This is a genomic window from Agathobaculum sp. (genome assembly GCF_034098985.1).
Lineage (GTDB): Bacteria > Bacillota > Clostridia > Oscillospirales > Butyricicoccaceae > Agathobaculum.
This window is the reverse complement of sequence record NZ_JAXEOA010000003.1, coordinates 1-111,155: the sequence shown is the minus strand read 5'-3', so window position 1 is coordinate 111,155 and position 111,155 is coordinate 1. Positions and strand designations below refer to the sequence as shown.

Genomic DNA, 111,155 nt, shown 5'->3' with positions numbered 1-111,155 from the left:
TCTGGTAGAGCGCCACCTTGCCAAGGTGGAGGTAGCGAGTTCGAGCCTCGTCAGCCGCTCCATTAAAAAGAACCTGTCCATTGGACAGGTTCTTTTTATTTATTTCCAGCCAGCCGCCACAGCAGTTTCTCAAACTGTACGCCGTGCATCGGGTCGGTTCCCTGCGCTGCGGTATAGGCGATGCAGTCCCGCACAAACTCACCCGCCCGCGCGGCGGCGCATTCGAGCGTCTGCCCGTTCAGCAGCGCGCCCAGCATGACCGAAGCAAACAAATCGCCTGTGCCGGGATAATAGCAGCCCACGCGGCTGTGCAGCTGCACCGCGCCGCCCGTCTCTCCCAAACAGCCAGTTCCCACGCGGCCGGGTTCAAAATCAAGCCCGGTCAGCACGGCTTGTGCCCCATAGCGTCCGCGCAGCGCGCGGAGCCACGCCCATGCCTCGTCCTCGTCTGCCGGTTTGTCTCTCGGGTCGCGATCAAGCAGGATCGCGGCCTCAGTCGTGTTAGGCGTAATGATATCCGCAATCGCGCACAGCTCGCGCATGCGGGTGCACATTTCAGGCGTATAGGTGCCGTATACCACGCCGTTATCCCCCATGACCGGATCGACCAACGTCAGCCCACCCTGCGCGCGCAGGCGCTTTGCGGCCTCCTGCACACATCCAATCTGGTCGGCTGAGCCGAGGAATCCCGCATAAACGGCTTCAAAACGCAGGCCAAGTGCGTCATACTGGTCGATCGTGCCCTGCATGGCGGGCGTCAGGTCGGTCGTTACCCAGCCCGAGATCGCGGTATGGGTGGAAAACACAGCCGTTGGGAGCGGCACGCACTGGTGTCCCGCAGCCGACAGCACCGCAATGATCGGCACGAGCGATGACCGTCCAAATCCGGACAGGTCGTGCAGCGCAAGAACTTTTTTTTGCATAGGGTCTCATTCACATCCTTTTCCTTTGTTCATGATACGATAGACCCGTGGGAAAGTCAATCGTCCTTGCTTTCTCCGCAGCGCAATGGTAAAATAATTAAGATATGACCGCCATTGACAAAGGAGTATTTTCATGCTGAAAAAACGCATTTTATCCATGCTAGTTGCGCTGTCTCTGCTGCTTCCCGCCTCCGCCGCCGCGATCGACCTGCCGGCGGACGGTCTGCGCGGTGTGTGGGTCGCAAGCGTCTATAATATCGACTATCCCAGCAAAACCGGTATGACTGCGGACGAACTGAAAAGTCAGGCCGACGCAATGCTCGATAATATTGCTTCCATGGGCCTCAATGCAGTGTTTCTTCAGGTACGCCCATCGGCCGACGCGCTGTACCAGTCCGCGCTGTTTCCGTGGAGCCGCTATGTAAGCGGCACGGTGGGACAGGCCCCGGACGGCGGCTTTGATCCCCTTCAGTACTGGGTCGAGGGCGCGCACGCGCGCGGCTTGCAGCTCCACGCGTGGCTCAACCCCTACCGGATTACCAAGGAGGGCGAGACCGAATGGAACGCCCTGCCGGAAAACAGCCCGGCCAAGCAGCATCCGGAATGGATTGTCGAATACGACGGCAACTACTATTTTAACCCCGGCCTGCCCGCTGTGCAGCAGCTCGTTGTCGACGGTGCGCTTGAGATCATTCAGAACTACGAGGTGGACGGCATCCATCTGGATGATTACTTCTATCCCGGCGTCGATTTCAACGATGCGGCGACTTATGCCCGCTATGGTGCGGATTTCGACGACATCGGCGATTGGCGGCGTGATAATGTAAATCAATTGGTCGCCTCGCTGGACAGGGAACTGCACAAGCTGGACAAGGAGCTGATGTTCGGCGTCAGCCCAGCCGGCATTTGGGACAACAAGGACAGCAACCCGCGCGGCAGCGATACCCGTGGCCGTTCGTCCTATTCCGAGATCTATTGTGATTCGCTTGAATGGATCAACGAGGGTACGGTCGATTATATCTGCCCGCAGCTTTATTGGTCGATCGGTTTTGAGGCCGCGGACTTTAAAAAGCTGATCGATTGGTGGACCGACGCGGTCAAGACGAGTGACGTCGCGCTCTTCATCGGCCTGGGCGCCTACCGCATGGAAGAAGCCGAACCCGGCGATGTCTGGTATGGAACCGACGAGCTTACGCGCCAGCTTGACCTGATCCATTCAGGCAAGGATATTCAGGGAGAGGTCTATTTCAGCTATTCCTCGCTCATCAATGTCGCCGGCGCCTCCACGCTGCTGATGGAGGAATATGAGCCCGCGGAAAACCAGCCCGCGCCCACACCGACCGAATCGAACAGCCTGCTCGACATTTTTTCCCGGTTTATCGTCGCGCTGTTCCAGTAACCGCTAAGGAGGCGTTTTGCTTGTCCAGTCTGCTCTCGCGTGAATACGAGGTCAATTACAGCCATATTGACAACCGCGGCATCGCCCGGCCGTCTTTTTTGTTCAACGTCATGCAGGATGCGGCCACGGTGCACGCGGACGAGCTTCATTTGAGTCGCGACGAGCTTCGTGTGCTCTGGGTGCTCAGCCGTATGCGCGTATCGCTCTCCCGCCCGCTGCTGCCCTATGAGCGCGTGCGTTGCGAAACCTGGTGCCCGGGCATCCGCGGCGCAAGCTGGTACCGCTCGTTTGCCTTTTACGCGGACGAACAGCCTGTCGGCGAAGCGCAGTCGATGTGGGTTACGCTCGACCCGGATACCCACCGCATTCTGCGCCCCACCGCCTTTCCCGCCGCTGAAAATTATTTGCACACGGCGCGCGGCGAGCTGTTTGCGCCGCTCGGCAAGCTGTCCTGCGACAGCGTGCGGCTGCATCATGTGCACCCGGTCTGCTACTCCGACCTCGACGTTAATAACCATGTCAACAACGTCAAGGTGGTTGACCTGATCTCGGACGCGCTCGATCTGCAAAAGCAGCCCGGCTATGTGTCCTCGCTGCAAGTAAACTATACCGCGGAAACCCAATTCGGCGAGCAGCTCGCGCTTTCCTGCGGCACGGTGGACAATGCGCGCTTTGTGCGCGGCGAAGCCGGCGGGCAGACGCATTTTGAAGCAATTGCCACGCTCTCTCCCCTGTCTGCAAAGGAGGCGTAACGCGCATGGAAACCATACGGCAGATTTTGAATGATATCCTCAGCGTATGCACACCCGACCGCGTCATCCTGTTTGGGGAAAAGCGTACTATGTCGACGCAAAAGCTCAAATCTCTCAGCCTATGCGTCGTCGTGCCCGATGGCGATACGCGCGCGCTGCGCTGTAAACTGCATCTGGCGATCTCGGCGGAGGTTCCGCTGTCCCTAAGTGTTTACACCGCAGATGAATGGGAGGAACTGACCGCCGAGGAGTCCAGCTACGCCGCGTGGATCGCGCGGAAAGGGCAGGTGCTGTATGAGCAGAAAGCGTAAAGGCCAGAGCGACAGCCATTTCTATTATAAATGGCTAGACAAGGCGCTCTGCGACCTGCAATGCACCCGCCTGCTGCTAACTTTTGGCGGCGATCATTACAATATTGCATTCCACTGCCAGCAGGCGATTGAAAAGGCGCTCAAGGGATATCTGCTGTACCGCACCGGCCGCCATTTCGATGGCCACAATCTGACCTACCTGTGTCGACAGGCCATCCGGCTCGACCCTGATGCGTTCGGTGAATATCTCGATGAAAGCGCGGCGCTTAACGACCTATATATCGAAACCCGTTACCCGACCGACCTGCCGTTCGAGATCGGGGAACGCGAGGTCAGACGCTACCTCGATATGGCGGAAACCATGTTTTCTGCCATCCGCAAGGAGCTGTATGCCGGCGGGCGACCGCATCCCGTACACGAATAAAAAAACTGCTGCCCGAAAGGCAGCAGCTTTTTTGTCTTATACGCGTTCGCGCTCTTTCTTCTTCACGCTCATTCCTGTATGCCGGATGGGTTTCCACTCGACCTTCTGCATCAGCGCAGCAAGCGAGATCGGCACATAAGTCAGCATGAAAAGCGGAAAAGTAAAGGTGTACAACACTTTTTTTGCAGCAGATCCATCGATCTTCCGCCACTCGGCCAGCATGGTGCAGGCGCCATAAAGGAACAGCATAAGCGAAACGCCTTTAACCGTCGCCCACAGCATCCGCAGCAGCATACGCACCACACGGTACAGCACAAAGCCCGGCATGGAAAAACTGGCAAAACAGATACACAGGCCGACAAAAAGCGCCAGAATCGTAATCAGGTTACTGGGCGCAATCGTCATCAGCATATCGTAACACGAGAAGCCCTTTCGGCCGCCGCACAGTGTGCCGCGTAACAGCGGGCCGGTGTATTTGGCGTCCACCTGATAAAAGCCCTTGCTCCAGCGCATGCGCTGATCCCAAGACTGGCTGAACTCGGTCGGCTGTTCATCATAGATGTAAGCTGTGCCGCAGTAACCAATTTTACGGCCCTGTGAAGTGCAGGAAATGGAAAATTCGATATCCTCGGTCAGCAAATGGTAAGGCCAGCCGCCGTCCTCACGTACTGCGTCGGCCGCGACCAAAAAACCGGTGCCCGACACCGCGCAGTTGACACCAAGCTGAGCGCGCGGCCGGTTGAGAAAACGCGCTTCCCGCAAAAACCACAGCGCGTACCCCGCGCTGATCCAATTCGCGCAGAAATTGCGGGAGTTCCGATAGCTCGTGATAGCGGAATAGCCGCTGCCGTCAAACATTTTATTCATTTCCGAAACAAAGTTCGGATCGGCTATATTGTCTGCATCAAACACAAAATACCCATCGTATACGTCGCCATGCTCGTCCCAGATAGCTTTCAGCAGATAGTCCATTGCATAGCCTTTGCCCTTTTGCACCTGATTGAAGCGCTCATACACGATCGCTCCAGCTCCCCGGGCGCAGGAAGCTGTGCCGTCGGTGCAGTTATCGGCAACAACATAAATATCCAACAGTTCGGACGGGTAGTTTTGGTTTTTCAGGCTGCCGATCAGCTCACCGATGACAGCTTCTTCATTGCGCGCGGCAATGATCGCGGCATAGCGGTGCTGTGCTGGTTCCTGCTTACCCTGCCGTCCCCGGCCAAGAAAGCCGACGGCCAGATATACCAATTGGTAGGCGTATGCCGCCGTGAAGAACACGAACAGCACAAACTGCAAAGTCTCTAAAAAATGCATCATGATGGACGTTCCCCTTGTTTCCAATGTTCTTCCATATACCCGTTACTATCATAAGCACTTCGACCAAAATAAGCAACGGCGTTTTATACAAATTTAACATCCAATTCACAATTTTCTCCGGCATCTCTTCAGTGCACTGTTCATATGGACGTTTTATCTTTCCGGTTGTTCCCAGTATCGCACATTCTTTTTAAAAAGTCTTTAGGATTTTATGAAGATTTTTTCGTTGTCACAAAACTGTCCGCTCGATTGTGTTGTAGGTGAAAGGAGGAACGAACACATGCCTGATTTTTTAAGTCCGGACGACGCGGAACGCTTTGTCCAGAATTATGCCGATCTGATCCTGCGGCTATGCCGCACACACGGGCTGTCCAAGCCGGACGCGCAGGATATCTGCCAAACGCTGTTTCTGCGCATGCTGGAACGCCGCACCCAATTTACCGACTATGAGCACGAAAAGGCGTTTCTCATCCGCGCAACAGTCAACGAGTGCCGAAACCTTTTGCGCAGAGGCAAACGCACCGTCTCGCTGGAGGCAGCGGTGACGCAGGCCGCGCCCGAGTCCCAAGTGGACAGCGAGGTGCTCGCTGCAGTACAAGCCCTGCCCCGCAAATACCGCGACGCCGTTTTCCTGCACTACTTCGAGGGGTATGACACCACCGAGCTGGCCGCGCTCACCGGCTGTTCGCCCGCTGCGGCGCGCAAGCGCCTGAGCCGCGCGCGCGCCCTGCTCAAAACCGACCTGGAGGGATTTTATGAACCGATATACTGATATGATGGGACGCACCTCGTTTACGGATGAAGAAAAAAACGCGCTGTCCGTCCGCCTGCGCCATGCGGCGCAGCGCCAAGGCACACGCCGTCCCATCCGTGTCACACGGCGCGCCGTATGTGTGGCCGCAGTCGCCACCGCCGTGTGCATCGCCGGAGCTGCCGCCGCCCCCACCATCGTCAGGATGGCGCAGGGTTCGATCGGCTTTTTCAACGGCACGCAGGACAGCCTGCGCTACGGCTCACAGGCTGTATTTGAGCAGTTCAGCAGCGCGGTCGGCTCGTCGCTCACGCATGGCGGCGTGACGCTGACCATCGACAATATCGCGCTGGACGATAGCTACCTAGGCGTATTTTTTACCGCCAGCAGCGACCAAGATATCCGCAGCACCGATATAGAAGCTCCGGAACACTGGCTCGCCTCATGGGCCGCGCCATCGTTCACCGTCAAGGCGGACGGCGAAGAGCTGCGCACGCCGGGCAATCTGGAGATCGACGCGCGGTATGTGGACGAGCATACGCTGACAGGCATGCAGCGCCTCGCCCTGCCCAAGCTGATCGGCGATACAGTCGACCTTGTCCTGACCGCCCCCTCGGTTTTGGGCGAAGAAGCCGATTGGCGCTTCGCGCTGACCGTGGACAAATCGGCCGCAGGCGTGCAGTCGCTGTCCGCCGAGCCCATGCAGGAGGTCGATTTCGGCGGCCGCAGGATCCGGATCGACAAGGTCTCGATCTCACCGCTCGGCAATACCATCACCATCTCCGAACAGCCCGGAAAGGACGAATACCCGTCCTCTGCTTTCGCGCTACGCGACGATAAGGGCAACTACCTGCCCGTGATCGACAACGGCCTTGACGGCACGGCACCCGGCCAGCGGGCGGTCAATACTTTCTCATTTGCCGGTGCATCCACCGATATTAAATCGCTGACGCTGGTGCCGATTGAAGAAACCGGCGGCATCAAGACCGCAAGCTCTATCGACCAGTATCCGATTGCCAAGCCTGCACAGCCGGGCGCCGGGTATTATCAGATCGACAAGCTGGAAATTGGCGGCAAGCGCGCCGTCGCCACTATTTCGACGCACGGTTTCGCCGGGTCGGTCAATCCGGAGCTTACGCTGCTTGATGAAAGCGGCGAAGACATTGCGTTCTCCGGCGACGTGTATATGGACCAGTCCTGCGACCCGAAAACCGGTATCTGGACGGTCACGCTCTATTATCCTGACGCCACCGCCGCAGAGGTCGCCAAGATCAAACAGGCCGGCCTCTGGCAGATGAACGCCGTTTTGGATGAAAGCGGCGCCGCCACCGTTTCTCTGCAGTAAGAAAAAAAAGCACAGGGGCTAAGCGGTCTCTTTGATAAGGATGTTTACGAGAAACAAGTAAGTTAAGGCAAACAGCCGAAACGAAACTGGTAAATTGTAAATCATTTTATCAAGGAGGCCGCTTATGGCTATCATGGATTTGGAGTATATCGAAATTGACGGATTACTTTACCCGAACATTGAGTTTGAGGGCAGCGAGCTGCTAAAAAATCTTGGAAAGTACGGACACTTGCGCTTGGAGTATCTTCACGGATTCAAGCAGGAAATGTACCGGGAATTGCTTTTCACAGGAAAGCTGGCAGAGCATTGTGCTGCGGTGGATATGCGCGCATTTGAACTTTCGGAACGCATTCGCGTCGATTATCTAAAACAGCACCCCATGCCGGAGGAGGATGCGCTGGAGCGTATTCGTATCTCGGAGCAGGCACAGGCCGTTGCCGATGAAATTGTAAAAACAGAACTGATTTATGTGTAAAAAGAAGCTGTGTCGCTCGAAACAAGAATCGAGCGGCACAGCTTCTTAATTTAGATCGTGAATGCGATATCCAGTTCCATATACGCTTTCAATCCAATCGACATTTATCTTCTTTCTAAGGTTTCCGACATGGTAGAAAATAGTCGAGTTATCCTTTAGATATTCCTCATGCCATACCGCGTTATATATCTGCTCAAATGTTAATACACGGTTACTGTTCTTTATAAAATACAGCAGGAGATCATATTCTTTCTTTTCAGGATAACTTTTTCATTTCCTACGGTAACTTGCTGCCGTGCTGTATCTAACATCAAATTCCCATGGCTGACAAGGGCATAATTGCGGCCGGTTATATGGTTAAGCTGGGTGTATCGCCGCATAAGCGCCTGCGCTCTGGCAAGACATTCCTCCAAATCATAGGGCTTGTTCAGAAAATCGTCTGCTCCGCCTTTGAGCGCCGCCACTTTATCCGCTGTACTGGCGGTTTCAGATAGGGCAAGGATAGGGAGAGGGTTCATTTGCCGAATTTGCTGAATGAGCGCAGTCCCACCATATTGAGAAAGGCAGGCGTCCATAATGACAAGTGAATAGGATTCTTTTTGCAGCATATGTATAGCTTCTTCGACAGATTGCGTATAATACACGTCCGTTATATCATCCTGCAAACTGTATTTTATTTCTTTGCAAGTTAATAAATCATTATCAATTATCAATACATGGTTCATATGAACCCCCCTCTCCTAAAATAAATGCTTTTACAAATTTATTACATTTATCTTCGTATTCTTGCTTTCCTCACTCAAAGAAAAATTATTTTTTATACCTTCGGTAAGATGAATTTCCCCATTCTCCATTATTAAAATCATATCGAAGTCCTGATGTTTTTTCCAATAATCGCTTGCATTTTCAAGTCCCATAACAAATAATGCCGTAGATAATCCATCACAGAGTTTTGCGTCTTTTGCAATAACAGTCACCGAAGCAAGTTCATTTTCCGTTGGATGGCCGGTAGCAGGATCTATAATATGCCCGTATCGCTTTCCGTCCTCACCTATGAAATATCGCTCATAATTACCAGATGTCACAACCGCACAGTCAGAAATACTTAAAACTCCCAAATTGCCGTCTGAAAGCGGGTTTTTCAAACCAATTTTCCAGTCGCTGCCGTCTGGCTTTTTACCTATCATTTGAACACTGCCCCCAACATCAAGGAGTGCAGAGTTAATTTCATTCTCTCTTAAAATTTCTGCGACCTCGTCACTTGCATATCCTTTGCCGACTGCGCCTAAATCAACTTGCATCCCTATCGGCAGGGTTGCCGTATTCCCAATCAGTTCCACGTTCTTGTACCCAACCAGTTTCATGCTCTGCGCTATCTCTTGTTCTGATGGGATGTTTCGTTCTTCAGTTGTAAATCCCCATGCGGCCAGTACCGGGTAAACGGTCGGTTCTAATGCACCGTTTGTCTTTTGGGCAACCTCCAAAGCGAAAGAAAGCAGAGCGGCGGTATCATCGCTTAACAATAAAGACTGTCCCTTGCTATGATTAAGCGCATAGATTTCGCTTTTTTTATCTGTTACCGACCACAAATGCTCCAATTCCTCAATTCGTTTTTGTGCCGTTGCAAGAGAAGCGTCGGCATTTTCGCCGGATGCGGTCAGTTCAATATAAGTGTCCATAGCAAAGAAGGAAATCGTTTTCTCGGTATCTGTCTCATTTTGCTGCGAAGAACATCCCAATAGAGATAATAAAAGAATAACGGTTGCAATTACTTTTTTTCTTTTTTTCATCGCTCCCTGCTCATTCCTTTATTCAGCCATTTTAACGCTGATGTAACATAGTATCCAAGAAATACAAACAATCCCATAATTGCTATGTAGTCGATAAAGAAAAAAAATAAGGGTTCGCCAAAATCAAAATAGACAAATGTATTTTGTAATGTCATATAAGTGCCTATTTCACGTTTTATAAAGGCTATGATACCATATCCGGCGAAAGCAACGGCCAAAACTCGTAATATAACGGGGCGTTTCGCTGAACGCTGCACCCTGTTTAGAATCATGCTCCAGTGCTGTCCTAAGTGAAAGGACATCAACACGAACCCCCAGTACGAGGTTAATAAATGGAGCGTCCTGCCCCAACTCCCGCCGCCCTCTATTGGCAGGAACGAAAAAACAGTGCGTGAAAGCGCAATGCCGCTGATGATTAAGCCGAGCGTACATAGCAAAAGGAGAATATTGACGATAGTCTGGTAAATTCGTAATGCCGTCCATCTGCCTTTTACCAGTCCCTTGAACCAGTAAAAATTTAGCAGACAATGTCCAACAAAAAGCAGGGACATCATCACGCCTAACCACTCGTGTGCTGTTTCTCCAATTAAGGAATATGCCATTAACAGCGGTATAAGTACCACCATCAAGCTATCAACCAACATTCTCCATTTTGCTTTTACGCTCATTTCAGGACTCCATTCAAATTGAAATTTATCAGACTTCGGTCAAGGTTATTGGCGCTGTTGCAGATTACCATGAAAGGGAAACGGTGTTTACTTTGCTGATTCATTCGCCATGAGATTGAGATCAGCAACCCATTCTTGGACTTCAGATGCCGATGCTCCGCTGGAGAACCTATGGCCTTCCATCCAATCGCCAGCTTCTGCCGCCTCCGCCAAAAGCTGACCGCTCTGTCCCAAGCCGGAAGAAACCGATGTACAGAACGGTATCACTGTTTTTCCGCTAAAGTCATTCGCTGCGATGAAACTGTCCACCGGCCAAGCGGCAATGCCCCACCAGATAGGGTAGCCAATAAATACTGTATCATAGGAATCCCAGTCGTTCACTGTGGCTTTGGTCAGTTCAACTGCCCGCTGGGATGGATTTTCATGCTCCATATTAACCCGGCTGCCGTCAATCGTCCAATCCAGATCGGCGGAAGTATAGGGAACTGCCGGAACCAGCTCAAAGAGGTCGGCATTCAGTGTTTCCGAGATGGTTTTCGCTACCGCTTCGGTACTGCCGGTGGCGGAGTAATAAACAACCAGTGTATTGCCACCCTTGCCGGTAGTCGGATGATTGTTCTTTTCCATTGTCATGTAGTTGCGCAGAATGGCAGCCGTTTGTGCGCGAGTGGTATTTCCATCAGGATCAAAGAGGTTTCCGGTACTGCCATTCATGATACCGCCCACTCTGGCCCAATCCACTGCGGTGGCCGCATAAGCAGCAATCGTACCCTCATCTGTAAAATCCTGACCAGCATCAGCGGAAGGGCTGCCCGCATAGCGCCAAAGAATGGCGGCAATCTGCTGACGGCTCACCGGATCGTTTGTTCCAAACAGTCCGTTGCCATAACCGGAAACAATCCCATTCGCATTGGCCCAGACCACGGCGTCAGTGTAATAGGCATCCGTGGCAGTATCAGAAAAAGTATCTGTTCCGGTCACAGCGGGACTGCCCGCAATTCGATAGAGAATTGTAGCAAGCATAGCGCGAGTCACAATCTCATCAGGTGAAAAAGTCGTGGCTGACGTACCGTTCATCACACCATGCTCCACAACATATTGCACAGCGTCCGCATACCATGCATCAGCACTGACATCCGAAAAGCCAGTGCCATTTTCCGCTGCGAATGCAACGGGGGCTGCCGTCATAAGCATAACAACTGCCAATAGCGAAGATAAAAGCTGTTTCAATTTTTTCATTGGTATTCATCTTCCTTTCGTTTCTACACGTTCATCATTTTTCTTTCTGGATAATCCAATCCAGAATAGTTTTATCGTCAAACATGATGTTCCCGCCATCATGATAGTTGTAGATGCCAAGGCGGTTGAAGTGTTCATTATCTGGAATTTCCAGTTGCAGCAGCAAATCAAGCTGCTCATCTGTTACCCCAGCTTGTTGATAGGCATTTCGCAGATTGTTGTAGGCGTTTCTCGCTTTCTCGGAGCCATAATACTCATCATTCTCTGCCATATAAATATAAACCGCTACTCGATTATCAGCAATCGGAGCATATGTACCATCCCATTGAGATGCCCCATGAAGATAGGCGGCATATAAGTCGGGGCGCATAGATACCGCACGGGACATGGTTTCTCCACCGGCTGAATATCCTGCGGCATATACTCTATTTCGATTGATTGCAAAATTGTCCAGAAAATACTCGGTCAATTCTATGGCTTGACGGGCGGATGTTTCTCCCCAGTCAGTAAGCTGGGCGGAGACTACAACTATTTCTTCATCCATCTCTGTCCATGCCTGAACACCAGTCCACTCTACATTACTGCCAGAAGATTCTTCACCAAACCACATCATATAGTATCCAGGCATAGCCACCACCGTAGGATAAGTCCGGATTCCGTCATAGCTTTCCGGCAAATAATAGCTGTAATGAATTGCGCCATCTGTACTTTCCAAAATCTGATCTATCATAAATCCGGTGTCCAGTGAGGTATCATCTTCCTGTTCCACCAGTCCTTGTTCTGTTGGGATCTCTTTCGATGGGTTCTCTGCCGGATGAGTTGCGGAATCATCCGAATGAAAAGACCCGCAGCCTGAGCAAAGGATACTGAAGGTCAATAGCATTGAAATAAAATTCATGATTCGCCTGCTTTCCATCAAAGTCCCAAACCATTCACCCAGTCAGTCACATTTTTCTCGCTGGCATTGCTAGGAAATCTTTGACCGTCCGACCACACCCCGGTTCCCGACATATCGGCCAGCAGTTGGCCGCTTTCTCCAAATTCGGAGGATGTTGAAGTGCAGAATGGGATGACAGTTTTGTCGGTAAAGTCGTTGGCTGTTACAAAACTATCTATCGGCCAAGCGGCAATGCCCCACCAGATGGGATAACCAATGAATACCGTATCGTAGGAATCCCAGTTGTCCACTGTGTTGGAAACCAACTCCACGGTTCGCAGAGAGGGATCGTCATGCTCCTGATTGACGCGGCTGGTATCATCTGTCCAGTCTAAATCGCCAGAAATATAGGGTTCCACCGGAGCAATTTCAAAGATGTCACCGCCCACGGTATTCGCAATGTATCCGGCGACCTCTTTCGTGCTTCCGGTAGCGGAGTAATAGACCACCAGCGTTTTGCCTTTTATAGCATCTGCCGCTGTTTCAGGATTGGAATCTTCTGACGGACTGATTTCAGCGCTGTTTTCAGCCGAGATTGACTCCTGATTTTGAGCTGGCGCTTGTGACTGCGGAGACGCCGATTGACCACAGGCGGACAAAGTGAACAGCAGTTCGCCTGACAACAAAATCCCTAAAAAGTGCTTGAATTTTTTCATTCCTGCACTACCTCCATTCTTCTTAATCAGAAGGGCAAAGTGCTTACCCATTCGCTGATAATGCTGTCAGCCTTATCTATTTCGTTCCATGAAACAGTGGCAGGGGTATCAAAGACTGTTGCATCGGGTTCCAGTTCAGCAATCGTCTGAACGGTATCGGATGCCCGACTGCCGCCATGGGCAACAAAAGGAATGATTGTCTTGCCGCTAAAGTCATATTCTTCAAAAAAGGTGTACATTGGCATCGGCAAATCCGCATTCCAGTTAGGATAACCGATAAAAATAATATCGTAATCATCTAAATTTTCGATGTGAGTCGATAACTCCGGTCGGTCATTGTCAGCCTTCTCTTTATAGGCGAAATCCAGCATCTCATCCATATCGTCCATTGGATATTTTTGAGCGGTATCAATGGAGAATAACTCTCCGCCAACATAGCCTTGAATGAGATTTGCCAGATACCGAACATTTCCATATGTGCCGTCATCTGATTTTGTGCGGCTTGCCCTCGCCACCGTATCCACGCCGTCATTGAGAGGAACGGTAAAATAGGCAATTAAGATTTTCCCTTCACCGTTTTTGGCTTCCTCTTTTGCTCCAACCGTTTCCGTATTGCTTTCTGCCGGTACATTATTGGTTTCCGGAGCAGTAGTCGGAGCGGTTTGCGTCTCTCCGCTTATATCTGACCTGCCGGAACAGGCAGTCATAATCAGCAGCATTGTCAACACAGATAATAGGAGCAGCAGCTTATTTTGTTTTGCTTTCTGTATTTTTCTCATGTAACCTCCTTAATTTACTCATGCGTGTTTTCCCATTTCGTAGGCTTCGTTCATCACAGGCGTGGCTTTGATCGTGCCGGGTTCATAAACACCCTTTCCATAAATCACGCCCATTTCCTTAGAGCCCTTCAAACAGGCGGCAAATCCACGGAAACACTCCAGTGTGCAATCCATCACGGTTTCGCCATCCTCGGCGGCAGTCATAATGTAATAAAATTCCTTGTCTAATATATTCGTCCACCTTGCCACGGAGCGGTCGATAACTGCTTTCATCTGTGCGTCAATGGAATAGAAGTAAACAGGACTTGCCAGCACAATCACATCGGCTGCCTGCATCTTGTCCAGAATCTCGCTCATATCATCCTGAATGGCGCATTTGCCGCCGCTCTTTTTACAGTAGTAGCAGGCGTTGCAATAGCCAATTTTTTTGTTGCGCAGAAAAATCTTTTCCACCTTGTTTCCGCTTTCCTGCGCGCCGCGCAAAAATTCGTCGCACAGAAGATCAGAGTTTCCGCCCTTACGGGGGCTGCCGGATAAAATTAAAATATTCTTCATTCTAAACTCGTCTCCTTACTTTTAGAATCCAAGTCCGTCAAGCCAACTAATAATGTCAGCTTCCGCATCTTGAATGTTATTTCGGCTGATAGATAATCCATCCTCATCAACATTTGCACCTGACTCCAAGTCCTTAATCGTGCTGATTGTATTTGAAAATCCACTGCCGCCATGGGTATTAAAAGGAATGATGTTTTTCCCGGAAAAATCGTACTCGTCAAAAAAAGTGTACAGGATCATTGGCATATCTCCCCACCAGTTGGGATAGCCCACGAATATCGTGTCATATTGATCCAGATTTTCGATTTGAGCCGCAATCGCAGGACGAGCTTCATCGGTCTGCTCTTTCTTTGCCTGATCCACAAGCGCCGAATGGTCAGTTGTATATGGTGCTTCAGGTTCAATACGGAACAAATCCGCCCCAGTGTTCTCTGCAATCACCATTGCCATGTACTGCGTGTTACCCAGTACCTCACCGTTGATAACCACTGTACTGTTCTCTTGTTCCTCGGTCATATTGTCAGGATCGGTGGTTTCCGGCACAGAGAAATAGACGACCAGTGTTTTCGCATCAGCTTGACTGTCAGATCCGGCAGACTCCGATGCCGAGGGCTGCTGCTCATTTGGCGCGGTGCTTTCCTTGGGAGTGCTGGAGGATTCCACTTCACTTTTTGAAGTCTGCCCCGATCCTTTGTCCGCGTCAATGGCAGCGTTATCTCCGCAGGCAGCCAACGTAAATATCATCATAACCGATAGTGCCATGCTAATTACTTTCTTCATCGTTCACCAACTTTCACAAATTCGTTTGATCATTTGCCGCAATAATTTCAGAGAGGGCAATCTGTTCATTTCGGTATCGGGCATTCGGATTCTTTTCCGTCATATTCAGCGCAATCGCTTTCTGTGGGCAATGGTGGATGCAGGCCATGCAAGCCTGACATCCATCTTCCTTTCGTATCGCCTTACCGTTTTTTATCTGAAAGCAATTTGCCGGACAAACCTTTTCGCAGATTCCACATCCGATACAGGCTTCCGTAATACGGTAAAGATTCTTCCATCTTTCTGCGGGCGGCTGACTGCTTCGTGACAAAAACTCCTGATGCGCCGCACGGTCTGCATCGGTGGCGGGCTGAATCCCATATTTACGGTTTTGGATATCCAGTCTGATGGCCGCTATCTGCTCATCCACTTTTTTGTCCAGCCTGCGTTCTTCTTCCATATCGAAAGCAGGCAAAAAGTTGTCTGCCATTAAAACAGTATTGATATAAGCAGCCGCAATTCCTAAACTCCCCGTTAGTTCATCAGCAAGTTCCGCAGCGCCGCCGTGACGTTTCCCGTAAGTAAGCACCATATAGAAATATGCCGTCTTAAAAGATGCTTTTTGCAAAAACTCCCGCACCATTGGCGGTACTTCATGCCCGAAAATAGGGCAGACAATTCCTATGGTTTCATCCTCAAATGACAAATCCTTTTGATGGATGATCTGTGGGATGCTGATCGGGCTTTTATCCAGTTGCTTCGCCACATACAGGCTATTGCCCGTGGCGGTAAAATAAAATATCATTGCAGCCTCCTTCCTCTCTGGTCTGAAAACAATCAGCAGTCTTTTCCGTAATGATAGGCTTCCTCCAGCGCAGGATTGCCCTGAATATCGCCAACATGGAATGCCGAACCATAGACTTTTCCCTTAACAACAGAGCCGGGAACACAGGCGACAAATCCCTCCATATCGTTCATGGTACACTCCATCGCGTGTTTGCCGTCAGCAGCCGTAGCGATCAGGTAAAATTCCTTATTCTTCATTTTCCCGCCACCGGCCAGCGTGCGGTCGATCATCACCTTCAGTTGCGCTGAAATGGAATAGTAGTACACCGGCGTGGACAGCACAATGACATCAACAGCGATAATCTTATTCAGGATTTCAGCCATATCATCTTTTTGGACGCAAGTGCCGCCGTTCTTCAGGCAGGCTTCACAGGCGATGCAGGGTGCAATTTTTTTGTCCCGCAGGAAAACTGTTTCCACAGAATGCCCTGCTTCTTTTGCTCCCTTTACAAACTGTTCTACCAGCGTTTCGGAATTTCCACCCTTACGAGGGCTTGATATGATTGCTAAAATCGTTTTACTCATAATTGCTTCCTCCTATTATTTGTAAGATTCCTGATAGATGGCAACGCAGTCCGCATTGCTCAACATATAGGGATCATTCTCAAAGTTTACGCCCAACGTATCCTTGGCGTTCTGAGCCATTTTTTCAAATTCATCAGGCGTAATGCCGTAGTCGGACATCTTTAAGTCGGCCACGCCGCAGTCTGTCTGAAGCTGTTCCAGCGCCGTAATGAAATCCTCCGGCTGATTGGCCGAACTCATCCCCATCAGCTTTGCCATCTCGATAAAACGGTCATCGCAGATATGTTTGTTGACAAAGAAACGATAGAAAGCCTTGGAAATCATAATCAGACCAGCACCATGGGGAAGATTCTCATGGTAGGCGCTTAATGCGTGTTCCAGTGGGTGGGCGCTTGTGCAAGAGCCGACACACATCTGAATGCCGGAGAGGTAGCTCCCGAATGCAACCTTACCCATAGCCTCTACATTTTCCGGCTCGCGGATTGCCGCTGCCAAATTGCCGCTGACGTATCTGATTGCTTCGCTGGCAACCATTTTGCTCATTTCATTGCGTTTATTGGAGATAAACCCCTCTGTGCTGTGGAACAGCGCGTCAAAGCCCTGATAAGCCTTAAACTTGGCGGGAACACTGAGCATCAGTTCCGGATCAATGATTGCGAGAACAGGCATCGTGCCGGTGCCAAACACTCCCGTCTTTTCCTCTGTTGCCGGATTGGTAATAACAGCGCCCGCATCGGTTTCGGAGCCGGTTCCGGCAGTCGTTGTAATCGCCACGATGGGAAGGGACGGAACCGGCGGCCACTGCCCTTTGCCTGTTCCAAACATCACATAATCCCACAAATCATTGCTGGGATTCGTTGCCATGATGCCAATGGCCTTAGAAGCATCTATTACAGAACCGCCGCCGAGCGCAACGATGAAGTCGCAGCCGTTCTCTTTTGCAAATCTGCCGCCTTCCTCCACAACCGGCTTGGTGGGATTGGCAGAAATCTTATCAAAAATCACATATTCCACACCGGCCTGCGCCAGCTCATTTTCCAGACGTTCCAGATACCCATTGCTGCGGGTGGACTTTCCGTTGGAGATGACCACCAGCGCCTTTTTCCCCTGCACAGCACCCATGGGGGCGTTAAGCTGCGTATGAAGATTGAGAAGCTGTCCTGCTCCAAACATTGCATTTGTAGAAATTCCAAAATTAAAACTCATTGTTTTTTCCTCCTGATTTAGATTATTTTAAGACAACGTATTCGTCCGTTACAGGCTCCAGCCATTCACAGCCTACATTTTCTGCTGGAACGGATATTGCGATATGAGAAAACCAACTGTCGGGGGCTGCCCCATGCCAATGCTTTTCCTCCGGCGGAATATTGACGACATCTCCGGGGTGAAGTTCTCTTGCTTCCTGTCCCCATGCCTGATAATAGCCCCGTCCCGCAGTACACAGCAGGATCTGTCCGCCGCCATGATGGATATGCCAATGATTCCGGCATCCCGGCTCAAAGGTGACATTGGCAATCTCGATCTGCTGCTCTGACAAATAACTTAGGTAGCTTTTCCCGATAAAATACTTTGCGAACGCCGTGTTTTCTTCTCCTACCGGAAACGGGCTTTCGCTTTTTATATCTTCCAGACGATTCATTTTGCACCTCCTGCGTTTTCTTCGTTTTCCTTTACAACCTCATTGATGCAGCGCAAAGTATTGAGTGTCCTCGGATAACCGATATAGGGCATACACTGTGACGCTACGGCAATCAAAAACGCCTTGTCGTTTCCGACTGAAAAATTTCCGTTGATATGCCCCTTTAGCTGTGGCTCCGTACCCTGTGCGGACAAAAAACAAAAGGTAATCATTTCCCGCAGCTTTTTGTCCAAACCGTTCCTCGTATAATAATCGCCAAAGCAATTCGCAGCCAGCCAGCGGTTCATATGACGGGTTTCCACCGGGCCGGATTTATAGAAATCTTTCCAATCCGATCCGAAAATATCAGCCTGTGCCTGACTCCCTTGCTCAAACCTTGTTTCAGGTGTGGTAGTGGCCTGCCCTGCGGTCGGGAGGGCAATTCCCATATCTGTAAGAACATCATTTGTCGCTTTCAGGAAAGGGTATACTCGGCCAATTCCCAAGTAGGCAACCGCTTGGTATACGGTTTCTTTCACTTCAACCGGCGAAACATCCTGCTTTAAGGCTTCACGCAGTACATCTTTGTATAGGTCAATTCCCTGACAACCAAGAAGGGTAGCTAAAATTGCCAAACAGCGTTTTTTTTCGTCAAGTATAACCTCCGGTTCCTTTACGGCCTCATGTTCGGCAAAGGCTTCAAACAACTGATAAAATTCAGGATCAGTTGTTTGAAATCTTGAAAGATAGTTGTTTCTCATTTGATAAACCTCCTTATCATTCGTGGATTTTTAATCCGTTGAGCTGCTTGGCCGTACACCAGCAGTGGTGGTCAATGATTTCGCTGTGGCCAATATCCATTGTGGCAATCGACTGCATTTCCGGCTCGGTCAGTTCAAAATCCCAAATATTCATGTTTTCCACCATGCGTTCTTTGTGAACCGTTTTGGGGATAATAATCACGCCCTCTGAATGTGCCAGCGCAGGATTACTTGCGCCACTGTCCTTTCATGTTTTGCGGCAATGGATTTCAGCAGCTTGTTATTAAAAATATTCTTTTGCCCTTCCGAAAGTGGCCCCCACGCCTGCGGTTTGACTCCAAACTCATCCATAATCTGCAAGGCATCGTTCTGCTGATAGAAAGGATGAATTTCGATTTGATTGACGGCGGGTGTGGTTTCGCTGTTCATGCACAGGTCAATCAGACGATCCGGCGAAAAATTGCAGACGCCAATGGTGCGAATTAAACCGTCTTTCTGCAATTTTTCCATTGCCCGCCATGCGCCGTAGTAATCGCCAAAGGGTTGGTGGATGAGGTATAAATCCAAATAATCCAGCCCCAGCTTCTTCAAAGAAGCATCGAAGGCTTTCAACGTACTTTCATACCCGGCATCCTGAATCCAGAGCTTTGTTGTGATAAACAAATCCTCTCTCGAAATGCCGGAGGAATAAATTGCCGCCCCCACCGCTTCTTCGTTGTGGTACGCCGCCGCTGTATCAATCAGACGGTATCCCACCTCAAGCGCGTCCTTAACGCACTGTTCACACTGCAAAGCATCTGTAATTTGAAAAACACCATAGCCCATGAGCGGCATTTGAATACCGTCATTTAATGTTACATACTGCACGTTATTCCCTCCTATTTCTCTGTGTTCTTACATTTATTATAAAAGCGGCATCGTAAAAAGTACAATGCCGATTCTTTTATCTGCTATGCTCTAAACGCATAGTGGATATTGAAAAGTCAAATGAAATAAAGTATAATAAATAAAATACCTGTTTCGTAAGCAAGGAGGGACGATATGATTGACACGCAGCAATTAGAACAGTTAATTTCCATAGCAGAACAAGGCACGTTGTCGAAAGCTGCCGAAAGACTGCACTTATCGCAACCGGCCATCAGCCGTTCCATGCAAAGGCTGGAGAATGATCTTGGGGTAACACTATTTGATCGGCAAAAGAATAAGATTGCATTAAACTCCAATGGAGAGTTGGCTGTACAGTACGCGCGAAAAATAACAACTCAAATTCAGGATATGGTCAACGGTGTTCGTGCGCTTGATCGCAACCAGCGCACCATAGCGGTCGGTTCCTGCGCTCCTGCTCCCTTGTGGAACATCGTCCCGATGCTGAACACCATTTATCCAGAAATGACGATTTCCTCCGAGATAAAGGAGCCGGATAAATTGATGCAGGGGCTGCTGGATGGAACCTTTCACATAATCGTAACACCCACTCTGATCAATGAGCCGAATGTCTATTGCACAAAATATGGAGAAGAACAACTCTTTTTTTCTCTGCCACCGGGCCATGCGCTATCTGGAAAGAAGGGGCTTCATCTAAAAGATTTAGACGGAGAAACCATGCTACTGCATTCCAAAATTGGTTTTTGGCATCATATGCACATGGAAAAAATGAAAGCAACCCATTTTCTCCTGCAAGATGATTACTCGGTATTCCGAGAAGTGGTGCAGGCTTCCGCACTGCCATCCTTTACCTCTGATGTTGTTATGGAAAGAGAGGGGAAACCGTCAAACCGGGTCATCATTCCTATTCTTGATGAAGAAGCCCATGCCACCTATTACTGTATCTGTTTGACAGCGAACCAGAAAAAACTATCTTCGTTCTTTCATCGGATTGAAAATGATAACTCTTAGCTTTAGCTGATTGTCTATTACACCAAGTACACGAAATCCTATACTTACTTTTACGCTCTTATAAACCGTTAGATTGAGTAGCAAGGGGGAAAAAACACTCACAAATTACGTCTCCTGACATTCGCCGTCATAGCTTGACAAAACTTCACTGGCCTGTTATTCTTAACCCACGGCAGAAAAGGCCCCACCACAAGAAGTTTAACGAATAGAAGCAAAGCCTGACACACCCGGCGCATTAAGCGTCTGGTCTGTCAGGCTTTTTATTTTGTCCGGAAAGGAGGAACGACAGGGATGCTTTATGACGAGAGCGAAGTGACCGTCTGCCGCTTGCGGCAGGGAAAACTTAACAACAAACCGCAAGGTTTGAAGTTAAGGCAGGAATAGGGGAATGTCATTCCCCACCAAAACGACTTGCAGGCAAAGCCTGCAACGGAAATCAGAGGAGTTTCACGGAACCTTTTTAGAACCCTTTTGAATAACCCGAAAAGAGGTGAAAAATGAAACCATTTCAGACGATCCAATTAAACGTAAAGGTGCCGGAACAGACCGCCGATGAGATTAAAAGGCTGGCCATCTCCCGGCATCAGACCGTGGCAGAGCTGCTGCGCCACTTTATTGAAGAAGGGCTGAAAATCCACAGCTACGAGCAGAACATCGACTTTATCGCCGGTATGATCCAGCAGGAGTTTACGTCGGTCTATCACATCGAGGACATTCGCGCGGCAGTCAATCAGACATTCGAGGAGCATATTCCGAAAATCAACAGAAATTTGCTGAAAAGTGGAAAGGTGTCCGCCGCCGGATACTTCCTACTGATCAAGGTGCTGATGGAAATGGGCGGCCTTGACAGCCTTGCGGATTTTGTCCGCATGGCGGAGCAGGCGGGAACACTGGGAGCCGAATACATGAAGCAGAGCAACAGCACGCTGAACGAGTTTCTCGCGGACGGCGAAACCGTCTGCCGTCTGGCGCATCTGCAAGCGGACAACTAAACAGAGAGGAGGAATTGCATGGACAAATTCGGCCAATCTGAAAGGGTGTTACAAAAGAAGATTGCCGAAGGAAACGAAAAGAAGCGTAAATTTGAAATCGGCGGGGCGACATATTTTGTAACTGCCCATTATAAGGAGCAAGGCGGTATGACCGCCACGGACAAGGTCGCTCGTTTAATCGATAGAGACACAGAGACGGCGTAGAGAGTCAAAAATGTCTGGACGCGCAAAGCGATTCCGGGTAAAATAAGGACATACAATTTACCCGAATCGTTTTGGCTGTACAGAGGAAAGGAGTTTTAGCATGGTACAGCAAAACGGAAAAATTACGGCTCTCTACTGCCGTTTAAGTCAAGAGGACGAATATGCCGGAGAGTCCGGCAGCATCCAGCACCAAAAGCAAATTTTAATGGAATATGCCAATGCCAACGGCTTTCCCAACCCACAGTTTTTTGTGGACGACGGCTATTCCGGAGTCACGTTCGACCGCCCCGGCTACAAAGCTATGATGGAACAGGTGGAAGCGGGGAATGTCTCTACCATCCTTGTGAAAGACCATTCCCGGCTGGGCAGAAACCGCCTTGTGGTGGGTATCCTGTTGGAAGAAACCTTTGCAAGCTACAATGTCCGTTACATTGCCATTAACGACAACGTGGACACGCTGAACGGCATGGATGACAGTGTGGCCGTCCGCGATCTTTTTAACGAGTGGCATGCCAGAGACACCAGCAAGAAAGTCAAGGCGGTCATCATGGCGGCGGCGCGGCGTGGGGAACGCATCGGCACAAAGGCGCCTTACGGCTATCGAAAAAAACCGGAAAGCCGTAAGCAGATTATTCCCAATGAGGACACCGCGCCTGTGGTGCGGCGGATTTTTGCCCTGTGCGCCAGCGGACTTGGCCCTGACAAAATTGCACGGATACTGAGGGCTGACCAAATCCTGACGCCCACTGTTTATGAGTTTCGCACCAACGGCGTCCGCCATACCAATCTGAATGAGAATAAGCCTTATGATTGGTGCGGCTCTACCGTGGCGGATATTTTGGAACGGGAGGAGTACATCGGCAATACCATCAACTGCCGCAGTTAAAACGCGCTGATACAAGGAACGGACAACCAAAGGAGGCAGGTTACTGACGGCAGCCGCGCCGCCGCGCCCGGACTACCGACCGGACTGTGTTTTTATCCTTGCGCTATCATTCTACCAGCCGTAATCCCAATTGTCAAAAAGGAAACGCCGCAAAAGCGGCGTTTTCATTAATACAGATTCTTTTTTTTGAGCAGATACCATGCGCCGACACAGGCGACCATTGATATAATCAGCGGAATCCACCAAAATACATCGCCTGGGATGGCAGCGCCCTCAATATTCATTCCATAGAAACCGAACACGATGTTGGGGATGGTCATGATGATTGTGAGCACGGTGAGCACTTTCATAATGATGTTCAGGTTGTTGGAAACGACCGAAGCGTAAGCGTCCATCGTGCCGGACAGGATGCTCGAATAGATCCCGGCCATCTCGATGGCCTGCCGGATCTCGATCAGCGCGTCCTCCAGGATATCGCGGTCGTCCTCATAGAGCTTGAGCACGCGGCCGCGAAGCACCTTTTCCATGGTCACCTCATTGCCCTTGAGCGAGGCCGAAAAGTAGACCAGCGATTTGGAAAGCCCCAAAAGCTGGATGAGCTCTTCGTTTTTCAGCGAATCATAGAGGCGCTTTTCGATTTTAGTAAAATCGCGTTCGATCATGCGCAGATTTTTCAGAAAGCGTCCGGCAACGCGGAGCAAAATCTGGAACACGAACCGCGTGCGCATCGCCGTATGTACGCCCTTGACGGCGCCCTCAGCGATCGAACGCAAAATGACCGTGTCCTCCAGACAGACGGTGATGACCGCATTTTCCGCGACCACGATGCCCATTGGCAGGGTCGAAAACATCTGCTGTCCGTCCTCAACCGAGTTTTTTTCGACCATCGGCACGTCGACGATCATCAAAATCTGATCCTCTTCGATATCGACGCGCGAGCTCTCCTCCGGGTCGAGCGCGGCGCGCACAAACTCTTCCTCAACATGCGCGGCGCGGGCAATCTCGTCGATCTCATCTGAGCTCGGGCGCACCATGTTGACCCAGCAGCCCTCGGTGAACGACGCCACCTCGGCGATGCTGCCATCGATCGTTTTGTAGAATTCTACCATAGCTTACCACCTTTCCGCGGCAGGCTATGCGTCAGCCCCACCGCGTTTCTTCAATTGTTCGGAAATACTTCGAGGTTCGGGACTCACGGTGAGCTCACTTCCTTTTTACATGGATTTAATCCGGTCTTTTCAGACCAAAACAGCCCCTTTCAGGGCTGTTTTCAGCATGTTTAAAATTTCCGCGCTCAGCGATCCTTATCGAAGATGCGCATGAGCACATCGAATGCGGCGTCGTCCGATCCAAGATCGCTGGACTGTTGGGCAGCCGGCGAGGGCTTGTCCTCATTCACCGAAGCGGTCGCCTCAGTATATAGGCCGGCGGCAGCCGCAGCGGGTTCTTCCTTTTTGCCGTCCATGCTGATCTGCGCGGAATTTGGCGCACGGTCAAAGCCTGTTGCGATAACCACGACGCGGATCTCATCGTCCATCGTATCGTCGATAAATGCGCCGAAGATAATATGTGCGTCCGGATGAGCAGCCTGCTGGACCATGGTCGCTGCGGTCTCCACTTCATCCAGGCCGATATCGTCCGAGCCGATTACAGACACAATTACGCCGCGCGCCATATCGATCGAGGTTTCGAGCAGCGGGCTGGAAATCGCCATGCGGGCAGCCTCAGCTGCCTTATCTTTCCCAGCAGCGCGCCCAGTGCCGATATGCGCGTAGCCCGCGTCTTTCATGACCGAGGTCACGTCGGCGAAGTCCAGGTTGATGAAGCCCGGCACGGTAATGAGTTCGGAGATATTGGCAACCGCCTGACGCAACACACCGTCGGCGATCTCAAAGGCATTTTTGAAAGTGATCTTCTGCTCGGAAACGAACTTCAAGCGTTCGTTCGGAATAATTACAAGCGAATCGACATTCTTATTCAGTTCGTCGATCCCGCCGAGCGCCTGTTCGAGGCGCTTCTTGCCCTCAAATGCAAACGGACGGGTGACCACGCCGACGGTCAGGATACCTAACTCGCGGGCGATCTGCGCCACAACAGGCGCCGCGCCCGTGCCCGTGCCGCCGCCCATGCCGGCGGTGATGAACACCATATGGGTATTGGCCAGCGCAGCCGCGATCTGCTCCTTGCTCTCCTCAGCAGCCTTACGGCCGATCTCAGGATTTGCCCCCGCGCCCTGGCCCTTGGTCAGCTTCTCGCCGATCTGGATTTTTGTGCCGGCCTGCGAGAAATTCAGCGCCTGCATATCGGTGTTGATCGAAACAAACTCCACGCCCTGCACGCCGCTCTCGACCATGCGGTTGACCGCGTTTCCGCCGCCGCCGCCCACGCCGATGACTTTGATATTTACGACATTATCCAAGCCCTGTTCAAACTCAAAACCCATTGTTGCCATCCTCCGTTATGATAAAGAATCGTTATGATTATCGTCGTTTCTATTTCGGTTGCGCGTCAAGCCGCGGCTTTCGCGCGGGCAGGATGCCCCTATTGTTTTAATTTTAACCCCTTTCGCCCTGTTTTGCAACAGATATTAGTGAATTCCTCAAAAAAAACTTGAAATTTTCTGTATCTTTCCACCAAAGGCCAATCACCCTTTTTCGCCGGCCTTTGCCACATATTTTGTAATCCTGTGGGGATTGTACCGTTTTCGTCTCGTTTCCTCTTATTTCGCGGGGGATCACTCTCCGGTTTCATCCCCAGGTTCTCCGGAAAGTCCGTCTTCACCGCTGTCCGGCTCACTTTCGTCCGGCAGGTCTGCATCGCCCGCTTCCCCGCTGCTGTCGCCGTATTCGCCGGCGTTGTCCCCGCCCTCTCCAGCCGTATCCGGATCATCCGTCTGCGGCTTGGTATTCTTCGGCGGATCCGGCGGCGCGGCCTCCAGCGTGGTCGCCGACCGGGCGACGTTTTCCGCCGTATCCGGCACAAAATGTAGCCGCTCCTTGCCGTCCCAGTATAGCCGCCCGATATCAGAGGGGGACAGCCGCTCGGCGATTACCGTCTGTGCAAAGCGTAGGCGGTATTCGAGCTGATCAATCGTTCCTGCCCGGATATCAAACCGCTTCATGCAGCCGATGCGGACGTCGGTCAGCGATTGGAGGTTGATGAAATCCACCTCATTTAGCATCCCGCTTGCGCGTCCCGCATCCAACACGGCAAGAAGTGCGTCGGTATAGGCATCCGCCGTTCGGTCCACCATCTGGCCGGGCTTCATGCCCATCAGCGTCACGCCTGTTGCAACCGGCAGACCGCCGTCCGAAGAACTGAGTTCCAGCACCTTGCCCTGCTCACTGAGCAGATAGAAGCCGGCGTCCGCCGGCACCGCGAGCACAGCCTGGCTTTCGCTCACAGTGACGACCAGCTTGTCCGGCAAGTGGCGGCGGATCTGCACCGTCTCCAGATAAGGGAATTTTTCAAGCAAATGGTCGGCCACCTTGACCTTGTTCCACAAATATAGGTTGTCCCCTGTTTTGATGTCCATGCCGTTTTCGATCTCAAGCGCGGTATAGCGTGACATGCCCTCCACCTCGATGGCGTCGACCTTAAAAAACACGGTCAATGCCAGCAGCGCCGCCGATACCAAAACCAGCAGAAACAGCGCGCGTCCTGCGGTTTGCAGGATGCGCTGCCTACGGTTTGCCTGTTTCCGGCGCTGCTCGGGCGTTTTCTGTTTTCGTTTCCGTCTTGCCATTGGCCTCTACGCCCTTCTATTTTTTCGCGGCCGCCCGCATGATCTGTTCATAGATCTTATCGCTTGCATCTGTCGCGGCAAGCTTGGTCGCGGCGCGCCCCATTTCCCGGAGACGTTCTCCGTCCGCCAGCAGGCCGGCGATCAGCTGATACATCCGCTCCGCCGTCGCCTCCTTTTCCAGAAGCACGGTGCAGCCGCCCGCCTGTTCGAGCGCCCGGGCGTTTTTCTCCTGATGGTTCTCCGCCACGAACGGCGACGGCACGACGATCGAGGGCCGCCCCAACATACACAGCTCGCCCAGCGTGGCGGCGCCCGCGCGGCACAGCACCAAATCGGCCGCAGCCAGACGGTCGGCCATGTCGTAAATATATTCGATCAGCTCAATATTGGGATGGGCTTTAAAATCCGCACCCTGTTCAGCCGCCATCAGCGGCAGCCAGTCGCGTGCGGCCGCGCCCGAAGCGTGCACATGATGATAGGCTACACCGTTTTTACATTCCAGCGCAAGCAGGCCCGCCATGTGCTCGTTCATATACTTGGCGCCCATCGAGCCCCAGAACGAAACGACCAGCTTATCGTTCTCTGTCAGACCGTATTTCCGGCGCGCTTTTTCCCGGTCGGCGGTCAATATCTCGCCGCGCACAGGCGCGCCGGTCACGATCACCTTGTCTCCTCCGCCGAGGATGTCCCGCGCCTGCTCAAAGCAGACGAGCACCCGGTCGGCCTTTTTCGCCAGCATCTTGGTCGTTTTGCCCGGCAGGGCGTTGACCTCGAGCAGCACGGTCGGAATACCGAGCTGCTGCGCCGCCTTGACGACCGCGAACGACGCGTATCCGCCGCAGCCGACCACACAGTCCGGCCGCGCCTTTTGCAGCAGCTTTTTGGCCTTTGCCACTGCGCTGACCGACAGATAAGCCGCCTTGACATTATGTGCAATGCCTTTCGGACTCATCGAGCGGGACAGGCCGACAATGTCAATCGTGTCGAGCGGATAGCCCTCGCGCGGGACCAGCTTATTTTCAATGCCGCGCGAAGAACCTGCAAACCGGACGACCGTGTCCGGATGCCGCCGTTCAAAATCGCGCGCGATCGCGAGTCCGGGCGTTACATGGCCGCCCGTGCCGCCGCCCGTGATATAAAGCTTCAATCGTGTTTCCCCCAGTTCATTCCGCCTGCCGCGAGTCCACGCGCATATAGCGGGATATATTGAGCAGTATCCCCATTTCTCCAAGCTGCATCATCAGCGCGGTACCTCCGTAACTGAAAAAAGGAAGCGAAGCGCCTGTGACCGGGATGATGCCCGATACAACAAACAGGTTCATCAGTGTCTGGATGGCGAGTTTTGCCGTGATGCCGGTCGCCAGCAGGCAGGAAAAACGGTCGGGCGCGGCGCGCGCCACGGTAAAGCCGCGGTAGATCAAATAAGCAAACAGCAAAATGACGATCAGCGCGCCAATGAAACCCATTTCCTCGCACCAGGAGGAGAAAATAAAATCGTTCTGCGGTTCGGGCAGATACAAGTGCTTTTGCCGTCCCTGCCCCAGCCCCAGACCGAACAGACCGCCCGACCCGATCGCGATCTGGCTCATCGAGCCTTGGTAGCCTGCGTCTTTCATATCGATAAACGGGTTAAGCCAGACTGAGATACGCTCCCGCACGTGTTCCAGCTTGGTATAGAACAGCACGCCGCCAGCAGCACCCACGATGCCGACCGGGATGAAATACCACAGCCGCATGCCCGCGGTAAACAGCATGATAACGCCGATGCCCAGAATGATGATTGTCGCCGAGGTGTGCGGCTCTAAAAACAGCAATCCGGAGATCGCGACCAGCATCAGGCCGTAAGGCCGGACCATACCTTTCAGCGAACGCACGCTCTGCGGATTTTTGGCGATCCAGTATGCAAAACAGACGATGACCGCGAGCTTGGCGAGCTCGGACGGCTGAAAGCCGAACAGCCAGCGGCGCGCGCCGTTTTCGACCGTGCCGAGCGGTGTCGCAACCAGAATGAGCAGCACGATTGTGCCCGCGAGCAGCGGCTTGTAAAACCGGGCATAGATCTGATAGCTGATCTTGGAGATAATGACCATGGCCGCAATGCCGAGGACCGCGAAGATCCCCTGCCGGACGATAAAGTACGTCGCGCTGTCAAAACGGAAATACCCTGTGGAATAGCTGGCTGAGAACAGTGCGATCAGGCCGATGGCCATGAGCACCAAGATGGACAGCAGCAGCCCGGAATCCCATGTTTTGGGACGAACGCGCGTCCGGGCCGCACTCTCCGCGCTCCGCGCACGCGGCTCTAGGCGCGTATCGCGCGTCCTGCCTGCGGTTGAAGTCATGGGACACCTCCGAATCAGTTGAATAAACGGTTAGCAAATAGGCGCAAGCGCGCCAAAGTATGCGAGTAGGCACAAAAGGATCGTCACTCCCGAAAAAATTAGCACGATCTTCTTTTCTCCCCAGCCGCACATTTCAAAATGGTGGTGGATCGGCGCCATCTTAAACAGGCGCTTGCCGCCCGAAAGCTTAAAATACGTCACCTGCAAAATGACTGACAGCGTTTCCACGATATACACCAGGCCGACCAGCAGAAGGATCAGCGGCATGTCGCACGCGAACGCAAGACCCGCGACCGCGCCGCCCAAAAACAGCGAGCCGGTATCGCCCATAAAGACCTTAGCCGGGTTGAAGTTGTAAATCAGAAATCCGGCGAGGCCGCCCGCGAGCGCGGCGGCAAAAATCGTCACGCCCAGATCGCCGCGCAGGATGCCGACCGCTGTGAAAAACACCGCGACCGGAAGCGTCACGCCCGCGGCAAGGCCGTCGATCCCATCCGTCAGGTTGACCGCGTTATCCGCGCCCACGATGACGAACGCCGCGAAAATAATGTACACCGGCCACGGCAGGCCGATTGCGATTTCGGTGAACGGTACCCATATTTTGGGCAGTCCATCCGATTCCAGAAACAATATCACGATAAATGCCGCCGCGACCAGGATTTGCAGCACCAGCTTTTGGCGCGCGGTAAGGCCGGCGTTTTCCCGCTTTTTAATTTTGGCATAATCATCAACCAGACCGACCGCCCCATACGCAGCAGCAAGCCCCAAAATGGCGAGCGAGGACACCTGCGCGCCGCCCGTCAGGAGATTGCCTGCGGCGACCGCGACCGCTATGCCGATGATGAACATAAATCCGCCCATCGTCGGGATGTTCTGCTTATTCATATGCCATTTGGGGCCGATCTCTAAAATTTTCTGCCCAAATTTCATCTTGCGCAGATAATGGATGACCGCCGGGCCGATTGCCGCGGTCACCAGAAATGCGATAGCGCAAACCAGCACCGGCCAGTTAAACTCGTTCATTCTTCCACATCCTCCCCCAGGAATAAAGCGAGCGCCCGCTCCATTTGCATGCCGCGGCTGCCCTTAAAAAGCAGCGCGTCGCCCGGCTGCGCATCCCTGCGCAGCGCGTCGGCTAGCGCGCGCTGGTCGGAAAACGCGAACGCGTTTTCCATGCCGCGCTCTTTGGCACCCGCCACCATTTCGTCCGCGTCCGGGCCGTAAGCATACAGCGCGTCGGCAAATTGAGCGGCGGCACGCCCCGCGCGTTGGTGTCCCTCTTTGGCGTAAGCTCCCAGCTCAAGCATCGAGCCGAGCACCGCGAAGCGGCGGCCCCCCGCGCTCATTGTGCCGAGCACCTTGATGGTGGCCTCCATTGCGTCCGGGCTTGCATTGTAGCAGTCCGCGAAAATGGTAAAGCCGTCTCTCTCATAAATGTTCTGCCGCATACCACTCGCCTCATAGGAGGCAAGACCGCGCGCGATCTCCTCCGGCGTTTCGCCCATTAGCAGGCCGACGGCCGCGGCCGCCAGCGCGTTCAACACATTGTGCGCACCCGGCAACGAGAGCGAGGCCGTAAATTTCCTACCAACCGGAAGCGTATCGCACGGCAGACTGTTATTTACTATATCAAATGTGCCGTCCTCATGCAAGTGTGCGATCAGGCTGCACGCGTGATTTTCAATGCCATAGGTGACAACGCTGCACGGCAGCGCCGCCCTCTTTTCCCACAAAAGCGGCTCGTCGCCGCACAAAACAGCGCAGCCGCCCGGTTTCAGGCCTTCCAAAATCTCTAGCTTGGCTTTGCAAATGCCTTCGCGCGAGCCGAGAAATTCAATATGCGAGGTGCCGATATTGGTGATGACAGCGAGGTCGGGCTTTGCCGCCGCCGTCATGCGGCTGATCTCTCCAAAATGGTTCATACCCATTTCGGCCACAAGCACCTCGGTCTTTCTCGTCATGGTAAACAGCGTAAGCGGCAGACCGATCTCGTTATTCAGATTGCCCTCGGTCTTCTGCGCATGGAAGTGCTCGCGCAGCACGGCATAAAGCAGTTCTTTGGTCGTGGTCTTGCCGACCGAGCCGGTCACACCGACCACCTTGCCGCCGCACTTATCGCGGTAGCCGCCCGCGAGATCCAAAAGCGCCTGCGCGGTGTTTTTCACATGCAGCGCGGGCACGCGGTAGGTCTCGTTTTCCCGGTGGGACACGACGGCCGCCGCGCCGTTATCGATCGCTTTCCTGATAAAGTCGTGCGCGTCGAAACGCTCGCCGCATATCGGCACGAACAGCGTGTTTTCACCGATCTGCCGGGAGTCGGTCGAAATGCCGGTCAGTTCAGCGTCCCCCGTCGCCTCGCCCTGCGTCCAGGCGGCGGCCTCCCTCAGCGTAAAGCGTTCCATCCGTTGTTTCCTTTCTTACTTCCCGAAATACCCGGCCACGATCTCGCGTTCGTCCATATGGTGCTTGACGTGGTTCACTTCCTGATAGGTCTCATGCCCCTTGCCCATCAGCACGATCACGTCGTCCTTTTTCGCATGCGCGAGCGCCCAGCGGATCGCCTCGGGGCGGTCGACGATGACCTGCATCGGCGTCTTGCTGTCCTGCATGCCCGCGAGGATATCGTCAATGATGGCCTGCGGATCTTCGGTGCGTGGGTTATCCGATGTCACGATGCAGAAATCAGCCAGCCGCGCCGCGATCGCGCCCATTTGGGGGCGTTTGGTGCGGTCGCGGTCGCCGCCGCAGCCAAACAGCGCGATCACGCGCCCCTTGGCAAAACCGCGCACGGCCTCCAACACATTCTCCACGCCGTCCGGCGAGTGCGCGTAGTCGATCAGCACGGTATAGTCCGTGCCGGTCGGCATGACCTCAACACGCCCCTTGACGCCGGCCGCTGTGGCAAGCGAAGCCGCCGCCTGATCGAGCGGCAGGCCGAGCGCGATCATCACGCCGAGTGCCGCCAGTGCGTTCTCCACTGAAAAATGTCCCGGAATCGGCAGATGCACACGCGCAAGCTCGGTCATCGCGCTTGCGAGAAAATCGACGCCATCCGCATGGAGCACAATATTTTTTGCGGTCAAATCGGCTTTGTCCTTGTCACAGGAAAACGTCAGGCACGGACACTTCGCATCGTCCAGCATGGCCTGCGCCGCTGGATCGTCAAGGTTTATCACGCCCTTGCCGCTGGCCCCAAACAGCATGGCCTTGGCCTTGCGGTATTCCTCCATCGTTTTATGGAAATCCAGATGGTCCTGCGTCAGGTTGGTAAATGCGCCGACCGCGAATCGAATGCCGTACACGCGGTCAAGCACCAGCGAATGGGACGACACCTCCATAACGACATGCGTACAGCCCGCGTCGCGCATGCGCGCGAAAAGCGCGTGCAGCTCATAGGATTCCGGAGTCGTGCGTTCGGTCGGGGTGACCTCGCCGCCGATCAGGTTCTGGTTGGTGCCGATCAGGCCGACCTTATGCCCCGCCGCTTCCAGCATGTGCTTGATAAGGTAGGTCGTCGTCGTTTTGCCGTTAGTGCCGGTCACGCCGATCATGGTCATTGCATCCGCCGGATGCCCAAAGCGGTTTGCCGCAATCTGCGCGAGCGCGCGGCGCGCGTTTTCCACCACGACAGCAGGCGTGCCCGCCGGAGCCTCTTCGCACACGACCGCCGCCGCGCCCTGTTCGAGCGCTTTTCCAATATACTGATGGCCGTCTGTCGCATAGCCGCGAATGGCCACGAACAGGTCGCCCTTTTCCACGGCGCGCGAATCATAGCACACCTCGCGGATCTCCAGATCGCCCGGGACAGACTGACTCACTACGCCGATTCCCGAAAGCAGTTCCTTCAGTTTCATAGTTTCTCTCCCTTTAATCGCCGATATCGGTGGAGTTGGCGAAATCAATCGTGATGACCGAACCGATGCTCACCTTGGTGTCCGCGACCGGGTTCTGCTTACTTGCGACGGTCTCGCCCGTCGTCTGCGCGGTCGCAATGCCCTTGCGCTTCATATAGAGGCCGAGCTCGGCCAGCCGATCGCGGCACTCGGTCGGATCGAGGCCGGTCAGGTCGGGCACGGTGATCTGTTCGGTCGGCTTTGATCCTCCCATATACAAGATGACCGATCCGCTTGCCGGGATGCGCACGCCGCCCGCCGGTACCTGGTCGGTGACCTTGTCGCCGTCGCCGACGACGCGGTACGACAGTCCGCTCTGCGAAAGCGTCGCGGAAGCCTGCTCCTCGGTCGAGCCGATCACATTGGGCACCGAAGCCTCGCGGCGGTCGTTTTCTTCCTCGGAATACACCGGTGTTACGCCAATATAAGGCAGCACGTCTTCCATGATGCGGCCAACCACGGGCGCGGCCACCAGACCGCCGCCGTGCGGCACGGATTCGGGCAGGTTCTGCACCGCGACCAGCACCGCAATCTGCGGATCGTCCATCGGCGCGACGCCGATAAAGGAGGCGGTATAGCGGTCCTCCGTCTCGCCGGGACGGATGAGCTCGGAAGTAGCCGTCTTGCCGCCGACGCGGTAGCCCGCGACATAAGCGTTTTTGCCCGTGCCATTCTGGACGACCTGCTGCATGGCCTGCCGCATAAACGCCGAGGTCTCGGCCGAGATCACCTGGCGGATAACGGTTGTCTCGGTCGTCGATTTAACCGAGCCGTCGGAATTCAAAACTTCCTTGACCACATAGGGCTTTTTGAGCCTGCCGTTATCCACAATGGCCGAAACCATATTGATCATTTGGATCGGTGTGACGTTAAAGCGCTGGCCGAACGCTGCGACCGCAAGCGAGACCTCGTTCCACGCGGTGGAATCATTCACATTGTGGAACAGGCTGTTTGATTCGCTCGGCAGGTCGATGCCGGTCTTATCATTTAGGCCGAACGCTTTGTAGAAATCATAAAAACGGTCGAGGCCGGTCTTAAACGCGATTTGCATCATGGCGACGTTGCACGAGTTCATCAGCGCCTCGGTCAGGTTCTGCGCGCCATGCGGATTGTACCAGCGCCAGCACTTAATGGGGTCTTTCCAGTCGCCTACTTTCATCGAGCCGGTGCACACGAACGTGTCGTTATCATGCACGAGGCCGAGCTCGTAAGCGGTGGCAACGTTCATCAGCTTGAAGGTAGAGCCAGGCTCGTATGTGTCCATGATCACCGGATTGCGCCACATCTGGTTGAGTACGTCTAGGCGCGCGTCTCCGATCTCCTCGACCAGCTTATCGTTTGCTTTGACGCTGTCCGGCAGGTTTTCCATGCCGCCCTTTTCGTAGTATGCGTCCGGAATCTCGGCAGATACGCCGTTTTCCTCCAAAATAGCCGCAACGTTGGCGCGCAGCTTGTTAAGGTATAGCTCGCCCGTGATGACGCGGGGCTGATTTGGATCGAAGTCCGGCAGCGAGGCCATTGCTAGTACCGCGCCGGTTTTGACGTCGACCACAATGCCGGAAACGCCCTCCTTGGCGTCCGGGTTGTCGGCCAGCGCTGTCTCCAAATGCTTTTCCAGATAGCTTTGGATGTCGCTGTCGATCGAAAGAACGATCGAGTTGCCGTCGGTCGCCGGGATATATTGCTCGTAATCATACGGCATATCCTGGTTTTTAGCGTTTTGAGCGCGCACGATGCGCCCTGCCGTACCGGCAAGCTCGCTTTCATATTCAGATTCGAGGCCGATTACGCCCTTGTTGTCGCCGTCCACATAGCCCAGCACGGCCGACAGGTAAGAGCCGTATTTGTAGTACCGCTTGGTGTCCGGCTCCGGGTATACGCCGGTGCACTCTTTATCCTCCAGCGCGGCGTACAGTTCCTTCATCGTATCCTTGTCGATTTTCTCCGCGATCACCTGATACGCGGTATCTGTACGCTTGATCTTTCCCAGCACAGTATCGTAATTCAACTCGAGCACTTCGGACAAAATCGTTGCTAACGTCTGCTGTTGGGTCTCTTCCGAAATGCCGTTCTTGACTTTGCTTTCACTGATGACGCCTTTGGGGTTGACCGTCACTTTCTCAGTCGAAGCCGATTTGGCAAGTTCCTGCATATTGGCGTCGTAAATCGTGCCGCGGTTAGGCGTCACGATTGCGTCGCGGGTCTGCAGCGACTTGGCCTGCTGCTCATAAAACCCATAATGAAACACCTGCATATACAGCAGGCGCGCCGCGACCAGGCCGAAGCCGACGATCACAAACGCCAGCGTCAGGAATACCACACGCGAGCGCATTTGGTTGTTGGGACCTTTCATCGTCATATGCTTGCTGTTCCCTCCGCTGAAAAAGCGTAAGGAGTCAGAAGTGTCTGCCACCTCTCACTCCCTCGTACGCTATCTTATTCGCCTGTTTACCGGATATATTCCACGACCGCCGAAAAGCTGCGCGCCAGACCGGCGAACAGCGCGTCCAGTGAAACGCCGGACTGCGCGACCGTGATGGTGTCTGGGTTAGTCAGTTCGACATATTCAATCTGCGACGTTTCCATCTTGACCATGCCCAAATTCTTAACCGCATAATCCTCGATCTCGTCCATATTCAGGCTGTAAGCCTGCTTGCTGGAAAGCGATACGCTCTCTGCGGTCAGCTCGTCGAGCTTGTTGGTCTGCGCGCTGACCTGAGCGGTCAGCTGCGTGAGCTGCATCTGGCAATACAAGATATACACTGCGACGATGCCGACTACACCCAGGCAGGCCAGCGCGGCGCCGCGCACCTTGGCCTTTTTGCGGCGGCGGGGCGCGGGCACCTCGTGCAGCTCGCGCTTCACTTCGCGGCGGGCAGGCATAAAGCGCTCCTCATATTGCTGGTAAGCTACGCTTTCCCTGCTGGCAGTCATCATGGTTCAGGATCCTTTCTCCGTTTATATCTTTTCGCAAACCCGGAGTTTGGCGCTGCGCGCCCTGGGGTTTTCTTTAATCTCTTCTTCTGTGGGCAGCACCGGTTTCTTTGGCGTCAGCCGGATCTGCGGAGTCTTACCGCACACGCAGACCGGGAATTCCTTCGGGCAAGTACAGCCCTGCGCAGCGGTTTGAAAAGCGGTTTTTACAATGCGGTCTTCCAAGCTGTGAAACGTGATGACCGCGAGACGGCCGCCCGGGTTGAGGCATGTAATGGCTTTCTCCATCGCCTCGCGCACGGCGCAAAGCTCGTCGTTTACCGCGATGCGGATAGCCTGAAAGCTGCGTTTGGCCGGATGCTGCTTTTCCCGCAGCGCTTTCGCCGGCATTGCGCCGCGAATGACGCCGACCAACTCAAGCGTGGTTTCTATCGGCTTCTTTTCCCGCTCGCGCTCGATCGCGGCTGCGATCAGCGGCGCATAGCGTTCTTCGCCGTATTCAAACAGAATCTTCCGGATATCCTCGCGGCTCCAGCCATTGACGACCTCGTAGGCGTTTAGGTTCTGGCTGCGATCCATGCGCATATCGAGCGGCGCGTCCTGCATATAGGAAAAGCCGCGTTCCGCGTGGTCGAGCTGTGGCGAAGATACACCAAGATCAAACAGGATGCCGTCCGCGCCTGAAAGCCCAAGGCTTTGCAGCACCCGGTCGATCTCCCGGAAGTCGCTTTTTACCGGTGTAACCCGCTGCCAGACTTCGGCAAGCCGGGTTTTGGCGTTTTGGAGCGCTTCGTCGTCGCGGTCGATACAGATCAGACGGCCGCTGTCCGAAAGCCGCTTCGCGATTTCGAGCGAATGGCCCGCGCCGCCGGTCGTCGCGTCCACGTAAACGCCGTCCTGCTTGATCTGCAATGCGTCAAGGCAAGCGTCAAGCAAAATGGATACGTGATGAAATTCCATAAGCCCTCCCCCGCCCTTGCGCGATGTGTTTTAAAATCCGAGGTCTTCCATGGCCTCCATGATACGGTCGTCCGTAATGCCAGAATTGTAGGAATCCCACTTGGCAGCATCCCAGATCTCCGCGTGGTTGGATGCACCGATGACGACGGTTTCCTTGGAAAGCCCCGCGAACTCGCGGAGGTTCATAGGCAGCAGGATGCGGCCCTGCGCGTCCATCTCGGCATCGAACGCGGCCGAGAAGAAGAACCGCTGCAAATCGCGGGATTTGCTCATCGGCAGAGCGCGAATGCGCTCCTCAAGCCCTTCCCACTCGCGTTCGGGGTAAACGGCCAAGCATCCATCCAGCCCTTTGGTCACGGTGAAACGTTCGCCCAGCTCATCGCGGAGCTTCGCAGGCATAGCCAGACGACCCTTGGCGTCTATCGAATGCCTATACTCGCCTTTCACCGTTTCTCACCACGCTTTCCGTCCGGTGGAACTCAAGACACTTTGCCCCACTTTTCACCACCGTTGTTCTTATTATAGCGAGAGCCGTAATATATTGCAAGAATTTTTTCAAGATTTCTTGCAGAAAATTCGGCTTAAATCCGGCTTTTTTCGGCTTTTTTGACATCTTACAAACACTTGTTCGATATTTTGCAAAAAACGCATGCACACTCTGCCAATAAAATACGGTGGGGAAAAATCCCTGCATATCAATCCGTCCCACTGCGTGAGGGACGCAAAAAGGCCGGTCCCTGACGGGAACGGCCTTTCGGTTTTTTTACTTGGCAATGCTTTTAAAACGCTGGCGGGCTTTCCGCACCTCTTCAAGCGAAAGCGCGACGGCTTCCTCCGTGCGTTTCAGCGTATCCTCGCAATACTCGTTAGCAACCCGGCGCAACTCACGCGCCTGGATCTCGGCATTGCCGGCGACTTCCTTGGCTTTACGGCGCGCCGCAACAACGATCTCGGTCTCCGAAACCATTTGTCGGGCGTCTTCCTCTGCCTGACGGCGGATAGCTTCGGCCTCGCGCTTGGCGGACGCCATCATGTCATTGCGCTTTTCCACGATATCCTGCGCCATCTTCAGGTCGTTCGGCAGGGTCACGCGCAGCTCATCAAGCAGGTCGAGCAAACGGTCGCGCTCCAGAATGCACTTCTCGCCCGCGAGCGGGATTCCCTTGGCATCTTGTACCATGTCATACATGCTGCCAATCAGTTCATCTAAAGTAGCCATCGTTCAGTCTCCCTTTCTTGTTCGAAGCATGATATCTTCCACGAGCTCTTCCGGGACGAACCCGGCGACACTGCCGCCGTGCACCGCAATATCTTTTACCACCGAGCTGGACAGATACATGTATTCCGCGCTGGTCATCAGGAACACGGTATCAAGCTCGGGATTGAGCTTCCGGTTGGCCAGCGCCATTTGAAACTCATATTCAAAATCAGACACCGCACGCAGACCCTTAATGATTGCGCAGGCGCCCTGCCGCCGCGCATAGTCAGCGAGCAGTCCGTCAAAGGAAGCAATCTCAACATTGTCAAGCCCGCCCGTTGTGCGCCGGAGGAACTCCATGCGTTCCTCGACCGAAAACATCGGCGTTTTGTTCTGGTTATGCATCACCGCGACGATCAGGCGATCAAACACCGCCGCCGCGCGGCGGATGATATCCTGATGGCCAAGGGTGACCGGGTCAAAGCTGCCCGGATAGATCGCTGTTCTCATCTGCTTCATCCGTTCGACCGCCCCGGCGAAGGACGGTAATCAAAATCGCGCCGTACCGGTAGGTCCTGACGGTATCAAAACCGTGGCGGAACCTATCCCCCTCGGCACTTTCGCATATTATTATACCATTTGTAGACAGAATGTCAAACGTTTCTATCTGCTGCAGTGCATTTTCCAAAATTTCCCCTCCATAAGGCGGGTCGAGAAATATCAGATCATAGCACTGTTTGTCCGCCCGCGCGAGAAAAGTGCGGGCGTCCGTCTGATGTAGCGCGGCGCGCGCTTCCACGCGCGCGGCCTGCACATTTTTCCGCACCGTTTCAAAGGCTTTCCGTTCACGCTCGACAAAATCGCAGCGCTTAGCCCCGCGCGACAGCGCTTCGATCCCAAGCTGCCCCGTCCCCGCGAACAGGTCGAGTGTGCGAGCGTCCCGCACCCTCGTCTGGATGATGTTAAACACCGATTCCTTGACGCGGTCGGTCGTCGGCCGGGTGTTCATACCGGGCACGGGAGACAGCCTGCACCCCCGCGCCGAACCGGAAACCACTCTCATTGCTTGTCCTCCGTATGGAAATATTCATAGACCGCGTGCGCCGTGTTGCGCGGCACAACGCGCGTCAAATCGCTTTCCGAGGCTTTCTTGATCGCGTCAATGCTGCCAAAATGGCGTAAAAGCTCGCTCCGCCGCTTATCGCCCACGCTAGGAATCTTGTCGAGCGTCGAACCGCGCACCTTTTTGCCGCCAAGCTGGCGGTTGTAGGTGATCGCGAAGCGGTGCACCTCTTCTTGTATCCGCCCGATTAGCGCAAACAGCGCGGGTGTGGCCGAAATACCGAACTCCCTCCCATCCGGCGCGATGAGCGCGCGCGTGCGGTGCTTATCGTCCTTGACCATGCCGAAGCACGGCGTATCCAGCCGGAACGAATCCAGTACCTCTTTGCAAATACGCACATGCCCTAGCCCGCCGTCAATCAGAAAAGCATTCGGCAGCGGAGAAAACTTTTCGTCCCCATCCACGTAGCGCTGAACGCGGCGGGTGAGCATTTCCCGCATCGAGGCATAGTCGTCCTGCCCGTTTGCGGCGCACTCGATCTTAAACTTCCGGTAATCGCTTTTCTTGGGCTGACCCTCGATAAAAACCACCATCGAGCCGACCGTATCCTGTCCGGCGAAATTGGAAATATCGTAAGCCTCCAAGCGGAGCGGCAGCGCGATCATGCCGGTCACGTTCTGTAAAAGCTCGAGCGACTTGTGCCGCCGCTCAGACTGCTGCTCCCGCCGTTCGATCTCCTCACGTGCGTTTTTCTCCGCGAGGCGGGTAAGCGTGCGCCGCTCGCCGCGCTGCGGCACGGCAAGCTCGACCCGGCGCTCGGCGATCGAGGACAGGTATTCCGCGATCGCCTCCTGCTCCTCCAGTTCGTGCGACAGCAGCACGGTTTTGGGCGCCGCACCGCGCTGCGCGTAATACTGCTTGATGAACGCCGCCAGCACCTCGGGTGGATCGCTTTCCGTCACATGGAACAGCGTATACTCCTTGTCCTGCAGAGCACCGCCGCCATAGTGCAGCACGCAGACACACGCGCGCGTTTCCCCCTGCACGAACGCGATCACATCCAGCTCGGCGAACGCGCCCGCAACGACGTGCTGCCGCGAGCCCAGCTTCTGCACCGCGCGCAGGCGGTCTCGCAGCACGGCGGCGCGTTCAAACTGCAGCTGCTCGGACGCTTCGGCCATTTTTTCATTCAGCTCTCTTTCGAGCGCTTTGGCGTTGCCCTCAAACAGGGCGATGGCCTGCGCGATCAGCGCCTTGTATTCCTCCGGCGGCACCCTGCCCGTGCAGGGCGCGCAGCAGCGCCCCAAATGCTGGTTGAGACAGGGACGATCTTTGCCAATGTCGCGCGGGAAGACACGCGAGCAGGTTTTCAGCTGCAGCGCCTCACTGATCGTATCGATGGCGCGGCGCGCGGCGACGCGGCCCGGATAAGGGCCAAAATAGCGCGCCCCGTCCTGCGCGGGCTTGGAGACGACCGAAAACGACGGGTAATCTGCCTGCACGGTCAGCCGGATATAGGGATACCCCTTATCGTCTTTGAGCAGGATGTTGTATTTGGGCTTGTACTTTTTAATCATCGAGTTTTCCAGCACGAGCGCTTCAAACTCGGTCTCGGTCACGATGATGTCAAAATCGTCGATATGGCTAACAAGCTGCCTTGTTTTGGCGTTCAGGCGCTCAGGCGTCTGAAAATAATTGCTCACGCGGTTGCGAAGCGCTTTGGCCTTGCCCACATAGATGACCTTGCCGGTCCGGTCTTTGTGCAGATACACGCCCGGCGAAAGCGGCAGCTTGCGCACGCGTTCCCGCAGCTGTTCTCTTGTCATGGCGCGTTTCTCCTTTCCAGTATAAAAAAAGCGCCGAATGATTTCGGCGCTTTACGTAGGGCGGTGCGGTAAACTTAGTCCGTGAAATTGGAGGTGATGAGCTCGACCAGCGCAGCCACAGCTTCCTCCTCGTCCGGACCATCGGCGATGAGGTTGATGGTCGTCCCCTTGGTGATGCCAAGGGAAAGGATACCGAGCAGGCTCTTGGCATTAACGCGGCGCTCTTCCTTCTCTACCAGAATGGTCGACTTGAACTCGTTGGCTTTCTGAATGAAAAAAGTGGCGGGACGGGCATATAAACCTACCTGATTGGTCACCTGTACCTCTTTAGAAAACATAATCTGCATCGCTCCTATTTCTTCAAATCCAATATAGTTATAGTCTAGCGCGTTTTCGCGGTTTCGTCAAGTGTCATTTAGCGGGCGCGCGGCAGCGTTTTCGCTGAATTTCCTGAAGAAAACCGCATCCTCCTCGGGCATTTTGCCCTGATGCAAACTTTTTCTTCCGCAAAACCTGCCGCGATTTAACCAAGTTCGACGATCGTTACGCCCTGTTCACCCTCGCCGTACACGCCTGAACGCACGCTCTTGACGCGTTTATTGCGGCGCAGGTGCTGCTGCACAGCCGTGCGCAGCGCGCCAGTGCCCTTGCCGTGGATGATCGTGGCGGTAGGCAGGCCGGCCATGAGCGCGCGGGACAGGAAGTTGTCGACCTCCAAAAGCGCCTCCTCCACCATCATGCCGCGCACGTCGACCTCACGGTCGGCGGCGGCAAGGTTCAGTTTGGGGGCAGGCCCGGTACGGCGCGGCTGCACCTGCTTTTTCTTTTCCTCCCGCACAAGGCGCATCTCGTCCTGCCGGACGGTCATCTTCATTGCGCCCGCCTGCACCTGCACGTTGCCGTCCTTATCCGCGGGCGACAGCACGCTTGCCGTCACGCCCGCGACATTCAAAAGCTTAACGCGGTCTCCCGGCTTGACCGGACGCTGCTCCTCGGGCTCGACCGTCCGCTTTTCCGCGCCGCGGCGCTGCTCGTTTTCCGTCTGCGTGATGACGCCGCGCAGCGCGGCTTTTGCGGCGGCCAGGTTCTGTCCGGCCAGACTCTGTTTGGACTGCTTTTTGAGCGTTTCCAGCTCGTCAAACACGGTCTCCGCCGTCATACGCGCGTCCTTCAGCATGCGGTCGGCGCGCGACTGCGCGCTTTCGAGCATTTTGTCGATTTTGGACTCCGCTGCGTCGCGTTCCGCGCGCATTTTATCGCGCTCGGACTGCGCCTGTGCCCGCATACGCGCGACCTCGTCGCGCATCTGCTCGACCCGGCGGCGTTCGCGGTCGAGCTCAGCCAAAACGTCCTCAAAGCGGGCGTCCTCGGTGGACACCTGCTCGCGGGCGCGCTCGATAATCGTCGGCGACAGCCCCAAACGCCCCGCGATCGCAAACGCGTTCGACTTGCCGGGAATGCCGGTCAATAAACGGTAGGTCGGCTGGAGCGACTGGACGTTAAATTCGCACGAGGCATTTTCCACGCCGTCCGTCGTCAGCGCAAAGGTCTTGAGCTCGGCATAGTGCGTGGTCGCCGCGACACACGCGCCCATCTGCCGCGCATAGCCAATCACCGCGACCGCCAGCGCCGCGCCCTCGACCGGGTCGGTGCCCGCTCCCAACTCGTCGAACAGTACCAGATCGCCCTGTCCGCACACATCCATGATGGACACAATGGTCTTCATATGCGCGGAAAAGGTGGAGAGCGACTGCTCGATCGACTGTTCGTCGCCGATATCCGCATAGATATGCTCAAACAAGCCAATTTCCGACTGCTCGCCCGCCGGAATATGCAGGCCGCTCGCCGCCATCAGACTGAGCAGGCCGAGCGTTTTGAGCGACACCGTCTTGCCGCCCGTGTTCGGCCCGGTGATGACGAGCGTGTCGTACTCCCCGCCGATGGCGATGTCGATCGGCACGGCCTTGTCCTTATCGAGCAGCGGATGACGCGCGCGCAGCAAGCGGCACGCCCCGCCCTCGGGTTTGAGAACAGGCGGCTGCGCGTTCAGCTCAAACGACAGCTTTGCGCGTGCGAAAATAAAATCGAGCGTGGTCAGCGCGTCGTAATCCTGCGCGAGCGCGTCCTTATAGGCCGCGACCTCCGCCGACAATTCCGCCAGAATACGCTCGATCTCAGCTTCTTCCCTGCCCTCGAGCACCTTGATCTGGTTGTTGATCTCTACCACCGCGGCGGGCTCGATGAACACGGTCGCGCCGGTGGACGAGGTGTCGTGCACCATGCCGGGCACATCGCCCCTATGCTCTGCTTTGACAGGCACGACGTAACGCCCGTTTCGCTGGGTGACGATGGCCTCCTGCAAATACTTCGAGCGTTCGCCCGAGATCATTCGCCCCAGCGTTTCGCGCACCTTGCCCGAAATGCGCCGCATTTCACGGCGGATAGAAAGCAGCTCGGCAGACGCGCCGTCCGCGATCTCCTCCTCGGATACGACCGCCGTTGTGATGGACTCCTCCAGCGCGCGGTTGCCGGACAGCAGGCCGAATACCGGCGTAAGCGTCGTCTTTTCCTCGTGCTCGGCGTCATAGGCGGCCGCACGGCGCGCGGCTGTCAGCACGCCCGCAACTGTCAGCAGCTCGCGCGGATTCAGCACGCCGCCACGGTCGGCGCGCGCCAAAATCGCGCCCACCTCCCGCACGCCGCCAAAGGCCGGGCTGCCCTGCCGCACCATCAGATCTTTCGCATCCGTGGTTTGGCGCAGCCAGAGCGCCGCCTGCTCATGGTCGTCCAGCGGGCGCAGGGCGAGGCATTTGCGCTTGCCCTCCTCGCTCGCCGCATGCGCGCCGAGCCGCTCCAATATGGTGAAATATTCTAAGGTTTTGAGTGATTTCTCCCCTAATTTATTCATTTCTTTGCTCCGATTGGTTTGATGATAGATTGATAGAATTGCAGGCTGTCAAAACCGCGCCCCAGATGATACAGCACGTATTGCTCGGCAAGCGCGCAGAACTGCGCGCGCGCAGGCCCGGTCAGCGCAAACGCGTAAACCTTGCCGGGCTCGCAGGTGAGCACGTGCATAAGCGCGCGCAGCGCAGAGTCGGCGAGACGCGTATAATCGCCCCCGATCCGCCGCGCACAGGCCTCGTCCGCCGCAGTGCCCGCGCGCACCGAAAAGCAAACGGGCGGCTGGCCGACGGCTCGCCCGCAAACGCCGCAGACAGCCAGATCGGGCGCGTAGCCGCTTTCAGCCATCAGCCGCCACTCGAACGAGGCCTTGACAAGCGCCCCCTCCCGCTTTTTCCCCGAAAGCGCGCGAAACGCCAGCAGCAGCAGCCGGCAGACTGCCGGGCTGTCCTCGTCCTCGGCCGTCAGCGCTGCGGCCAGTTCAGCCAGATAGCATGCGAGCGCATACGCCTCGATATCCTGCGTCAAATCCCAGAAGCTGTGCACAAAATCGGCTTCGCGCAGCGTATACCGCCCCCCGCGCTCGAACAGGACAAATTCGGAAAAACAAAACTGGCGCGCCGCCGGAATCTGCTGTTTTGCGCCGCGGCGCACGCCTTTGCAGAGAATTTCGATCTTCCGTCCGCCCTCAGAAAGCGCTGTCAGGTACCGGTCATAGTCGCCAAAATCGACCTCACGCAGCACAAGCGCGCGCAGCTTGACCTCAGCCATTTATTGATCCTCATACCCAAAGTTGCGCATCTGATACTGGTTGTTGCGCCAATTCTCCTTGACCTTGACCCACAACTCCAGAAAGACGCGCGTATCAAGCATTTTCTCCAGATCCGCGCGCGCCTGCACGCCGATCTCCTTGAGCATCGCGCCCTGCTTGCCGATGATGATGCCCTTGTGGCTCGATTTCTCACAATAGATGTTAGCGCCGATCTCAATCAGGCCGTCCTCCCGCTCGTTCCATCGCTCAATGCCGACGGCCACGCCGTGCGGCACCTCCCGGTCGAGCAGGCGGAGCATCTTTTCGCGGACGATCTCGGCCGCGAGCTGACGCTCGGGCTGGTCGGACACCATATCGTCCGGGAAAAGCTGCGGACCCTCGAGCGCATATTTATGGAACTCTGAGAGCAGATCGGAAAGCCCCTCGCCCGTGCGCGCAGAAACCGGGATGATGGCCTCGAAATCGTGCGCCGCCGCATAGGCCGCGATGACCGCGAGCAGTTCCTCCTTTCGGAGCGTATCGATCTTGTTGATGACGAGCACAGCGGGCATATGGTGCTGCTTGATCTGCGCGATGAGCGTTTCCTCCGCCGGACCGACGTTTGCGATCGGCTCGACGACGAGCGCCGCAAGATCGACTTCGGAGACCGTATCGGTCACGACCTTGCACATATAATCCCCCAGACGGGAACGCGGCTTGTGCAGACCGGGCGTGTCCAGAAAGACATACTGCGTGTCGCCCTCGTTTAAAACGCCCGTGATGCGCGTGCGCGTCGTCTGCGGCTTGGAGGACACGATGGCGACCTTTTGGCCAACCAGCTTGTTCGTCAGCGTCGATTTACCGACGTTCGGACGGCCGACTACCGATACGACCGCGGTCTTTAAAATATGATTCATTGAATTCTCCCATATCGAAAAATAAAAAGCAGTGCGAGCGGTGCGGATATCAAAATCAGCGCCGCCGCCCACAAATGTCCGGTTAAGTACGAAAGCGCGGCAAACAGCAGGCCGCGTCCCAAAAACAGGCATAGGCCGACCGCGACGCACGCCAGCGCGCAAACGAACACCCCGGCCGCCGCGATATCCTTGGCGTTGCGCACCATGCCGTCGTACCCGCTCGCCTGCTTGTCGCACAGGCGTTCGATCGCGGTGTTCATCAGCTCAGCGCCCATCGTCAGTCCAAAGCACACGCATAAAATCGCGCCCTCAACTGCTGAAGCGCGTCCCATGAGCGCGAAAATCGTCACATAGAACGCGGCCACCATATGCACGCGGAAATTTCGTTCCCCATGGATGCACAGACCCAGTCCGCGAAACGCGTGCTGGAAGCTCTCATGCAGTTTTCTGATCTCTTTTTTCATCTTATTCCCTTTTGAGCCCCAGAAAAGAGAGGTTGTCCTCTTCCTTTTTGCGCATCAGCGCCGTGTCTGCGTCGCCCCGCTCGTGGTCGTATCCCAACAGGTGCAGCACTGAGTGGGTGGTCAGATAACCGCATTCCCGCGCGGGGCTGTGCCCAAATTCCTCCGCCTGCTCCACTGCGCGGGTGTAGCACAGCAGCATATCGCCCAGCATGACGCGGCCCGTATCCGGCTCGGGCTCGAGTTCCTCCTGCGGGATACCGTTTACAAATTCGTACATTGGGAACGACAGCACATCGGTCACCGCGTCCTTTTCGCGAAAATCGCGGTTGGCTTCGCGGATGGCTTCGGCGTCCACCACGGTCACGTCTACCGCCGCGTCAAAACTGGTGCTCTCGCTTTCGAGCACGCGCTTGGCGCACGCTTCGATCAGCGCGCGAACTTCAGCTTCCCCGGGCACCGCGGTTTCAAACGCGATGTTGATTTGATGGTTCATCGCTTGTCCTCCCTGCGGCGGGGCGGCAGCTTTTTGGCCGGCCCCTTGGCCTTCCCTTTTTTGCTTTCATATTCAGCATACGCCTTGACGATGCGCTGTACCAGCTCGTGACGCACCACGTCCTTGTCCGTGAGGAAGCACTGGGCAATGCCCTCGACCCCGTCCAGCACGCGGATCGCTTCCTTGAGCCCCGAAGTCTTGCCGTCCGGCAGGTCGATCTGCGTCACGTCGCCCGTGATGACCGCCTGCGAGCCGAAGCCCAGACGGGTCAGGAACATTTTCATCTGCTCGGGGCTCGTGTTCTGCGCCTCGTCCAGAATGATGAAGCTGTCGTCCAGCGTGCGGCCGCGCATATAGGCGAGCGGCGCGACCTCGATCGCCCCGCGCTCCTGGTATTTCGCAAAATTCTCCGCGCCCAGCATGTCGAACAGGCCGTCGTACAGCGGACGCAGATAGGGGTCGACCTTGCTTTGCAGGTCGCCGGGCAGAAAGCCCAGCTTTTCCCCCGCCTCGACCGCCGGCCGCGTCAGGATGATGCGGGACACGCGCTTATCCCGGAATGAGGCGACTGCTGCGGCCACCGCGAGATAGGTCTTGCCCGTGCCCGCGGGGCCGACGCCGATGGTGACCGTGTTTTTGCGGATGGCTTCCATATATTTCTTCTGCCCCAGTGTCTTGGCCTTGACCGGCTTGCCTTTTGCCGTGATGCAAAGCACGTCGCGCCCCATGGTCTGCACCTCGGCTTCACGGCCCTCGCGCGCAAGGCCGATGACGTACTGCACCGTCTGCGTGCCGATGGCCTCGCCGCGCGCGGCCATTCCCATGAGCGCGCGGACCGTGTGCTCAGCCGCCGCAACATCCCCGTCTTCGCCCGTGATCTTGATTTCCGAGCCGCGGCTGACGACCGACACGTTGAATTCCCGCTCGATCAGCTTAATATTTTCATCGAACGCACCGAACACGGTGATGACCAGTTCGAGCTGTTCTACTTCCATGATCTTTTCGATAGTAGTCGCACCTTGCTTTCTGTTTATTGCTCTTCCTGCGGAGGCGGCGGCGTTTCGGGGATCTCGCTGTCGTCGAGCGCCTCCACGCCAATCTGCTCAAGCCCCTGCGCGGAAAGCTTCAGCACGGCCGCGCCATCCTGCTCCGTAACGGTGTAATCGTGCCCGGTTACCGTGCCGTCCATACCTGCGGCAATGGCGGAGAGCGCGCGGGACAGCATATCGGCTCCGACATCTTCCGCCGCGCGCGCGGCTGGCTTCCGTTCATAATACGTGTAGGTCTGCACCACGAGCGAAACCGGGAACACCACGCTGTCCGACAGCCATGCCGTCTTAGTTTCTACTATTTTATCACAAGTGCCCCCTGAAATTCCACTCCCAAAATACAAATTTAACCGTCTTTTCCCAAAAACCAGCGCATATTGCTTTTTTACCTTGCCGGTATAGACCTTTTTCTCTACGGCCAGCGCGCGCTTCGCCTCCACCTGATAGCTGGTATGCGCCTGCACTTCGGCGCGTGCGTGGGTCAGATGGTAGCGCCCGGTCTCATTGGTCGGCGGTACAAGGCCGCTCACGAGCGTGTCGCCCGCCTGTACCGCGTCGCCCGGTTTGACGAGCGGCGCACCCTCCTGCACGTTCATGTTCCCCACCACGCCGTCGCGCGCGGCGACCACCTTGACGACAGCGTCCTCATCAAGCATTTCGGGCTGGTCGACCACGCTGCGCGCCTCGACGACCAAGCGATTCCCCTGCACGTTGAGCGCGAAAAACGTAATATCCGGCTGCAATTGCAGCATACGCCAGCGCACCTGCTTGGCGTTGATCGACCGGCGCGGCACGCCGATCTGCACGCCCAGCGTCTCGAGCTGAGACAGAATTTCAGCGCGCGGCAGGTTGGACGACAGCCGTGTTTCGATCGACCAGACCCGGCTTGTCATGATCCAGCACAGCGCGCAGAGCAGCAGCACCCCGCCCCAAAGCGCATACCGCGGACGGAACCGCTCTACCTGGAACGGCGCGCCGCGGCGATCCACGATGTGCACGCGGCACCCTGTCCGTCCCATATAACGCCGCAGCTTTTTAAAGTCCTCGACCGACAGCACGCAGTACATCTCGTTCCAATCGGTGCGCTTCATGCGGCGCAGGATCAGGTTGTTCAGCGCGCACACATTGAGAAAGCGTGGCAGGCTTGCACCTGTCACCCGGACGCGCACCTGCCCCCGCGCCAGTCTCAGCCACCGACCTATCATCGTTTCATCCTCCTGTCCGATATTCGACCGACACGATCGTACCGGTCACCGCGAGCTCGTCGAGCGTGAGCGCGGCGAGCGCCAGTTCATCCCCTGTGATGCGTACCTCGCAGCCGCTGCATTTGACACGCAGCAGCGTGTCGTCGTATTCCAAAATGCCCTTGTGGTTCTCGACCACCACCCGGCTGTTGCCGATGATCTCCACGCGCGGCCGGTCGCTGCGCAGGTCGTCCAGCAGCTGCCGGTCGGCAAACACGTCATGTGCCATGCGTTCTCCTCCGTTCGGGCAATTGTATGCGGCGACAGCATCAAACTTGACGGCGGCGCGTAGGATAAAAGCAAAAACGAGGTGACAGCCATGAAAAATCCGGGCGCGCTGCTGCTCGCCGCCGCAATGACCGCGGCATTCCTCCTGTGCCCCGCAGAAAGCGCGCAGGGCGTGCGCGACGGGCTCGCCCTTGCTGCGGGACAGGCGCTGCCTGCGCTTTTCCCGTTTTTCGTCGCAAGCGGGCTGCTCACACGCACCGGGGCGGCGGACATGATCGCCCGTCTGCTCGCCCGCCCGCTCGCCCTGCTGTACGGCCTGCCGCCTGCCGCCGCACCCGCGGTCGCGCTGGGGCTGGTCGGCGGCTATCCGGTCGGCGCGGCAACCGTGGCCGACCTGCTCAAGACCGGCGCGATCAGCCGGGATGATGCCGCGCGCACGGTATCTTTCTGCAACTGCGCAAGCCCTGCGTTCTGCGTCGGCCTTTGCGGGCTTGCGCTGTTTGGCAGCGCGCGCGCCGGGTGGATGCTCTATTTCTTTCATGCGCTCGCGGCGCTGCTTGCCGGATTGTTCGTAGCCCGTGGTCGTACAGACCGATCCGGCGCCCTGCGGCCGGCGGCAAAGCCGTCCGAGGGCTTTGCAGCCGCGCTCTGCGGCGCAACGCAGAGCGCGGCGCAGACCGCGCTGACCGTCACCGCGTTTATCGTGCTGTTCTCCATCCTGCTGCGGCTGCTTCACCCAATATTGGAGACCGTGCCCGGCGGCGCCGCGTTTTCCGGGCTGCTCGAACTGACTTGCGGGCTCGACCATCTGCGCGGCAGCGCACTGCCCTCCGCGGTGCTGCTCCCCATCGTCTCGCTGCTGCTCGGGTTCGGCGGCCTGAGCGTACACTGTCAGGCGCGCGCACTGCTCGCACCTTATTCGCTCGATATGCGCCGCTTTACCCTCGGCAAGGCCCTGCACGGGCTGTTTGCCGCAGGAATGACGCTCGCCTGGTGCCTGCTGTCTCCCAGCTCGGTCCCGGCAATGGTCTCGCTGGTCCCGAGCGATCCGCCCGCGCCCATCCCCGCGCTGATTGCGGCCTGGGCACTGCTTTTCATCGGTTTATTTCCGAATTGGGGTGGAAAAAAGTCGGATGATGCGCTATAATACGGTTATCTGTAACCGTAAGGAGTGAACCGCATGAAGCTTGATAAGCTGCTGCGTAAAGATATTGAACCCCGCTGTACCTACTGTGTAAACGGCACCCCCTTGGCAAACGGTGAAAAACTGACCTGCCGGAAACACGGCGTGGTCGAAGCCGGCTACCACTGCCGCGCATTCCGCTACGATCCGCTGCGCCGCACGCCGCCCAAGCCCGCCGCGATCCGCGGACGCTTCACCGACGCTGACTTTTCGCTGGGTGGCAATGATGAAAAATAAGGTTTTGACCCATCGGCTCACCGCGCTGTTGCTGCTGCTTACTCTGTTTTGCCCTGCGTTCACGCCGCGTGCAGCCGCGCTTGACGACCCTAAGATCGACGCGACCGCGGCGATCCTTGTCAACCCGGACACCGGCATGGTGCTCTATGAAAAAAGTGCGGACGAGAAGCGGTATCCCGCTTCGACCACCAAGATCATGACCGCGCTGATCGTGCTGGAAAACGCCAATATGGACGATGTGGTCACCGCGGAAGAAGCCGATTTCCACGATGTGACGTGGGATGCCTCCAATGCGGATATCAAGGTTGGCGAGCAGGTTAAGGTGCTCGATCTGCTGTATGCGCTCATGCTGCCCTCGGCCAATGAGGCCGCCAACATGCTCGCACGCCACGTCGGCGGCACGATCGAAAATTTTGTCGATATGATGAATGCCAGGGCGTCCGAACTGGGCTGCACCGGCACGCATTTCGTCAACCCCAATGGCCTGCACAGCGATGACCACTATACCACTGCGCGCGACCTATACACCATTGCGCAGGAAGCCATGAAAGACGAAACGTTTGCGACCGTGGTCAACACCGCGCAGCACCGCATGGCTAAAACGAATATGCATGACGAACGCATTATTTTTACGACCAACCAGCTCATCTTCAGTTCATACCAGCCGTGGTTCTATGCCTATGCCAAAGGCATCAAGACCGGGCATACCTCCGAGGCCGGCAACTGCCTGGTTTCTTACTCCAACCGGCGCGACGCCAAGCTCTTTTCGGTCGTGCTGGGCTGCGCCGACGCACCCGACTCCTCGACCGTTGCCAAGAGCTTTACCGAAACCAAACGGCTGTTTGAATGGGGTTATGAGAATTTTGTCTCCAAGACGCTTGCCAAGCAGGGCGACGCCATCCAGCAGATCGACGTCCGCCTGTCGGCGGACACGACCAAACTTGTCCTGACCGCCGGACGCGACTTAAATGCCTCCATTCCCAAGGATCTTGACCCGGAAGATATGGAAAAACAGATTACAGTCCCCGAAAGCCAGAACGCGCCGATCAAGGCGGGCGATGTCATCGGCAGCATGACGTTCTCCTATGGCGGCGTGGAATACGGCACGGTGGAGCTGGTCGCGCTCAACGATGTTGAGCTTTCCAAGGTGCTCTACTATGCGGACAAGCTCGAAAACTTTTTCAAGGGCACGGTTTTCAAGGTCATACTCGTTGTGCTGCTGATTTTCATTGTGCTTTATGTGATCTTTAACCTGACTTTCGGCCGCATGCGCCGCCGCAAGCAGCGCAAGATGATGCGCTCACGATATAACCGTTACAATCGCAGAAGATAATTGCAGAAAACCACCCGCCACACTGAGCGGGTGTTTTTTTGCGCATTGCGCTTCGGCTCAATTCTTTTTCCTAAATATGAGAAACGAGGGGCGTTTTGTGTGATTTATTCGGTTTGTCCTGTCATTTCCTTTGATTTTTTGTAATTTTTTATTATACTGGAATATAAGAAAGTTTTTCATGCGGGGGGTACCGCAGGAATTTTAGGAGGTTCAGCACATGCGCGTTGCCATTTGTGACAACACTCCCGACGACGCAGCGGACATAGCTGCCATGGTCAAGGAGTATGCGTCTGTCCATCCGGACATTGCGCTGGCGGTTTCCGTCTTTTCCGAAAGCGCGGCGCTGCTCGAAGAGATCGAGCAGGCGGGAAGCGGATATGATCTATATTTGCTCGACATCCTGCTCAGCGGCCAAGGGGGCATCGAACTGGCGCGTACGCTGCGCCGCCGAAACGATAAGGGCAGAATCGTTTTTGCCACAAAAAGCCCGGATTGCGCGCTGCCAGCGTTTTCGGTAAAAGCATCCGATTATCTGCTCAAGCCAGTTACCCGGCAGGCGTTGTTTTCTGTGCTGGAGGATACATCCGAATCGCTTGCACACCGTCCCCTAGTGCGGCGGCAGATCTCTTTCCGCACGCCCGGCGGCCTGCAGACCGTGCTGCTCGAGGATGTGGTCTATGTGGAAGTGAGGGGCCATATGCCGGCAGCGAACTGCGCATCCATTCTCCGGCACGCTGCGGCTCGCCCCCAAGACCTGCCTCCTTTTGGCCGATCAGAACGGGCACGGCTACGGTATGCAGTCCATTGCTAATTTCGCCCGCAAATACAATTGTTCACTGGATTGCGGCGCGCGGGACGGTATCTTTTACCTGCGGCTTCTGATTTAATAAAACAGGCTGTTGCATAATATGCAACAGCCTGTTTTTTATTTATTGCAGCCAGCTTGGTTTTTCGCGCATTCGTACACCCGCCGCGATTCCGAGCGCGGCGTACATCGTGACGACTGATGTGCCGCCATAGGAGAAAAACGGCAGCGTTAAGCCCATGACGGGCAGCAGCCCGATGACCATAAAGATATTCATAAACGTCTGAAATAAAAACATGCTGCAAATGCCGACCGCCAGCAGCGACGAAAAACCAGTGCTGCCGCGGAACGCCACATACATCAGGCGCAGGATGAGCAGCAGCAGCAGCCCGATAATCGCCATACAGCCGACAAAGCCGAGCTCCTCGCCCGCAACTGAAAAAATCAGGTCAGTGCGGCGCTCGGGCACAATGCCCATTTGCGTCATCGCGCCGTTGCCAAGGCCCTGTCCCCAAAACTGCCCTGAGCCAATCGCAATTTTTCCCTGTGTTGTCTGATACGCCGTATTCGGGTCGATAGACGGATCAAACAGCACCAATATTCGGTTTTTCTGATAATCCTTGAACACAAAGTTCCACAATACCGGCACACTGAGCAGGCCCAGCACCGCGCCCAGCCCGATCCATTTGTAGGACAGCCCGGCCGCGAACATCATGACCAGTGCGATCATAAAATATTGGATCGCCATGCCCGTATCCTTTGATGAAAGCACGATTGCCCCCATCATCAGCAGCGTGTGCAGGCCGAGCACCAAAATGCCGCGCCACTCGCTCACATGTTCGCGGATCTCGGACAAATGCGCGGCAAAAGTGAACACAAACAGCAGTTTGCCAAGCTCGGCGGGCTGCAGGCTGAACGCGCCGTTTGCAATTTCGATCCAGCTTCGCTGCCCGTTCGCCCACTTTCCAAAGGGGATGAGCGTCAATTGCAGCAGGATATTGAGCACGACAAATATCTTCCACCAATTGCTCATCGCTTCCAGATCGATCAGCGACATAATGACGAACGCCGCCACGCCCACCACTGTCGCCAAGCTCTGTATCATGATATAGCGCGACGACCCGCTCGCCCGCGTTGCGCTGTAAACCAACACGACGCCGTACGCCGAACACAGCAGCGCAAGAAACAGCAAATACAGGTCGGTATTTTTCAGGTAGTGCTTGGCCGCCTTGAACGCTCCCACACGGCTCGCCTCCTTTTCCGGAAATAACGGTTTTCATTATACCACAATCAAGCGCCGGATGCGAGGACTAATTTCGGCAAAATTTTCGTCTTTCCTGCTGGAAAGCTGTGTAATATATGCTATAATAGTGTCATTGTTTATTCTGAAACGGGAGGAAACACGCATGTTATCCGATATTGAAATCGCGCAGAGCTGCAAACTGCGCCCGATCACTGAGGTCGCCGAGACTGCCGGGCTTTCGGCCGACGATCTGGAGCTTTACGGCAAATACAAAGCAAAGCTCTCCGCCGACGTGATGAAAAAAGCGGAAAGCCAACCAGACGGCAAACTCGTGCTGGTCACTGCAATCAATCCAACCCCCGCGGGAGAGGGCAAAACGACGACGACCGTCGGCCTTGGGCAGGCGCTTGCGGCGCTTGGCAAAAAAGCGATGATCGCGCTGCGGGAACCCTCGCTCGGGCCGGTGTTCGGCGTTAAGGGCGGCGCGGCCGGCGGCGGCTATGCGCAGGTCGTGCCGATGGAGGATATCAACCTGCATTTCACCGGCGATATGCACGCCATCACCGCTGCGAACAACCTGCTCTGCGCCATGCTGGACAATCACATGCAGCAGGGCAATCTTTTAAATATCGATCCGCGCCGCATCATTTTCACACGCGTCATGGACATGAACGACCGTGCGCTCCGCAATATCACCATCGGCCTGGGCGGCAAATTAAACGGCGTGCCGCGCGAGGACCACTTCATGATCACGGTCGCAAGCGAAATTATGGCGATCCTCTGCCTCGCGAGCGATCTGGACGATCTGAAAAAGCGCTTCGGAAATATCCTGGTCGCCTATTCCTATGCCGGAAAGCCGATCTACGCAAAAGATTTGCGTGCCGAGGGCGCCATGGCCGCCCTGATGCGCGACGCGATCAAACCGAACTTGGTGCAGACACTCGAGGGCACCCCCTGCCTGATGCATGGCGGCCCGTTCGCCAACATCGCCCACGGCTGCAACAGCGTGCAGGCGACCCGCCTCGCCCTCAAGCTTTCCGATATCGCGGTCACCGAGGCAGGCTTCGGCGCCGACCTTGGCGCGGAAAAATTCATGGACATCAAGTGCCGCAAGGCCGGCCTCTCGCCCGACTGCGTCGTGCTGGTCGCGACCGTACGCGCACTTAAATACAACGGCGGCGTGCCCAAGGCGGAACTGAACGCGCCCGATCTCAAAGCGCTCGAGCGGGGCATCTGCAATCTGGATGCACACCTGGACAATATCAAGAAGTTCGGCGTGCCGGTCGTCGTAGCGGTCAATGCGTTCCCATCCGACACGGCGGAGGAGATGGAGTTTATCCGCGCACACTGCGCGGGACGCGGCGTGCGCGTTGCGCTCAGTGAGGTGTTCGCCAAGGGCGGCGAGGGCGGCAAGGCGCTGGCAAACGAGGTGCTCGCCGTTTTGGAGAAAAACGAGGCCGATTTCCATATGCTCTATGAGGACGATCTGCCGCTTGAAGACAAGATTCGTAAGATCGCCAAGGAGATCTACGGCGCGCTCGGCGTGTCCATCGCGCCTGCGGCGCACAAGGAACTGCAAAACATTATAGATCTGGGCTTCGGTCACTTGCCCGTCTGCATTGCCAAAACGCAGTATTCGCTGTCGGACGATCCGGCGCTGCTCGGACGGCCGACCGAATTCGTTGTGAACGTCCGCTCGGTGCGGCTCGCCGCGGGCGCGGGCTTCGTCGTCGTCGAAACCGGCGCGATCATGACTATGCCCGGCCTGCCCAAATGCCCGGCTGCTGAAAAGATCGACGTGGACGCAGACGGCAAGATCACCGGATTATTTTAAAAACATGGCATCAAAAGCCGCCTAAAGAGGCGGCTTTTTTCAATTTACCCGATTTTTATATCCCTGCGCTTGACAACCGCACGGGACTGCGCTATACTTTGGGCAAAGAACAGATTTGAGGTGGAAAGATGAAATAAGCTCTCTTGTATGGATGTCAGGCACGCACGGGCGGCACAAGCCGTTTTGTGTTTTTATGCCTACCTGCAAGAAAGCGTTTCATCGGACAGCCCTATCGCGCCTTTGCGCGTCCAAACAGGCATCCTTTGCTTTCTTGCGCCTGTTTTGATGCGAGGAGGTGCATTTTTATGTCTATGATCGAGGTGCAAGACCTTACTTTTGCCTACGAGGGCAGCTTTGATAATATTTTTGAAAACGTCACCCTGCGGCTGGACACCGATTGGCGGTTGGGACTAGTCGGGCGGAACGGACGCGGCAAAACGACGTTTTTGAACCTGCTGCGTGGCCTATATCCCTACAAGGGGCGTATCACGGCCAGCGTGCCGTTTGATTATTTTCCGTTTGCTATCGCGGACGCGGATGCAAGCGCCGGAGACGCCGTGCAGAAGGCCTGTCCGAATCTGGAAGGCTGGCGGCTTTTGCGTGAAATGAACCGGCTGCGGCTGGACGAAAGCCTGCTGGAGCGGCCGTTTCAAACGCTCTCGGGTGGCGAGCAGGTGAAGCTGCTGCTTGCCGCGCTGTTCAGCCGAGACGGTCATTTCCTGCTGATCGACGAGCCGACCAGCCATCTGGATATGGAGGGGCGCGCGTTGGTCGCGGAATATCTGCGCAGCAAGCAAGGGTTTCTGCTCGTTTCGCACGACCGCGCGTTTCTGGACGGCTGTGTCGACCACATCCTGTCGCTGAACAAAACCAATATAGAATTGCAGCAAGGCAACTTTTCCAGCTGGTTTGCAAACAAGCAGCGGCAGGATGCGTTCGAGCGCGCCGAAAACGAACGGCTGAGAAAGGATATCCGCCGGCTGGACGAGGCCGCGAAGCGCGCGTCCGCTTGGTCGGACAGGACGGAAAAGGAAAAACATGTGCGCAATTCCGGCCTGCGGCCCGACCGTGGCTATATCGGCCACAAAGCGGCTAAAATGATGCAGCGCGCCAAGTCGATCGAGGATCGGCGTGAAAATGCGGCCGCGGAAAAGCAGGGGCTTCTGCACAACATCGAAATCGCGGACGATCTCAAGCTCTCCCCCCTCGTTTACCGCACCGAACGGCTCGTCGAGCTGGGCGGCGTCACCGTGCAGTATGGCGACGCGCCCGTATGCGAAAACATCCGGCTTTCCGTCCGACGCGGCGCCCGCATCGCGCTCACCGGGCCAAACGGCTGCGGCAAGTCGAGCCTTTTAAAGCTGATTGGCGGCCAGGATATCCCACATACCGGCGAGGTCACGCGCGGAAGCGGACTTCAAATCTCCTATGTGCCGCAGGACGCGTCGTTCCTGCGCGGCAGTCTGAAAGACTATGCCCGCGCGTGCGGCATTGAGGAAAGCCTATTCAAAGCCATTTTGCGAAAGCTGGACTTTTCGCGCATTCAGTTTGAAAAGGACATGGCCGACTTCAGCGCCGGGCAGAAAAAGAAAGTGCTGATCGCGCGCAGCCTGTGCGAGCGCGCCCACCTTTACCTTTGGGACGAGCCGCTCAATTTTATCGACGTGTTTTCCCGTATGCAGATCGAGCGGCTGCTGCTTTCCTGCCGTCCGACGCTGTTGTTCGTCGAGCACGACCGCGCCTTTTGCGAGACCATCGCGACCGAGACAGCCGCGCTGTCCTAGCTTGTCATTGGACGCGAAGCGTGGTATGATAGTAACGATTTTGATAGAAAGGCGCGCAGTGATGCAGTATTTGACCCATTCCCCCGAAGAGACCGAAAACCTCGGTGCAGAGTTTGCCAAACGCCTGCGCCCGGGCGACGTGGTCGCGTTTTCGGGCGACCTTGGCGCGGGCAAGACCGCGTTTTCGCGCGGCGTGCTGCGCGGGCTGGGCTATGCAGGGCGTGTGACCAGCCCGACCTTTGCCATTGCCAATGAATACGACACGCCTGCGGGGCCTGTCGTGCACTTTGACCTATACCGCATATTGGACGGCGAGGCGCTGTTTGAAATCGGCTTTGACGAATATCTGGACGGGCGGCGCATCGTGCTCATCGAATGGAGTGAAAACGCGCTGGAGTTTATGCCGGGAGCTTATCAAACCGTGCATATTTCCTATGGCGCGGGTGCTGACGACCGTGTGGTCACGATTGGGGAGGTTATGCCTTGAAAATTCTGAGTTTTGAATCATCCGCCGTTTCTGCCGCTGTGGCGCTGACCGATGGGGAAAAGCTCATTGCGCAGAGCTTTCAGAACTGCGGCCTGACCCATTCGCGCACGCTTCTGCCCATGGCGGAAAGCCTGCTGCAAAACTGCGGCGTTTCGCTTTCTGAAATCGATGGCTTCGCGGTCGCCTGCGGGCCCGGCTCGTTTACTGGCATCCGCATCGGCGTCGCGACCGTCAAGGGGCTGGCGCTCGGTGCGGACAGGCCCTGTGTCGGCGTATCCACGCTGGAGGCCATGGCGCATGGCGCGCGCGCGCTGCCGGGCAGCCTGTGCTGCGTGATGGACGCACGCGCCGGACAGGTATACAATGCCCTGTTCCACAATGAAAACGGCGCGCTGACCCGCCTTTGTGAAGACCGGGCGATCAAGCTCGACGCGCTCGCGGGGGAAATCGCTGAAAATCCGCAAATTCTGGTTGGAGATGGCGCCGACCTGTGTTATAATAAACTCAAAGAACAGTGCGTGAGGCTTGTCCTCGCGCCATGCGAGCTTCGCTGGCCCGGCGGATACGGCGTCGCGCTGGCCGCCCTGCCCCGTTTCGCAGCCGGCGAGGGGCTGGCGCCCCAGCAGCTCGATGCGGCGTATCTGCGCCGCCCGCAGGCCGAACGCGAGCGCATAGCGCGCCTCGCGAGCCAAACCTGACTTTCTATTTAAAGGAGATTATGACTATGGCTACCGTTCATGAAATGGACCATCCGCTCATTAAGCACAAGCTCAGCCTGATGCGTGACAAGACGACCGGCGTCAAGGAATTCCGCGAGGCGACCGCCGAGATCGCCATGCTGATGTGCTATGAGGCGACCCGTGACCTGCCGCTCAAGGAAATCACCATTGAGACCCCGCTTGCGGAGGCCAAGGTTCATGTGATCTCAGGCAAGAAGATCGCGCTCGTGCCCATCCTGCGCGCGGGGCTCGGCATGGTCGAGGGTATGCTCGAGCTCATCCCGGCAGCCAAGGTCGGCCATATTGGCCTATACCGCGACCCGCAGACGCTGCACCCGGTCGAATATTACTGCAAGCTGCCGAACGATATCAACGAGCGCGACGTGCTGCTGCTCGACCCCATGCTTGCGACGGGCGGCTCGGCCGTCGCCGCGATTGACGGCCTTAAGCGCCGCGGTGTCCAGCACATTAAGCTGCTGAACCTGATTGCCGCGCCCGAGGGCGTGAAGGCGGTGCAGGACGCGCATCCCGACGTGGAGATTTTTGTCGCCGCGATCGACGAGCGGCTCAACGACCACGGCTATATCATGCCCGGCCTGGGCGACGCGGGCGACCGCATTTTCGGTACCAAATAATTTTATCAAATCAAGTATGGTGCGGCGCAAAAAACGCCGCACCATTTTTTCGGAGAAAAATTGATGGAACACTATGAGTTTACTTCAGCCCGGTTGGGCTTTCGACGGCTCCGCGCCGACGATTTTAGACTTGTCGCACCGATCCTGCAGAATGAAAAAACCATGTACGCTTGGGAGCACGGTTTCAGCTACGATGAAATCTGCGACTGGATCGCGGGTCAGGTTGCCCGTTACCAAACGGATGGCTACGGCTATCTCGCCGGAATCGATCGAAAAACCGGAAAACTGATCGCACTCGCGGGGCCTTTGTCTGAGCGTGTCGGTGAAAAAAGCTACATAGGGATCGGCTATATCGTTGCCCGCACACACTGGGGAGAACGCTACGGCGTCGAATGCGCGCAAGCCGCTCTGTATCACGCTTTTACGCGGTTGGAGGCCGACCGTGTGGTCGCGCTGATCCGTCCCGAAAACCACGCTTCGCGCCGGGTCGCTGAGGCATGCTGTATGCGTCTCGCCGGAGAATGTGTAAAATATTACCGCGGCAAAGACATGCCCCATTTAATCTACGAGCTACGCCGCCCCGCGCCAAAAATGTAAAAAATGCCGCATCCCAATGAGATGCGGCATTTCCTTTTTAGTTTTTGAGACTTTGGATGGGGGCGGGGATACGTCCCCCACGGTGAATGAATTTTGCCGGGGATTTCGTCGAGATCGGCATGATGGGCGCACTGCCCAGCAGACCGCCGAACTCGACCATGTCGCCCACCTTTTTGCCCACCGCCGGGATGACGCGCACGGCGGTCGTCTTGGAGTTGACAACACCGATGGCGATCTCATCCGCGATCAGGCCGGAAATCACTTCGGCTGTCGTATCGCCCGGCACGGCAACCATATCGATGCCGACCGAGCACACGGCGGTCATTGCTTCCAGCTTTTCAAGCGTCAGCACGCCCGCCTGCGCGGCCGCGATCATGCCCTCATCCTCGGATACCGGGATGAACGCGCCCGACAGGCCGCCGACTGACGAGGACGCCATCACGCCGCCCTTTTTGACCGCGTCGTTCAGCATGGCAAGGATGGCGGTCGTGCCGCAGCCGCCGCAGGTCTCCAAACCGACCTCCTCCAGGATGCGGGCGACCGAATCACCGATCGCCGGGGTCGGCGCAAGCGACAGGTCAACAATGCCGAACGGCACGCCCAACCGCCCAGACGCGAGTGCGCCGACCAGCTGCCCCATGCGGGTGATCTTGAACGCGGTTTTTTTGATCACGTCCGCGATCTCACCGATCGGGCAGTCGCCCGCGCGGCGGATGGCAGACTGTACCACACCCGGCCCGGATACGCCGACGTTAATAACTGTTTCCGGCTCGCCGATGCCATGGAACGCGCCCGCCATAAACGGGTTGTCGTCCACTGCGTTGGCAAACACGACCAGCTTGGAGCAGCCCATGGATTCGTTGTCGCGCGTCAGCTCTGCGGTCTGCTTGATGATGCGGCCCATCAGGCCGATGGCGTCCAGATTGACGCCCGCCTTGGTCGACGCGACATTGACCGACGAGCAGACCAGCTCGGTCTCGGCCATTGCCTCCGGGATGGAATTGATAAGGATCTCATCCCCCTTGGCGAAACCTTTTTGCACGAGCGCGGAAAAGCCGCCGACAAAGTTCACGCCGGTTGTCGCCGCCGCGCGGTCGAGCGCCTTAGCCAGCGGCACATAGCTATTTGCAGCCGTAACCGCGCCGATCATGGCGATCGGCGTGACTGAAATGCGTTTATTAATGATCGGGATGCCCAGCTCACGCTCGATCTGCTCGCCGGTCGAGACCAGTTTTTCCGCGCGGCGGGCAATTTTCTCGTACACTTTGTCCGCCAGCACATGGATATCCTCGCTCGCAAGGTCGCGCAGCGAAATGCCCATTGTGATGGTTCGGATATCGAGATGCTCCTCTTCGATCATTTTGATCGTTTCCAGAATGTCCTTCGTGTTGATCATCGACATATTCGGCACCTCAAATCTTGTGCATGGCGTCGAAGATATCCTCATGCATGGTGTGGATCTTCATGCCAAGCGCCTCGCCGTCGCGGTCGAGCAGGTCGGCCAGCGCGGTGAAATCGACCGTGCACTTGTCGATGTTGACCAGCATGACCATGGCGAACATATCCTCCATGACATTCTGCGAAATATCGACGATGTTCACCTGATGGGTATACAAGGTATCGGAAATCTTTGCGATGATGCCGGTGCGGTCCTTACCGACGACCGTGATGACTGCGCGCATAATGCATATCCTCCAAATATATTTATTAGCTGTCTGAACCGGGCTGCCCCGCTTCGACAATGGTGTTGATGATGCTGTTGGAAACCAGAAAGCCCTTTTCCGTCAGGAACCAGCGCGTGCCCTGGTGGGCGACCAGTTCCTGCCCCATGAGTGAGCGGAATGCCTCCTCATACGGTGTGGAATCGATGTTGTAACGCTTCTCGAGATCGAGAAAATCAATGCCGTCCGCTGTGCGCAGGCGCAGCATCAAGTATTCCCCCTGCCGCTGGTAGGTCGGCACCTCGTCCTCGTCGCGCACGATATCCTCGCCGTTTATGTAAGCCTGCAGATCGCGGGCGAACGAAAACCTGCGTCCGTTCATATAGGAATGGGCGCCCGGGCCAAGGCCGAGATATTCGGATAAATCCCAATATTTCTGGTTGTGCTGCGACCGGAAGCCCGATTTTGCAAAGTTTGAGATCTCATAATGTTCAAAGCCGTTTCGGCGCAGCAGGGCGCACATAGCGAGATAAGCGTCGGCCTGCTCGTCATCGTCCGGCAGGACAGGATTTTCGCGCCCCATCCGCGTCGTCGGCTCGAGCCGCAGGCCGTAGCACGACAGGTGCCGGGGGCCGAGCGCGATCGCGGCCTCCACCGATTCAAGGAATTTCTCTTTGTCCTGCCCGGGCAAGCCGTACATCAGGTCGAGGCTGATATTGTCGAACCCGCGCTCCCGCGCCAAATCGACCGCGCCGCGCGCCTGCTCGAATGTGTGGATGCGTCCGATGGCGCGCAGCTCGTCCTCATGCGCCGACTGCACGCCGAACGACAGCCGGGTGACGCCCGCTTTTTTGAGCGCGTCGAGCAGCTTTTTGTCCGTGCTTTCGGGGTTGCATTCGACCGTGATTTCCACATCGGGATCGAGCTTAAACTTATTTTTGACCTCCTGCAGAATGCGGCTCAGGTATTTCGGCCCGAGGCACGACGGCGTGCCGCCGCCGAGATACACCGTATCGACCGTATAGCCGCCGCAAACGCCGCCGTATTCCCGGATGTGCGTTAAAAGCGCGGCGACATAGGGCTTCATCAGCCCCCCGTCGGCCACCGAATAAAAATCGCAGTAGCCGCATTTGGAGGCGCAGAACGGGATGTGCAGGTACAGCCCGAGCGCCTTTTTATTATAACTTGTTCTGCTCATCATTCCTCATCCAGTTTGAGTACCGCCATGAACGCTTCCGTCGGCACCTGAACCGTGCCGAGCGAGCGCATCTTCTTTTTGCCCTCTTTCTGCTTTTCGAGGAGCTTTTTCTTGCGCGTGATATCGCCGCCGTAACACTTGGCGAGCACGTCCTTTCGCATCGCCTTGACCGTTTCGCGCGCGATGACCTTGCCGCCGATCGCCGCCTGGATCGGCACTTCAAAAAGCTGGCGCGGGATATTTTCCTTGAGTTTTTCGCAGATGCGGCGGGCACGGCCATAGGCCTTTTCCCGATGCGCGATGAACGACAGTGCGTCTACCTGCTCGCCGTTCAGCAGCATATCGACCTTGACCAGATCGCTTTTCCGGTAATCCGCCATTTCGTAGTCCAGTGAGGCATAGCCCTTGGTACGGGCCTTTAACGCGTCGAAAAAGTCGTAAATGATTTCATTGGTCGGCATTTCATAATGCAATTCGACCAGACTGGTGTCCAGATATTTCATATCCTTAAATACGCCGCGGCGATCCTGGCACATAGGCATGATGTTGCCGACGAACTCCTGCGGCGTCATAATGGAGGCCTTGACAAACGGCTCGCGCGCCTCCTCGATCAAAACCGGGTCGGGGTAATCGTGCGGGTTGTCGCAGTGGACGACCTTGCCGACGGTCAGCTTGACCTCATAGACAACGCTGGGCAGCGTTGTGACCAGATCGAGGTCGAACTCGCGCTCCAGACGCTCCTGGATGATCTCCATATGCAGCATGCCGAGAAAGCCGCAGCGGAAACCAAATCCCAGCGCGACCGAGCTTTCCGGCTCGAACGACAGCGCCGCGTCATTCAGCTGCAGTTTTTCGAGCGCGTCACGCAGGTCGGGATATTTAGAACCGTCCTCGGTATAGATGCCGCAGAACACCATCGGCTGCGCCGGACGGTAGCCGGGCAGCGGCGTGTCCGTCGGCCTTTCGGCCTCGGTGACCGTATCGCCCACACGGGTATCGGCCACGTTTTTGATCGAGGCCGTGAAATAGCCGACCTCGCCGGCATACAAGCCGTCCTGCGGCGACAGCCCCAGCGGCTGCATATAGCCGCATTCCAGCACCTGAAATTCCGCGCCGGTCGCCATCATCTTCACTTTCATGCCGGGCTCGATGTGCCCATCCATCAGGCGCATATAGACGATCACGCCCTTATAGGGGTCATACTGGCTGTCAAAGATCAGCGCGCGCAGCGGCGCGTCCGCGTCGCCCGCCGGCGCGGGGATATCGCTCACGATGCGCTCGAGCACCGAGCGGATGTTCAGCCCCATTTTGGCGGAGATTTCGGGCGCATCCTCGGCGGGGATGCCGATGATGTCCTCGATCTCCTGCTTGACGCGCGGCGCGTCCGCCGCAGGCAAATCGATTTTATTAACGACCGGCACAACCTCCAGGTCGTGGTCCAGCGCGAGATAGGTGTTTCCCAGCGTCTGCGCCTCGATGCCCTGCGCCGCATCGACCACCAAAAGCGCGCCCTCGCACGCCGCGAGCGAACGCGAGACCTCGTAGTTGAAGTCCACATGGCCGGGGGTATCAATCAGGTTCATTTCATAGACCTGCCCATCGTCCGCCTTATACTCCATGCGCACCGCGCGTGCCTTGATGGTGATGCCGCGCTCGCGCTCCAGATCCATGTTATCGAGCAGCTGTTCCTCCATCTCGCGCTGGGACACGGCTTCGCACTGCTCCAGCAGACGGTCTGCCAGCGTCGACTTACCATGGTCGATATGGGCGATGATGGAAAAATTTCGTATCAGGTCGCGATTTTTCACGTCCAAACTCCTTTTTATCACGTAAAACTGCAATATGGAAATATTATAACACGTTTGCCCACCCGCTACAAGCTTACATTTGCGGGAAATGCTGCAAAAAAAGCTTGCAATATGCGTTTGCAGCGTGTATCATGACTCATGTAAAACTGAATACAGAGTTCTTCAGGGCAGGGTGCAATTCCCTACCGGCGGTATAGCCCGCGAGCGGACGCCTTTTGGCGGTATGCAGGATTCGGTGAAACTCCGAGGCCGACAGTATAGTCTGGATGGAAGAAGAACGCGCGGAAAGCAAGGCGTTATGCCTGTTTTTCCGCTTGTTTGCTGTTCTGAAATGTCATTTTTGGCGTTTCAGATTTTTTTGTTTCTGCGGCAAACTGCGTCCCGAAGTCTCTGTGCTCGGGACGTTTTTTGTTTGGAGGCGATTTTCTGAAAGAAGAAGTTTACATGCGCCGCGCGCTCGAATTGGCGCGGCGCGGCATGGGAAGGGTGAATCCCAACCCTATGGTCGGCTGCGTGATCGTGCGGGACGGGCGCGTGATCGGTGAGGGCTGGCACGAGGCCTACGGCAGCCCGCACGCCGAGCGGCGCGCGCTCGATGACTGTACCGAAGACGCCGCGGGCGCGACGCTGTACGTCACGCTCGAGCCCTGCTGCCATCACGGCAAGCAGCCGCCCTGCACCGAGGCCATTCTCGCGCACAAGATTGCGCGTGTCGTGGTCGGCTGCCTTGACCCTAACCCGGTCGTCGCGGGAAAAGGCTGTGCTCGGCTGCGCGAGGCCGGCATCCCGGTCGAGACCGGCTTGCTTGAAGCGGAGTGCCGCGCGTTGAACAAGGTGTTTTTTCACTTCATCACACACCGCACGCCGTTTGTCGTAATGAAATACGCCATGACGCTTGACGGCAAGATCGCGTCCAGCACCGGCGACAGCCGCTGGGTGACCGGCGAGGCCGCGCGTCTGCATGTCCATAAAACGCGAAGCGCTTTGTCCGCTGTCATGGTGGGCGTGGGCACCGTCCTCGCAGACGATCCGCTGCTCACCTGCCGTATCGACGGCGGGCTCAATCCGCTGCGCATCGTCTGCGACAGCCATCTGCGCACGCCGCCGGAAAGTCAGCTGATGCGCACGGCGCGCGATACGCCGACACTTGTCGCCGCGGTCGAAAGGAACGATCGGGCGACGGCGCTGGAACAGGCGGGCGCGGAGATCCTGCTGTGCGCCGAAAAGGATGGACGTGTCGACCTCGCCGACCTGATGCAAAAGCTAGGCGAAAGGAATATCGACAGCGTGCTCATCGAAGGCGGCGGCGCACTGCATTTTTCCGCGCTCAAAGCGGGTATCATCCATAAAGTACACGCCTATATCGCGCCCAAGCTAATTGGCGGAGGAACGGCAAAAACGCCTATCGGCGGCGCAGGCTATCGCAAAATGTGCGACGCGATACGGCTGGAAAATCTGACTGTCACACCGCTCGGCGGGGACTTTCTGCTGGAGGGTGATTTGCCATGTTTACCGGACTGATCGAGGAGGTAGGGCGCGTCCAGCGGATCGAACGCGGCGCCAAAGGCGCACGCCTGACCATTGCGGCCAGCACTGTGCTCGAACAGGCCAAAGCCGGTGACAGCATCGCGGTCAACGGCGTATGCCTGACCGCCGTTTCGATTTCTGCCCGCTCTTTTTCCGCAGATGTGATGGCAGAGACCCTACGCCGTTCCAATCTTGGCGCACTCGAAGCCGGCGCGCGCGTCAACCTGGAACGCGCGATGCCCGTAACCGGGCGGTTCGGCGGCCATATCGTATCCGGCCACATCGATGGGACAGGCGAGGTTGAATCCCTTCACCGCGAGGACAACGCGGTCTGGGTGCGCATACGAACATCCGGCGCGCTGCTGCGCTATATCATCGAAAAAGGCTCGGTCGCAGTCGATGGGGTCAGCCTGACGGTCGCGTCCGTCGACCTGCGCTGCTTTGCCGTTTCCATCATCCCGCATACGGGCGCGGAAACCACGCTGCTCGGCCGCCGTCCCGGCGACGCGGTCAATCTGGAATGCGATGTAATTGGCAAATACGTTGAGAAATTGCTATCGCCGCAGACCGGCGGGCTCACGCAGGATTTTTTACTGCAACATGGCTTTTAAAGGAGGCTTTTCTATGAAAACAATTGTTGAACAGGCACTGGATGACCTGCGCGCGGGCAGACTCGTGCTGGTCGTCGACGACCCGGATCGTGAAAACGAGGGCGACCTCATCTGTGCGGCCCAATATGCGACAACGGAAAACGTCAATTTTATGGCGACACACGCAAAGGGGCTGATCTGCATGCCGATGTCGGGCGCGGTCTGCGACCGGCTGGGGCTTTCGCAGATGGTGCAAGACAATACCGACAACCACGAGACCGCGTTCACGGTATCCATCGACCATAAACATACCACCACAGGCATCTCCGCCGGAGAGCGCGGTCTGACCGCCCGCATGTGTGCAGCGGCGGATGCGAAATCGTCCGATTTTCGCCGCCCGGGGCACATGTTCCCGCTCCGCGCGGTCGAAGGCGGCGTTTTGAAGCGGTCAGGCCATACCGAAGCGACCGTCGACCTTTGCAGGCTTGCAGGGCTTGCGGAATGCGGGCTTTGCTGTGAGATCATGCGCGAGGACGGCTCGATGATGCGAACGAGCGAGCTGCGCGCATTCGCTCAAAAGCATGGGTTGACGCTGCTCTCGCTCGCCGACCTGATCGCCTACCGGCGCCAAACCGAAACGCTGATCGAGCGCGTCGCGTGTGCGGCGTTCCCCACGCGCTACGGCGCTTTCCATATCCATGGCTTTCTTAATAAGCTGAACGGCGAGCACCATGTCGCACTCACTATGGGCAATATCGCGGACGGCGCGCCCGTTTTGTGCCGCGTACACTCCGAATGCCTGACCGGAGACGCGCTGGGTTCTGCGCGCTGCGACTGCGGCGAACAGTACGATGCGGCGATGCGGATGATTGCCCGCGAAGGGCGCGGCGTACTGGTTTATATGCGTCAGGAGGGGCGCGGCATCGGGCTGATCAACAAGCTGAAAGCCTATGAATTGCAGGATCGCGGGCTGGACACGGTTGAGGCCAACGTCGCGCTCGGCTTTCCGCCCGACCTGCGCGACTATGGCATTGGTGCGCAGATCCTGAGCGCGCTCGGCGCGCGCCGCCTGCGGCTGCTGACCAACAACCCGGCCAAGGTAGTCGGTCTATCCGGATTTGGACTCGAGATCACCGAACGCGTGCCCATCCAGATTGCCGCCAACCCGCACGACGCGTTCTATTTAAAAACCAAACAGGCGAAAATGTCGCACATGACACAATACGATTGATAAAAATAGGAGGAACCATGATATGAAAATTCTTGAGGGTAAGCTTTCATCCGGCGAGGGGCGGTACGCCATCGTCGCGGCAAGATTTAACGATTTTATTGTCTCACGCCTGATCGACGGCGCGGAAGACGCGCTGCTCCGCCACGGCGTGGACGGCGAACGCATCACGCTGGTGCGCGTGCCGGGCGCGTTTGAGATTCCGCTCACCGCGCAAAAGCTTGCGCAAAGCGGCAATTACGATGCGGTAATCTGCTTGGGCGCGGTCATCCGCGGCTCAACCTCACATTATGACTATGTCTGCGCCGAGGTTTCCAAGGGCGTGGCCGCAGCGGGGCTGGCGGCTGGTGTGCCCGTCATTTTCGGCGTGCTGACGACCGACAGCATTGAACAGGCCGTCGAACGCGCGGGCGCCAAGGCTGGCAACAAGGGGGCGGACGCGGCTGTCACCGCCATTGAAATGGCCGATCTCAACAAACAGCTGTAAATCAAAAAAGGAGAGGCATACCGCCTCTCCTTTTTGTTCCTATATATAATGTAGGATTTTTGTCAATCCATGACAAGCGCCTCGCGGAGCGTGCGCAGGCTGGACAAATGGCCGTCCAGCATCGATAGTGTCAAGTCTTCCATTTCCAGGGAAACCTCATCGTCGTAGCCCGACATCCGCACGACCGAGAAAAATTCCTTCCACCACTTTGCATCGTGCCCCGCGCCCACCGCGACATAGTTCCACGCGCGGCGCGCAAACGCGTCGATCGGCTTGGTGTCCAACATTCCGTTCGGCTGCCAATAACGGCGTTCCGGACGCGAATCTTTCCCATGGATATGATAGATCGCGCCATGGTCGCCCAGCACGCGCGCAGCCTCGATCGGATCGCCGCCCATCCAGAACAGATGGCTGGGGTCGAGGTTCATGCCTACCATCGGCCCGACCGCCTCGCGAAGCCGCAGGCATGTCTCCGGATTATAGACCAGCTGCATACCGTGGTTTTCCAGCGCGATCTTTTCAATGCCGCACTCCCCTGCCCATTTGACGATTTCTTTCCAGACCGGAATGGCGACTTCATTCCACTGGTAGTTGAGAATGTCCTGCGTTTCAGGCGGCCACGAGGTCGTCACCCATACCGGGGTTTTGTCCCCCTTGCAGCCCGTGGGCAGTCCGCTCATCATGACGATCTTTTTTACACCGAGTTGGCTCGCGAGCTCAAATGTTTTTTTGGTTACGTCCATTTCTTTTTCATACGCCAGCGGGTTGCCGGAGCAGTTGAGCGCGCACAGCGTTAGCCCCTTCGCCCGCATCGCGTCATACCATTTTTCACGCGCCGTGCGATCGCTCACCAGCAGATCCAGGTCGCAGTGCGGCGCGCCCGACCAGTTGCCCGTGCCGATCTCAAGGGCAGCAATACGCTGCCCGACACAGAAATCCAGCATTTTGTCAAAGGACATATCTAAAGTACAAGTCTTGATTGCCAATTTCATGAGAAACTACCTCGCTTTCTGTTCTTGCGAATATTTTACCATATTGTAATGTTATTCTGCAAGCAATCTCCCCATAAAGTAACCAAAGCATCCATCATTTTCACCCGCACACTTTATGAATCTTGTTGAAAATTTATATTTTTGCACAATGCACAGTCTGCCGTAGACTTTTCCGCTCTCTTTCCTTGTGAACCTGCACAAACCGTCCCCCTGCAACCTCTCCATTCGTGACAAAAATACCAACTGACCCTTGTCAAACCTCAAGGGATGCATTAAAATATTACCAGAACGCAAGAGAGAGCGTTTGAACAGCATCCTGACACCAGAGCAGGATGAAACGAAGCGTTGGACAAAACAAACAAACCTAGCAGCAAGGGGCTGGCCCCTTGCTGCTTCGGGGTTAACCCCGAAGGCGCGGTTGTGGCGTCCACAAAAAAAGGAGAGAGGTTTTTACATGAAGAAGAGATTACTGGCAATGTTGCTTGCTGGCGCTATGTGCGCTGGTCTGACCGCTTGTGGTGACAAGCCCGCCGACACCCAGCAGCCCGCCGATCCGGGTGCATCCACCGATCAGCCCGCCGATAACGCCGGCGGCAACTACAAGATCGACGTGATCCTGAAGACCACGGCTTCTGAGTACTGGCAGTACGTTATGGCCGGTGCGCAGGCTTACGACAACGAGCACGACAACGTAACGGTTGAGATTAAGGGCGCGCCGTCCGAGACTTCGTACGACGAGCAGCTCAACATGATCCAGACCGACCTCGCAAGCGATTACGACGGCTTCGTCATCGCTCCGCTGCAGGCTGACATGGTCGCTAACCTGATCAAGGGACAGACCAAGCCGGTCGTGGCTTGCGATACCAAGATCGAAGCGCCTGAAATCATCTCTTTTGTCGGCACCGGCAACGAAGAGGCTGGCAAGCTGGGCGGCGCTGCTGCTGCCAAGATGGCTAAGGAGCGCGGCTGGGAAGAGATCAAGGCAATCGAGATCGCCGGCGTTGAAGGCGACACCACCAACTCCGACCGTATGGCTGGCTACAAGGCTGGCATCGAGTCCGAGGGCGGCACGTTCCTCGACGACGAAGTCCAGTACGCTGATGCGGTAGCCGACAAGGCTGTTGCTGCGATGGAAGGCATCATCTCTAAGTTCCCGGAAGGCATCGCAATCATCTGCGCCAACAACGACGATATGGCGATGGCCGCTGCCAAGGTTGCCGCGAACAACGAGAACTACAAGAACACCGTGTTCCTCGGATTTGACGGCACGATGTCCGCCTGCAACGCGATTCTCGAAGGCCGCCTGACCATGTCCGTTGCGCAGATGGCTTATGAGATGGGCTACAAGTCTGTTGAAGCGGTCGTCACTAAGCTTGACGGCGGCGAAGTCGAAGCGTTCATCAACTCCGGCGCGGATGTTGTCACCCCCGAAAACGCGCAGCAGCGCAAGGATACTCTGCAGGGTTACCTGGATTCTGTAAAGTAACAATCGCATAGGTTTGGGTGTACCAATGAACCATTGATTGACGCCCCTGTAAACGATTTTTCAAAATCCGGAGCAGGGGCGTCAGTTTTTCCGCAGTGTCAAAACTCGGCCAATGCCTGCGGAAGCCGGTTTCAATCCCGGAAACAGCGGAACGCTCCCAACGCACAAATCCGCTGAGGTTTGCCGAGTATGCATCTCGGAGAAAAGGGTGATCTAGAATTTATGAGTGAATACGTAGTAGAGCTGAAAAATGCGACCAAGCGGTTTCCGGGCGTAGTGGCTCTGAAAAATATGAGTCTTGCGGTAAAGCCCGGCGAAATTTTGGGACTGATCGGCGAGAACGGCGCGGGCAAATCCACGCTCATCAAGGTGCTGACCGGCGTGCATCAGGCCGACGAAGGGCACATCTTCGTCAATGGCCAGGAAATGCATTTTAAAGACCCGAACGATTCGGCGGCGGCTGGTATCGCGTGCGTATACCAGGAGCTTAATATTGAGAAGCTGCTGTCGGTCACAGACAATATTTTCATCAACAAGTGGCTGCGCAAAGGCGGGCTGCTTGATTATGATGCGATGCACAAGAAGGCCAAGGAAGTCATGCTTTCGCTCGGTCAGGACATTGACCCGACCAAGGCAGCGGGTACGTTTGGCATGGGCGTTCAGCAGATGATCGAAATCGCCAAGGCGGTTTTGATTGACGCAAAAATGATTATTATGGACGAGCCGACCTCGTCCCTGGGCGAAAAAGAGGTCGACCAGCTCATGAAGACCTGCCGCAGCCTACGCGACCGCGGCATTGGCATTGTGTTCGTGTCCCATAAGCTCGAGGAGTTATTCGAGCTGTGCGACCGTGTGACGGTCATGCGTGACGGCGAGCACATTTGGACTAAGAACGTAACCGATACGGATAACGACGACCTGATTACCGGCATGGTCGGCCGCAGCCTGGAGAACCAGTTCCCCAAGGAGTTCGGCGTCAAGGGCGACGTTGCGCTGCGCGCGGAAAACCTCCAAGAGGGCGGCGTGCTGTACGACGTTTCATTTGAAGCGTACAGCGGCCAGATCCTGGGTTTTGCCGGTCTGGTTGGCGCGGGCCGTACCGAGACCATGCGCGCTATTTTCGGTGCAGACCCGATCGACGGCGGCAAGGTATACATCCACGGCAAGGAAGTTAAAATCAAGACCCCGCGTGATGCGATCCGCAACAAGATCGCGTTCCTCACCGAGGATCGCAAGGGCCAAGGCCTCGTGCTGGCGCAGAGCATCCGCACCAACCTGATTTTGGCGAATATGAAGGGCTTTTGCAGCGGGCCGTTCCTCGATGAAAAGCGCATCGAGGAAGCTGGCGAGCAGAACATCAGCTCTCTGCGCATCAAGACCCCGTCGATCGACGAGGTCGTCGGCCAGCTCTCGGGCGGCAATCAGCAGAAGGTGGTTATCGGCAAGTGGGTAAACACCGATGCGGACATCTTCATCTTCGACGAGCCGACGCGCGGCATTGACGTCGGCGCAAAGGTCGAGGTTTACAATGTAATGAACAGCCTGGTAAAGGCGGGAAAATGTGTAATCATGGTTTCCTCCGAAATGCCCGAGATCCTCGGCATGAGCGACAGGGTCGTCGTAATGCGCGGCGGCAGGGTCATGGCCACGGTCGAGCGCGACAGCAAACATTTTAACCAAGAGGATATCATGAAGGCTGCATGGGGAGGAACTTTAGATGACTAAGACCAAGAAGAAAAGCGGAAATATGACACAACTCGGCACGCTGATCGCGCTGATTCTGCTGTGTGTCGTCCTTTCGATCGTTACCGGGGGCAAGTTTTACCAGCCCGCCAACCTGATGAACGTGCTGAGCCAGACCTCGTTTAACGCGCTGCTGGCCATTGGCATGCTGCTCTGCCTGATCACGGCAGGCATCGACCTGTCGGTCGGCGCGAACGCCACGTTCTGCGCTTGCATGGCAGGCATGCTGGTGCAGAAGGGTTCGGGCAACTGGTTCCTGATGATTTTAATTGCAATCGCGGCCGGCACGTTGGTTGGCTGGATCAACGGCATGCTGCTGACCCGACTGCACCTGCCTCACCCGTTCGTATCCACCCTTGGCATGAAGAACTTCCTCTGGGGCATGGCGTTGCTCGTCACGAACTCCCAGATGGTCTCCGGTTTCCCGGACGGCGTGATGTGGCTGGGCAACTTCCGCTTGTTCAAGTCGTTTGGCGGCGGCGTTCCGGTTAGCTTCCTGCTGGTCATCGTCCTTTATGTTATCATGCACGTTTTCTTGACGCGCTCGGCGCTCGGCCGTTCGATCTACTGTGTCGGCGGCAACCCGGAAGCGGCGCGCCTGTCCGGTATCCACTCGGACAACGTACTGACCTTCTGCTACACGCTGTCCGGCTTCTGCGCGGCGCTGGCCGGTATCGTTTCGATCGGCCGTTCGTCCATCACCAACGGCGCGAATGCGGTGCAGCCGTTTGACACCGACGCGATCGCGGCCTGCATCATCGGCGGCGCTTCGTTCATGGGCGGCAAGGGCACCATGCTCGGCACCATCATCGGCGCGCTGATCATCGGCGTGCTGCGCAACGGCTTTACGCTGCTGGCCGCTTCTTCCGCGATCCAGAACATCGTGCTTGGCCTGGTTATCATTATCGCCGTGTTCATCGACGTTACCCGTGAGCGCATGGAAGCCAAGGCCCGCAGACTCGCTGCGAAATAAGACCATCTCGATTCATTCGTTCTTCGTTTTAAGAAAAGCTGCTCCGGATTTTCCGGAGCAGCTTTTCTGTGTTTACAGCATTTCACGCGACAGGATGCTTAAATCGGTATAATAGACCTCCCTGCCCGGCTTTTGGCCGCGCACTAGCATCTGGTACAGCGCGAGCACAGCCTGAAACGCCTCCTGGTCGAACGCCTGCCCGATGACAAAATCGATCTGCCCTTCCAGCAGGTAGCGTTTAGCGGATGGTGTCAGGTCGTTGCAGATCACATGCGGCCACTGGCCACAGCCCGACCGACGGATCCCCGCGATGCAGCCCGCGATCGGCTGAGTCGCCATATAAATCGCCCGCAGTCGCGGATCGCTTGTTAGCGCCTGCGCGACCAGTTCGCTTGTCACCTCATTCATCTCGTTCGCCTCGACAATACGGTATGCGTCATCCCCAAAACCGAATGTGCGCAGCTTACGGCAAAAACCGTCCACACGGCCTTTGTGCGCCTCCAACCGCATGTTGCCGGTCACGACCAGTACGTGCTCGGGCGGGCGGATCAGCTTTGCCATGATGCCCGCGGCGATACCGCCCGCCCGCATCAGATCCTGACCGACATGGCACAGCCGCCCGCTGTCCGGCACGTCCGCGTCATAGGTGACCACGCTCACCCCCTGCCCTGCTGCGCGCTCGATCACCTCGCGCATTTCAGGCGTGTTTTCCGGCCGCAGGATCAATCCGTCCACGCCGCCCGCAAGCTGCTTGTCCACCGCGCGCAGAAGCGCCTGCGCGGTCATATTGGGCAGGGGCTGCACATCGAGCACAAACGACGGGTCGCCGATGTAGCGTTTGGCGCGGCGCAGACCGCTGTCCAGCAGGCGGTTGAAATACCCGTCCGTCCAGGGCGGGATCAGCATGGCCGCCCGCTTGCGCACCTCTCGGGGCGCAGGCTGCCGATACCCCAGGCTTTTGGCCGCGTTCAGCACCTTTTGCCGCACCAGCGGATGCACGTTCGGCCTGCCGTGCAGCACACGGTCTACCGTGCCGCGCGACACCCCCGCCAGCGCCGCAACATCCCGGATCGTCACCGCCATTGTTAGCCCTCCTTTTCCTGCTTTTGATTATACGGGCAACGCCCCGGACAAGTCAAGGAAAACCGCGCACAGTGCACAATTTATCTTACCGGTTTCCCCTCGCCTCCGTGCGGTATTCTGCCCAAATGCGGCGGTCGGATTTGGGCAATCTCCCAATGTTTTTCCCGGGCGGTTGACCCCGTGCACCGCTTGTATTACCATAAAACTATCAATGAAAAAAGAGAGGGATATCACATGCAATATTCTGTCAATATTGAGGTCATCTATAAGGAACTGCCCTTTGCCGAGCGCTTTGCCGCCGCCAAACGCGACGGATTTGATTTTGTGGAAATCTGGGATTGGGACAGCAAGGATATCGACGAATTGATCCGTCTGTGCAAGGAAAACAGCATTGAAATTTCATGCATGGGCGGCGACGGACCGATCTCGCTCTGCGATCCCGCGCACGAAAAAGAATATCTGGAGTACCTTTCCAAATCGCTGGAAATCGCGCAAAAAGTGGGCTGCAAACGCCTTGCAGTGCACTCGAACGAGCTGCTGCCCGAGCCACGCCAATACGCGGCCGACCTGTTTGAGGAGTATTCGGACGCGGAAAAGACTATGGCCATGTACCGCACGCTGTGTAAAGCCGCGCCGATGGCGGAAAAAGCCGGCGTTACGCTGTGCCTCGAAGCGCTCAACGTCGAAACCGACCATCTCGGCAATTTCCTGAAATACACCAAGGACGCTGCCGAACTCATCAAAATGGTCGATTCGCCCAACGTCAAGATCCTATACGACGCGTACCACATGTACCTGAACGAAGGAAAGATCTGCGAGACCATCAAGAAATATCAGCCGCTGATCGGGCAGGTGCATATCGCGGACGCGCCCGGCCGCGGAGAGCCCGGTACCGGTTGCATCAACTATCGTGCGGTGCTCCAGTTTATGAATGATCTGCACTACGATCAGATGATCGCGTTTGAGCTGTATCCCAAGCACGGCTCGGATGCGGCGGTTAAAGCTATTCATGATGTCCGTCAAGGGCTGTAAAAAAGAAAGGATAAGATGCAAATGCTGAAAATTGGTGTTATCGGCTGCGGCGCGATCGGCCGCGACCATATCCGCCGCCTGACCGATCTCGTCCCCGGCTGCGAAGTTGTTGCCTGCGCGGACTATTTTGAGGAGGCCGCATGCAAAACCGCCGCGCAGTATCAGGGCGTCAAAGCCTATCCAACCGGCGAAGAGCTGATCGCCGCGCCCGATGTCGAGGCCGTGCTGATTGCCTCGTCCGACCCGAGCCATGCGGGCTATGTGCTCGAGGCACTCAAATATGGAAAATACGTATTCTGCGAAAAGCCGCTTGCGCAAAACGCGGCAGACTGTGAAAAGATCATCGCCGCCGAGGTGTCGCACGGCAAACGCTTGGTGCAGGTCGGCTTTATGCGCCACTACGACCGCGGCTACGCCGAGATGAAGCGCATCATCGATTCGGGCGAGCTGGGCGCGCCGCTGATGATCCACGCCGCGCACCGGAATGTTTCCCAGCCCGATGGCTTCCAGACTGAGATGGGCGTTTCCAACGTCGCCATCCACGAGCTGGACATCTGCCGCTGGCTGCTGTCCGATGAATACGAGAGCGGCCAGGTGCTCAAGGTGCGGCAATCCGCCGAATCCACTAAGGGATACGACAACCCGCAGATCGTGCTGCTTGAGACCAAGTCGGGCGCGCGCATCGACGTGGAGGTGCAAGTGGCCGACGCGTACGGCTATGATATCCAGTGCCAAGTCGTGTGCGAAAAGGGCACGGTCAACCTGCCCGATCCGTACGCCGTGGTCAAGCGCGCGAACGCCAGCCGGTCGTTCCCCATCCTGACCGACTGGAAAGACCGCTTTATCGAAGCCTACGACATCGAGCTGACCGAATGGGTCAAGGCGCTGGCAAACGGCGGGCCGACAGGCCCGTCCGCATGGGACGGCTACGCCGCCTGCGTCGCGGCGGATGCGTTGAACCGCTCGCGCGGCACCGGCCAGTTTATGAAGATCGAAATGATCGATAAGCCCGCGCTGTATCTGTAAAGCCCCGCAAAAAGCGGCTGCCTTGAAGGCAGCCGCTTTTTAATATGTCAATTAATATTGCACCTGCACCGGCTTTCCGGAATGGAACGAATCGGTGATGGCGTAAGTAACCAGCGTTGCCTTGGTGCCGTCGTAAACGGTCAGCTCAGGCTTGCGGCCCTTCTGGATGCAATCGATGAAATCGACCATTTCGAGCAGGTACGCCTCCGCAAAGCGCTGCGGGAAGTTCTCGATGATCTCCTGGCGCGCGCCGTACTGGTCGTACACCATGACGCGGTCCTTCCACGGCACGCCCGCCACGCGGATATGCCCGTCAGTCGCGACGACCTCGGTTTCAGTGTGGTAGCCGTGGGGCGCAGTACGGCCGACATGCAGGAACGCAACCGTGCCGTTATCAAACTTGAGCATAGCCATGCCGGTCTCGGTGTCGCCGTTTTCGGTGAATTCGGGATGCTTGAAGGTTGTTCCCGCGGCGTAAACCTCGGTGACCTCTCCACCCAAGAACCAGCGCATCAGGTCGATGTCATGCGAGGCCGCGTCGATGAAAATACCGCCCGAGGTCTTGGAAAACTTGATGCAGCTCTCAACCAGCGCTTCGGGGTCGAGGCCGGTCGCCTTGACCAGATAGGGCTTGCCGATCTTGCCCGCGTCCACCTGCGCCTTTGCGTCGGCATAGGACGGGTCATAGCGGCGCATAAAGCCGAGGAAAAACAGCTTGTCGGGATGGCGCTCAACGGCGGCCTCCGCACGCTTGCATTCCTCGAGCGAGCAGCCGAGCGGCTTATCGGTAAACACATGCTTGCCGGCGTCGAGCGCATACTCGATCATCCAGCAGTGCTCAGGCGATGAGGAAACAATGGCGACCGCCTCAATATCGGCCTCATCCACCATTTTCTTGTAATCCAGCGTCGTATACTCGACTTTCAGATAATCGCGCGCCCAATCGAGCTCCTTTTGCTCCAGCGAGCAGGCTGCGACCAGCTTGCAACCCGGGATCTTAAACGCTAGATTTTCTGCGTGCACCGAACCCAGGCGACCCAGACCAACGATACCCACTTTGACTTCTTTCATGGTAAACTCCCTCTCTCTTCACTCAGAAATTTGCCAGAAGAATCAGCGATTCTTCCTTATTATAAATATATCATTCTACACGCCTAAACGCAATATAAAACCCCCAAACCCATCTTGAAAAACCACGTGTTCTGCATCGCTTTTAGCAGTCCCTCATCACGGGTGACAACCAGCACGTCTGTATTTAACAAAATATTCATAGAACGCCCCTTGACTTTGCCCGCAGGCGGTGGTAAATTAGTTTTAGCACTCAGATAGGATGAGTGCTAACCCCCTGTTACGAAAGGAGAGACGCCGCATGGAGCTTTCCGACCGAAAAAAACAGATCCTGAAAGCCATCATCGGCGATTATATCCGTACAGCAGAACCTGTCGGCTCTAAAGCGCTGACCGCCGGGCACGATTTGCCGTTTTCCTCCGCCACCATACGCAATGAGATGAGCGAGCTGGAAGATCTGGGCTATCTCGAAAAACCACACACCTCGGCCGGACGCATCCCCTCGCCGCAGGGCTACCGCCTATATGTCGACGAGTTGATGGCTCGCCCCGAGGAATTGCCGGACGGCGACGACCTGCCGCTGCAAAAAATGATGCAGCTCAAGGTCAAGGAGCTCGATAGACTAATTCAAGAAGCGGGCAGGCTGATTTCCAACCTGACTGACTACGCCTCGGTCGCCATCACCCCGGCGATGACACAGACAGCCATCCGGCAGTTTGAGATCATCGCGGTCGACCGGATGAGCTTTGTCATCGTGGTTGTCACCGAATCGGGCGCGGTCAAAAATAAGATGGTCCGCACGATGGCCGAGGTAACCAAGGACGAGGCTGAGCTTCTGACCTATGTACTCAATCAAACGCTGACCGGGCTTCCCCTGTCGCACATCACCACCGAGCGGTTTGATATTGTGCGCCGCGCCGCTGGGCTGACCGCCCTTCTGGCTCCCGTAGCCGAGTACATCGCAGAGCTGATCGAGGAGCTGGGCAACCAAAAGGTCTATTTGGAGGGGGCGAGCAAACTTCTGCGCTTCCCCGAATACCGTGACCCGCAAAAGGCGCTCGCGCTGCTCGACTATCTGGACGACGACGCGCATCTGCTTCCTGTCGCCCGCACGTTTGACGGTGTGCAAATCTTCATCGGTCCGGAAAACGGCGCAAATCCGATGAGCGAAACGTCCACGATTTATGCAAAATACAACATCGGCACGATCGGCCAAGGCGCGATCGGCATTGTCGGCCCGACGCGCATGGATTACGCTGCGCTGTCAGCCCGGCTTTCCCGATTTGCCAAGGGCTTAAACAAGCTGATCGCCGAAACGTTCCTGGATGAAAAAGAATAACGGAGGCAAGAAACAACATGAGCAAGAAGAAACAGCCGGAAGCGGCTGAATCCATTAAGGAGGCCGCCAAACAGACGGCGGAGCCAGCGGAGGAAACCGCCGCGGCGCAGGCCGAACCATCCGAAACGCCTGCCGAGGACTGGGAAGCCAAGTTCACTGAGCTGAACGACCGCTATCTGCGTATGGCCGCGGAATATGACAATTTCCGCAAGCGCAGCCAGCGCGAGCGCGAGCAGGCGCACGCGGACGCGGTATCCCACGCCGTCAAGGCGCTGCTGCCGACCTATGATAATCTCGAGCGCGCGCTGAAAGCAGAAACAGCGGATGCAGAATATAAAAAGGGCGTCGAGCTGACCATGACGCAGCTCGTGGACAGCCTCAAGAGCCTGAACGTCACGATCATCCCCGCGGACGCGGGCACCCTTTTCGATCCAAACCTGATGAACGCGGTCATGCACGTCGAGGATGACAGTCTCGGAGAGAATGTCGTCGCCGAGGTGTTCCAGCAAGGATTCATGACCGGCGACAAGGTCATTCGCCATGCGATGGTCAAGGTGGCCAATTAACTTTAGAAAACGTAACATCTATCATAAAGGAGTGCTATTATTATGGGCAAAATCATCGGTATCGACCTTGGCACGACCAACTCGTGCGTATCGGTCATGGAGGGCGGCGAAGCCGTCGTCATCCCCAACGCGGAAGGCGCGCGCACGACCCCATCCGTCGTGGCGTTCTCGAAAGACGGCGAACGCATGGTCGGCCAGGTCGCCAAGCGTCAGGCCGTTACCAACCACGACCGCACGATCAGCTCGATCAAGCGCGACATGGGCACTGACCGCCGCGTCAGCATCGATAGCAAGCAGTATTCCCCGCAGGAAGTTTCCGCGATGATCCTGCAGAAGCTCAAGGCAGACGCGGAAGCCTACCTCGGCCAAACGGTCACGCAGGCGGTCATCACGGTCCCGGCGTACTTCACTGACTCCCAGCGCCAGGCGACCAAGGACGCCGGCAAGATCGCGGGCCTTGACGTGCTTCGCATCATCAACGAGCCAACCGCAGCCGCGCTGGCTTACGGCGTGGATAAGGAGACCGAGCAGAAGGTCATGGTATACGACCTCGGCGGCGGTACGTTCGACGTTTCCATCCTCGACATCGGCGACGGCGTGCTCGAAGTGCTGGCGACCGCAGGCAATAACCGCCTCGGCGGCGACGACTTCGACCAGCGCATCATCAACTGGATCGTCGACGAGTTCAAAAAGTCGAATGGCGTCGACCTTTCGGCCGACAAGATGGCCATGCAGCGCCTCAAGGAGGCTGCGGAAAAGGCCAAGATCGAGCTTTCCGGTATGGCGCAGACCTCGATTAACCAGCCGTATATCACTGCGGACGCGACCGGCCCCAAGCATCTGGAGCTGACGCTGACCCGTGCCAAGTTTAACGAACTGACCGCCGATCTGGTCGAAGCGACCATGGGGCCGGTGCGTCAGGCAATGAGCGACGCGGGGCTCGCGGCGGGCGATATTGCCAAGGTGCTGCTGGTCGGCGGCTCGAGCCGCATCCCGGCCGTGCAGGAGGCTGTGAAAAACATCACGGGCAAGGACGGCTTCAAGGGTATCAACCCGGACGAATGCGTCGCCATCGGCGCGGCCATCCAGGGCGGCGTTCTGGGCGGCGAGGTGAAGGACGTGCTGCTGCTCGACGTATGCCCGCTGTCGCTCGGCATCGAGACGCTCGGCGGCGTGTGCACCAAGCTGATCGAGCGCAACACCACCATCCCGACCAAGAAGAGCCAGGTCTTCTCGACCGCGGCGGACAATCAGCCCTCCGTTGAAATTCACGTATTGCAGGGCGAGCGTGAAATGGCCGCGGGCAACAAGACGCTCGGCCGCTTCACGCTGGACGGCATCGCCCCCGCCCCGCGCGGCGTGCCGCAAATCGAGGTCACTTTCGACATCGACGCGAACGGCATCGTAAATGTATCCGCCAAGGATCTCGGCACAGGCAAGGAGCAGAAGATCACCATCACCGCTTCGACCAACCTGTCGCAGGAGGAGATCGACAAGGCGATGCACGAGGCTGAGCAGTTTGCTGAGCAGGATAAGAAGAACAAGGAAGCCGTCGAGGTGCGAAACAGCGCTGAGCAGCTCGTGTTCCAGTCCGAAAAGGCGCTGACCGATCTGGGCGATAAGTTGTCTGCCGAGGAAAAAGCGTCGGTGCAGGCCGAGGTCGACAAGGTCAAGGAAGCGCTCAAGGGCACGGACAACGAGATGATCAAGATGGCTTCGGACAGCCTGTCCAAAAAGTTCGGCGATCTGGCGGGCAAGATCTATCAGCAGCAGGCGCCGCAGGGCGACCCGGGCATGGGCGGCCAGCCAGGTGCGGACGCAGGCGCGCAGGGCGATTTCGTGGACGCCGACTTCACCGAGGTCAAGGACGACGAAAACAAATAAGTGTTGAGACAGGGCGGGCCGCTTTCCGGCCCGCCTGTCCTCCTGTTTTGAGGTAGAGATTCATGGCTGACAAAAGAGACTATTACGAGGTGCTTGGCGTTCAGAAAGGCGCGTCGGACGACGAGATCAAAAAAGCGCACCGCCGCCTTGCCAAGAAATACCACCCGGATTTAAATAAAGATAATCCCGAGGCGGCCGACAAATTTAAAGAACTCAACGAAGCCTATGAGGTACTGAGCGATCAGGATAAGCGCCAAAAGTACGACCAGTTCGGCTTTGCCGGCGTCGACCCAAATTACGGCGGCGGCGCAGGCGGCTTCGGCGGGTTCTCCGATTTCGGCGATCTGGGCGACCTGTTCGGCTCGTTCTTCGGCGGCGGCTTTGGCGGCGGGCGGTCGTCCGCGCGCCGGAACGCACCGCAGCGCGGCGAATCCATCCGCACGTCGGTCATGCTGTCGTTTGAAGAGGCGGCGTTCGGCTGCGAAAAGGAGATCACCATTGAGCGCATCGAATCCTGCGAGGACTGTGGCGGCACGGGCGCGTCTAAGGGTACCAGCCCGGAGACCTGCCCCAACTGCCGCGGCACCGGCACGGTGACGCAGACCCAGCGCACACCGCTCGGCATGTTCCAGACACAGGCGGCCTGCCCCAATTGCCGCGGCACCGGCAAGATCATCAAAAAGCCCTGCCCGAAATGCAGCGGCGCCGGACGTGTTCGCAAGAGCCGCACGCTCAAGGTCAACATCCCCGCCGGCATTGACGAAGGCCAATCCATCCAGCTGCGCGGACAGGGCAATGCAGGGGCGAACGGCGGCCCCTCCGGCGATTTGCTGGTGACGGTCGCCATCCGGCCGCACCCGGTCTTCACGCGCGACGGCGCGAATGTGATGGTCGAGATCCCGATTTCGTTCACACAGGCCGCGCTGGGCGACACGCTGCAGGTGCCGACGATCGACGGCCGTGTCGAATACAAGGTGCCCGAGGGCACGCAGACCGGCACGGTATTCCGCATGAAGGGCAAGGGCATTCAGAATGTCAGCGGCCGCGGCCGCGGCGACCAGTATGTCCGCGTCAACATCGAAGTGCCGCGAAACCTGTCCGACAAGCAGAAAAAACTTCTGCGTGAATTTGAGGACAACACGACCGACGACAACCAGGCCGAGCGGAAAGGCTTTTGGGACAAGGTGAAAGACGCGTTTTCGGACAATAAATAAAAAAAGAGCTGCAAGCGAAATGCTTGCAGCTCTTTTTTCTTTTCATCGCTCAGGCAAGGGCATGTAAGGCTCGTGCTCTTGTACGCAGCGGTAAGACGGACGAATAATCTTATCCGTATTGATTAGCTCTTCCAGCCGATGTGCGCTCCAGCCGACGATGCGCGCCATGGCGAACACCGGCGTATACAGCTCGGGCGGCAGGTCGAGCATCGAATAAACAAAGCCCGAATAAAAATCTACATTAGCGGAAACGCCCTTATAGATGTGCCGCTCCTCCGCAATGACCTGGGGCGCGAGCCGCTCAACCATAGAGTAGAGCGCAAAATCGTCCTCCCTGCCCTTTTCCTTGGCCAGCTTGCCGACGAACGATTTGAATACCTGCGCGCGCGGGTCGGAAATGGAATACACTGCGTGTCCCATGCCGTAGATCAGGCCTTTCTGGTCGAATGCTTCCCGGCGCAGCAGCTTTCGCAGATAGCCGGCGACCTCGGCCTCGTCGGTCTGGTCTGACACCCGCTTTTTCAAATCCTCGAACATCTGCACGACCTTGAAGTTCGCACCGCCGTGCTTTGGCCCCTTGAGAGAACCGAGCGCCGCCGCGATCGCAGAATAGGTATCGGTGCCCGATGAGGTGACCACATGCGTGGTGAACGAAGAATTGTTGCCGCCGCCATGCTCCATATGCAGCACCAGCGCAATGTCCAGCACCGAGGATTCCAGCGGCGTATACTGCATATCCGGGCGCAGCATGCGCAGGAAATTTGAAGCTGTGGACAAACTGTCCGACGGATAGTGGATATACATGCTGCCGCCGCACTCATAGTGGTTATAGGCATGATAGGAGTAAACAGCGAGCATCGGGAACACCGAGATCAACATCAGGCACTGGCGCAGTACGTTGGGCAGGCTGATGTCATCCGTGTTGCTGTCATACGACGCGAGCGTCAAAACGCTTCGCGACAGGCTGTTCATCATATCGTGCGTAGGCGCTTTCATGACCACATCGCGCACAAAGTTGGTCGGCAATGTGCGTCCCTGCGCGAGCAGGCTCTTAAAATCGGACAGACGCTTTGCATCGGGCAGTTCGCCAAACAGCAGCAGATAGGCCACCTCTTCGTATCCTTTGCGGTTGTCTCTCATAAAGCCCTGCACCAAGTCGTTGATATTGAAACCGCGGTAATACAGCTCGCCGTCCACCGGCGTGAGCTTTCCGTCGATCCATTTTTTTGAAATGATATCCGAAATGTTGGTCAGCCCGGCAAGCACGCCCTCGCCGTTTATATCGCGCAGACCGCGCTTGACATCATACTCCTGATACAGCGCTGGATCGATGCGGCTGTTTGCTTTACACAAAGCCGCCAATGCTTCCACGCGCGGCGTGACTGTCAAAATATCCTGTCCTGCCATAAACGTCCTCCCTTTTCCGCAAAAGTTTACCCTTTTATATATTGTAACGGAAAGGCGATCAGACGTTCAACCTGCTTTTGGTAACAAATCGTGAATAAACTGTTAATTTTTCATTGATTTAACAGGTAAAATTCGTATACGTTATTCGTCGCTATCCTCATCCGCTTCACCCAGTATACGCTTTGAGCGCGTTTTGGCCGCCACGAATACCACCGCCTGCAGCGCTACAATTGCAGCTGTGGTGATAGCAAACATGAACAAAAATGTCATCCACGCCGCTAAGGCGATCTGAAGCGGTGCCAGTGCATACCATTCGCCGCGCAGGACATAAATGACGCAGGTAACCACGCCCGTCCCCACGCCTACCAGGCACGCCGTACCCAGCACCCGCTTCAGCGGAAACTTGTCGCCGCTCGATTCAGTGCACTGGTCGGCGATGCCCTTGCGCGCGTTGATCACCACGCAGACGATCTGCGCCGCCATAAATACGCTCCATTCAAACCAGTTAAACGCGTTTCCCCTGGCCACCGACAATATGATATCGGCCAAAATGCCGACGGTGAACACATAAAACCCAATCTTATAGGTTTTGTTGGTTTCGGCAGCGACTCGCTCGTCCACCGGCCTTTTCCAAAATAATTTCATCTCAATCTTCCTCCCAAAACAGTTCATCCAGCGTTTTATCCAGTGCTTTGCAGATCGAAATGCAGAGCTGAAGCGTGGGATTATATCCACCTGCCTCAATGAGGCCAATCGTCTGCCGGGTCACGCCGACTTTTTCCGCCAGCTGCGCCTGTGACAGGTCGCGCTCGATCCGCGCAAGTTTCATACGCTTATTTTTCATGCCATCACCTCTTCTTACGACTTCAGTATAATTTATCTCTTGCATTATGTCAAGTATATATTGCATTATGTTTGATAAAAATGCTCTCCGGTTTTCGGAGAGCATTTTTTGTCAGCGGATAAAATTGGTCATGGTGCGGTGATGGGTCTCGGGAGGCGCGATCCCCGCCTTGTCGATCACCTTGAGCATCCAGGTAATGTTCCGGCCCAGTTTCTCGATAACCTCGATTCCCTCGGCGTCTCCCTTTACCTCACCCGGGTCAGCTCCATGCACTGCGTTCCAATAATCCGAAGTGACCAGTACCATTTCCATCGCATCCATCGTGCCGAGCAGTTGTTGGTAGGTTTCCATACCGCCCGAACGGCGCAGCGTACACAGCGCGGCGCCAACCTTATGGTGCAGCTGATTTTCTCCGCAGCCAGCCGCCAGCATCAGGCGGTCGAGTATGCACTTCATGCTGCCTGCGATACCGCCGTGATAGACCGGGGATGCAAGCACGATACCGTCGGCCTCGATGCACTTGGCTATGATATCGTTCACCCCGTCATCATCCTGGATGCAGCGCAGCGTATTATTGTCCAGACAGTGGTAACATGCCAGACAAGGATGTACCCGCGCGCCGGGCTGCACCACCTCAAATTCAATACCTTCCTTTTCCAGCACCCGTCCCAGCACCTCCAGGCACGCGGCGCAGTTTCCGCCCTTGCGGGGTGAACCGTTGATTGCAACTACTTTCATGTCCGTTCCTCCTTATTCATGTCCTCCGGTCTCCATGCGGTAGAGCCGCATGATGACCAGCGTATGATTGAGCTGCGGTCCCATCAGCAATATCATGCTGACCAGATACAGCCACAGCATCAGCACCATGATCGCGCCAAGCGAGCCGTACAGCACGGAATACCGCGCCATATTGTCCACGTAAAACGAAAACGCCCAAGAGACCAGCACCCAAGCGACCAAAGAAAACAGCGCCCCTGGCCAGACCTCACGGAACTTCAGGTGCAGGTTGGGTACGACGCGGTTAAACAGCATCAAAAACACAAAAATAAAAATAATCATCACCCAGAAGCTCGCGTTATGCGTCCAGTCGAGCACATATTGCGGGATGGGCAGATATTGCGGCAGAAGGCGCAGCAGCGTCCTTCCGGCGACAACCAGCACAAAGCTGAAAACAACGGAGACCAAAAACCCCGCCGTAATACCGAACGAGATCATCACATCCATCATGATGCCGCGGCGTACCTCGATATGGTAAATATCGTTGACCGTCCGCATCATGGAGCGCACCGCGCGCGACAGGAAATACAGCGTCAGCCCAATGCCGATCACCATGGGGCTGACCGACGGCAGGCCACCAATATAGCCCAAGTAGGATTCGATCAGCATACGCAGGCTCTGCGGCAGCATAAGAAGCACGGGTTCCAGTCCCTCAATTGAAATATTGAGCTGCGCCAATAGCGAATTTAAAAACATCAGCAGCGGGAATAAGGAAAACAACAGAAAATACGACAGCTCGGCGGCAGCCTGCGGGATCCCATCGGCAAAATAGCGGTAAACCATGCGTTTGACCAGATATACCAAACGGTTCTGCCCGTTCATGCCAGTCCCACTCCCTTTCCCTATTTTCGCTGTTCCTATTGTACCAGTTTTTTGTAGTATTTACAACTTGCGTTTTCCTTTCCAAAGGAGTATACTGAATAAAAATAGAACGTTTGTTCGTCTCGCGAGGTGCGTTATGCAAGAGTTTCGACCTGTCACCTGTTGTTTTACCGGCTATCGTGCCGAAAAAATGCCTTTTGCGGCGGACGATCCCGTTGCGGTATCCGTGCTTGCCCAAGCGCTCGAGCAGGCGATTCGTAAGTCTGCCGAAGATGGCTATACCCGTTTTTTCACCGGTATGTCCACCGGTTTTGACCTATGGGCTGCTGAAGCGGTGCTGCGCCTAAAGCCCGCGCTCGGCGTCCAGCTTTTATGCGCCGTGCCGTTTGACCGGCAGGCCGACCAATTCCCGCTCGGCTGGAAACGCAAATTTAACGATACGCTGCTGCGCGCCGACCAGGTGTTTGTACTATCCCGGGACTATTACGCGGGCTGCTTTGCCGCACGCAACCGATTCATGGTCGAAGCGTCGTCGCTCGTCATCTGTTACTACGACGGCTGCCCCGGCGGTACCCGGCAGACCGTGCAGCTCGCCAAGCGCAGCGGCCTGCGCATTATGAATCTTGCAGATGGGCAACTCGTGCTGCCGTCCCTGTGATGTCCTTCATACAAGAATCCTCTGATTTCGACTTTAGAGGCCTGATTTAATATCATACAATTGTATTGAAGAGGGCGCAAGCAGATAATCTGCTTGCGCCCTCTCTGCGTCTGTTTTCTATTATGATACCGTTACCGTCCAGCCCAGTTCGTCTGGCAGCCTCCCCCACTGGATGCCGGTCAGCGTGTCATAAAGCTTATGCGTCACTTCCCCGATCTTACCGCCGTTGATGTAAGCGACCCGGTCTTCATAGCGCAGCTCGCCCACAGGCGAAATGACTGCCGCTGTACCCGTGCCGAATACCTCTTCGAGCTTGCCGCTCTCCGACGCTTCCATGACCTTTGCAATCGGCAGGCGTTCCTCGGATACCGGCACGCCCCAGTGCTTCAGCAGGTCGATACAGCTCATACGCGTCACGCCGGGCAACACGGTGCCGACGCAGGGCGCGGTATAAACCGTGCCGTCAATTTTAAAGAAGCAGTTCATCGAGCCGACCTCTTCCACGTACTTATGTTCGACGCCATCAAGCCAGAGCGTCTGCTCATAGCCCAGCTCATGCGCCTTGACCTGGGAGATTAGGCTCGCCGCATAGTTGCCGCCACATTTGGTAAAGCCTGTGCCGCCTGGGCAGGCGCGGGTGTATTCGTCCTCTACGAAGATCTTGACCGGGTTGATGCCGGTCGAGTAGTATGCACCGACCGGCGAGCACACGATAATAAACTGGTGCGTTTTCGACGGGCGCACGCCGAGGTGCGGCTCGGTCGCGATGACGAACGGACGGATATACAAACTGGTACCCTCGGCATGCGGCACCCAGTCCTCCTCGGTCTTGACGATCGCCTTGACCGCCTGCACAAAATCCTCCACTGGCAGCGCGGGCAGGCACATGCGGCGGTTGGTATTGATCATTCGTTCGCCGTTTTTATCCGGTCGGAAAAGCTGCACCGAACCGTCCGGCGTACGGTATGCCTTGAGGCCCTCAAAAGATTCCATAGCATAGTGCAGCACCATAGCTGCGGGATCGACCGACAGCGGCGCATACGGTACGATCCGCGCGTCGTGCCAGCCCTGCTCTTCATCATGGTCGATAATCAGCATATGGTCGGTATAATGCACGCCAAAGCCAAGGCTTGACTCATCCGGCTTGGGCTTCTTGTGGTCTGTCAACTGGGTTGTGATCTGCAGCATGGTGTTTCACTCTTTCTCTGTTAGTTTGTTCGGCTTTAATTATAGCACTTTTGCAGGATAAAGCAAGACGTTTTGCCCGAAAAGGATGACAAACCGGCGCCGGTTTGGTATACTAGAACAAGAGAAAATGCCGAAAGGGGCGCGGATGTGTGAAAAAATATGTAAGCCGTTTTTTGTCCGCGCTGCTATGCGCGGCGTTACTGCTGCCGCTTCTGCCCGGATCGGCGCGCGCGCTGACGCTCACCGCAGTAAATGATACGCTGCTGCCCCTGTCGGATGCAACGATGCCCTCCCGCCTCGGCGGCGAATTATATGTGCCATACAGCGTGTTTACCTCGCTGGGGGTGTCCGCCTCGAGCGAGGACAATGTGCTCAGCTTGTCTTCTGGTGGCGAAACGCTCAGCTTTTCGCCGGACGAGGGCTATGTGTACGACCAGAATATGAACAGCTTTTCCTCGCCCGCTTATAATATGAACGGCACTGTCTACGTCCCGGTCAAGCTGTGCTGCGGCAAATTCGGCCTGACCTATTCGACGTTCTCGGCCTCCGGCGAAACCGTGCTGCGCATCACCGACGGCGGCGCGCAGAGCGATTCCGCATTTGCCAGCAACGAGGCCGGCAGCATTGAAAACGCGGTGAACGCCTACAAGGGCATCACGCCTAAGCCGGAGGGCGGCGGGCAGGTCGCGCCGCCCGAAAAGCCGGCTGAACCGCCCATCCCGCCGGTAGAGGAAAAGCCGTCCATGAAGCCCGCGCGCGTCTATCTCGCGTTTTTCGGCCCGACTTCCGCCGAGACTCCGGCCGTGCTGGACTCCCTAAAAGCGGCCGGCCGTCTTGGCACCTTTTTCCTCGCCGCAGACGCCTCCAAATGGGACGATGACGCGGTGCGCCGCATTGTCGCCGAGGGGCACACGCCCGCGCTCCTGCTCTATGCCGCGACCGAAGACGCCCCCGAAGAGCTTATTAAGCAGCTCAGCGCGGCCAACGAGCGGCTCGCGTTCCTTACCGGCGCGCAGACTCGCATCGTGTCGAACGCGGACGGATGTGCGCGCCTGACTGAAGCGCAGCGGGATGCCGTCGTCGCGGCAGGCTACCGCCTGTGGGACTCGACGCTCGAAAGTCAGGATGACAAGCAGCGCGGTCAGTACGTCTACGCCGCGACCGCGCAGCGCTTTGCTTCGACCACCAGTACCATCGTGCTGCGCCTGCGCCACAGCAAGGCCGCCGCCGAGGCCATCCCGCCTCTGTCCTCCTACATGGCGCGGCAAGGTATCCCAACCTCACGCGTGACGCTGAACACCACGCCAATCAACGAAATTTCAGATATCCGCTGATAAGCAAAGCCCCGCCGGGATACCCGGCGGGGCTTTTTCTCACAATTGCTTCCGAATGTGCTCGAGCGCTCCCTTTTCCAAGCGCGAGACCTGCGCCTGCGAAATATGAATCTCGTCCGCGACCTCCATCTGTGTGCGCCCCTCAAAAAAGCGCAAGTGAACGATTTTCTTTTCCCGGTCGGACAGACTGTCGATCGCCTCTTTCAGCGCGATGCGGGCCAGCCACTGCTCGTCCGTGTTTTTCTGGTCGCCGACCTGATCCATTACGCAGACCGTGTCGGTGCCGTCGTGGAATACCGGCTCAAAGAGCGACACCGGGTCCAGAATCGCATCGAGCGCAAAAACGACCTCTTCCTTCTTAACGCCCATCGCCTTGGCCAGCTCAACGATATCGGGCTCACGCTGATGCTCACGCATAAACGCTTCTTTGGCCTGCAGCGCCTTATAGGCCGTATCGCGGAGCGAACGCGATACCCGCAGCGCGCTGTTGTCGCGCAGATAGCGCCGGATTTCACCAATGATCATCGGCATGAACGTACAAAGTCGAGACGCACTATCCCACCTGCTGCTGCGCGGCGGTATCAAATGCATAGTACACCTCGATCTTATCATTTTGCAGCACGACCCGCTCGACGCAGAGGCGTACCAGCGCCTGCCGCTGCGCCGCGTCCAGCGTTTCCCACCGGGCGCCGATGGTGTGCAGCGCCTGCCTCACTTCCCCGTCCTGCTGCTTCTGTTTGCTTTGTTCCGCCTGCCGGAGCGTTTGCTCGGCACGGCTGCATTCCTGTTTGGTACGGCCGATCGCTTCGCGCAGTGCGTCGTCCTCCGCTTCGGCATACAGCTCGTAAAGCCGCCGCAGTTTGCGCCTCGCTTTCTCGAGCGCCCGGCGGCATGCGGCTTCGTCGGTCTGCTGCGTGCGGGGCGCGGCGGGCACGGCGGACAGCCTGCACAAGTCACGCACAACCACCTGCTCGACCTCCCGTGCCATGACGCCCCGGTTCGGGCAGTTTTTGTCGTGCACCAAATGTGGCTTGGACTTGTCCCGCGAATAGCAGACCAGCTTGTCTCCCGCGCTTCCCCATTTCTGATAGCGCATTTTCGCTCCACAGTGACCGCACACAAGCAGTCCTGTGAGCAGCTTTCCGCCGTCCGCCGCGCGTGGACGGTTCGGACGGCGCAAACGGCGCTGGGCGCGCTCGAAAGTCTCGCGGCTCACGAGCGGCTCATGCCGCCCCGGATAGCGCTCGCCTTTATAAACGATGACGCCTGTGTTGCTTTCGCGGCGCAGGATCTGCGTCACCAGATGTTCATATTTCAGCCCAAGCTCCCGGGCAATGCGGTTTGCCGACTGTCCCTCCAGATAACGGGCGTAGATCTCGCGCACCGTCCCGGCGTCCTCATTCGGCACGAGGATGCCTTTCTGCGCATCGTAATCGTAGCCAAACGGGATCTTGCCCCCGCCCGGCCAAAACCCCTGCTTGACGCGTTCGACCATGCCCATGCGCGTGCGCAGAAAAATGTTTTCGCGCTCTAGCTGCGCAAACGCCGACAATATGCCGATCATCGCGCGGCCATACGGGCTTCCGGTATCGATATTTTCGTTGATCGAGACAAAATCGACGCCGTGTGGCAGAAATACGTCCTCGATCAGGTAAAGCGTGTCCTTTTGGCTTCTGCTCAAACGGTCGAGCTTGTAAACGACGACACGCTCGACCGCGCCCGACCGGATCTGCTCCACCAATTCTTCCACGGCCGGCCGCTTGAGGTTGGAGCCTGTAAAACCACCGTCCACATAGCGCCGGAAAGACGAAACGCCTTTCATCCGGCAGTATGCCTCCAGCTTTTCCGCCTGCGCGGCGAGCGAATAGCCCTCGTCTGCCTGTGCCTCGGTTGAAACACGCAAATACAGCGCGGTATGCTTCATGAAATGTCCTTTCTGAAATCGCTGTCCTCCGCATCCAGTATAGCAGAGCAGGACGAGGCCGGCAAAGGCAAATCCTGCCGCAGCCGCGCCTGGGATAAGAGGGAGGATACCGCGTCGCAGTCCAGTGTAAGCGGCGGCATGGCGCCGCGCAGCCGCTGCCCGTTCAGATACCGTATGATCTGCATATGCTACACTTCCTTTCCGTCCTCTAGTATGGACGGATGTGCCGCCTTTTAGCCGATCCCAAAACTGTACAAAAATATACTCAAAACTTTTTCAGTTTTCCCGTTTTTTGTATTGAGAACCACGGGCGTCCGGGTGTATAATGTCCATATGAAACCCGTTTGCTCCGCAAGCATAAAATTGGAGGAGAGAAGAAAAATGTTTGAGAACCTGATTAAAACGCTTAAAGCCGACAAGCGCAAGATCGTCTTTACCGAGGGCCCGGATCCGCGCATCCTGGAGGCCGCCGCGCGCCTGAAGAAGGACGGCCTGCTGGAGTCCATCCTGGTCGGCAACGTGGACGAGGTCAAGGCTGCCGCTAAGGCTGGCGGCTTCGATATCGATGGGTTGGAGATTATCGACCCGGCCACCTATCCTGAAATGGATGAGATGGTCACCAAGATGGTCGAGCTGCGCAAGGGCAAGATGAGCGAAGAGGACTGCCGCAAGGCGCTCTCCAAAGGCAACTATTTCGGTACCATGCTCGTGAAGCTCGGCAAGGCTGACGCGCTGCTCGGCGGCGCGACTTACTCGACGGCCGACACCGTCCGCCCCGCGCTCCAGATCATCAAGACCAAGCCTGGCAACAAGATCGTTTCCTCGTGCTTTATCCTGCGCCGCGACGTCAAGGACGGCGGCGACGAGATGTACGCCATGGGTGACTGCGCGATCAACATCAACCCGGGCGAGGACGATTTGGTAGAAATCGCGATCGAAACGGCGAAGACCGCCGCGGCGTTCGGCATCGATCCCAAGGTCGCCATGCTGTCCTATTCGACCATGGGCTCGGGCAAGGGCGAAACAGTCGATATGATGAAAAACGCCACTGCCAAGACTAAGGAAGCCGCCCCCGATCTCGCGGTAGACGGCGAATTGCAGTTTGACGCGGCGTTCTCCCCCGTTGTTGCCAAGACCAAGTGCAAGGGCTCGCCGGTCGCCGGCCAGGCCAACACGTTTATCTTCCCGGACATCAACGCGGGCAACATCGGCTATAAGATCGCCCAGCGTCTGGGCGGCTTTGAGGCGTATGGCCCGATCCTGCAGGGGCTGAACGCCCCGATCAACGATCTGTCGCGCGGCTGCGACGCAAACGAGGTTTACCAGATGGCGATCATCACCGCAGGCCTCAAATAATTCGCTTATTAAAGAAGCCCCCCGCCATATGGCAGGGGGCTTCTTTATGTTAAGAGTCAATCGTTGGGCAGTCCGAAGAAGTTATCGTATTCCGCACCCATGTACCAAATATGGTTTTTGACCTTAAGATATTCCAGCAGACCCTCCAGACCGTCCTCCCGGCCAAGGCCGCTGTTGCGGTTGCCGCCGAACGGCGTTTCGATGTTCGACTTGGTCGCACAGTTCATCCAGACCGTGCCGGCGTCGATCTTTTCAGCAAGCCAGTACATTTTGCGGATGTTTTCCGTAAACACCGCCGCGCCCAGTGCAAACCGCGTGGCATTGGCGAGCTCAACCGCCTCTTCCAGCGTCTTGTATCGCGTGACGGCCAAGACCGGCCCAAACACCTCTTCCTGGAAAATCTCCATATCCGCTGTTACATCCTCGATGATTGTCGGCGGATAATAGCTGCCCTTTTCATAGGGCGGCTCGGTCAGCATCCTGCCGCCGCAGCGCAGCTTGCCGCCTGCCGCCAGCGCCCGCTCGACAAAGCCGTGAACGGTTTCCCGGTGTTCCCTGCTGATCAGCGAACCCATCTGGACCGTTTCATCCAGACAGTCCCCAATTTTCAGCTTGCCCACACGGTTAACCAGCTTTTCCATAAACACATCGTAAATCTCATCCGCCAGCAGCAGGCGCGAGGTCGAGACGCACACCTCGCCTTGGTTCATGCAGAAGCCCAAGATTACTGAATTAAGCGCGGCATCCATATCACAGTCCGCTTCGACCACGATGGGGCTTTTGCCGCCCAGTTCCAGCGAAAGCGGCTTGATACGCCCCGCCTGTGAAGAAGCGGCCATCAGCCTCCGTCCCACCTCTTCCGAGCCGGTCAGCGCGACCATCGCCACCTTGTCGTTCGCCAGCAGTTCCTCACCGACAACGCCGCCCGAACCGGAAACGATGTTGTATACGCCGGCCGGTACGCCAGCCTCTTCAAAAACCTCTCCAAGGATCTGGCTGGTGACCGGCGTCATGGTTGCCGCCTTGCAAACCACGGTATTGCCCGCCGCCAGCGCTGCACCGATCGAACGAGTCAACAAATGCAGCGGGAAATTCCATGGAGCAATGCTGCCGACCACGCCATACGGCTCATAGGAGGTATAGTCAAACAGAAAATGCCCCGGCACAGGGATGACTTTTCCGCAGAGCGATTTCGCACTGTCCGCGTGGAAGCGGAATGCCCGGATGGACAACGGAATATCGATGGTTCGCGTTTCATAAATCGTCTTGCCCGTGTCCATCGCTTCCCAGCGCGCCAATTCTTCAAAACGGCGCTCCATGATATCCGCTACCCGGTGCAGGTATACCGCGCGTTCGTCCGGATCCAAACCAGACCAGCAGCCCGAGCGGAATGCCGCGTCCGCCGCGTCGATCGCTTTGCGGGTGTCCTCCACCGAACCATATGCCATTTCGGCAATCGGCTCCCCTGTGCAAGGATTATAGGTGACAAAGGTTTTGCCGCCCTCCGCGTCGACCCATTTGTTTCCGATAAATAACTTGAACTTTTGCATAACAGTCCCTTCCTTTCCAGACGGTAAATAAAAGCGGGCTTTGTGAAAAAGCCCGCTTTGGCGTATGGCAAACACACCATACATCGCAAACCCCTTCACAAACGGTGGGCATGACCGTTTCCCGTCACACCTGTCGGCTTGCGTCCATGGGGCGATGCGTTCCCTTTAGGAGCAGCAAGCGCGGAGCATATTGAATTTTCTATATCTAAATTGTATTATATATTTCACATAGTTGTCAATATGTTATTTTTAATATATTTTAACATTTATTATTGACATTTTGTTTGCATTGTATTATATTAAATGTAGACAGAAAAACCTGAAAATGAGGTGACGAAATGAGTTCCCATCAATCAGAAATTGAAAAAATCAAAGAACAGGAACGCACGCTTGTGTTTGACCATTTTGGCAGCGAGGACGCGCTGCGAATTGGGCAGATCCTCATTGATAAGGCCAAGCAGACCGGTGTCAGCTATGTAATTAACATCAGCCTCAACCGCAGACAGCTTTTCCATTTCTCCCCCGAGGGTGTTTCGCCTGATAATGATAATTGGGCGCGCCGCAAGGAGAATTGCGTCTATCACTTTTTCCGCAGCTCTTACCGCCTCACTCTCGAACTGGAGGACAGTGAAGAATTGCTGTTTCCGCGGTACGGGCTGAACGACGCCGATTTCGTTACCGCAGGCGGTTCCTTTCCCATCACGGTGCGGGGCGTTGGCGTGGTCGGCGCGATAACGATTTCCGGCCTTCCGCAGGAAGACGATCATGCCTATGTCACAGGCGCTATTGTGCAATATCTAAGCGCACTTTAATTTACTTGCCCTTTCATTCTCTATTCACTTCTTCTCTCTTTCACTAAAACACCTGCCGTTTTCCGGCAGGTGTTTTAGTATGTAAATCGCAAAAGACCGGGCGGCGTTCCCCGCCTCCTAATAAGAAAACATGAGCAAATCCAGTAAAATCAATGTTTTCAGAGGCAAGGAACACGATGTGAAGTCAAAAAATTAAATACTGGCAGGATAAAGGGTGCTGATGTGAAATATCAGCACCCTTTTCCTGTCCCAAACGCCATAGGATTTTCTATGGCGTTTTTTACTTTCCATCACGCACACAAAAAACTGTATTGAAAGGGGTGAGAAATCAAAAGTATTTCTCCATGTAGGAAATGCAAATCAAGTGCCCATAGGTTTTCCCATCTGGATAAGCGGGCGAGCACAGGATTGAAATTTTCTTAAAAACGAACACTTTTTCATGCCGCTGGAGGGAGGTGATACTATGGCGGTATTTCGCATTGAGAAAACCCGTGACTACACAGTGATGGCAAATCACCATCTGCGGAACACGGCCCTGTCGCTGAAAGCGAAGGGGCTGCTGTCCCTTATGCTGTCTTTGCCGGAGGACTGGGATTATACCACCAAAGGCCTTGCCCGGATATGCCGGGATGGAGTGGACAGTATTTGTGCTACGGTCCGGGAGCTGGAGGATGCGGGGTACATTATCCGTGAAAGAGTCCGTAACGCCAACGGGCGGCTTGGCAGCATTGAGTATACGATTCTGGAACAGCCCAGACAGCCGGAACCTAAACCGGAAAAACCTGAACGGGAAAATCCAGTTCAGGTAAAACCAGTCTTGGATTCTCCTGTCTTGGGAAAACCTGAACAGGAAAAACCCGCACAATTAAATACTAAAGAATCAAGTAACCAGGTATCAAATACTGATCTATCAAGTACGGAAGGATCAAATCCTATCCAATCAAGCCCCCAAACCCCCACAGAGGCCAAACGGACCGGACGGGACTGGATGCGGGAGCGAGAGAGTTATCGGGAGCTGATTTTGGAGAATATCGAGTATGACCATCTATACCGGGATGACCGGCTGGATCGGGATATGCTGAACGAGCTGGTGGAGCTTATGGTGGACACCGTCTGTTCCCGCAGGGAGACGATCCGCATTGCCGGGGACGACTGTCCGGCGGAGGTGGTCAAATCCCGTTTCCTGAAACTGAACAGTTCCCACATCGAGTATGTGCTGGACCGTATGCGGGAGAACACCACCTATGTTCGCAACATCAAGAAATATCTGCTGGCTGCCCTGTATAACGCCCCGGCCACCATCGACAGTTACTATGCGTCTCTGGTGAACCACGACCTGTACGGCAACGGAGAAAGGAGATGATAGGTCATGCAGGAAGAAGTCACCCAGCGCACCGTTGCCCTCTGTGTGGAGGCTACCAAGCTCTCCGCCGGGATGCTGCAACAGGCCATGAAAAAAGTGCTGGACGATATGCAGAAAGGAGTGACCGGCCACAAAACCAAGCTGCACCACGGTAAGCAGACCCTTCGGCAGCTTATGAAACACAACACCGGCGTTTCCAACATCGAGATCACCGACCAGAACATCCGGGCCTTTTCCGCCACCGCCAAGAAATACGGCATTGACTTCGCTCTGAAAAAGGATACCAGCGGCGAGATACCCCGCTACCTGGTATTCTTCAAAGGCCGGGATGTCGACGTCATTACGGCGGCCTTCCGGGAGTTTTCCGCAAAGAACCTGGAGAAAGAGAAAAAGCCCTCCATCCGCAAGGAGCTGGAGCAGGCGAAGCAGCAGGCCAAAGCCCAGCACCACCAGCGGGAGAAGGTCAAGACCAAAGACCGGGAGGTGGAATTATGACGGATACCTGGAAAAAAGCCCTCATTCTCAATCTCCCGTATCTGCTGTTCGTATATCTCTTTGATAAGCTCTGCCAGGCGGTGCGCCTTGCACCCGGCCTTGACGCCTCTGAAAAGTTCCTGCATTTGAGCCAAGGCTTTACAGAGGCGTTTTCTTATGCGGCGCCCAGCCTGCATCCGATGGACCTGCTGGTGGGCATTGCCGGGGCGGTCATCATCCGGCTGGCGGTGTACGCCAAAGGCAAAAACGCAAAGAAATATCGCCGGGGAATGGAGTTTGGCAGCGCCCGATGGGGCACAGCGGCCGATATTGCCCCCTATGTCGATCCGGTCCCCGACTGGAACATCCCTCTGACCCGGACAGAAAAGCTCACCATGTCCAGCCGCCCGAAAAACCCCAAGTACGCCCGGAACAAGAACATCCTGGTCATTGGAGGAAGTGGCAGCGGCAAGACCCGGTTCTTCGTTAAGCCCTCCATCATGCAGATGCACAGTTCTTATGTGGTCACCGATCCCAAAGGGCAGCTTTTGTCCGAGGTGGGAACGATGCTGCGGCGGGGTGCCCCCAAGCTGGACGAGAACGGAAAGCCTATGCGGGACGCCCGCGGGAAGGTCATTTATGAGCCATACCGCATCAAGGTCCTCAACACCATCAACTTCAAAAAGAGCATGAAGTACAACCCCTTCGCCTACATCCGCAGCGAAAAGGATATTTTGAAGCTGGTCAATGTCATTATCGCCAACACCAAAGGCGACGGGGAAAAATCCTCGGAGGATTTTTGGGTGAAGGCCGAGCGCCTTTTGTACTGCGCCCTGATCGGGTACATCTGGTATGAGGCGGAGCCGGAGGAAAAGAACTTCCTCACGCTGCTGGAACTTATCAACGCATCGGAGGCCAGAGAGGACGACGAGGAATTTCAGTCGCCCGTGGATATTCTGTTCTCCAAGCTGGAGAAGGAGCACCCGGACCACTTCGCCGTGAAGCAATACCGAAAGTTCAAATTAGCCGCCGGCAAAACTTTGAAAAGTATTTTGGTGAGCTGCGGTGCCCGCCTTGCCCCCTTCGATATTGCGGAGCTGCGGGAGGTCATGTCAGATGATGAACTGGAGCTGGACACCCTGGGCGACCGGAAAACGGCGCTGTTCCTCATTATGAGCGACACAGACACCACCTTTAACTTCGTCATCGCCATTCTGCAATCCCAACTCACAAATCTGCTCTGTGACAAGGCAGACGATGTGTACGGCGGCAGGCTGCCCGTCCATGTACGCTTTCTTCTCGACGAGTTTGCCAACATCGGTCAGATACCCAATTTCGACAAGCTGATCGCCACCATCCGAAGCCGGGAAATCTCGGCTTCTATTATTTTGCAGTCCCAAAGCCAGTTAAAAACCATCTACAAGGACGCCGCGGATACCATTGTGGGCAACTGCGACACCACCTTGTTTTTGGGAGGCAAGGAGAAATCCACCCTGAAAGAAATCTCGGAGCTGCTGGGCAAGGAGACCATCGACAGCTTCAACCAATCCGAGAACCGGGGCAGCCAGGTTTCCCACGGCCTCAACTATCAGAAATTAGGAAAGGAGCTGATGACCCAGGACGAGATCGCAACGATGGACGGAAACAAGTGCATCTTGCAGCTTCGAGGGGTGCGGCCGTTTTTCAGCGACAAGTTTGATATAACGAAGCATCCCCGCTACAAGTACCTTGCCGACGCCGACAAGAAAAACATCTTTGACATTGAACGGTACATGAAACGCAGACCGGCTATTGTGAAGCTGGACGAGCCTTTCGATCTGTACGAATTGAAAGCAACCGACCTTCAACCCAACAATTCAAATGAACGAAAGGAACTGTGATTTATGGATTTCTTTACAAACGCTATCGATGTTTTGCAGACCCTGGTGATCGCCCTAGGCGGCGGCCTGTGTGTATGGGGCGGCATCAACCTTCTGGAAGGTTACGGGCAGGACAACCCTGCCTCCAATGCTCATGTGTCGTAAAGAAACACAGAAAAATTTGATAGACAGTCCTACTATATCCGTAAAAAAATGTTTACAAATGGAGCGCACAGAGTTATACTTGTCATCATAGGTTGCCTTGGGTTTCCGCTCTTTGGTATACCCCTTGACGCTGATCACTTCCGGTTCGATCACTTCCGCAGGCTTTTCATCACCGACGGGTGTACCGAACAGATTCAGCTGTCCGTCCAGCTGGTCATGGCGTATTTCACTGGTTGAGCCAAAGACCTTGTTCTTAAGATACGCAAGCTGAGACTGGAGATTCGCGATCAGAAGGTCTTTTTCACTGTCCTTCGCATTGCGTTCTTCCAGCATCTTCTGCAATGAACTTATGAGTTCGTTCTGAGTGCTGATTGTTTTATTCAGTTGTGAGATTGTATCCTTAAGCTCTAAGAGCTGGATATCTTTTACTCCTGAAGGCATGGTCTTCTGCTCCGTTTTTTGATACTTCTATTGTACCATAAACAGGTGCAAAAGCCTAGAAAAATCAAGCGTTTCAGGCACTTTTTATTGCCTTTGGCTGCTCGATCTCAAGACCGGACATGAGCCAGTCAAACTGCCTCCATGTAATGGTTTTCACCTCGTCACGGTTACGTGGCCACCGGTATTTTCCGGTGTTATGATCGAGGCGTTTATATAAAAGCACAAAACCGTCATTCTCATGAAGGAGTGCCTTTATCCTGTCATTGCGTCTGCCGCAGAAAAGGTAGAGCGCGGTGGTATGCTCCGGTTCAAAGTGAAGCTGGTCTCTGATGATGGCGCACAGACCATCGATTGATTTTCTCATATCGGTGTAGCCACAAATGATATAAATATCTGTTGCAGCTGTAATGTCGCCTAGCATGATGCACCTCCCACAGACCGGATGATCTGTGCTAAAAGTGCCGGATCTATATCATTTGAAATCCTGATCAGGGCGGAGCCGAGTTTGATCTCAGCAGTTGCTTCCATACAGTTTGTATCCGTATGATCCGGAAGCACGCTTAAAAGCTGTGGTGTCTCTTCGTGCAGAACAGGCTGGTCAACGATTTCAAGTTTGACAACATCCTGTTGTTCCGAAGGCTTATAGCCTCCCCGGCCTGTTGCCGGCGGAATATCATAGCAGGATTTTTTGCGAAGCCGCTTGACCCAGTTGTAGAATGTACCGGGTTTGATCCCGTGCTCGTTGCACCACTGAAAATCGCTTAGTCCGCTGCTGCGACATTCCATGATGAGCCGGTATTGCTCATCGGCAGTTCGTCTTTCTGTCTGCATAAATGTAACCTCCATAATTGTAGTAAAATGCTTGCTTACTGCTAGATCCTAGCGCCGGATCATAGAGTAAAATGCTGGCATATGTGATTACTACTATTATGGCAAATATATGACCAAGCGAACAGATACCCTTATATTAGGCGCTTACCTTTAAGGAGAGGTTATAATGAACAAAGTAAATATAAAAGATAGTCAAAATTTTATTACTTCAAAATATCACATAGAAAAAATAATGAATTGCATAAGTTTAGATGAAAAAGATAACATCTTTGAAATAGGTGCAGGGAAAGGTCATTTTACTGCTGAATTGGTAAAGAGATGTAATTTTGTTACGGCGATAGAAATTGATTCTAAATTATGTGAGGTAACTCGTAATAAGCTCTTAAATTATCCTAACTATCAAATAGTAAATGATGATATACTGAAATTTACATTTCCTAGCCACAATCCATATAAAATATTTGGCAGCATACCTTACAACATAAGCACAAATATAATTCGAAAAATTGTTTTTGAAAGTTCAGCCACAATAAGTTATTTAATAGTGGAATATGGTTTTGCTAAAAGGTTATTAGATACAAACAGATCACTAGCATTGCTGTTAATGGCAGAGGTAGATATTTCTATATTAGCAAAAATTCCTAGGTATTATTTCCATCCAAAACCTAAAGTGGATAGCGCATTAATTGTATTAAAAAGAAAGCCAGCAAAAATGGCATTTAAAGAGAGAAAAAAATATGAAACTTTTGTAATGAAATGGGTTAACAAAGAGTATGAAAAACTGTTTACAAAAAATCAATTTAATAAAGCTTTAAAACATGCGAGAATATATGATATAAACAATATTAGTTTCGAACAATTTGTATCGCTATTTAATAGTTATAAAATATTTAACGGCTAAAAACAATAGGCCACATGCAACTGTAAATGTTTAGTTATAGGTAGGGTAGCATAAGTTAAAATGCTATTCTGCCTTTTAAAAGTATGGTATACATTCCAGAGAGAGATTGGATATGTTCCCGTATACCGATAGTGCCAAAAGCGAAGTGGATATGTTTCCGAGAACGGACGTACTCAAATGACATTCATTCTGTCCTCTCCAGCCAGCTCATGGAGGGAAACGACCATGAGTAAACTTCTCCCCTATGAAACAATCGTTAAAGCCCATGAGGGCGACCCGGACGCAATCGACACGGTTCTTTCCCACTACGCCGGATATATCCGCTACTTCTCCAAAATAAACGGACAGGTCAACTCCGAGGTGGAGGACTATGTGAAGCAGCGGCTCATTGCCGCGCTGTTCAAATTTCGCTTTGACCGTTGAGTTATATCCAATGTCAGACAAGAAAAAAATCAAGCTGATTTTCAAACCGTCTCATTGCATGGAATAATCTGCTCCACTATAATTAAGGCAGGAGGTGTTGAGAGATGGCGAATGAAGATAAAAAAGATTTTAATGCCATGCTACATGATAGCAAGGATATGCCTAAATTTCAGATTATTACCGACCAGAAAAGCATTGAGAAATATGGCGGAAGCAGAATGTATTTTGCCCCACCAATCGAATATGATAAAGTGATGAAACTAATTCCTTATGGCAAAGTAATCACTGTCGGAAAAATCCGTGAATATTTTGCTAAACTGAATGGAGCGGATTTCACAGAGCCTATTACAGCCGGGATTTTTGTATCTATTGCAGCATGGGCGAGTTACCAGCGTTCTGAAGATGAAACCCCGTATTGGCGAACCTTAAAGGCAAACGGGGAATTGAACGCAAAATATCCCGGCGGTGTAGAGGCACAAAAGGAAAAGTTGGAAGCGGAAGGCCACACAATTATTCAGAAAGGACGCACAAATATAAAGTATTTTGTAAAGGACTATGAAAGTATTCTTTTTGATTTGAGATGAGAAGTTTTTATTTGCTAAACGCGTTATCGTCATACCAGCCAGCCCTAAACTTTCAAAACTGAATACCAGCCGCCACCGGCGACCAGCGAAAGCAGTAAGTCTGAAAAAGATTTGCTGCTTTTTTTGTTGCCCGTTCTGGCTCCCGGCCATTTTGCCCCCTGCCGGTTGTAGTAGTAAATGAGGGGAGAAATTTTCCCGCCCGGATATTTGGCATTTTCAAAATCTCTCCGTTGTAGGAAGTGAAAGCAAAATTTTTCTGTCCCGCCGGTTGCCAAAATCCCCGTTCCCGGATTACTAAGGCAAAAGAAATTTTGAAAAATCTCTGTCCAGCGGGTAGCTGACGGCTTTTCAAATGTATCTTTAGCGGAAAAGAAAAATAGCGCAGCCAGCGGGTAGCAAAGCCCCTCTGCGGAGTAATATTGGCGAAAGAAAAAAGGCAGCGAACAGCGGGCTGAAAGCCCCGCCCTGTTCGCTCTATGTACGGAAAAGCCCGGACAGGGCCAGTCTGCGGCTTACTTAGAGCAAGTATCGACCAGTGTGCCAAATTTCGCTTTTCGCTCATTTGTCCCCCGGTCAGATACTTGTTGGGGTTGCCACCCCAAACCCGCCTTGTCGTCCTCGCGGACTGCATATCATTCGTTTCCGCATGAGTGCGAAAACTCATTCATTCCGTCGCTCGTCCTCTCCCCACAAAGTCATGCGACTTTGCGGGGCGCCCCATAAGCGCCGCCGAAAAATCCCCCGAAAATATTTTCCCGGATTTTTCAAAAACAGTTCCGCTTTGCACCCTGTTTTTCTCCTATTAGTGAGAGGGCGCAGCACCCCGAAAAAATTTTTTTTGCGGACACTGCCAAGTTTTTTGAAAATCATGTCCGTTGTAGTGTGAAAGGAGGTTCACAGCTATGTCAAAGCAGTACAACACCCCCAAGCGGAAATGTGTTGTCAAAACAAGACTGACCGAGGACGAGCGTAAAGCCTTTGAGGATAAATGTTCTGTCCTCTCCATGAGCCAGTCCGAGTATATCCGGCAGGCTGTCTTTTACAGCCGGATTGCCCCCGTTATCCGGGTGACCGCCCACAGCGAGGAAATGCTTGCCGCCGTATCTTCCCTTGTGGCGCAGTACGGGAAAATCGGCAGCAACCTAAACCAGATCGCCCGGTATCTCAACGAATACGGCGCACCCTACAACGCCTTATCGGGCGAAGTGAGAGCCGCCGTTTCCGACCTTGCCGCCCTCAAATTCGAGGTGCTGAAAGTGGTAGGTGAAGCCTATGGCAACGATAAAGCATATCCCCTCTAAAAATGCCGACTACGGAGCCGCCGAAGCCTACCTGACCTTTGAGCATGACGAGTTTACCATGAAGCCCACCCTTGATGAACAGGGGCGGCTTATCCCCCGGCAGGACTACCGGCTGGACACGCTGAACTGCGATGGGGAAGATTTTGCCCTGTCCTGTATCCGGGCAAATCTGCGATACGGCAAAAACAGCAAACGGGAGGACATCAAGAGCCACCACTATATCATCAGCTTTGACCCAAGGGACGCAGCCGACAATGGGCTGACCGTTGACCGGGCGCAGGCGTTGGGGCTTGCCTACTGCAAAGAGCATTTTCCCGGACACCAAGCCCTTGTCTGCACCCACCCGGACGGACACAACCACAGCGGAAACATTCATGTGCATATCGTTATCAATTCTTTGCGGATTGCCGGGGTGGAGCGCAAGCCCTATATGGACAGGGCAAGCGACACCAGAGCCGGGGACAAGCACCGCTGCACCGCCGCAGCCATGCGGTATTTCCGCAGCGAAGTCATGGAGATGTGCCACCGGGAGGGGCTTTACCAAATCGACCTCTTGAACGGCAGCCGAAACAAAGTGACCGAGCGTGAATACTGGGCGAAGCGCAAGGGGCAAGCCAAGCTGGATAAGGAAAACACTGCTATGCTTGCCGGGGGTATCACGCCGAGGACAACTAAGTTTGAAACCGACAAAGACCGTTTGCGGCAGACCATACGCCAAGCCCTTTCCACCGCCGCCAGCTTTGACGAGTTTTCCTCTCTCCTATTGCGGGAGGGCGTGACCGTCAAGGAGAGCCGGGGGCGGCTTAGTTACCTCACGCCGGACAGGACGAAGCCCATCACCGCCCGGAAGCTGGGGACGGATTTTGACAAAGCCGCCGTCCTTGCCGTTTTGGAGCAGAACGCCCATAGAGCGGCCGCAAAGGCGCAGGACAGGCAGGAGCACCAGCCGCAGGTGTCCGGGGGCATACAGCGGACAGAAACCGCAAAAACCGCCCCGAACCCCGACAGCCCGCAGCGGCTTGTGGATATAGCCGCCAAGCGAGCCGAGGGAAAAGGTATCGGCTATGAGCGTTGGGCGAAAATCTTTAACCTCAAACAGATGGCAAAGACCATGACTTTCCTTTCCGAGCATGGCTTTGCCAGCCCCGAAGAAGTGGACGTAGCCCTTGAAGCCGCCATTTCCGGGCAGCATACCGCCGGGGAAAGGCTGAAAGGACTGGAAACGAAAATCACCGCCAACAAGGAACTCATGCGGCAGATCTCCGTTTACCGCAAGACCAGGCCCGCCCATGAGGGGCTGAAAAACGCCAAAAAGCCGGAACAGTACCGGGAGCAGCACCGTTCCGACTTGACGCTGTACGAAGCGGCGGTGCGGTATTTCCGGGAACAGGGCTTGAAGAAGCTGCCCGCCGTTTCCAAGCTGCAAGCGGAAAATGAAACCCTGATTTCCGAAAAAAACGGGCTTTACGCCGAGTATCGGGAACAGAAAGCCAAAGTGGGCGAACTGCTGAAAGTCCAGTCCAACCTTGCCGCCATGCTCCGGCAGGAACGGACAAAAGAGGTGCGCCGGGATTGGGAGCGGTAAGGGTGTTCCGTTTTGTTCCACCGCTACCGGGGAAAGGGTACGCCATTTCACCGACCCCTTTCGCATGGGAAACTGACCGCTGAAACCCGCCCCGAAATGATACCGAACTTTGACAAAACCGCCCCTTATATCTTCCCCTATCCGCAATACCACCCGCCTTTTCCAAGGGGCTTACAGAGGGGAAAATCCCCGAAAATGACACCGAAACCATACACCAAACGCCGCCTATCCCGTTACCCCGATAGAAGCGGCAGAAAGGAGCCGCCATGCCGAGAATGAGCAAGAAGCGCAAGGAAGAATGGGCGTTCTTCCTTAACGAGCGCAACCGTATCACCTACAACCCCCTTTGCCGTAAGTGCCGCCGCACCTGCAAGCAGAGTTTCCGGGCTGTCATCATCGAGTGCCCGCCGTTCCTCTCCAAGCGGGCGAAGCCATGAAGCCGGACAGCACGCAGGAAACGCTCTATGTAGGGCTGGACACAGGCTTGCCGCCCTATCTGCCTTACCCCCGGTTCTTGCTGAAAATGGACATTTCCCAGACCGCCAAGCTGCTCTATGCGCTGTTGTTAGACCGTACCACCCTTTCCCAGAAGAACGGCTGGCAGGACGGCAGCGGCAGGACATTCATCGTCTATCCCATAGCGGAGATTGCCGACACGCTGGATAAGGGGCAGACCGCCATCAAAGCCGCCCTGAACGAACTGGACGCAGCTGGACTACTGGAACGGAAACGGACGGGATTTTCCGCAGCCAACCGCCTGTATGTGAAGCTGCCGCCATTGGTGCGGATTTCCGACCCTGTGACAGCCGGAAAAGCGACCCTCATAAGTGCGGAAAACCGACCCACTGATGGTCGGAAAAGCGACCTTATGACGGTCGGAAAACCGACCCCTAACAACCTTACGATAAACAACCTTACAGAGAGCAAAACAATGGGAGTGAGTGGAGAGCCGCACAAGCCGTTTGGCAGATATGAGAATATTTTTCTGTCAGAAGCCGAGTATGCGGAACTGGAAACCGAATACCCGGACAGGCTGGAACGGTTCATTGAGGAAATGAGCCGCTACCTTGCCGCCAGCGGGAAAACCTACCAGAACTATGCCGCCGCCTTACGGATATGGGCGGAAAATGACAAAAAGGCCGCCCCGAAACAGGGCATACCCGATTACACCTGCAAGGAGGGAGAAAGTTTATGAACAAAATCGAAGATATGAATATTTTACCCGATACCGAGCCGGAAAACGGCGATTACACAGGCGGGGACGGGCTTTTATACTGCGGCAAGTGCCATAAGCCCAAAGAAGCCTACTTCCCGGAGGGCAAAGCATTGTTTGGGCTTGACCGCCACCCGGCAGAGTGCGACTGCCAGAGGGCGCAGCGGATCAAGCGTGAAGCCGCCGAGCAGCGGCGCAGACACCTTGACACCGTAGAGGACTTGAAACGCCGGGGCTTTTCCGATACCGCCATGCGGGACTGGACTTTTGAGAACGACAACGGGCAGAACCCACAGACCGCCATCGCCCGCAGATATACAGAAAAGTGGGAAACCATGAAAGAGAAAAACATGGGGCTGCTTTTCTGGGGCGGCGTTGGGACGGGCAAAAGCTATCTTGCCGCCTGTATCGCCAACGCCCTCATGGAGCAGGAAATCCCCGTCCGCATGACGAATTTTGCCGCAATCCTCAACGACCTTGCCGCCAGCTTTAAGGGGCGCAACGAGTACATTTCCCGCCTTTGCCGCTATCCGCTGCTTGTCCTTGATGATTTTGGCATGGAGTGTGACACCGCCTACGGGCTGGAACAGGTTTACAGCGTGATTGACAGCCGATACCGCAGCCGCAGGCCGCTGATCGTCACCACCAACCTCACCTTGCAGGAAATCCAGAACCCAACCGACACCGCCCACGCCCGTATCTATGACCGATTGCTAGAAATGTGCGCCCCTGTCCGTTTTACGGGCGGGAACTTCCGCAAGGGCATGGCGCAGAGCAAGCTGGAAGAACTGAAAAAACTGATAAACGAGTGAAAGGAGCCGCCTATGACAGAAAAACAGCCAATCCGCACCCCTGACCGCCGCCCCGACTGCGTGACGGAAATCCGCATAGGGAACTCCGTCCTCGTGGTGTCCGGTTTTTTCAAGCAGGACAGCACCGAAACCGCCGCCGACAAAATGGAAAAGGTGCTGCAAGCCGAAGCCGCTACACAAAAACCGGCGATTTGACCGGGCATAAAGAAGCAGATTTGACACTTTTGCCGCTATACAGCCAGCCCCCGCCTGTGGTACAATGAAGCTACGGAATAGTGGGGCTGGCTGTCGGAAACGGAGGATTTTATGATAAGACAAGCCACCCAAAACCTAATCACCGCCCTTTATCCGAGATTGTCCAAAGACGATTTGCAGCAAGGCGAGAGTAATTCCATATCGAACCAGAAACGGATACTCGAAGCCTATGCAAAGCAGAATGGCTTTACCAACCTGCGCTGGTACACTGATGACGGTTATTCTGGGGCAAATTTCCAAAGACCCGGTTTTCAGGCTATGCTTGCGGACATTGAAGCCGGGAAAGTGGGAACAGTCATCGTCAAGGATATGTCGAGGTTGGGGCGTAATTACCTGCAAGTGGGATTTTACACAGAAATGCTTTTTCCGCAGAAAGGCGTCCGCTTTATCGCTGTCAATGACAATGTAGACAGCGAAAATGGCGGCATGGACAACGATTTTACCCCGCTGCGCAACTTATTTAACGAATGGCTGGTAAGAGATACCAGCAAGAAAATCCGGGCAGTAAAGAGGTCGAAAGGAATGAGTGGGAAACCTGTTACCAGCAAAGCCGTCTATGGCTATCTCATGGACGAAAATGAAAACTTCATCATAGACGAGGAAGCCGCCCCGGTGGTACGGCAGATTTATCAGCTCTGCCTTGCCGGGAACGGTCCGACCAAGATTGCCCGTATGCTGACCGAGCAGCAAATCCCCACGCCGGGGACGCTGGAATACCAGCGGACAGGCAGCACCCGCCGCTACCACCCCGGCTATGAGTGCAAATGGGCGACCAATACCGTTGTGCATATCCTTGAGAACAGGGAATATATGGGCTGTCTGGTAAACTTCAAGACGGAAAAGGTGTCCTACAAGGTCAAGCACAGCGTGGAAAATCCCATTGAGAAGCAGGCGATTTTCCCGAACCACCACGAACCTATCATTGACAGGGAAACATGGGAACGGGTGCAGGAACTCCGCAAGCAGCGCAAACGTCCCAACCGCTATGATGAAGTGGGGCTGTTCTCCGGGATTTTGTTCTGCGCCGACTGTGGGCGGGTGATGTACCAGCAGCGATACCAGACGGACAAGCGGAAACAGGACTGCTACATCTGCGGCAGCTACAAGAAGCGCACCGCCGATTGTACGGCGCACTTTATCCGCACCGACCTGTTGACGGCGGGTGTCCTCTCCAATCTCCGGCAGGTGACAGAATACGCCGCCAAACATGAAAGCCGCTTTGTGAAGCTGCTTATCCAGCAGAACGAGATTGGCGGCAAGCGAAAGACCGCCGCAGCCACCAAACAGCTTGAACAGACGCAGGAGCGCATTTCTGAAATCAGCCGTATCATCAAACGGTTGTATGAGGACAATGTGACGGGGAAAATCAGCGATGGGCGTTTCATGGAACTGTCACAGGACTATGAAGCCGAGCAAGCGGAACTGAAAGAGAAAGCCGCCGCCCTGCAAGCCGAACTGGACAAGTCGCAGGCGGCAACGGTCAACGCCGAGAAATTTATGGGGATTGTCCGCAAGCACCTTGCCTTTGAGGAACTGACCCCCACCCTCTTGCGGGAAATGATTGAGAAAATCGTTGTGCATGAGTGCAGCTATGACGAGAACGGCACCCGCAGGCAGGACATTGAGATTTATTACAGCTTTGTAGGCAGGATTGACCTGCCCGAAGCCTAACGCCCGACCTATCCGGCACAGTGCGCAGGTGCCGGATAGCAACGGCAAAATTTTTTACACTTCTATTACTTCTTTATCACACATCAGCAAAGTCGCAGGGCATGAAACAGTTGATGGCGGGCGGCGGCGTTGCCCTTATCGGCCTTACCCTTGTCCCGCTGCTCTCCGGCCTGTTTGGATAATGCCACAAACTAACACTACCCGCCGCGCTCTCCCGCTTCACGCGGGAGGGCGCGGGAAAGGAGGGATTAGCTTTTGATATGGCAGATGATTGAAGATTGGTTTCGCGGCATTTTGACAGACGGAATACTCTCTAATCTCTCCGGGCTGTTCGACAGCGTAAATACAGAGGTTGGAGAAATCGCAACGCAAGTCGGCACAACCCCCGCCGGGTGGAACGCGGGCATATTCAATATGATACGCAGCCTATCGGAAAACGTCATTGTGCCGATTGCGGGCGTTATCATTACCTTTGTCATGTGCTACGAACTAATCCAGCTTGTAATTGAGAAAAACAATCTGCACGATCTCGACACTTGGATTTTCTTCAAGTGGATTTTCAAAACCTTTGTTGCGGTGCTGCTGGTAACAAATACTTGGAACATCGTCATGGGCGTATTTGACATTACACAGAGCGTCGTCAACGACAGCGCGGGCGTTATCATATCCGACACAAGCATAGATATTGCAACCGTTATCACCGATATAGAAGCAAAGCTGGACGCTATGAGCGTCGGCGGGCTTTTGGGGCTATGGTTTCAATCACTCTTTGTGGGGCTTACCATGAAAGCGTTGTCTATCTGTATCATGCTGGTGGTGTACGGGCGCATGATTGAAATATACCTTGTAACGAGTATCGCCCCTATCCCCGTTGCGACAATGGTAAATCGTGAATGGGGCGGCATGGGACAGAACTACTTAAAATCCTTGCTTGCCCTCGGTTTTCAGGCTTTTCTAATTCTTGTGTGCGTCGGTATTTATGCGGTTTTGATACAGACAATCGCAGCAACCGATGACATATCCGGCGCGATCTGGTCTTGCATGGGCTATACCGTCCTCTTGTGTTTTACGCTTTTCAAAACGGGAAGCCTTGCAAAATCCGTATTCAGCGCGCATTAAGGGGGTGCAGATGAAGAAATACAAAATCATTTACGCCGATCCCCCTTGGAGATACGCGAGAAGCAAGGTACAGGGCGCAGCGGAAAAGCACTATCCCACTATGAGTATTGAGGAACTTTGCGCTTTACCCGTCAAAGAAATTGCGGATAAGGACTGTATTTTATTCCTATGGGCGACGTTCCCGCAGCTTAAAGAAGCGTTGCAGTTAATCAAGGCTTGGGGATTTACCTATAAATCCGTTGCCTTTGTATGGTTAAAGCAAAATCGGAAATCGCCCACTTGGTTTTATGGCTTGGGCTTTTGGACGCGAGGAAATGCGGAAATCTGCTTGCTTGCTACCAAAGGACACCCGAAGCGACAATCAAACAAGGTACATCAATTTATTATTTCCCCTGTTGAGCAGCACAGCAAAAAGCCGGATATAACGCGGGAAAAGATACTTGCCCTTATGGGCGACCTACCGCGTATTGAACTGTTTGCAAGGCAGCATACCCCTGGTTGGGACGTATGGGGAAATGAAATCAAAAGCGACATACGGTTTGCCGGAAAGGAGGTTTGAAATGGCGTATGTAACCGTCCCAAAGGATTTAACCAAAATCAAGAGCAAGGTAATGTTCAACCTTACCAAAAGACAATTACTCTGTTTCGGCGCGGCGGTGGCTATCGGGCTACCGCTATTCTTTTTGACAAAGGACAGCGCGGGAACGACAACGGCGGCTTTGTGCATGGTGCTTGCCATGCTGCCCATGTTCCTACTCGCTATGTACGAGAAGAACGGGCAACCGCTGGAAGTGATTATACGGCAATTTGTGGAAGTGAAGTTTCTTCGCCCCAAAGAGCGACCTTATCAGACCAACAATTTTTATACCGCCCTTGCGCGGCAGGAGCGATTAGATAAGGAGGTA

Annotated in this window: 117 protein-coding genes, 5 pseudogenes and 2 riboswitches; of the genes and pseudogenes, 57 read left to right on the top strand and 65 right to left on the bottom strand. The window is 55.5% G+C overall.

Annotated features, from left to right (window positions below; genetic code table 11):
- Positions 1-95: 95 nt before the first annotated feature.
- Positions 96-923 (bottom strand): pyridoxamine kinase, encoded by an 828-nt coding sequence (locus SO058_RS00970; protein WP_320841133.1) that lies wholly within the window; start codon positions 921-923, stop codon positions 96-98.
- Positions 924-1,056: 133 nt separating this feature from the next.
- On the opposite strand from SO058_RS00970, the gene SO058_RS00965 reads away from it, so the two are divergent.
- Genes SO058_RS00965 through SO058_RS00950 form a run of 4 tightly spaced genes read left to right on the top strand, consistent with a single transcriptional unit; the run spans position 1,057 to position 3,809 of the window.
- Positions 1,057-2,322, top strand: a complete 1,266-nt coding sequence (locus SO058_RS00965; RefSeq protein WP_320841132.1) for a glycoside hydrolase family 10 protein — start codon at positions 1,057-1,059, stop codon at positions 2,320-2,322.
- 20 nt (positions 2,323-2,342) lie between these two features.
- The gene (locus tag SO058_RS00960; protein WP_320841131.1) at positions 2,343-3,074 is read left to right on the top strand and encodes an acyl-[acyl-carrier-protein] thioesterase; all 732 of its coding nucleotides are present in this window, start codon (positions 2,343-2,345) and stop codon (positions 3,072-3,074) included.
- A gap of 5 nt (positions 3,075-3,079) precedes the next feature.
- Positions 3,080-3,385, top strand: a complete 306-nt coding sequence (locus tag SO058_RS00955; protein ID WP_320841130.1) for a hypothetical protein — start codon at positions 3,080-3,082, stop codon at positions 3,383-3,385.
- Positions 3,369-3,809: a HEPN domain-containing protein gene (locus tag SO058_RS00950; protein WP_320841129.1), complete on the top strand. Its 441-nt coding sequence runs from the start codon at positions 3,369-3,371 to the stop codon at positions 3,807-3,809. Before SO058_RS00955 ends, SO058_RS00950 begins: the two co-directional genes overlap by 17 nt.
- 36 nt (positions 3,810-3,845) lie before the next feature.
- On the opposite strand, the gene SO058_RS00945 is transcribed toward SO058_RS00950, so the two are convergent.
- Positions 3,846-5,126, bottom strand: a complete 1,281-nt coding sequence (locus tag SO058_RS00945) for a glycosyltransferase family 2 protein (protein ID WP_320841128.1) — start codon at positions 5,124-5,126, stop codon at positions 3,846-3,848.
- Between the two features lie 280 nt (positions 5,127-5,406).
- Here SO058_RS00945 and SO058_RS00940 point away from each other — a divergent pair, with 280 nt between their 5' ends.
- From SO058_RS00940 to SO058_RS00930, 3 genes are all read left to right on the top strand, one after another.
- The gene (locus tag SO058_RS00940) at positions 5,407-5,898 is read left to right on the top strand and encodes an RNA polymerase sigma factor (RefSeq protein ID WP_320841127.1); all 492 of its coding nucleotides are present in this window, start codon (positions 5,407-5,409) and stop codon (positions 5,896-5,898) included.
- Positions 5,882-7,222 carry a DUF4179 domain-containing protein gene (locus SO058_RS00935; protein ID WP_320841126.1) on the top strand — a complete coding sequence of 447 codons (1,341 nt, stop codon included), beginning with the start codon at positions 5,882-5,884 and terminating at the stop codon, positions 7,220-7,222. Before SO058_RS00940 ends, SO058_RS00935 begins: the two co-directional genes overlap by 17 nt.
- Before the next feature lie 124 nt (positions 7,223-7,346).
- Complete coding sequence (locus SO058_RS00930) at positions 7,347-7,697, top strand: TnpV protein (RefSeq protein WP_320841125.1); 351 nt, start codon at positions 7,347-7,349, stop codon at positions 7,695-7,697.
- A gap of 45 nt (positions 7,698-7,742) precedes the next feature.
- Here the strand turns inward: SO058_RS00930 and SO058_RS11095 are convergent, their stop codons facing one another.
- The 16 genes and pseudogenes from SO058_RS11095 to SO058_RS00855 form a co-directional block, all read right to left on the bottom strand.
- The gene (locus tag SO058_RS11095) at positions 7,743-7,922 is read right to left on the bottom strand and encodes a winged helix-turn-helix domain-containing protein (RefSeq protein ID WP_442872227.1); all 180 of its coding nucleotides are present in this window, start codon (positions 7,920-7,922) and stop codon (positions 7,743-7,745) included.
- Entirely contained in the window at positions 7,919-8,422 is a 504-nt protein-coding gene (locus tag SO058_RS00925; RefSeq protein WP_320841124.1) for a response regulator transcription factor, read from the bottom strand. The genes SO058_RS11095 and SO058_RS00925 overlap by 4 nt, the downstream gene beginning before the upstream one ends.
- Positions 8,423-8,452: 30 nt before the next feature.
- Positions 8,453-9,487 (bottom strand): FAD:protein FMN transferase, encoded by a 1,035-nt coding sequence (locus SO058_RS00920; RefSeq protein ID WP_320841123.1) that lies wholly within the window; start codon positions 9,485-9,487, stop codon positions 8,453-8,455.
- Positions 9,484-10,155: a DUF4405 domain-containing protein gene (locus tag SO058_RS00915; protein ID WP_069430344.1), complete on the bottom strand. Its 672-nt coding sequence runs from the start codon at positions 10,153-10,155 to the stop codon at positions 9,484-9,486. The genes SO058_RS00920 and SO058_RS00915 overlap by 4 nt, the downstream gene beginning before the upstream one ends.
- Positions 10,156-10,242: 87 nt before the next feature.
- Positions 10,243-11,394 carry a flavodoxin gene (locus SO058_RS00910; protein ID WP_320841122.1) on the bottom strand — a complete coding sequence of 384 codons (1,152 nt, stop codon included), beginning with the start codon at positions 11,392-11,394 and terminating at the stop codon, positions 10,243-10,245.
- A 34-nt stretch (positions 11,395-11,428) separates the two neighbouring features.
- Positions 11,429-12,292: a prolyl oligopeptidase family serine peptidase gene (locus SO058_RS00905; protein ID WP_320841121.1), complete on the bottom strand. Its 864-nt coding sequence runs from the start codon at positions 12,290-12,292 to the stop codon at positions 11,429-11,431.
- A gap of 17 nt (positions 12,293-12,309) precedes the next feature.
- Positions 12,310-12,987: a flavodoxin gene (locus tag SO058_RS00900; RefSeq protein ID WP_320841120.1), complete on the bottom strand. Its 678-nt coding sequence runs from the start codon at positions 12,985-12,987 to the stop codon at positions 12,310-12,312.
- A 26-nt stretch (positions 12,988-13,013) separates the two neighbouring features.
- A complete protein-coding gene (locus tag SO058_RS00895) occupies positions 13,014-13,766 on the bottom strand; it encodes a flavodoxin (RefSeq protein WP_320841119.1) in 753 nt (250 codons plus the stop codon).
- 18 nt (positions 13,767-13,784) lie between these two features.
- Complete coding sequence (locus SO058_RS00890) at positions 13,785-14,321, bottom strand: flavodoxin family protein (protein WP_320841118.1); 537 nt, start codon at positions 14,319-14,321, stop codon at positions 13,785-13,787.
- 21 nt (positions 14,322-14,342) lie between these two features.
- Positions 14,343-15,101: a flavodoxin gene (locus SO058_RS00885; protein WP_320841117.1), complete on the bottom strand. Its 759-nt coding sequence runs from the start codon at positions 15,099-15,101 to the stop codon at positions 14,343-14,345.
- Between the two features lie 13 nt (positions 15,102-15,114).
- Positions 15,115-15,885: an EFR1 family ferrodoxin gene (locus SO058_RS00880; protein ID WP_320841116.1), complete on the bottom strand. Its 771-nt coding sequence runs from the start codon at positions 15,883-15,885 to the stop codon at positions 15,115-15,117.
- Positions 15,886-15,917: 32 nt separating this feature from the next.
- On the bottom strand, positions 15,918-16,451 hold the full coding sequence (locus SO058_RS00875) for a flavodoxin family protein (RefSeq protein ID WP_320841115.1): 534 nt from the start codon (positions 16,449-16,451) through the stop codon (positions 15,918-15,920).
- Between the two features lie 15 nt (positions 16,452-16,466).
- Positions 16,467-17,657, bottom strand: coding sequence for an iron-containing alcohol dehydrogenase (locus SO058_RS00870; RefSeq protein WP_320841114.1), 1,191 nt, complete (start codon positions 17,655-17,657; stop codon positions 16,467-16,469).
- 22 nt (positions 17,658-17,679) lie between these two features.
- A complete protein-coding gene (locus tag SO058_RS00865; protein ID WP_320841113.1) occupies positions 17,680-18,090 on the bottom strand; it encodes a cupin domain-containing protein in 411 nt (136 codons plus the stop codon).
- Complete coding sequence (locus SO058_RS00860) at positions 18,087-18,830, bottom strand: carboxymuconolactone decarboxylase family protein (RefSeq protein WP_320841112.1); 744 nt, start codon at positions 18,828-18,830, stop codon at positions 18,087-18,089. Before SO058_RS00860 ends, SO058_RS00865 begins: the two co-directional genes overlap by 4 nt.
- A gap of 16 nt (positions 18,831-18,846) precedes the next feature.
- A pseudogene (locus tag SO058_RS00855) lies at positions 18,847-19,697 on the bottom strand (aldo/keto reductase).
- 174 nt (positions 19,698-19,871) lie between these two features.
- On the opposite strand from SO058_RS00855, the gene SO058_RS00850 reads away from it, so the two are divergent.
- The 4 genes from SO058_RS00850 (at position 19,872) to SO058_RS00835 (ending at position 22,808) form a co-directional block, all read left to right on the top strand.
- Positions 19,872-20,726 (top strand): LysR family transcriptional regulator, encoded by an 855-nt coding sequence (locus tag SO058_RS00850; RefSeq protein ID WP_320841111.1) that lies wholly within the window; start codon positions 19,872-19,874, stop codon positions 20,724-20,726.
- Positions 20,727-21,223: 497 nt separating this feature from the next.
- Positions 21,224-21,718 carry a ribbon-helix-helix protein, CopG family gene (locus SO058_RS00845; protein ID WP_320841110.1) on the top strand — a complete coding sequence of 165 codons (495 nt, stop codon included), beginning with the start codon at positions 21,224-21,226 and terminating at the stop codon, positions 21,716-21,718.
- A gap of 18 nt (positions 21,719-21,736) precedes the next feature.
- Positions 21,737-21,922 (top strand): hypothetical protein, encoded by a 186-nt coding sequence (locus tag SO058_RS00840; protein WP_049728511.1) that lies wholly within the window; start codon positions 21,737-21,739, stop codon positions 21,920-21,922.
- A 100-nt stretch (positions 21,923-22,022) separates the two neighbouring features.
- Entirely contained in the window at positions 22,023-22,808 is a 786-nt protein-coding gene (locus SO058_RS00835; RefSeq protein ID WP_320841109.1) for a recombinase family protein, read from the top strand.
- Between the two features lie 167 nt (positions 22,809-22,975).
- Here SO058_RS00835 and SO058_RS00830 read toward each other — a convergent pair whose 3' ends face one another.
- The 25 genes from SO058_RS00830 to SO058_RS00710 all read right to left on the bottom strand — a co-directional run bounded on the left by SO058_RS00830 (position 22,976) and on the right by SO058_RS00710 (position 48,820).
- A complete protein-coding gene (locus SO058_RS00830; protein ID WP_320841108.1) occupies positions 22,976-23,917 on the bottom strand; it encodes a magnesium transporter CorA family protein in 942 nt (313 codons plus the stop codon).
- A gap of 185 nt (positions 23,918-24,102) precedes the next feature.
- Positions 24,103-25,251: a cell division protein FtsZ gene (gene ftsZ, locus SO058_RS00825; protein ID WP_320841107.1), complete on the bottom strand. Its 1,149-nt coding sequence runs from the start codon at positions 25,249-25,251 to the stop codon at positions 24,103-24,105.
- A 291-nt stretch (positions 25,252-25,542) separates the two neighbouring features.
- Positions 25,543-26,553, bottom strand: a complete 1,011-nt coding sequence (locus tag SO058_RS00820) for a cell division protein FtsQ/DivIB (protein WP_320841106.1) — start codon at positions 26,551-26,553, stop codon at positions 25,543-25,545.
- 16 nt (positions 26,554-26,569) lie between these two features.
- A complete protein-coding gene (murG, locus tag SO058_RS00815) occupies positions 26,570-27,700 on the bottom strand; it encodes an undecaprenyldiphospho-muramoylpentapeptide beta-N-acetylglucosaminyltransferase (RefSeq protein WP_320841105.1) in 1,131 nt (376 codons plus the stop codon).
- A 16-nt stretch (positions 27,701-27,716) separates the two neighbouring features.
- Positions 27,717-28,895 carry an FtsW/RodA/SpoVE family cell cycle protein gene (locus SO058_RS00810; RefSeq protein WP_320841104.1) on the bottom strand — a complete coding sequence of 393 codons (1,179 nt, stop codon included), beginning with the start codon at positions 28,893-28,895 and terminating at the stop codon, positions 27,717-27,719.
- Positions 28,896-28,925: 30 nt separating this feature from the next.
- Complete coding sequence (gene mraY, locus SO058_RS00805) at positions 28,926-29,918, bottom strand: phospho-N-acetylmuramoyl-pentapeptide-transferase (protein WP_320841103.1); 993 nt, start codon at positions 29,916-29,918, stop codon at positions 28,926-28,928.
- Positions 29,915-31,297 carry a UDP-N-acetylmuramoyl-tripeptide--D-alanyl-D-alanine ligase gene (locus tag SO058_RS00800; protein ID WP_320841102.1) on the bottom strand — a complete coding sequence of 461 codons (1,383 nt, stop codon included), beginning with the start codon at positions 31,295-31,297 and terminating at the stop codon, positions 29,915-29,917. Before SO058_RS00800 ends, mraY begins: the two co-directional genes overlap by 4 nt.
- 15 nt (positions 31,298-31,312) lie before the next feature.
- Complete coding sequence (locus tag SO058_RS00795; RefSeq protein WP_320841101.1) at positions 31,313-32,749, bottom strand: UDP-N-acetylmuramoyl-L-alanyl-D-glutamate--2,6-diaminopimelate ligase; 1,437 nt, start codon at positions 32,747-32,749, stop codon at positions 31,313-31,315.
- A 13-nt stretch (positions 32,750-32,762) separates the two neighbouring features.
- Positions 32,763-35,147, bottom strand: a complete 2,385-nt coding sequence (locus SO058_RS00790) for a penicillin-binding transpeptidase domain-containing protein (RefSeq protein WP_320841100.1) — start codon at positions 35,145-35,147, stop codon at positions 32,763-32,765.
- 89 nt (positions 35,148-35,236) lie between these two features.
- Complete coding sequence (locus SO058_RS00785; RefSeq protein ID WP_320841099.1) at positions 35,237-35,725, bottom strand: hypothetical protein; 489 nt, start codon at positions 35,723-35,725, stop codon at positions 35,237-35,239.
- Positions 35,726-35,746: 21 nt separating this feature from the next.
- Positions 35,747-36,682 carry a 16S rRNA (cytosine(1402)-N(4))-methyltransferase RsmH gene (gene rsmH / locus SO058_RS00780; protein WP_320841098.1) on the bottom strand — a complete coding sequence of 312 codons (936 nt, stop codon included), beginning with the start codon at positions 36,680-36,682 and terminating at the stop codon, positions 35,747-35,749.
- Between the two features lie 30 nt (positions 36,683-36,712).
- Entirely contained in the window at positions 36,713-37,129 is a 417-nt protein-coding gene (gene mraZ, locus SO058_RS00775; protein ID WP_320841097.1) for a division/cell wall cluster transcriptional repressor MraZ, read from the bottom strand.
- Positions 37,130-37,445: 316 nt separating this feature from the next.
- A complete protein-coding gene (locus tag SO058_RS00770) occupies positions 37,446-37,901 on the bottom strand; it encodes a hypothetical protein (RefSeq protein ID WP_320841096.1) in 456 nt (151 codons plus the stop codon).
- A gap of 3 nt (positions 37,902-37,904) precedes the next feature.
- Entirely contained in the window at positions 37,905-38,390 is a 486-nt protein-coding gene (gene coaD, locus SO058_RS00765) for a pantetheine-phosphate adenylyltransferase (RefSeq protein WP_320841136.1), read from the bottom strand.
- Entirely contained in the window at positions 38,359-38,943 is a 585-nt protein-coding gene (gene rsmD / locus SO058_RS00760) for a 16S rRNA (guanine(966)-N(2))-methyltransferase RsmD (RefSeq protein WP_320841095.1), read from the bottom strand. Before rsmD ends, coaD begins: the two co-directional genes overlap by 32 nt.
- Entirely contained in the window at positions 38,940-40,769 is a 1,830-nt protein-coding gene (gene uvrC / locus SO058_RS00755; protein WP_320841094.1) for an excinuclease ABC subunit UvrC, read from the bottom strand. The genes rsmD and uvrC overlap by 4 nt, the downstream gene beginning before the upstream one ends.
- Positions 40,770-40,843: 74 nt before the next feature.
- The gene (locus tag SO058_RS00750) at positions 40,844-41,107 is read right to left on the bottom strand and encodes an HPr family phosphocarrier protein (protein WP_280962091.1); all 264 of its coding nucleotides are present in this window, start codon (positions 41,105-41,107) and stop codon (positions 40,844-40,846) included.
- Positions 41,108-41,292: 185 nt separating this feature from the next.
- Positions 41,293-43,677, bottom strand: a complete 2,385-nt coding sequence (locus SO058_RS00745) for an endonuclease MutS2 (protein WP_320841093.1) — start codon at positions 43,675-43,677, stop codon at positions 41,293-41,295.
- Entirely contained in the window at positions 43,674-44,444 is a 771-nt protein-coding gene (recO, locus tag SO058_RS00740) for a DNA repair protein RecO (protein ID WP_320841092.1), read from the bottom strand. The genes SO058_RS00745 and recO overlap by 4 nt, the downstream gene beginning before the upstream one ends.
- Complete coding sequence (gene era / locus SO058_RS00735) at positions 44,445-45,341, bottom strand: GTPase Era (protein ID WP_320841091.1); 897 nt, start codon at positions 45,339-45,341, stop codon at positions 44,445-44,447. It abuts the gene before it with no gap.
- Positions 45,338-45,805 carry a diacylglycerol kinase family protein gene (locus tag SO058_RS00730; protein ID WP_320841090.1) on the bottom strand — a complete coding sequence of 156 codons (468 nt, stop codon included), beginning with the start codon at positions 45,803-45,805 and terminating at the stop codon, positions 45,338-45,340. The genes era and SO058_RS00730 overlap by 4 nt, the downstream gene beginning before the upstream one ends.
- Before the next feature lies 1 nt (position 45,806).
- Positions 45,807-46,298 (bottom strand): rRNA maturation RNase YbeY, encoded by a 492-nt coding sequence (gene ybeY / locus SO058_RS00725; protein WP_320841089.1) that lies wholly within the window; start codon positions 46,296-46,298, stop codon positions 45,807-45,809.
- Positions 46,295-47,293 (bottom strand): PhoH family protein, encoded by a 999-nt coding sequence (locus SO058_RS00720; RefSeq protein WP_320841088.1) that lies wholly within the window; start codon positions 47,291-47,293, stop codon positions 46,295-46,297. Before SO058_RS00720 ends, ybeY begins: the two co-directional genes overlap by 4 nt.
- Positions 47,294-47,328: 35 nt before the next feature.
- Entirely contained in the window at positions 47,329-48,552 is a 1,224-nt protein-coding gene (locus SO058_RS00715) for a sporulation protein YqfD (RefSeq protein WP_320841087.1), read from the bottom strand.
- A gap of 4 nt (positions 48,553-48,556) precedes the next feature.
- Positions 48,557-48,820 (bottom strand): YabP/YqfC family sporulation protein, encoded by a 264-nt coding sequence (locus SO058_RS00710; protein ID WP_320841086.1) that lies wholly within the window; start codon positions 48,818-48,820, stop codon positions 48,557-48,559.
- Positions 48,821-48,910: 90 nt separating this feature from the next.
- On the opposite strand from SO058_RS00710, the gene SO058_RS00705 reads away from it, so the two are divergent.
- The 5 genes from SO058_RS00705 (at position 48,911) to SO058_RS11090 (ending at position 52,459) form a co-directional block, all read left to right on the top strand.
- Positions 48,911-49,966: a nucleoside recognition domain-containing protein gene (locus SO058_RS00705; RefSeq protein WP_320841085.1), complete on the top strand. Its 1,056-nt coding sequence runs from the start codon at positions 48,911-48,913 to the stop codon at positions 49,964-49,966.
- A 33-nt stretch (positions 49,967-49,999) separates the two neighbouring features.
- The gene (locus tag SO058_RS00700; protein WP_320841084.1) at positions 50,000-50,239 is read left to right on the top strand and encodes a hypothetical protein; all 240 of its coding nucleotides are present in this window, start codon (positions 50,000-50,002) and stop codon (positions 50,237-50,239) included.
- Positions 50,229-51,572: a D-alanyl-D-alanine carboxypeptidase family protein gene (locus SO058_RS00695; protein WP_320841083.1), complete on the top strand. Its 1,344-nt coding sequence runs from the start codon at positions 50,229-50,231 to the stop codon at positions 51,570-51,572. Before SO058_RS00700 ends, SO058_RS00695 begins: the two co-directional genes overlap by 11 nt.
- Before the next feature lie 217 nt (positions 51,573-51,789).
- On the top strand, positions 51,790-52,383 hold the full coding sequence (locus SO058_RS00690) for a LytR/AlgR family response regulator transcription factor (RefSeq protein ID WP_320841082.1): 594 nt from the start codon (positions 51,790-51,792) through the stop codon (positions 52,381-52,383).
- Complete coding sequence (locus SO058_RS11090) at positions 52,367-52,459, top strand: hypothetical protein (protein ID WP_442872226.1); 93 nt, start codon at positions 52,367-52,369, stop codon at positions 52,457-52,459. The genes SO058_RS00690 and SO058_RS11090 overlap by 17 nt, the downstream gene beginning before the upstream one ends.
- Positions 52,460-52,501: 42 nt before the next feature.
- On the opposite strand, the gene SO058_RS00685 is transcribed toward SO058_RS11090, so the two are convergent.
- Positions 52,502-53,620: an FtsW/RodA/SpoVE family cell cycle protein gene (locus tag SO058_RS00685; RefSeq protein WP_320841081.1), complete on the bottom strand. Its 1,119-nt coding sequence runs from the start codon at positions 53,618-53,620 to the stop codon at positions 52,502-52,504.
- Positions 53,621-53,783: 163 nt separating this feature from the next.
- Here SO058_RS00685 and SO058_RS00680 point away from each other — a divergent pair, with 163 nt between their 5' ends.
- The 6 genes from SO058_RS00680 (at position 53,784) to SO058_RS00655 (ending at position 59,676) form a co-directional block, all read left to right on the top strand.
- The gene (locus SO058_RS00680) at positions 53,784-55,454 is read left to right on the top strand and encodes a formate--tetrahydrofolate ligase (protein WP_320841080.1); all 1,671 of its coding nucleotides are present in this window, start codon (positions 53,784-53,786) and stop codon (positions 55,452-55,454) included.
- Between the two features lie 305 nt (positions 55,455-55,759).
- A complete protein-coding gene (gene abc-f / locus SO058_RS00675) occupies positions 55,760-57,238 on the top strand; it encodes a ribosomal protection-like ABC-F family protein (RefSeq protein WP_320841079.1) in 1,479 nt (492 codons plus the stop codon).
- A gap of 25 nt (positions 57,239-57,263) precedes the next feature.
- On the top strand, positions 57,264-57,725 hold the full coding sequence (gene tsaE, locus SO058_RS00670; RefSeq protein ID WP_320841078.1) for a tRNA (adenosine(37)-N6)-threonylcarbamoyltransferase complex ATPase subunit type 1 TsaE: 462 nt from the start codon (positions 57,264-57,266) through the stop codon (positions 57,723-57,725).
- The gene (tsaB, locus tag SO058_RS00665; protein WP_320841077.1) at positions 57,722-58,423 is read left to right on the top strand and encodes a tRNA (adenosine(37)-N6)-threonylcarbamoyltransferase complex dimerization subunit type 1 TsaB; all 702 of its coding nucleotides are present in this window, start codon (positions 57,722-57,724) and stop codon (positions 58,421-58,423) included. Before tsaE ends, tsaB begins: the two co-directional genes overlap by 4 nt.
- A gap of 26 nt (positions 58,424-58,449) precedes the next feature.
- Positions 58,450-59,079 (top strand): uracil phosphoribosyltransferase, encoded by a 630-nt coding sequence (gene upp, locus SO058_RS00660; RefSeq protein WP_320841076.1) that lies wholly within the window; start codon positions 58,450-58,452, stop codon positions 59,077-59,079.
- Between the two features lie 63 nt (positions 59,080-59,142).
- On the top strand, positions 59,143-59,676 hold the full coding sequence (locus SO058_RS00655; RefSeq protein WP_320841075.1) for a GNAT family N-acetyltransferase: 534 nt from the start codon (positions 59,143-59,145) through the stop codon (positions 59,674-59,676).
- Between the two features lie 37 nt (positions 59,677-59,713).
- Here SO058_RS00655 and SO058_RS00650 read toward each other — a convergent pair whose 3' ends face one another.
- The 4 genes from SO058_RS00650 to lepA are packed head-to-tail and all read right to left on the bottom strand — an operon-like array spanning position 59,714 to position 64,343.
- On the bottom strand, positions 59,714-61,072 hold the full coding sequence (locus SO058_RS00650) for a PFL family protein (RefSeq protein WP_320841135.1): 1,359 nt from the start codon (positions 61,070-61,072) through the stop codon (positions 59,714-59,716).
- 16 nt (positions 61,073-61,088) lie between these two features.
- A complete protein-coding gene (locus SO058_RS00645) occupies positions 61,089-61,358 on the bottom strand; it encodes an ACT domain-containing protein (RefSeq protein WP_320841074.1) in 270 nt (89 codons plus the stop codon).
- A 25-nt stretch (positions 61,359-61,383) separates the two neighbouring features.
- Positions 61,384-62,535, bottom strand: coding sequence for a radical SAM family heme chaperone HemW (gene hemW, locus SO058_RS00640; protein WP_320841073.1), 1,152 nt, complete (start codon positions 62,533-62,535; stop codon positions 61,384-61,386).
- On the bottom strand, positions 62,535-64,343 hold the full coding sequence (lepA, locus tag SO058_RS00635) for a translation elongation factor 4 (RefSeq protein WP_320841072.1): 1,809 nt from the start codon (positions 64,341-64,343) through the stop codon (positions 62,535-62,537). The genes hemW and lepA overlap by 1 nt, the downstream gene beginning before the upstream one ends.
- A 154-nt stretch (positions 64,344-64,497) precedes the next feature.
- Positions 64,498-64,625: riboswitch (FMN riboswitch) on the top strand.
- 144 nt (positions 64,626-64,769) lie between these two features.
- Here lepA and ribD point away from each other — a divergent pair.
- The 4 genes from ribD to ribH are packed head-to-tail and all read left to right on the top strand — an operon-like array spanning position 64,770 to position 68,175.
- A complete protein-coding gene (ribD, locus tag SO058_RS00630; RefSeq protein ID WP_320841134.1) occupies positions 64,770-65,864 on the top strand; it encodes a bifunctional diaminohydroxyphosphoribosylaminopyrimidine deaminase/5-amino-6-(5-phosphoribosylamino)uracil reductase RibD in 1,095 nt (364 codons plus the stop codon).
- The gene (locus SO058_RS00625; RefSeq protein ID WP_320841071.1) at positions 65,849-66,481 is read left to right on the top strand and encodes a riboflavin synthase; all 633 of its coding nucleotides are present in this window, start codon (positions 65,849-65,851) and stop codon (positions 66,479-66,481) included. Before ribD ends, SO058_RS00625 begins: the two co-directional genes overlap by 16 nt.
- Before the next feature lie 13 nt (positions 66,482-66,494).
- On the top strand, positions 66,495-67,691 hold the full coding sequence (locus SO058_RS00620; protein ID WP_320841070.1) for a bifunctional 3,4-dihydroxy-2-butanone-4-phosphate synthase/GTP cyclohydrolase II: 1,197 nt from the start codon (positions 66,495-66,497) through the stop codon (positions 67,689-67,691).
- A 22-nt stretch (positions 67,692-67,713) separates the two neighbouring features.
- Positions 67,714-68,175, top strand: coding sequence for a 6,7-dimethyl-8-ribityllumazine synthase (gene ribH, locus SO058_RS00615; RefSeq protein WP_320841069.1), 462 nt, complete (start codon positions 67,714-67,716; stop codon positions 68,173-68,175).
- A 62-nt stretch (positions 68,176-68,237) separates the two neighbouring features.
- Here ribH and SO058_RS00610 read toward each other — a convergent pair whose 3' ends face one another.
- Positions 68,238-69,167, bottom strand: a complete 930-nt coding sequence (locus SO058_RS00610; RefSeq protein WP_320841068.1) for a sugar phosphate isomerase/epimerase family protein — start codon at positions 69,165-69,167, stop codon at positions 68,238-68,240.
- Between the two features lie 454 nt (positions 69,168-69,621).
- Between SO058_RS00610 and SO058_RS00605 the strand changes: the two genes are divergently transcribed.
- The 3 genes from SO058_RS00605 (at position 69,622) to SO058_RS00595 (ending at position 73,369) form a co-directional block, all read left to right on the top strand.
- Entirely contained in the window at positions 69,622-70,653 is a 1,032-nt protein-coding gene (locus SO058_RS00605) for a sugar ABC transporter substrate-binding protein (RefSeq protein ID WP_320841067.1), read from the top strand.
- A 222-nt stretch (positions 70,654-70,875) separates the two neighbouring features.
- Positions 70,876-72,378 carry a sugar ABC transporter ATP-binding protein gene (locus tag SO058_RS00600; RefSeq protein ID WP_320841066.1) on the top strand — a complete coding sequence of 501 codons (1,503 nt, stop codon included), beginning with the start codon at positions 70,876-70,878 and terminating at the stop codon, positions 72,376-72,378.
- Positions 72,371-73,369 carry an ABC transporter permease gene (locus tag SO058_RS00595; protein ID WP_320841065.1) on the top strand — a complete coding sequence of 333 codons (999 nt, stop codon included), beginning with the start codon at positions 72,371-72,373 and terminating at the stop codon, positions 73,367-73,369. The genes SO058_RS00600 and SO058_RS00595 overlap by 8 nt, the downstream gene beginning before the upstream one ends.
- A gap of 72 nt (positions 73,370-73,441) precedes the next feature.
- On the opposite strand, the gene SO058_RS00590 is transcribed toward SO058_RS00595, so the two are convergent.
- Positions 73,442-74,452 carry a LacI family DNA-binding transcriptional regulator gene (locus SO058_RS00590; protein WP_320841064.1) on the bottom strand — a complete coding sequence of 337 codons (1,011 nt, stop codon included), beginning with the start codon at positions 74,450-74,452 and terminating at the stop codon, positions 73,442-73,444.
- A gap of 234 nt (positions 74,453-74,686) precedes the next feature.
- Between SO058_RS00590 and SO058_RS00585 the strand changes: the two genes are divergently transcribed.
- Together SO058_RS00585 and SO058_RS00580 are read left to right on the top strand one after the other, a co-directional pair.
- On the top strand, positions 74,687-75,484 hold the full coding sequence (locus tag SO058_RS00585; RefSeq protein ID WP_320841063.1) for a TIM barrel protein: 798 nt from the start codon (positions 74,687-74,689) through the stop codon (positions 75,482-75,484).
- A 21-nt stretch (positions 75,485-75,505) separates the two neighbouring features.
- On the top strand, positions 75,506-76,510 hold the full coding sequence (locus SO058_RS00580) for a Gfo/Idh/MocA family protein (RefSeq protein WP_320841062.1): 1,005 nt from the start codon (positions 75,506-75,508) through the stop codon (positions 76,508-76,510).
- Between the two features lie 51 nt (positions 76,511-76,561).
- On the opposite strand, the gene SO058_RS00575 is transcribed toward SO058_RS00580, so the two are convergent.
- Positions 76,562-77,581, bottom strand: coding sequence for a Gfo/Idh/MocA family protein (locus SO058_RS00575; RefSeq protein WP_320841061.1), 1,020 nt, complete (start codon positions 77,579-77,581; stop codon positions 76,562-76,564).
- Positions 77,582-77,879: 298 nt separating this feature from the next.
- On the opposite strand from SO058_RS00575, the gene hrcA reads away from it, so the two are divergent.
- From hrcA to dnaJ, 4 genes are all read left to right on the top strand, one after another.
- Positions 77,880-78,917, top strand: coding sequence for a heat-inducible transcriptional repressor HrcA (gene hrcA, locus SO058_RS00570; RefSeq protein ID WP_320841060.1), 1,038 nt, complete (start codon positions 77,880-77,882; stop codon positions 78,915-78,917).
- Positions 78,918-78,934: 17 nt separating this feature from the next.
- A complete protein-coding gene (gene grpE / locus SO058_RS00565; protein WP_320841059.1) occupies positions 78,935-79,483 on the top strand; it encodes a nucleotide exchange factor GrpE in 549 nt (182 codons plus the stop codon).
- 42 nt (positions 79,484-79,525) lie between these two features.
- Positions 79,526-81,367 carry a molecular chaperone DnaK gene (gene dnaK / locus SO058_RS00560; RefSeq protein ID WP_320841058.1) on the top strand — a complete coding sequence of 614 codons (1,842 nt, stop codon included), beginning with the start codon at positions 79,526-79,528 and terminating at the stop codon, positions 81,365-81,367.
- Positions 81,368-81,429: 62 nt separating this feature from the next.
- Positions 81,430-82,581 carry a molecular chaperone DnaJ gene (gene dnaJ / locus SO058_RS00555; RefSeq protein WP_320841057.1) on the top strand — a complete coding sequence of 384 codons (1,152 nt, stop codon included), beginning with the start codon at positions 81,430-81,432 and terminating at the stop codon, positions 82,579-82,581.
- Positions 82,582-82,623: 42 nt separating this feature from the next.
- On the opposite strand, the gene SO058_RS00550 is transcribed toward dnaJ, so the two are convergent.
- The 5 genes from SO058_RS00550 to SO058_RS00530 all read right to left on the bottom strand — a co-directional run bounded on the left by SO058_RS00550 (position 82,624) and on the right by SO058_RS00530 (position 86,431).
- On the bottom strand, positions 82,624-83,988 hold the full coding sequence (locus tag SO058_RS00550; RefSeq protein WP_320841056.1) for a citrate/2-methylcitrate synthase: 1,365 nt from the start codon (positions 83,986-83,988) through the stop codon (positions 82,624-82,626).
- Between the two features lie 141 nt (positions 83,989-84,129).
- A complete protein-coding gene (locus SO058_RS00545) occupies positions 84,130-84,633 on the bottom strand; it encodes a DUF6773 family protein (protein ID WP_320841055.1) in 504 nt (167 codons plus the stop codon).
- Position 84,634: 1 nt separating this feature from the next.
- Positions 84,635-84,832, bottom strand: coding sequence for a helix-turn-helix transcriptional regulator (locus SO058_RS00540; protein ID WP_320841054.1), 198 nt, complete (start codon positions 84,830-84,832; stop codon positions 84,635-84,637).
- Positions 84,833-84,943: 111 nt separating this feature from the next.
- Complete coding sequence (locus tag SO058_RS00535; protein WP_320841053.1) at positions 84,944-85,570, bottom strand: flavodoxin family protein; 627 nt, start codon at positions 85,568-85,570, stop codon at positions 84,944-84,946.
- 12 nt (positions 85,571-85,582) lie between these two features.
- Entirely contained in the window at positions 85,583-86,431 is an 849-nt protein-coding gene (locus SO058_RS00530; RefSeq protein ID WP_320841052.1) for a YihY/virulence factor BrkB family protein, read from the bottom strand.
- A gap of 136 nt (positions 86,432-86,567) precedes the next feature.
- On the opposite strand from SO058_RS00530, the gene SO058_RS00525 reads away from it, so the two are divergent.
- A complete protein-coding gene (locus tag SO058_RS00525) occupies positions 86,568-87,089 on the top strand; it encodes an SLOG family protein (RefSeq protein ID WP_320841051.1) in 522 nt (173 codons plus the stop codon).
- A gap of 120 nt (positions 87,090-87,209) precedes the next feature.
- Here SO058_RS00525 and SO058_RS00520 read toward each other — a convergent pair whose 3' ends face one another.
- Positions 87,210-88,277, bottom strand: coding sequence for a branched-chain amino acid aminotransferase (locus tag SO058_RS00520; RefSeq protein WP_320841050.1), 1,068 nt, complete (start codon positions 88,275-88,277; stop codon positions 87,210-87,212).
- A gap of 149 nt (positions 88,278-88,426) precedes the next feature.
- On the opposite strand from SO058_RS00520, the gene SO058_RS00515 reads away from it, so the two are divergent.
- Positions 88,427-89,611 (top strand): hypothetical protein, encoded by a 1,185-nt coding sequence (locus SO058_RS00515; protein WP_320841049.1) that lies wholly within the window; start codon positions 88,427-88,429, stop codon positions 89,609-89,611.
- Positions 89,612-89,650: 39 nt separating this feature from the next.
- Here the strand turns inward: SO058_RS00515 and SO058_RS00510 are convergent.
- The 3 genes and pseudogenes from SO058_RS00510 to SO058_RS00500 form a co-directional block, all read right to left on the bottom strand.
- A pseudogene (locus tag SO058_RS00510) lies at positions 89,651-90,142 on the bottom strand (sigma-70 family RNA polymerase sigma factor); the annotation flags it as partial.
- Between the two features lie 22 nt (positions 90,143-90,164).
- Positions 90,165-91,535, bottom strand: a complete 1,371-nt coding sequence (locus SO058_RS00505) for a recombinase family protein (protein ID WP_320841048.1) — start codon at positions 91,533-91,535, stop codon at positions 90,165-90,167.
- Positions 91,532-91,720, bottom strand: coding sequence for a hypothetical protein (locus SO058_RS00500; RefSeq protein ID WP_320841047.1), 189 nt, complete (start codon positions 91,718-91,720; stop codon positions 91,532-91,534). The genes SO058_RS00505 and SO058_RS00500 overlap by 4 nt, the downstream gene beginning before the upstream one ends.
- 196 nt (positions 91,721-91,916) lie before the next feature.
- Between SO058_RS00500 and pta the strand changes: the two genes are divergently transcribed.
- A complete protein-coding gene (pta, locus tag SO058_RS00495) occupies positions 91,917-92,891 on the top strand; it encodes a phosphate acetyltransferase (RefSeq protein WP_320841046.1) in 975 nt (324 codons plus the stop codon).
- A gap of 56 nt (positions 92,892-92,947) precedes the next feature.
- Here pta and SO058_RS00490 read toward each other — a convergent pair whose 3' ends face one another.
- Complete coding sequence (locus tag SO058_RS00490) at positions 92,948-94,441, bottom strand: aldehyde dehydrogenase family protein (RefSeq protein WP_320841045.1); 1,494 nt, start codon at positions 94,439-94,441, stop codon at positions 92,948-92,950.
- A 74-nt stretch (positions 94,442-94,515) separates the two neighbouring features.
- A riboswitch (molybdenum cofactor riboswitch) is annotated at positions 94,516-94,639 on the bottom strand.
- A 140-nt stretch (positions 94,640-94,779) separates the two neighbouring features.
- On the opposite strand from SO058_RS00490, the gene SO058_RS00485 reads away from it, so the two are divergent.
- From SO058_RS00485 to SO058_RS00465, 5 genes and pseudogenes are all read left to right on the top strand, one after another.
- The gene (locus SO058_RS00485; protein ID WP_320841044.1) at positions 94,780-95,253 is read left to right on the top strand and encodes a heme-degrading domain-containing protein; all 474 of its coding nucleotides are present in this window, start codon (positions 94,780-94,782) and stop codon (positions 95,251-95,253) included.
- Positions 95,254-95,716: 463 nt separating this feature from the next.
- Entirely contained in the window at positions 95,717-96,616 is a 900-nt protein-coding gene (locus SO058_RS00480; protein WP_320841043.1) for a DUF6017 domain-containing protein, read from the top strand.
- A 6-nt stretch (positions 96,617-96,622) separates the two neighbouring features.
- The gene (locus SO058_RS00475; protein ID WP_320841042.1) at positions 96,623-97,111 is read left to right on the top strand and encodes a PcfB family protein; all 489 of its coding nucleotides are present in this window, start codon (positions 96,623-96,625) and stop codon (positions 97,109-97,111) included.
- Positions 97,108-98,970, top strand: coding sequence for a VirD4-like conjugal transfer protein, CD1115 family (locus tag SO058_RS00470; protein WP_320841041.1), 1,863 nt, complete (start codon positions 97,108-97,110; stop codon positions 98,968-98,970). The genes SO058_RS00475 and SO058_RS00470 overlap by 4 nt, the downstream gene beginning before the upstream one ends.
- A 3-nt stretch (positions 98,971-98,973) precedes the next feature.
- Positions 98,974-99,102, top strand: a pseudogene (locus tag SO058_RS00465) (Maff2 family mobile element protein); the annotation flags it as partial.
- Positions 99,103-99,237: 135 nt separating this feature from the next.
- Here the strand turns inward: SO058_RS00465 and SO058_RS00460 are convergent.
- The 3 genes and pseudogenes from SO058_RS00460 to tnpA form a co-directional block, all read right to left on the bottom strand.
- Positions 99,238-99,447 (bottom strand): annotated as a pseudogene (locus SO058_RS00460) (IS66 family transposase); the annotation flags it as partial.
- A gap of 181 nt (positions 99,448-99,628) precedes the next feature.
- On the bottom strand, positions 99,629-99,976 hold the full coding sequence (tnpB, locus tag SO058_RS00455) for an IS66 family insertion sequence element accessory protein TnpB (protein ID WP_075704897.1): 348 nt from the start codon (positions 99,974-99,976) through the stop codon (positions 99,629-99,631).
- Positions 99,970-100,386: an IS66 family insertion sequence element accessory protein TnpA gene (gene tnpA, locus SO058_RS00450; protein WP_075704896.1), complete on the bottom strand. Its 417-nt coding sequence runs from the start codon at positions 100,384-100,386 to the stop codon at positions 99,970-99,972. Before tnpA ends, tnpB begins: the two co-directional genes overlap by 7 nt.
- A gap of 166 nt (positions 100,387-100,552) precedes the next feature.
- Between tnpA and erm(G) the strand changes: the two genes are divergently transcribed.
- The 3 genes from erm(G) (at position 100,553) to SO058_RS00435 (ending at position 102,294) form a co-directional block, all read left to right on the top strand.
- Positions 100,553-101,287 (top strand): 23S rRNA (adenine(2058)-N(6))-methyltransferase Erm(G), encoded by a 735-nt coding sequence (gene erm(G), locus SO058_RS00445; protein ID WP_014387027.1) that lies wholly within the window; start codon positions 100,553-100,555, stop codon positions 101,285-101,287.
- Between the two features lie 225 nt (positions 101,288-101,512).
- A complete protein-coding gene (locus SO058_RS00440; RefSeq protein WP_075704895.1) occupies positions 101,513-101,710 on the top strand; it encodes a helix-turn-helix domain-containing protein in 198 nt (65 codons plus the stop codon).
- Positions 101,711-101,814: 104 nt separating this feature from the next.
- A complete protein-coding gene (locus SO058_RS00435) occupies positions 101,815-102,294 on the top strand; it encodes an MGMT family protein (protein WP_075704894.1) in 480 nt (159 codons plus the stop codon).
- Positions 102,295-102,346: 52 nt separating this feature from the next.
- On the opposite strand, the gene SO058_RS00430 is transcribed toward SO058_RS00435, so the two are convergent.
- Positions 102,347-102,856 (bottom strand): hypothetical protein, encoded by a 510-nt coding sequence (locus SO058_RS00430; protein ID WP_320841040.1) that lies wholly within the window; start codon positions 102,854-102,856, stop codon positions 102,347-102,349.
- Positions 102,857-103,196: 340 nt separating this feature from the next.
- Between SO058_RS00430 and SO058_RS00425 the strand changes: the two genes are divergently transcribed.
- From SO058_RS00425 to SO058_RS00375, 11 genes and pseudogenes are all read left to right on the top strand, one after another.
- The gene (locus SO058_RS00425; RefSeq protein ID WP_320841039.1) at positions 103,197-103,595 is read left to right on the top strand and encodes a plasmid mobilization protein; all 399 of its coding nucleotides are present in this window, start codon (positions 103,197-103,199) and stop codon (positions 103,593-103,595) included.
- A complete protein-coding gene (locus SO058_RS00420; RefSeq protein WP_320841038.1) occupies positions 103,567-105,180 on the top strand; it encodes a relaxase/mobilization nuclease domain-containing protein in 1,614 nt (537 codons plus the stop codon). Before SO058_RS00425 ends, SO058_RS00420 begins: the two co-directional genes overlap by 29 nt.
- Positions 105,181-105,455: 275 nt before the next feature.
- Positions 105,456-105,617, top strand: coding sequence for a hypothetical protein (locus tag SO058_RS00415; RefSeq protein ID WP_320841137.1), 162 nt, complete (start codon positions 105,456-105,458; stop codon positions 105,615-105,617).
- Positions 105,614-106,375, top strand: a complete 762-nt coding sequence (locus SO058_RS00410; protein ID WP_320841037.1) for a replication initiator protein A — start codon at positions 105,614-105,616, stop codon at positions 106,373-106,375. The genes SO058_RS00415 and SO058_RS00410 overlap by 4 nt, the downstream gene beginning before the upstream one ends.
- Complete coding sequence (locus SO058_RS00405) at positions 106,372-107,205, top strand: ATP-binding protein (RefSeq protein ID WP_320841036.1); 834 nt, start codon at positions 106,372-106,374, stop codon at positions 107,203-107,205. The genes SO058_RS00410 and SO058_RS00405 overlap by 4 nt, the downstream gene beginning before the upstream one ends.
- Before the next feature lie 12 nt (positions 107,206-107,217).
- Positions 107,218-107,400 (top strand): transposon-encoded TnpW family protein, encoded by a 183-nt coding sequence (locus SO058_RS00400; RefSeq protein WP_320841035.1) that lies wholly within the window; start codon positions 107,218-107,220, stop codon positions 107,398-107,400.
- Between the two features lie 111 nt (positions 107,401-107,511).
- Entirely contained in the window at positions 107,512-109,131 is a 1,620-nt protein-coding gene (locus SO058_RS00395; RefSeq protein WP_320841034.1) for a recombinase family protein, read from the top strand.
- An 86-nt stretch (positions 109,132-109,217) separates the two neighbouring features.
- Positions 109,218-109,313: pseudogene (locus tag SO058_RS11085) on the top strand (Maff2 family mobile element protein); the annotation flags it as partial.
- A 73-nt stretch (positions 109,314-109,386) separates the two neighbouring features.
- A complete protein-coding gene (locus tag SO058_RS00385) occupies positions 109,387-110,250 on the top strand; it encodes a VirB6/TrbL-like conjugal transfer protein, CD1112 family (RefSeq protein ID WP_002604481.1) in 864 nt (287 codons plus the stop codon).
- Between the two features lie 10 nt (positions 110,251-110,260).
- Positions 110,261-110,809 carry an MT-A70 family methyltransferase gene (locus SO058_RS00380; RefSeq protein ID WP_002604480.1) on the top strand — a complete coding sequence of 183 codons (549 nt, stop codon included), beginning with the start codon at positions 110,261-110,263 and terminating at the stop codon, positions 110,807-110,809.
- 1 nt (position 110,810) lies between these two features.
- Positions 110,811-111,155, top strand: a 345-nt coding sequence (locus SO058_RS00375) for a PrgI family protein (protein WP_320841032.1), incomplete at its 3' end; no start/stop codon positions are given.

What these genes read in the sequence shown, in the direction of transcription:
- dnaJ (WP_320841057.1), top strand. Translation starts at nt 81,430, where the DNA reads ATGGCTGACAAAAGAGACTATTACGAGGTGCTTGGCGTTCAGAAAGGC.
- SO058_RS00655 (WP_320841075.1), top strand. Translation starts at nt 59,143, where the DNA reads ATGGAACACTATGAGTTTACTTCAGCCCGGTTGGGCTTTCGACGGCTC.
- SO058_RS00770 (WP_320841096.1), bottom strand. Translation starts at nt 37,901, where the DNA reads ATGGCTACTTTAGATGAACTGATTGGCAGCATGTATGACATGGTACAA.
- SO058_RS00600 (WP_320841066.1), top strand. Translation starts at nt 70,876, where the DNA reads ATGAGTGAATACGTAGTAGAGCTGAAAAATGCGACCAAGCGGTTTCCG.
- SO058_RS11090 (WP_442872226.1), top strand. Translation starts at nt 52,367, where the DNA reads ATGCAGTCCATTGCTAATTTCGCCCGCAAATACAATTGTTCACTGGAT.
- SO058_RS00540 (WP_320841054.1), bottom strand. Translation starts at nt 84,832, where the DNA reads ATGAAAAATAAGCGTATGAAACTTGCGCGGATCGAGCGCGACCTGTCA.
- SO058_RS00900 (WP_320841120.1), bottom strand. Translation starts at nt 12,987, where the DNA reads ATGAAAAAATTCAAGCACTTTTTAGGGATTTTGTTGTCAGGCGAACTG.
- SO058_RS00965 (WP_320841132.1), top strand. Translation starts at nt 1,057, where the DNA reads ATGCTGAAAAAACGCATTTTATCCATGCTAGTTGCGCTGTCTCTGCTG.
- SO058_RS00410 (WP_320841037.1), top strand. Translation starts at nt 105,614, where the DNA reads ATGAAGCCGGACAGCACGCAGGAAACGCTCTATGTAGGGCTGGACACA.
- upp (WP_320841076.1), top strand. Translation starts at nt 58,450, where the DNA reads ATGGCTACCGTTCATGAAATGGACCATCCGCTCATTAAGCACAAGCTC.
- SO058_RS00610 (WP_320841068.1), bottom strand. Translation starts at nt 69,167, where the DNA reads ATGAAATTGGCAATCAAGACTTGTACTTTAGATATGTCCTTTGACAAA.
- tnpA (WP_075704896.1), bottom strand. Translation starts at nt 100,386, where the DNA reads ATGCAGACAGAAAGACGAACTGCCGATGAGCAATACCGGCTCATCATG.
- SO058_RS00785 (WP_320841099.1), bottom strand. Translation starts at nt 35,725, where the DNA reads ATGATGACTGCCAGCAGGGAAAGCGTAGCTTACCAGCAATATGAGGAG.
- SO058_RS00380 (WP_002604480.1), top strand. Translation starts at nt 110,261, where the DNA reads ATGAAGAAATACAAAATCATTTACGCCGATCCCCCTTGGAGATACGCG.
- SO058_RS00595 (WP_320841065.1), top strand. Translation starts at nt 72,371, where the DNA reads ATGACTAAGACCAAGAAGAAAAGCGGAAATATGACACAACTCGGCACG.
- SO058_RS00945 (WP_320841128.1), bottom strand. Translation starts at nt 5,126, where the DNA reads ATGATGCATTTTTTAGAGACTTTGCAGTTTGTGCTGTTCGTGTTCTTC.
- SO058_RS00970 (WP_320841133.1), bottom strand. Translation starts at nt 923, where the DNA reads ATGCAAAAAAAAGTTCTTGCGCTGCACGACCTGTCCGGATTTGGACGG.
- SO058_RS00750 (WP_280962091.1), bottom strand. Translation starts at nt 41,107, where the DNA reads ATGTTTTCTAAAGAGGTACAGGTGACCAATCAGGTAGGTTTATATGCC.
- dnaK (WP_320841058.1), top strand. Translation starts at nt 79,526, where the DNA reads ATGGGCAAAATCATCGGTATCGACCTTGGCACGACCAACTCGTGCGTA.
- SO058_RS00710 (WP_320841086.1), bottom strand. Translation starts at nt 48,820, where the DNA reads ATGGCACATGACGTGTTTGCCGACCGGCAGCTGCTGGACGACCTGCGC.
- mraY (WP_320841103.1), bottom strand. Translation starts at nt 29,918, where the DNA reads ATGAACGAGTTTAACTGGCCGGTGCTGGTTTGCGCTATCGCATTTCTG.
- SO058_RS00605 (WP_320841067.1), top strand. Translation starts at nt 69,622, where the DNA reads ATGAAGAAGAGATTACTGGCAATGTTGCTTGCTGGCGCTATGTGCGCT.
- SO058_RS00580 (WP_320841062.1), top strand. Translation starts at nt 75,506, where the DNA reads ATGCTGAAAATTGGTGTTATCGGCTGCGGCGCGATCGGCCGCGACCAT.
- SO058_RS00400 (WP_320841035.1), top strand. Translation starts at nt 107,218, where the DNA reads ATGACAGAAAAACAGCCAATCCGCACCCCTGACCGCCGCCCCGACTGC.
- SO058_RS00535 (WP_320841053.1), bottom strand. Translation starts at nt 85,570, where the DNA reads ATGAAAGTAGTTGCAATCAACGGTTCACCCCGCAAGGGCGGAAACTGC.
- SO058_RS00485 (WP_320841044.1), top strand. Translation starts at nt 94,780, where the DNA reads ATGAGTTCCCATCAATCAGAAATTGAAAAAATCAAAGAACAGGAACGC.
- abc-f (WP_320841079.1), top strand. Translation starts at nt 55,760, where the DNA reads ATGTCTATGATCGAGGTGCAAGACCTTACTTTTGCCTACGAGGGCAGC.
- SO058_RS00490 (WP_320841045.1), bottom strand. Translation starts at nt 94,441, where the DNA reads ATGCAAAAGTTCAAGTTATTTATCGGAAACAAATGGGTCGACGCGGAG.
- SO058_RS00575 (WP_320841061.1), bottom strand. Translation starts at nt 77,581, where the DNA reads ATGAAAGAAGTCAAAGTGGGTATCGTTGGTCTGGGTCGCCTGGGTTCG.
- SO058_RS00715 (WP_320841087.1), bottom strand. Translation starts at nt 48,552, where the DNA reads ATGATAGGTCGGTGGCTGAGACTGGCGCGGGGGCAGGTGCGCGTCCGG.
- SO058_RS00545 (WP_320841055.1), bottom strand. Translation starts at nt 84,633, where the DNA reads ATGAAATTATTTTGGAAAAGGCCGGTGGACGAGCGAGTCGCTGCCGAA.
- SO058_RS00435 (WP_075704894.1), top strand. Translation starts at nt 101,815, where the DNA reads ATGGCGAATGAAGATAAAAAAGATTTTAATGCCATGCTACATGATAGC.
- SO058_RS00885 (WP_320841117.1), bottom strand. Translation starts at nt 15,101, where the DNA reads ATGAAGAAAGTAATTAGCATGGCACTATCGGTTATGATGATATTTACG.
- SO058_RS00700 (WP_320841084.1), top strand. Translation starts at nt 50,000, where the DNA reads ATGAAGCTTGATAAGCTGCTGCGTAAAGATATTGAACCCCGCTGTACC.
- SO058_RS00720 (WP_320841088.1), bottom strand. Translation starts at nt 47,293, where the DNA reads ATGGAAGTAGAACAGCTCGAACTGGTCATCACCGTGTTCGGTGCGTTC.
- ybeY (WP_320841089.1), bottom strand. Translation starts at nt 46,298, where the DNA reads ATGAACCATCAAATCAACATCGCGTTTGAAACCGCGGTGCCCGGGGAA.
- SO058_RS00895 (WP_320841119.1), bottom strand. Translation starts at nt 13,766, where the DNA reads ATGAGAAAAATACAGAAAGCAAAACAAAATAAGCTGCTGCTCCTATTA.
- SO058_RS00880 (WP_320841116.1), bottom strand. Translation starts at nt 15,885, where the DNA reads ATGATATTTTATTTTACCGCCACGGGCAATAGCCTGTATGTGGCGAAG.
- grpE (WP_320841059.1), top strand. Translation starts at nt 78,935, where the DNA reads ATGAGCAAGAAGAAACAGCCGGAAGCGGCTGAATCCATTAAGGAGGCC.
- SO058_RS00645 (WP_320841074.1), bottom strand. Translation starts at nt 61,358, where the DNA reads ATGCGCGCAGTCATCACGGTCGTCGGTAAGGACCGCACCGGCATCATC.
- SO058_RS00955 (WP_320841130.1), top strand. Translation starts at nt 3,080, where the DNA reads ATGGAAACCATACGGCAGATTTTGAATGATATCCTCAGCGTATGCACA.
- SO058_RS00550 (WP_320841056.1), bottom strand. Translation starts at nt 83,988, where the DNA reads ATGGCAGGACAGGATATTTTGACAGTCACGCCGCGCGTGGAAGCATTG.
- rsmH (WP_320841098.1), bottom strand. Translation starts at nt 36,682, where the DNA reads ATGGAATTTCATCACGTATCCATTTTGCTTGACGCTTGCCTTGACGCA.
- ftsZ (WP_320841107.1), bottom strand. Translation starts at nt 25,251, where the DNA reads ATGGGTTTTGAGTTTGAACAGGGCTTGGATAATGTCGTAAATATCAAA.
- SO058_RS00850 (WP_320841111.1), top strand. Translation starts at nt 19,872, where the DNA reads ATGATTGACACGCAGCAATTAGAACAGTTAATTTCCATAGCAGAACAA.
- SO058_RS00620 (WP_320841070.1), top strand. Translation starts at nt 66,495, where the DNA reads ATGAAAACAATTGTTGAACAGGCACTGGATGACCTGCGCGCGGGCAGA.
- SO058_RS00430 (WP_320841040.1), bottom strand. Translation starts at nt 102,856, where the DNA reads ATGAGCGAAAAGCGAAATTTGGCACACTGGTCGATACTTGCTCTAAGT.
- SO058_RS00940 (WP_320841127.1), top strand. Translation starts at nt 5,407, where the DNA reads ATGCCTGATTTTTTAAGTCCGGACGACGCGGAACGCTTTGTCCAGAAT.
- SO058_RS00920 (WP_320841123.1), bottom strand. Translation starts at nt 9,487, where the DNA reads ATGAAAAAAAGAAAAAAAGTAATTGCAACCGTTATTCTTTTATTATCT.
- coaD (WP_320841136.1), bottom strand. Translation starts at nt 38,390, where the DNA reads ATGAGAACAGCGATCTATCCGGGCAGCTTTGACCCGGTCACCCTTGGC.
- SO058_RS00590 (WP_320841064.1), bottom strand. Translation starts at nt 74,452, where the DNA reads ATGGCGGTGACGATCCGGGATGTTGCGGCGCTGGCGGGGGTGTCGCGC.
- SO058_RS00810 (WP_320841104.1), bottom strand. Translation starts at nt 28,895, where the DNA reads ATGACTTCAACCGCAGGCAGGACGCGCGATACGCGCCTAGAGCCGCGT.
- SO058_RS00415 (WP_320841137.1), top strand. Translation starts at nt 105,456, where the DNA reads ATGAGCAAGAAGCGCAAGGAAGAATGGGCGTTCTTCCTTAACGAGCGC.
- SO058_RS00800 (WP_320841102.1), bottom strand. Translation starts at nt 31,297, where the DNA reads ATGGAACGCTTTACGCTGAGGGAGGCCGCCGCCTGGACGCAGGGCGAG.
- uvrC (WP_320841094.1), bottom strand. Translation starts at nt 40,769, where the DNA reads ATGACAAGAGAACAGCTGCGGGAACGCGTGCGCAAGCTGCCGCTTTCG.
- SO058_RS00790 (WP_320841100.1), bottom strand. Translation starts at nt 35,147, where the DNA reads ATGACGATGAAAGGTCCCAACAACCAAATGCGCTCGCGTGTGGTATTC.
- SO058_RS00835 (WP_320841109.1), top strand. Translation starts at nt 22,023, where the DNA reads ATGGTACAGCAAAACGGAAAAATTACGGCTCTCTACTGCCGTTTAAGT.
- SO058_RS00870 (WP_320841114.1), bottom strand. Translation starts at nt 17,657, where the DNA reads ATGAGTTTTAATTTTGGAATTTCTACAAATGCAATGTTTGGAGCAGGA.
- ribH (WP_320841069.1), top strand. Translation starts at nt 67,714, where the DNA reads ATGAAAATTCTTGAGGGTAAGCTTTCATCCGGCGAGGGGCGGTACGCC.
- tsaE (WP_320841078.1), top strand. Translation starts at nt 57,264, where the DNA reads ATGATAGTAACGATTTTGATAGAAAGGCGCGCAGTGATGCAGTATTTG.
- SO058_RS00865 (WP_320841113.1), bottom strand. Translation starts at nt 18,090, where the DNA reads ATGAATCGTCTGGAAGATATAAAAAGCGAAAGCCCGTTTCCGGTAGGA.
- SO058_RS00820 (WP_320841106.1), bottom strand. Translation starts at nt 26,553, where the DNA reads ATGGCAAGACGGAAACGAAAACAGAAAACGCCCGAGCAGCGCCGGAAA.
- SO058_RS00925 (WP_320841124.1), bottom strand. Translation starts at nt 8,422, where the DNA reads ATGAACCATGTATTGATAATTGATAATGATTTATTAACTTGCAAAGAA.
- SO058_RS00500 (WP_320841047.1), bottom strand. Translation starts at nt 91,720, where the DNA reads ATGCAGATCATACGGTATCTGAACGGGCAGCGGCTGCGCGGCGCCATG.
- SO058_RS00875 (WP_320841115.1), bottom strand. Translation starts at nt 16,451, where the DNA reads ATGAGTAAAACGATTTTAGCAATCATATCAAGCCCTCGTAAGGGTGGA.
- SO058_RS00505 (WP_320841048.1), bottom strand. Translation starts at nt 91,535, where the DNA reads ATGAAGCATACCGCGCTGTATTTGCGTGTTTCAACCGAGGCACAGGCA.
- SO058_RS00860 (WP_320841112.1), bottom strand. Translation starts at nt 18,830, where the DNA reads ATGAGAAACAACTATCTTTCAAGATTTCAAACAACTGATCCTGAATTT.
- era (WP_320841091.1), bottom strand. Translation starts at nt 45,341, where the DNA reads ATGAATCATATTTTAAAGACCGCGGTCGTATCGGTAGTCGGCCGTCCG.
- SO058_RS00650 (WP_320841135.1), bottom strand. Translation starts at nt 61,072, where the DNA reads ATGATCAACACGAAGGACATTCTGGAAACGATCAAAATGATCGAAGAG.
- rsmD (WP_320841095.1), bottom strand. Translation starts at nt 38,943, where the DNA reads ATGAGAGTGGTTTCCGGTTCGGCGCGGGGGTGCAGGCTGTCTCCCGTG.
- SO058_RS00695 (WP_320841083.1), top strand. Translation starts at nt 50,229, where the DNA reads ATGAAAAATAAGGTTTTGACCCATCGGCTCACCGCGCTGTTGCTGCTG.
- SO058_RS00935 (WP_320841126.1), top strand. Translation starts at nt 5,882, where the DNA reads ATGAACCGATATACTGATATGATGGGACGCACCTCGTTTACGGATGAA.
- SO058_RS00585 (WP_320841063.1), top strand. Translation starts at nt 74,687, where the DNA reads ATGCAATATTCTGTCAATATTGAGGTCATCTATAAGGAACTGCCCTTT.
- SO058_RS00950 (WP_320841129.1), top strand. Translation starts at nt 3,369, where the DNA reads ATGAGCAGAAAGCGTAAAGGCCAGAGCGACAGCCATTTCTATTATAAA.
- SO058_RS00395 (WP_320841034.1), top strand. Translation starts at nt 107,512, where the DNA reads ATGATAAGACAAGCCACCCAAAACCTAATCACCGCCCTTTATCCGAGA.
- SO058_RS00420 (WP_320841038.1), top strand. Translation starts at nt 103,567, where the DNA reads ATGGCAACGATAAAGCATATCCCCTCTAAAAATGCCGACTACGGAGCC.
- SO058_RS00480 (WP_320841043.1), top strand. Translation starts at nt 95,717, where the DNA reads ATGGCGGTATTTCGCATTGAGAAAACCCGTGACTACACAGTGATGGCA.
- SO058_RS00705 (WP_320841085.1), top strand. Translation starts at nt 48,911, where the DNA reads ATGAAAAATCCGGGCGCGCTGCTGCTCGCCGCCGCAATGACCGCGGCA.
- SO058_RS00745 (WP_320841093.1), bottom strand. Translation starts at nt 43,677, where the DNA reads ATGAATAAATTAGGGGAGAAATCACTCAAAACCTTAGAATATTTCACC.
- recO (WP_320841092.1), bottom strand. Translation starts at nt 44,444, where the DNA reads ATGGCTGAGGTCAAGCTGCGCGCGCTTGTGCTGCGTGAGGTCGATTTT.
- SO058_RS00690 (WP_320841082.1), top strand. Translation starts at nt 51,790, where the DNA reads ATGCGCGTTGCCATTTGTGACAACACTCCCGACGACGCAGCGGACATA.
- hrcA (WP_320841060.1), top strand. Translation starts at nt 77,880, where the DNA reads ATGGAGCTTTCCGACCGAAAAAAACAGATCCTGAAAGCCATCATCGGC.
- SO058_RS00470 (WP_320841041.1), top strand. Translation starts at nt 97,108, where the DNA reads ATGACGGATACCTGGAAAAAAGCCCTCATTCTCAATCTCCCGTATCTG.
- SO058_RS00405 (WP_320841036.1), top strand. Translation starts at nt 106,372, where the DNA reads ATGAACAAAATCGAAGATATGAATATTTTACCCGATACCGAGCCGGAA.
- SO058_RS00475 (WP_320841042.1), top strand. Translation starts at nt 96,623, where the DNA reads ATGCAGGAAGAAGTCACCCAGCGCACCGTTGCCCTCTGTGTGGAGGCT.
- SO058_RS00905 (WP_320841121.1), bottom strand. Translation starts at nt 12,292, where the DNA reads ATGAATTTTATTTCAATGCTATTGACCTTCAGTATCCTTTGCTCAGGC.
- SO058_RS00830 (WP_320841108.1), bottom strand. Translation starts at nt 23,917, where the DNA reads ATGGTAGAATTCTACAAAACGATCGATGGCAGCATCGCCGAGGTGGCG.
- SO058_RS00730 (WP_320841090.1), bottom strand. Translation starts at nt 45,805, where the DNA reads ATGAAAAAAGAGATCAGAAAACTGCATGAGAGCTTCCAGCACGCGTTT.
- SO058_RS00520 (WP_320841050.1), bottom strand. Translation starts at nt 88,277, where the DNA reads ATGCTGCAGATCACAACCCAGTTGACAGACCACAAGAAGCCCAAGCCG.
- tnpB (WP_075704897.1), bottom strand. Translation starts at nt 99,976, where the DNA reads ATGCTAGGCGACATTACAGCTGCAACAGATATTTATATCATTTGTGGC.
- SO058_RS00845 (WP_320841110.1), top strand. Translation starts at nt 21,224, where the DNA reads ATGAAACCATTTCAGACGATCCAATTAAACGTAAAGGTGCCGGAACAG.
- SO058_RS00625 (WP_320841071.1), top strand. Translation starts at nt 65,849, where the DNA reads ATGTTTACCGGACTGATCGAGGAGGTAGGGCGCGTCCAGCGGATCGAA.
- SO058_RS00930 (WP_320841125.1), top strand. Translation starts at nt 7,347, where the DNA reads ATGGCTATCATGGATTTGGAGTATATCGAAATTGACGGATTACTTTAC.
- SO058_RS00680 (WP_320841080.1), top strand. Translation starts at nt 53,784, where the DNA reads ATGTTATCCGATATTGAAATCGCGCAGAGCTGCAAACTGCGCCCGATC.
- SO058_RS00440 (WP_075704895.1), top strand. Translation starts at nt 101,513, where the DNA reads ATGAGTAAACTTCTCCCCTATGAAACAATCGTTAAAGCCCATGAGGGC.
- pta (WP_320841046.1), top strand. Translation starts at nt 91,917, where the DNA reads ATGTTTGAGAACCTGATTAAAACGCTTAAAGCCGACAAGCGCAAGATC.
- SO058_RS00530 (WP_320841052.1), bottom strand. Translation starts at nt 86,431, where the DNA reads ATGAACGGGCAGAACCGTTTGGTATATCTGGTCAAACGCATGGTTTAC.
- hemW (WP_320841073.1), bottom strand. Translation starts at nt 62,535, where the DNA reads ATGAGCAGAACAAGTTATAATAAAAAGGCGCTCGGGCTGTACCTGCAC.
- SO058_RS00915 (WP_069430344.1), bottom strand. Translation starts at nt 10,155, where the DNA reads ATGAGCGTAAAAGCAAAATGGAGAATGTTGGTTGATAGCTTGATGGTG.
- SO058_RS00525 (WP_320841051.1), top strand. Translation starts at nt 86,568, where the DNA reads ATGCAAGAGTTTCGACCTGTCACCTGTTGTTTTACCGGCTATCGTGCC.
- SO058_RS00795 (WP_320841101.1), bottom strand. Translation starts at nt 32,749, where the DNA reads ATGAAACTGAAGGAACTGCTTTCGGGAATCGGCGTAGTGAGTCAGTCT.
- SO058_RS00840 (WP_049728511.1), top strand. Translation starts at nt 21,737, where the DNA reads ATGGACAAATTCGGCCAATCTGAAAGGGTGTTACAAAAGAAGATTGCC.
- SO058_RS00425 (WP_320841039.1), top strand. Translation starts at nt 103,197, where the DNA reads ATGTCAAAGCAGTACAACACCCCCAAGCGGAAATGTGTTGTCAAAACA.
- SO058_RS00890 (WP_320841118.1), bottom strand. Translation starts at nt 14,321, where the DNA reads ATGAAGAATATTTTAATTTTATCCGGCAGCCCCCGTAAGGGCGGAAAC.
- SO058_RS00910 (WP_320841122.1), bottom strand. Translation starts at nt 11,394, where the DNA reads ATGAAAAAATTGAAACAGCTTTTATCTTCGCTATTGGCAGTTGTTATG.